This window comes from Alistipes sp. (assembly GCF_048465635.1).
GTDB lineage: Bacteria > Bacteroidota > Bacteroidia > Bacteroidales > Rikenellaceae > Alistipes.
In genome coordinates, this window is record NZ_DBFWLF010000009.1 from 56,335 (window position 1) to 169,881 (window position 113,547).

Sequence of the window (113,547 nt, forward strand, 5' to 3'; positions counted from 1 at the left end):
GGAGGCCACCGCCTCCGGGGCGAAATCACCCCCCAGGGAGCCAAGAACGAGGCGCTGCAGATACTCTGCGCCGTGCTGCTGACCCCCGAGCGGGTGGTGGTGCGCAACATCCCCCGGATACTGGACGTGATGCAGTTGATCGAACTGCTGGGCTGCATGGGCGTCGAGGTGGAACGCCTCTCGGAGGACAGCTATGCGTTCCGTGCCCGCGAGATCGACTTCGACTACCTGCGCACGGAAGACTACCGCCGCCGCTGCACGCGCCTGCGGGGTTCGGTGATGCTGATCGGCCCGATGCTGGCACGCTTCGGGGTGGGGTACATGCCCAAGCCGGGCGGCGACAAGATCGGCCGCCGCCGATTGGACACCCACTTCCTGGGCTTCGAGAAGCTGGGGGCCAAGTTCGATTTCGACATTGCCGACGAGTTCTTCAAGGTCGAGGCCGGGGAGTTGCGCGGCACGTACATGCTGCTGGACGAGGCGTCGGTGACCGGCACGGCCAACATCGTGATGGCCGCCGTTATGGCCCGCGGAACCACGACGATCTACAACGCGGCGTGCGAACCCTACCTGCAGCAGTTGTGCCGCATGCTCAACCGCATGGGTGCGAAGATCTCTGGCATCGCCTCGAACCTGCTGACCATCGAGGGCGTCGAAGCGCTCGGCGGCACGGAGCATACGCTGCTGCCCGACATGATCGAGGTGGGCAGCTTCATCGGCATGGCCGCCATGAACCAATCGGAGCTGACTATCCGCAACGTCTCCTACGAGAATCTGGGCATCATCCCGGCGCAGTTCGCGCGCATGGGCATCCGCTTCGAGCAGCGGGGCGACGACATCCACGTGCCGCAGCAGGACCATTACCGCATCGAAACCTTCCTCGACGGCTCGATCATGACCATCGCCGACGCGCCGTGGCCGGGGCTGACGCCCGACCTGCTGTCGATCTTCCTGGTGGTGGCCACGCAGGCCAGGGGGTCGGTGCTGATCCACCAGAAAATGTTCGAAAGCCGCCTGTTCTTCGTCGACAAGCTGATCGACATGGGCGCGCAGGTCATCCTCTGCGACCCCCACCGCGCCACGGTCATCGGCCACGACCACCGCATCCGCCTGCGGGCGACCAAAATGACCTCGCCCGACATTCGCGCGGGGGTGGCGCTGCTGATCGCGGCCATGTCGGCCGAGGGGGTGTCGACCATCCAGAACATCGACCAGATCGACCGCGGCTACAAGGATATCGACGGCCGCCTCAACGCGCTGGGGGCGAAGATCGAGCGTATAGACGAATGTAAATAGGGGCACGCGGCATCCTGCGGCAGCCCGCCGAAATAGATATTTTCCATGTTTTTAGAGAACGCCAACAAAAAGGGTTGGATCGAAGTGGTCTGCGGCTCGATGTTTTCGGGAAAGACCGAGGAGCTGATCCGCCGCCTGAAGCGTGCGCAGTTCGCCCACCTTCGGGTCGAGATATTCAAACCGCGCATCGACGTGCGCTATTCCGAGGAGGAGGTCGTCTCGCACGACGCCAACGCCATCCGCTCGACCCCGGTCGAATCGCCGCAGAACATCCTGCTGATGGCTTCGGACGTGGATGTGGTGGGCATCGACGAGGCGCAGTTCTTCGACGAGAGCATCGTCGAGGTGTGCCGCCGGCTGGCCGACAACGGGGTGCGGGTAATCGTCGCGGGGCTGGACATGGACTTTACGGGCAAACCGTTCGGACCGATGCCGGCGCTGATGGCCACCGCCGAGTACGTCACCAAGGTCCATGCGATCTGCGTGCGCTGCGGCAACCTGGCCCACCACTCCCACCGCCTCTCCGACGAGGAGAAGCAGGTGATGCTCGGCGCACAGGACGCCTACGAACCCATCTGCCGCCACTGCTTCCGGGAGCTGGTCCGCGAACGGAAATAGGGCAGCCCCATACCGGCCGTAAGCAAAGCGTCCGCTCCCGAGGGAACGGACGCTTATATTTATGCTGGCGACCTGCTGCCGGTGAAGCGGCCGCACCGGGTCGCCCCCGCCTCCCCTCAGCGGACAGCGGCCCGCAGCTCCCCGATAAAGCCGGGCCAGAGGTCCCACAGGTTCTCGGTCCTCAGCCACAGTTCGCGGGCCTGCGCCGCCTCGGTGGGACGCTCGCTCTCGATGTCGCGCAGGTAGTGTTCGTCGGCCGGGTGCTCCGCGGCGACGAACTCCGCGAAATAGGGTGCGAACCGGGTCCGGAAGCGCTTCAGCTCCCCCTCGGGCAATTTGCCGTCGCGCCGGTAGGCCGACCAGAGGAGCAGGATTTCGCGGCTGGCGCTCTTGTCCGACACGTCGTTGATCACCTCGTCGAAAAGTTCCTGCTCGTCCAGCGCAAGATAGTCGTATGCCAGCAGTTCGCTCCCCTCGAGGTGATCCTCCGGATCGAGCTCCAGCAGCAGCTCCAACAGCGCGGCGGAGAGCTCGAAGTCGCGGATCAGAAAGTGATCGACCGCCGAGGCGTAGATCGTCTCCAGCGCCGCGCGCGAGTTGCGGTGGTTCCACTCCAGGATGACTTCCTCCCCCTCGGGAATCAGCTCCGCCAGGCGCTGGAACGCCCGGTAACGTTCGTTGCACGCCCCCTCGACGTCGCCCGCGGCCTGCATCGAGCGGCTCTGGGCCAATACCCGGGCGAAATCGTAGGGACCGCTGCCGACCAGCTCGAAGGTCTGGTCGGGGGTGGGATTAAGAGAGGCTTTTTGCATCGCGCCGCAGTTTTAGAAGCATCAGAACAAGAATGAAGAGCGTCACCGCACCTCCCAGCAAATAGGCTGCCGTACGGTCCCGCATGCCGAACATCAGCGGAGAGACGAAGATGTAGCTGGCGCAGACGTAGGTCATCGCCAGCGCCGGAAGCAGTCCGACCCAGATGTTGCGCCGCCGCCCGGCCAGATAGGCGACGATCATCCAGAGCGTCACGGCCGCGAGGGTCTGGTTCATCCAGGCGAAGTAGCTCCACATGGTCTGGAACGGCAGGCCGAAGATGATCCAAAGCCCCAACGCGAAGAGCGGGATGCAGATATAGATCCGTTTGCGCAGCGAGCGCTGCTCGACGTGCAGGAAGTCGGCGACGATCAGGCGGGCCGAGCGGAACGCCGTGTCGCCCGAGGTGATCGCGCAGGCGACCACGCCGAAGATGACGAACAGCGCCAGCACCGGACCCAGCGTCCGGTTGGCGATTGCGTCGATCATCAAGGCCGCCTGCCCGCCGTATTCGGCGATGGCGCCATTCAGCCCCGCCACGTCGCCCCAGAAGGCCATGGCGATGGCGGCCCAGATCAGAGCGATGATCGACTCGGCGATCATGGCGCCGTAGAAGACCGAGCGGCACGCCCCCTCGTTGCCGATGCAGCGGGCCATCAGCGGCGACTGCGTGGCGTGGAAGCCGGAGATCGCCCCGCAGGCGATCGTGGTGAAGAGCATCGGAATGACCGGAAACCGGCCGGGATCGGCGATGCAATTGCGGAACGAGGTGAACTCGGGGATCGTATACTCTCCGCCGAAGAGCAGCACGAAGAGGATTCCCAGCGCCATGAAGAGCAGGGCGAAGCCGAAGACGGGATAGATGCGCCCGATGATCTTGTCCACGGGGAGCAGCGTAGCGGCGATATAGTAGAGCAGTATCGCACCCAGCACGATCAGCAGCAGCCACGAGAAGTTGCCGAACGCGATGCCGGCCAGCGCCGGAGCGTCGATGCGGTTGGCAATCAGTGCCGCGGGCTGCGAGAGGAACACCGCACCCACCAGGATCATCAGCCCGGCGGAGAAGAGCCTCATCAGCAGCCGGGGACCCCGTCCGAGGTACTTGCCGACCGATTCGGGCAGGCTCTCCCCGTCCCGCCGCACGGAGATGATGCCGGCGATGAAGTCATGCGCCGCCCCCATGAAGATACCGCCGAAAGTGATCCACAGAAAGGCCACCGGACCGTACGCAGCGCCCAGCACCGCACCGAAGATCGGCCCCAGTCCGGCGATGTTCAGCAGCTGGATCAGAAAGATGCGCCAGCGCGGCAGCGGTACGTAATCGACCCCGTCGTAGAGGCGTTTGCAGGGGGTTTCGGCCGCGGGATCGACGGCGACGAGCCGCTCCAGATAACGGCCATAGGTGAAATAGGCTGCGACGAGCAACCCCAGGCAGAGCAGGAAAGTAATCATCGTTCGGGTCGGATTTGACGCGAATATAGCAAGAAAAGCGATAATTTTCCCAAAATTGTTGCGAGAAAAAAATATTTTTCAGATATTTGCAGTCCCAAAGAGAACCCCCGTGTTCTCCGAAGGCCGAATTAGCTCAGCGGTAGAGCACTTCACTCGTAATGAAGGGGTCCCGAGTTCAAATCTCGGATTCGGCTCGAAAAGTCAGCACGTTGCAGAAATGCGATTGCTGGCTTTTTTGTTTTCGGGCAGCGGAGCGGGCAGAGCATCGCGCGCAAGGTCCCGATTTCGCCAGCGCCCCTACGGCAGGCGAACGGCTCTGACGGCTGCACGATGCGGAATTTTCGCTATCTTCGCCCTGCATTCCAAACCGAAAAGCTATGAACGCCTCTTTCCGCGCTCTGAGGAGCGCCCTCGCGGCGGCCCTGTGCGGCATCGGCCTGCTGATGGCCAGCACTCCGCTGCAGGCCCAAACTCCGGTTCCAACCCCGGAAAATCCGCTGCTCGTCCCCTCCGACGCTCCGTTCGGCGCCCCGCGCTTCGACCGCATCCACGCCGCCGATTTCCCGGAGGCCATCGTCCAAGGGCTGCGGGAGTACGAAGCCGACATCGATTCGATTTGCGCCGTCGCTCCCGAAGCGGCGACCTTCGAAAACGTCATCGGCGCTCTGAACCGGGCCGGGCGCAAACTCCGCGACACGCAGACGCTGCTGAGCTACCTCAAGACCGTCGTAGGCGGGGATTCGCTCGTCCGCATCTACGAAACGACGGCCCCGGCGCTCTCCCGGGCCAGCGACCGCACGACGTTCGACCCGAAAATCTTCGCCCTGGTGAGCGCTCTCCACCAAAAACGGGAACAACTCGGTCTCGACTCCCTCGCGCTGCGCACGCTGAAAAGATATTACAACGGTTACATCGCCCGGGGCGCCCTGCGCACCCCCGCCGAGCAGCAGCGGCTGAGCCAGATCAACGAACAGATGGCCCTCAAGCGCTCCCGTCACGGGCAGAACATCCTTCGCGCCACGGAAAATTTCGTGTTCTTCGTCCGCGATTCGAACAGGCTGGCCGGCCTCTCCCCCTCCGTTCGGCAGCGCCTGGCGCGGCGGGCCTGGGAGCTGAACCGCCCCTGGGAGTGGGTGATCACCGCGGGCGACTATTCGGGCGTCATGGCCAACGCCTCGGACCGTTCGCTGCGCGAGCAGCTCTATAAGGCTTTCACCGCCCGGTGCAGCTCGGGCGGCGAATACGACAACCGGGAACTTACCGCCGAAATTCTGAATCTGCGGCTCGAAAAGGCCCGGCTGCTGGGATACGACACCTATGCGGAGTATGCCATCCGGGGCAACATGGCCGACACCCCGCAGGGGGTGCGGGAACTGCTGCTGCCCCTGCTCCGCGCAGCGGGCGCCAAAGCCGGGAGCGAAATCGCTCAAATGCAGGCGCTCCGCGACGAGGGTCGGGACACGCAGCTCGAACCCTGGGACCTCTACTATTACCTCCAGCGGCTGCACACCGAGCGGTACGGCAGCGACCTGAGGCAGGCCGGTTACTACCTCCAGCCGGACAAGGTGCGCGACGGGATGTTCCAGGTCGCGCAACGCCTCTACGGCATTTGGATGCTCCGCCGCACCGACATTCCGGTGTGCGATCCGGAGATCCAGGTCTTCGAAGCCCGGGACCGCGACGGCACGACGCTGGGTCTGCTCTATCTGGACTGCTTCGCCCGCAAGGGGAAGCTGAAGGGGGCCGCGACAGGCTCGCTGCGCCGCTACTCGACGGACGGGAACAGCGAGGCGCTGCCGCTGGTGACGGTTTCTGCAATTTCGCGCGGGCGCCTCGGGGACGGGTCCAGCTGATGAGCACGTCGCAGGTGAAGACGCTGTTCCACGAATTCGGACACGCATTGGCCCGGCTGTTCGCCCGGGGGCCTTACCCGCAGGTCACGGGGAGCTACCCCAAAGACATGGTCGAGCTTCCGTCGCAGCTGATGGAACATTGGGCCTGGCAGCCCGAGGTGATGAAAAACTACACCAGCCACTACCAGACGGGAAAACCGATGCCCCGCGACCTGATCGACCGGATACGCGAGAACCGCTCCGCCCTCAAGGGCACGGCGTTGCTCTCCTCCTACTTCACGATGCTGCTCGATCTGGAACTGCACGGCATCACGGAGCCTATGACCCCGGAGGGAGTCGAGGCGCTGACGGCGGAACTGCGGGAACGGTACGGGATTCCCGCAGCCATCCCGATCACCGACCCGACCGTCCTCAACCACATCTTCGACGGACCTTACGGGGCGCAGTACTACGCCTACGCGTGGGCGTCGGTGCTCGACACGGACGCTTTCGCGGCCTTCACCGAGACGGGCGATCCGTTCGACAAAGCCGTGGCCGAACGCTTCCGGCGCCATATCCTGACCCAGATCGGTTATGACAAGCCCGCCCGGCAGTACGTCCGCTTCCGGGGCCGGATGCCCGGTCCCGAGGCGCTGATGGAGCGGTACGGACTGACCCTGCCGGCGGAGGGGTCCGCAACGACAGGAGACGCTGCGGAGTGACAAAAGCCGAACATCCTCCAAGAATGACGGAGCCTTCCCCTTGCCGGGAAGGCTCCGTCGTTTTCGGCGCTCGTATTATGCGCTATTTGATGAACTTGCGCGGCTTGACCATGTTTTCGGGCTGCAGCACCTTGTGCAGCTCCTGCTCGCTCATCAGGTTGTGCTCCAGCACCAGGTCGTAGATGCCCTTGCCCGTTTCGAGCGCCTCCTTGGCCAGCATGGTCGAGGTCTCATAACCAAGGTAGGGATTCAGTGCAGTCACCAGCCCGATGCTGTTGTAGACCATGCTGCGGCAGACCTTTTCGTTGGCCGTGATGCCCACGACGCACTTCTCGCGCAGCGTGTTCATGGCATTGATGAGCATCTCGATGCTCTCGAAGAGGCAGTGCACGATGATCGGCTCCATGACGTTGAGTTCGAGCTGGCCCGCCTCGGCGGCGAGGGTGACGGTCAGATCGTTGCCGATCACGCGGAAGGCGACTTGGTTGACCACCTCGGGGATCACGGGGTTGACCTTGCCCGGCATGATCGACGATCCCGGCTGGCGAGGCGGGAGGTTGATCTCGTTCAGTCCGCAGCGGGGACCCGACGAGAGGAGGCGCAGGTCGTTGCAAATCTTCGAGAGTTTGACCGCCAGCCGCTTCTGGGCCGAAGAGTTCATGATGAACGCGCCCGTGTCGGAGGTGGCCTCGATCATGTTCGCGGCCTTGACCAGCGGAAGTCCCGTCACCTCGCGCAGGTGGCGCGTGCAGAGTTTGGCGTAGTCGGGATCGGCGTTGATGCCCGTGCCGATGGCCGTAGCGCCCATGTTGATCTCGTAGAAGAGCTTGCGGTTCGACTCCAGCCGGGCGATCTCCTCTGTGAGGTTGGCGGCATACGCCTCGAACTCCTGCCCGAGGGTCATCGGCACGGCGTCCTGCAACTGGGTGCGGCCCATCTTGATGATGCGCGAGAACTCCCTGCCCTTGGCGTGGAACGCGGCGATCAGCTCGCGCAGGGCGTCGATCAGCTTGCCGATGCTGCGCACCAGCGCGATGCGCGTTGCCGTCGGGTAGGCATCGTTGGTCGACTGCGAGAGGTTGACGTGGTTGTTGGGGTGGCAGTAGCGGTATTCGCCCTTTTCGTGGCCCAGCAGCTCCAGCGCCCGGTTGGCGATCACCTCGTTGGCGTTCATGTTCGTGGAGGTTCCCGCACCGCCCTGCACCATGTCGACGACGAAATGGGCGTCGAGTTTGCCTTCGCGCAGCTCGTTGCAGGCCGCGATGATCGCATCGGCGATCGCGGGGTCGAGCAGCCCCAGGTCGCGGTTGGCCAGCGCCGCTCCCTGCTTCACGTCGGCCAGCGCCTTGATCAGCTCGGGGAAGAAGTTGAGCCTGACGCGGCTGATGTGGAAATTCTCCACCGCGCGCATCGTCTGCACGCCGAAGTAGTACTCGACGGGTACGTCCAGCTCGCCCAGCAAATCGTGCTCGCGGCGCGTGCGGCCCGAAAGCGGAATGTTTGTAATGTCCATAGCGCAAATATTATAGGTTGATAGTCTTTCGCGGCATTGCCGTTACAAATATAAACTTTAACCGCGAAGAAAGCCAATGAACCGCCGAATTTTTTCGGTTCCGGCAGGCGGGGGCAAAAAAAAGAACCCCGCCGGCGGGGTTCTTTTATGGAAACATATTTGGGGGTTCCTGCGCGAACAGCCCTCTTTCCGGCCCCTACGCTTCGGTGGGAACCAACCGGCCCTTTTCGTCTACACGGAGGGACTTGCGCTGTTTCGGGCCGTTAAAATCCCCCCCCCCCTCACGGTTCTCTCCATCGTCGGGGACCCGAATACCGATGGGATGGGTGAAGACGAAGCGCGCACCGGCGGTATACTCCGGATCGACCCAGATGCGGCCGCCGAAGATCGCCACGATCTGCCGGCAGATCGCCAGCCCCAGCCCCGTGCCTTTCTTCTTGTTGCCGGAGAGCTTTTCGAAGCGGTTGAAGACCGCCTCCTGCTTGTCGAGCGGAATGCCGGGTCCCGTGTCGGAGACCGAGAAGCGCAGTTCGCCCTCCTTCTGCAGAATCTCCAGCCGCAGGGTGATGCTGCCCGCGGAGGTGAACTTGGCGGCGTTGGTGAAGAGGTTGATGAGTATCTGGGAGAGGCGGTGTGCATCCGTGACCAGCTTGAACGATTCGACGGGACATTCGAAGCGGCACTCGACCCCCTCCTGGCGCGTATGGGCCGTGGTCATGATGACATGCTGGCAGATTTGCACGACATCCTCCGAGGCGTAGTTGAAACGGATCTTGCCGCATTCGAGCGACGAAATGTCCAGAATGTCGTTGAGCAGGGTGAGCAGCATTTCGGAGTTGCTGACCACGATCTGGCAGTATTCGGCCCTCTCCTCCTGCGTAAGCTCCTCGCTCTGCATGAGCGACGAGAAGCCGACGATGGCGTTGAGCGGGGTGCGTATCTCGTGGCTCATGTTGGCCAGGAAGGCCGACTTGAGCATGTCCGACTCCTCGGCCTTACGGCGCGCCACGACCAGCTGCTCCTCCCTTTCGCGCAGGCGGCGCATCAGCCGGCGCATGCGCACCAGCAGCCACCCCGTGAGGATCAGCATCCCCACCAGCAGCAGGATGCCGACGATCAGCATATTGATATACTGCGAGTACTTGGAGAGCTTGACGGCCACGCGGTCCTCGACCACGCTGCCGCGGGGCAGCGCGTACTCGGGGACCTTCCACTCGGCCAGCTTGCGCGAATCGAAGAGGTAGACCCCGTTCGAGAGGTTGAAGTGCGTCCCCTCGATCCGGCCCCTGGTGTAGTACTCCTTAATCTGCGAGGCGATCGACTCGGCTCCGCTCAGGTATTCGGGCACGAAGCCCCCCATCGCCGCGTCGCCCAGCCCCGTACGGGTCACCGTAAAGACCGGCAGACGCGGATTCTGCTGGATCAGTTCGCTCAGCGAGCGCTGCATGAAATACTCCCCGTGGCGGCCGACGCGCCACGTACCCAGCAGCACGGCCGACCGGGGCGGCAGCGCGGCGTAGCGCTGGCGGGCCGCCTGTTCGCCCGCACGGCTGTCGATCAGCACCAGCTCGAGGTCGGGGTAATTCTCCATCTCGCGGCGCACGAGCGCCTGGAGCGAGATGCCGCCGTAGGTGTTGTCCGACACGAAGGCGACGGTCTGCGCCTCGGGGTAGAGCGAGCGGATCAGCTCGATGTTGCGGCGCACGTCGTAGCGGTTGAGCTGGCCGCCCACATTCTCGAGGCTGTCGGTCAGCCCCCGGTAATCGACCGATTCGGGCATCCAGAGGCTGTCGGTTCCCGCGGGCGGGAGCATGACGCCGTTCGAACTGGCGAAACTGCTGAAATAGAGCACGTCGTCGCGGATGCGGCCGAGCGAGACGAACGACGACCACGCCTCCTGTCCCAGCAGCACGACGGCCCGCAGGCGCGTCGGCTCGTAACGTTCGAGGATCATGTCGAGCTGCGACATCCACTGCTGCGCGTCGGCGATGCTCTTGCATTCGAGCGTTTCCACATAGATGTCGCACGGCAGAGCGGCCGCCGTCACTTCGCCCTCGAAATCGTGGATGAAGCTCGACATACGGCGCGTATCGGGGTTGTAGGAGGAGACGATCAGGATGCTCTCCCGCTCCTGAGCGGCACGCAGACGAGCGGGGAAAATCAGCAGCAGGACGAGGCCGCAGAAGAGCAGCCTGACGAGCGGTCTTATCGCGTTGGGTGCGGTCATAGGCTATTCGGAGGCCAGGTAGTGAGCGATCTTGGTGCGCAGCACGTCGGCCCGCAGCGGTTTGGCCAGACAGTCGTCGAACCCGGCTTCGAACATGCGCTGGCGGTCCGCCTCGAACGCATAGGCCGTAAGCGCGATGACGGGGAGCGCGGGGTCCGATTCGCGGATTTTAGCCAGCGCCTCGTAGCCGTCCATCACGGGCATGCTGATATCCATCAGCACCAGGTCCGCACCCTGGGCGCGGAACAGCTCGACCGCCTCGGCGCCGTCCCAGGCGTGCAGCAGCGCATAGTCGCGCCGCAGCAGCACCTCGACGAGTTTGTAGTTGCTGGGGTTGTCCTCGGCGACGAGTATCCGGGGGCGGGAATCGGCCTGTGGGGCCGTCCCGTTATTTTCACTCACCATAGTCCCTATCGGTTAGTCGTGCCCCGGGCGAGAAGCGAGGGGAATCGCTACAAAGATATTAAATTTTTGGTTACGCGGCGCTTCCGCCGCACCAAATCCGCCGGACGGGACCCAAAAACCCGTTTCTGGGATGGTCCCGACGCGAAATAAACGGGCGGGAAATATGACATCAATATTTTTTTGCCGATATTTGCGGCGGAAAATGCCGCGTTTGTCCGCAATATTTTTTATATTTACCAGATAATTCGGACAACCCTCTCTTCGCGGGGAAGACGGACAGTCACGCCCCCGGGTAAAATTTGGATAGAGACATGAAGAAAAAAGTACTGGTCGTAGACGACAAGGAGCAAATCGCCAAAATCATCTACGCATATCTCCATGCGGACTACGACTGCTTCTACCAGCAGAACCCCGTGCAGGCCGTCGAGTGGCTGCATCAGGGCAACATGCCCGATTTGATCATCTCGGACATCCGCATGCCCGAAATGCGCGGCGACGAGTTCCTGCACCTGCTCAAACACGACGAACTCTTCCGCCACGTACCGGTGGTGATGCTCTCCAGCGAGGACAGCACCTCGGAGCGCATCCGTCTGCTGGAGCAGGGCGCCGAGGACTACATCGTCAAGCCGTTCAACCCGATGGAACTCAAAATACGGATCAAAAAAATTCTCGATTGAAACATCCCGTCGTCTACATCAAGGGGAAAGGGGGTCTTGCGACCCGTTTTTCCGAACTGGTCCCGGAGCGGATGCACTTAGTAAGCGACATCAGTTCGGCCCTCAGGGTGCTTACGCCCCTCAGGGCCGAACATGCGTTCATCCTTTACGAACAGCGCGAGGCAGACACCGACTGCCGCAACATCCGTTTCCTGAGGTCGTGGTTCCCCGGAGCGGGCATCATTCTGGTGGCCCGCGGCCGGCTCGGGGACGAGGAACGCCGCGCCTACCTGCGCGCCGGGGTGAACAGCGCCGTGGCGGGAGACGTTCCGCGCGAGGACCTGCTGCGCACGATGCGGTTCATGGCCGACCACTCCTTCACCCACAAACCGGTTCTGCACGCGGAGAGCGGCGAGGTGCGGCTGTTCCGCATGCCGCTCTGGAAGCGGACTTTCGACGTGGCGGCGTCGCTGGCGGGGCTGGTCGTTCTCTCGCCCCTGCTCGTGGCGGTGGCCGTGGCCGTGAAGCTCGATTCGCCGGGACCCGTGCTCTACAAATCGAAGCGCGTGGGGAGCAACTACCGCATTTTCGACTTCCTGAAATTCCGCTCGATGCGCACCGACGCCGACCAGCGGCTCAAGGAGCTGGGCGACAAAAACCAGTACGCCGCCCAGACAATCGACACCGACTCGGGCAAAATGTCTTTCGACGAGAGCGATATGGAGGAGCTGCTCAAGGAGATGGAGAGCGGGGTGCTCTTCGCCGACGACTTCGCCATCGACGAGCAGGCACACCTCCAGCAGGTCGAAACCGAGCAGGAGAACGCCTTCGTAAAGATCGAAAACGACCCACGCGTGACGCGGCTGGGCCGTTTCCTGCGCAAATACAGCATCGACGAACTGCCCCAGCTGATCAACATCCTGCGCGGCGACATGTCGGTGGTGGGCAACCGCCCGCTCCCCCTCTACGAAGCCGAACGGCTGACCAGCGACGAATACATCGAACGCTTCATGTGCCCCTCGGGGCTGACCGGATTGTGGCAGGTCGAGAAGCGCGGCGCGGCGGGCAAGCTCTCGCCCGAACAGCGCAAGCAGCTCGACATCCGCTACGCGCGCGAAATGTCGCCGTGGTTCGACCTCAAGATAATATTCCGCACCTTCACGGCGTTCATCCAAAAAGAAAACGTATGATGAAAAAACTCCTGCTTTTCTGCCTCCTCTTCCCGGCAGCGGCAGCCTGCGCCCAACAGCCCGTAACCCCCGAAGAGGCCTACCTCAACCTGGCGGCCATGACCCCGCAGGACTATATCGACCTGAAGCTCCCTCCGCTGCAAACCCTGCTGGACAACGCCCGCTCCTCGCCCCAGATGGCTTTCTACGAATCGAATGTCGACCTGGAAGCGCGCGAGCTGAAGACCGTGCGGCGCGAGTGGATGACCTACCTGAAATTCAACGCCAGCTACAACTACGGTTCGTCGGACATCTATAACCAGACCTACATCGACAACGGCGTACCGGTGGTCAACAACTCGGGCCGCCGCCAGAACTACTGGAACGTCGGCGGCAGCGTCTCGATCCCCCTGTCGGGCATTCTCAACCGCCGCAACAAGGTCAAGCAGCAGAAAAAACGGCTCGAACAGGTCGAACACGACCTCGACCGCAGTTTCGACGAGCTGCGCCTGAAGATCATCGAGACCTACTCCACGGTCATCGAGCAGCTCTCCTCGCTGCAGAGCGTCACCGAGGCGATGACCATGGCCCAGACCAACTACGCCGGGGCGGAGACCGACTTCCTGAACGGCAAGCTGGACATGCAGTCGCTGGCGCGCCAGAAATCGATCGAAGCCTCGTCGATCCGCGCCTACGAGGAGGTGCGCCGCGCGCTGAACAGCGCCCTCTTGCAGCTGGAGGTCTTCACCAACACCCCGATCATCTCGCGCCGCGCCGCACGGCCCTCGTCCGCCTCTACGGAACCCGCTCCCGCAGCGGACGCCGAAAGCGGCGCAACCGCCCGGCCGGAAGCCGCACAACCGGGACCCGCCGACACTTCGGCCCGGGCCGCCGGGTCCACCCGCTAAACAGACAACGCCATGAACTACCTCGCATACGTCATCAAATTCCTCTACCGCATCAAGTGGTGGCTGATCCTCTGCCCGCTGCTGGTCGCGCTGGCCGTCTACCTCAAGATGGGCAAGATGCCGCGTTATTACAAGTCGTCGATGACCATCTACACGGGCGTCGTGTCGGGTTACGACATCGAGTCGTCGGGCGGCACGCGTCAGGACTGGAACATCATCAACAACGCGATGGACAACCTGATGAACATCCTCACCTCGCAGGCGACGTTGAAGAACGTCTCGCTGCGGCTGTTCGTGCAGGACCTCGTTCACGGCGACCCGCAGCAGGACAACCAGTATCTGTTGGCAAAGACCTACCGCCGCCTCTTGCAGCGCACGCCGCCCGACGTGATGGCGCTGGTCGACCGCGACGATGAGAACAAGACCCTGGAACAGATCACCGCCTACGAGACCAACGACCGCGACAACCACGTCTACGGCCTGTTCATGTGGAACCATCCGCATTACAGCTACCAGGCGCTCAGCCGCATCAAGGTCAAGCGCGTGGGGAGCAGCGACATGCTGGAGATTACCTACGAGAACGACGATCCGGGCATCGTCTACCAGACGCTGCTGCTCTTGAACGACGAGTTCGTCAAGCAGTACAAGGAGCTGCGCTTCGGCGAGACGAACAACGTGATCGACTACTTCCAGCAGGAGCTGAACCGCGTGGGCAACGACCTCAAACAGATGGAGGATTCGCTGCTGGAGTACAACATCCGCCACCAGGTCATCAACTACGACGAACAGACCAAGCACATCGCCTCGCTGTCGCGCGACTACGACCTGCGCACCGAGGATATCGAGCTTAACTACCAGAGCGCCAAGCGGCTGCGCCAGGCCATCGAGGAGCAGCTGGACGGGCTGAAGACCTTCCACAACAATGCGCGCTTCCTGGCCAAGCTGCGTCAGATCGGTGCGTTGCAGACGCGCATCTCCGCCGCCGAGGCCTTCAACCGCGAGACCGAGACCGCAACGGAAGGGGAGCAGTCCGCCGACCTAACCGCCGGCCAGACCGCCGCATACCGCCCGCAGAGCCGCACCGACATCGACGCCCTGCGCCGCGAACTGAACGGCCATACCGACGAGCTGAAGCAGATTACCACCGACATCGCCAACCAGCAGTACACCAAAGAGGGTCTTTCGACCGGGTCGATGATCGCTCAGTGGCTCGACGCCGTGCTGCTCGAGGAGAAGTCCAAGACCGAGATGGAGGTGATGAAGTCGCGCAAGCACGACCTGGACAACCGCTATACGCTCTTCTCGCCCGTAGGCTCGACGCTCAAGCGCAAGAACCGGCAGATCGGCTTCTCCGAGCAGTCGTACCTCTCGATCCTCAACGCCCTGAACACCGCGCGCCTGCGGCAGAAGAACCTCCAGATGAGCTCCGCCACGCTGCGCATCATCAACCCGCCCGTGCTGCCGATCTCGGCCGAACCGAGCAAGCGCAAGATGATGGTCTTCGCCGCTTTCGCCGTGACGCTGGTCTTCGTGCTGGGCTTTTTCATCCTGCTGGAGCTGATCGACCGCACGCTGCGCGACAAGATCCGCACCGAGCGCATCACGGGCAGCAAGGTGCTCGGCGCCTTCCCCGGACCGGGGCGTTTGGGCGAGCGGCGCTATACGAAGACCTACCGGCAGCTAGCGGCGCGGCAGATCGGCAACGCCGCGCTCAACTTCTTCACCCCGGGGCGTACCAACATCGTCAACCTGCTGAGCACGGCCGCGGGCGACGGCAAGACGACCCTGGCCGGGAGCCTGGCCGAGCACTTCCGCGAATCGGGCATGAAGGTGCGGGTGGTGACGTGGAACAGGGACTTCGGCATCGACCGCAAGGAGTATCTGCTGGCCGAGCGGCTCAGCGACTTCGTGCAGGAGCGCGACGGCGAACCGACGCTCGCCGAGGCGGAACTGGTGCTGGTCGAATACCCGGCCCTCGCGGTCTGCTCCGTGCCGAAGGGGCTGTTGCAGGAGGCGGCGCTGAACCTGATGATCGCCCCGGCCAACCGGACGTGGAAGGACACCGACCAGCTGCTCTTCGAAAAAGCGGTCGAGCTGGCGGCCCCGGCCCCCGTGCTGATCTGCCTCAACTGCGCCCAGCGCAGCGTCGTGCAGGTCTTCACCGGGCTGATGCCTCCCTTCACCTTCCTGCGCCGGCTGGGCTACCAGATCAGCCAGTTCGGATTCACCGCTGTCAAATAACGTTCCCGGCGAGCACGCCCGATGAGCAACCCCGGCAGCATATCCTCCCGTCCGAGCAAGGCCCTGCATCCAGAGAGCCTGTCCTCACGCCTGAACAAGGTCCTGGGGATCGGCGAGATCACCTCGCGCTGGAGTCCGGTGCGGCTGACCGTCGCGGCGACGCTCGTCTGCGGCGTGCTGGCCATCGCCTACCTGTTCACCCACCGCAAGATGCCGCTGGGCGTGGTGCTGGGCATCCTGCCGGCCGCGCTCTGCATGTTGTGGGTCACGCTGCGCAAACCGGCCGTGGCCATGCTGGGCATGTTCGTGGTCAACTACTTCATCATGGCGCTGGGGCGCTACGTGCGCGACATCCCCATCGGGACGATCCTCGATGCGGCGCTCTTCTACAACGTGCTGATGGTCGCCGTGCAGGCGATGGTGCACCGCATCGAGTGGCGGCGCATCCGCTCGGGAATCACCGTCGCGGCGCTGATCTGGGCGGTCTACTGCACGCTCGAGCTGTTCAACCCGCTCGCCGTACCCGCGGCGTGGTTCACCGCTGTGCGGTCGTTCGCCATCTACCTGCTGCTGATCGTGGTGCTGACGCAGCTGACGATGGGCGAATTCAAATGGCTGCGCTACATGCTGGCCGTGTGGGCCGTTCTGACGCTGATCGCCGTGAGCAAGGCGCTCATCCAGAAGTTCATCGGCTTCAACGAGGCGGAGAAATACTGGCTCTACGTGCTGGGGGCGCGGCGTACGCACATCATTTACAGCGGCATCCGCTACTTCTCGTTCTTCAGCGACGCGGCCAACTTCGGAGCCAGCATGGGCATGTCGATGGTCGTGCTCTCCATCTCCGCGCTCTTCTACCGGAATCCGTGGATGAAATTCTTCCTCTTCTTCACGGCTGCGGCGGCCTGCTACGGCATGCTCATCTCCGGCACGCGCAGCGCACTGGCCGTGCCGTTCGCCGGCTATGCGGCCTTCGTGGTCCTGTCGCGCAACGCCCGGCTGGCGGTGGCGGGGGTCGTAGCGCTTCTGAGTGCTTTCATCTTTCTGAATTTCACGGATATCGGGCAGGGAAATCAGATTATCCGCCGCGCCCGCAGCGCCTTCAACACCGACGACGCCTCGTTCAACGTTCGGCTGGAAAACCAGGCCCGCCTGCGCGTGCTGATGGCCGACAAACCCTTCGGCGCGGGAATCGGCATGGGCGGCGGCAAGGCCAAGAACCACGCTCCGGACGCGCCGCTGTCGCAGATTCCGACCGACTCGTGGTTCGTGCTGATCTGGGTGGAGACGGGCGTGGTGGGCATCCTGATCCATGTCTCGTTGCTGTTGTACGTACTTGCCTGGGGCAGTTTCCAGGTGGTCTTCCGCCTGCGCAACTCCCAGGTGCGAGGGCTGACGGCCGCGCTGATCTGCGGCATCGCGGGTCTGACGCTCATGTCCTACGCCAACGAGGTGCTGGGGCAGATTCCCAACGGGGCGATCGTCTACATGAGTATGGCTTTCATCTTCATGGCCCCGCGGTTCGACCGCGAGCTGACCGGGGAGGCCGAGCCGCTGAAAATCCGACGGGCATGAGCACGCAAATCCACCCACCACGCGTCTCCGTCGTCACGGTCAACTACAACGGCCTCGCGCTCACCGAGGCGCTGATCCGCTCGCTCCGGACGCAGGTCACCGCCCCGCTGGAGATCGTGGTGGTGGACAACGGCTCCGAAAGGGACGAAGCGGCGCTGCTCCGGGCGCATTACCCCGACATCAAGGCGCTCCGCAGCGACCGCAACCTGGGTTTCGCCGGAGGCAACAACCTCGGCATGGCGGCGGCGACCGGGGAGTATCTGCTCTTGCTCAACAACGACACGGAGGTAGAGGAGGACACCCTGCACCGGCTCTGCGAAACGCTCGACGCCGATCCCTCGATCGGGGTGGTCTGTCCCAAAATCCGCTTCTTCGATCCGCCGCGCGCAATCCAGTTCGCGGGCTACACGCCCCTCTCGCCCGTGACGCTGCGCAACGCGCTCGTCGGCTTCGGGCAGGCGGATGACGGCTCCTACGACACCCCGCACGAGACCCCCTATGCCCACGGCGCGGCCATGCTGGTGCGACGCAGCGCGCTTGAAAAGGCGGGATGGATGCCCGAAGAGTACTTCCTCTACTACGAAGAGCTGGACTGGTCGGTGCGCATCCGCGGGGCGGGTTTGCGCATCGTGTACGACCCCCGCTGCACGGTCTTCCACAAGGAGAGCGCCACTACGGGACAGCAAAGCCCCCTACGCACCTATTACCTCACGCGCAACCGCCTGCTCTTCGCGCGGCGCAACCTCGGCGGGTCGCGGCGGCTGCTCTCGGAACTATATCAACTCTGCGCCGCCCTGCCCAAGACCGTCGTCACGGCGCTGCTGCGCGGCCGCCGCGACCTGGCCGCGGCGGCATGGACGGGAGCTATCGACTTTCTGAAAGGAAAAACAGGTAAACGATGATACTGAATATCATAGACTGGATATTGGTGGCGGCGCTGGGTCTTCCGGTGCTCTACCTCTTCGTCTTCGCACTCTTCTCGATGCGGCGTCCGGACGACGACTACCCGCCGGCCCGCCGCCGGCTGCGCTTCGTGACGCTGATCCCTGCCTACAAGGCCGATGCGGTCGTCGTCCGCACGGCGCAGGCGGCCCTGCGGCAGGACTACCCGGCCGATCTGCACCGCGTCGTGGTGATTGCCGACCGGCTGCGACCCGCCACGCTCGACGCCCTCCGCCGCCGGCCGGTCGAGATCGTGGAGGTGCACTTCGAGAACAGCTCCAAAGCCAAGGCCCTCACCTTTGCCGCCGACACGCTGGGCGCGGGGGCGGCCGACGCGGTGACGATCCTCGATGCCGACAACCTCGTACCGGAGCACTACATCGCGCGGCTCAACGACGTCTTCGACAGCGGCGTGGAGGCCATGCAGGCCCACCGCACGGCCAAAAACCGCGACACCGACACGGCCGTGATCGACGCGGCGAGCGAGGAGATCAACAACTCGATCTTCCGCCGCGGCCACGTGGCGCTGGGGCTATCCTCGGCGCTGATCGGCTCGGGTATGGCTTTCCGCTACGACTGGTTTTACGCGAATATCCGCCGCTGCATCACCGCGGGCGAGGACAAGGAGCTGGAAGCCCTGCTGCTGCGCCAGCGCATCTACATCGGCTACCTCGACTCGCTGGAGGTGCTCGACGAGAAGGTGCAGGCCGAAGGGGCCTACTACGACCAGCGGCGGCGGTGGATCGCCGCGCAGTTTTACGCCCTCGCGGCGGCCGTCAGGCAGCTCCCGGGGGCGATCCTGGCGGGCAACGCCGACTATTGCGACAAGCTGGTGCAGTGGTGTCTGCCGCCGCGCATGCTGCTGCTGGGACTCGTACCGTTGTGGACGCTTCTGATGACGGCGCTCGATCCCGCCGGATCGGTCAAGTGGTGGGTGACGCTACTGCTGCTCGCCTTCGCGCTGGCGTTCGCCCTGCCCGATGCGCAGACCGATGCGCGGCTCGGTCGTGCACTGCGGCGGCTGCCGGTGCTCTTCCTGCTGACCGTAAGGAATATGTTCCGTCTGCGCGGAACCAAAGAGCGGTTCATCCACACCAGCCATACCGGAGCGGGCGATCCCGCACCGCAAAACCGACCCGAACCATGAAAATAGCCATCGAGGCGCAGCGCATCTTCCGCCCCAACAAACACGGCATGGACTTCGTGGCGCTCGAGACCATCCGCTGTCTCCAGCGCATCGACACGCGCAACGAATACTTCATCCTCGTCGGCGACGGTCCCGACCGCTGCCTGGAAGAGACGCCCAACGTCCATATCCTGACGCTCCGCTGCCCGAGCTACCCCTTGTGGGAGCAGTGGGCGCTGCCGCGCGCCGTGCGCCGCATCCGCCCCGACCTCTTGCACTGCACGAGCAACACGGCCCCCGTCTGGGGTTCGGCGCCGCTGATCCTCACGCTGCACGACATCATCTTCCTGGAGCGGCAGACCGCCCGCAACCCGTCGCTCTACCAGTCGCTGGGGAGGCTCTACCGCCGAACGGTCGTCCCCCGCATCCTGCCGCGCTGCGAGCGGATCATCACCGTCTCGGCGTTCGAACGCGACCGCATCCGCACGGCGCTGGGGCTGGACCCCGCGCGCATCACGGCCATCCACAACGGCTACAACCCCCGCTTCCGCCCGCTGGAGAGCACGGCGGAGGTGACGCGGCGCTACCTGCCCGAAGCGCGCTACCTCTTTTTTCTGGGCAACACCGACCCTAAGAAGAACACCCCCGGAACGCTCCGGGGCTATGCCGAGTACGTGCGGCGGTCGGACGATCCGCTGCCGCTGCTGGTGGCCGATCTGAAGGCCGAGGCGGCGCAGGACATCCTGCGCGAGATCGGCGAAGAGGGGTTGATCGAGCGGCTGCGCCTGCCGGGCTACATCCCCAACAGCGACCTGCCGGCCGTCTACAACGGCGCGGCAGCATTCCTCTACACCTCCCTGCGCGAGAGCTTCGGCATCCCGCAGCTGGAAGCGATGGCCTGCGGCACGCCCGTCGTTACGTCGAACACCTCGGCCATCCCCGAGATCGCGGGCGAGGGGGCGATTCTGGTCGATCCGACCGATCCGGGGCAGATCGCCGAAGCATTGCTGCGCCTCGAAAACGACGAGGCGTTCCGCCGGGAGCAGATCGCCTACGGGCTGGAGCGGGTCAAACTTTTCTCGTGGGAGCGCACGGCGCGCGAACTGCTGGCCCTTTACGAAGACACCGTGCGATAAATTTTCCTATTTTTGCAACGATGAAAGAGCGTATCAAGAACTCGCCCCGCCTGCGCAAACTGGCCTTGTGGCTCATCTCCTCGCCCAAACGGCCGCGGCCGCGGCTGTGGGTGCGGCTGCTGGTGACCCCCTTCCTGCAGAAGAAAGGGCGCGGCAGCCTTTTCCGGCGGCATGCGCGGCTCGACATCTTCCCCTGGAAACGCTTCGAAGCGGGCCGCGACGTGCTGATCGAAGACTTCGCCGTGGTGAACAACGGCGCGGGCGACGTTATTCTGGGCGACGGCGTGCGCATCGGCATCGGCTCGGTGGTGATCGGCCCGGTCCGCTTCGGCGACCGCGTGGGGCTGGGTCAGCACGTCTTCGTGGCGGGCTTCAACCACGGCTACGCCGACGGTACGCGCGACTCGAACGCGCAGGAGCTGGTCCGCAAGCCGGTCACGATCGGCAACGAATCGCACATCGGGGCCAACTCGGTGGTGGTGGCCGGGGTCACGATCGGGGAGCGCTGCCAGATCGGCGCAGGATCGGTCGTCACGAAGGACATCCCCTCTTTCAGCGTGGCCGTGGGCAACCCGGCCCGCGTCATCAAACGCTACGACCCGGCCCGCGGCGAGTGGGTGAAACTATAAGATGAAGGTACTGATCGTCTACGACATAGGTCCCCAGAGCGACAATCCGTTCGTGCGGCTGCTCGCCGAAGCGCTCCGCGATGCGGGGTGCGAGGCGGTGTGCTCGACGGCGGAGTTCCACACCCGCGCGGACGCCTACGACGTGGTGCACATTCAGTGGCCCGAGGCGCTTTTCGGCTGGCATCGGCCCGACCGCACGCAGCTCGCGGCGGTCGAGGCGATCCTGCGGCGGCTGCGGGAGCGGGGCGTCGGGATCGTCTACACGCGCCACAACGCCGCACCGCACCGCGGCGATGAGCTGGTGGCCGAGGGCTACCGGCTCGTGGAACGGTATGCCGACGCGGTGGTCCACCTGGGCGACGCCAGCCGCCGCGAGCTGACGGCCCGCGGCACGCCGGAGGGGCAGTTGCAGGAGGTGATCCCCCACCACATCTACGAGGGGATTTACGACACGGCGCTCCCGGGCGCCGAGGCGCGGCGCATGCTCGGCATTCCGCAGCGGGCATTCGTGCTGCTCGCATTCGGCACGTTCCGCCACGCGGACGAGCGCAGGCTGGTGTGGGGGGCCTACCGCCGCCTTGAGTGCAGCCGCAAATACCTGCTCGCCCCGCGCCTGTTCCCTTATACCTACCGTTCGCGCTGGCGCACGGGGCTGCGCAGGCTGGCGACCCGCTCGCTCTACCTCGCCGTCCGCGCCCTGACGGCGCTGGCGCCGTGCCGCATCACCTCGGCGGATTGGATGATCCCCGACGCGGAGCTGCCCCGCTATCTGGGGGCGGCGGACGTGCTGATGATCCAGCGCACGAATATCCTCAACTCGGGCAACGTGACGCTGGGGTTCCTCTTCGGCAAGGTGGTCGCGGGACCCGACTGCGGCAACGTGGGCGAGATGCTGCGCGCCACGGGCAATCCGGTCTTCAACCCGGCCGACCCGCACTCGGTGGACCGCGCGCTGGCGGAAGCGGCCCGCCTCGCCGCCGCGGGACACGGCGCGCGCAACCGCGCCTACGCGCTCGAAAACCTCACCCTCCGACGGACCGCACAGCGCTACGCCGCGCTTTACGAAAAGCTCCATGACCGAAAATCCGGAAAATAAGAGCGTCAAGACGCAGCTGATGTCCGGGGTGTTCTACACCTCGGTGGCCAAGTACACCGGCATCGTCGTCAACCTCGGGGTTGCGGGCGTGCTGGCGCGCCTATTCACCCCCAAGGAGTTCGGCATCGTGGGCATCGCCACGGTCATCATCTCGTTCTTCGCCATCTTCAGCGATTTGGGCATCGGGCCGGCGGTCATCCAGCGCAAGAACCTGACGCGCAGCGATCTGAACGGCATCTTCTCGCTGAGCGTCTGGTCGGGGGCCGTCATCGCGCTGCTTTTCTTCGCCGCCTCGGGCGGTATCGCCTCGTTCTACGACCACGCCGAAAGCCTGAAGACCGTCTGCCGCATCCTGTCGCTGAATCTCTTCTTCGCCTCGGCGAACATCGTACCGAACGCACTGATCTACAAAGCCAAGCGCTTCCGCTTCATCGCCGTGCGCTCGCTGAGCGTACAGATCATCGGCGGCTCGGCGGCCATCGCGGCGGCCTACGCCGGGGCGGGCATCTATGCGCTGACGATCAACCCGGTCTTCTCGAGCGCGATGCTTTTCATGATCAACTACCGCCAGAATCCGCTCCGGCTGCGGCTCCGGCCCGGACGCGAGGCGCTGGGCAAGGTCTTCTCGTTCTCGGCCTACCAGTTCTCGTTCCAGCTGATCAACTACTTCAGCCGCAACCTCGACAAACTGCTGATGGGCCGCTACATGAGCCTCACGCAGCTGGGCTACTACGAGAAGTCGTACCGGCTGATGATGCTCCCCCTGCAAAACATCACCTTCGTCATCTCGCCCGTCATGCACCCGATCTTCGCCGAGATGCAGCACGACAAGCGGCAGATCGCCTTCCAGTACATGAAGGTGATCCGCCTGCTGGCCTTTATCGGGCTGCCGCTCTCGGCGGTGCTCTGCTTCACGGCGCAGGAGTTGATCCTGTTGATCTTCGGACCCCAGTGGCAGCCCTCGGTGGACGCTCTGCGCATCCTCTCGCTCTCGGTGGGCATCCAGATCGTCATGTCGACCTCCGGGTCAATCTTCCAGGCCGCCGACGCCACGCGCATGCTCTTCCTGTGCGGTCTCTTCTCGGCCACGCTCAACGTCGCGGCCATCGCCACGGGCGTTTTCGCTTTCGGCACGACCCAGGCCGTGGCGTGGTGCATCTGCGCTTCGTTCCTGGTGAACTTCATCCAATGTTACCACGCCCTGTTCCGCCTGACGCTGCACGTGAGGTGGGGTCCTTTCTGGCGGGGATTCCTCTCGCCGCTGCTGCTGACCGCGCTGGTGAGCGTGCCGCTGGCGGCGCTGGAGTTCGGCCTGCCGGCGGGCACGCCGCTGATCGCGTCGCTCGCGGCCAAAGGAGCCGCAGCGCTGCTGGTGTGGCTCGCCTACGTACAGTTGGGCGGGGTCTATGACCTTTGGCAAATCGTCCGGGGCGTGCTGCGCCGCACAAAATCGTGATGCCATGAAGGGGTTGTTCGTCGTTTTCCACGGGTTTTCCGCTTTCAGCGGCATCAGCAAGAAGATCTTCGCCCAATGCGAGGCGCTGGGCCGCTGCGGTGTGCCTACGGAGCTGTGCCACCTGGAGATCGCCCCCGACGGCACGCAGCGGCGGATGGCGGGCGAGCGCGTCATCCGCAACTTCGGGTGCGGCCTGCGGGCCAAGGTGCTCAAACGCCTCTCGCTCGGGGAGGTGACGCGCTACGTGCGCGACGAGGGAATCCGTCTGGTCTACATCCGCCACGACCTGAACGCCAACCCGGTGCTGATCCTTTGGCTGAGGCGGCTGCAGCGGCTGGGCGTGCGCACGGCGCTCGAAATCCCGACCTACCCCTACGACGGGGAGTTCTCCCGCGCCTCGTGGAAGGCGCGCGCAAGGCTCTTCGCCGACAAGCTCTTCCGGCGGCGGATGGCCCGCTACATCGACCGCATCGTCACCTTTTCAGACGAGGAGACGATCTTCGGCCGGCCGACCGTCCGCATCTCGAACGGTATCGACTTCGCGTCGATTCCCGTCAAGCGGGAGCGGCGGGACACGACGCGCGAACTGCACCTGCTGGCCGTGGCCAACATCCACTACTGGCACGGCTTCGACCGCGTGATCGAAGGGCTGCGCCGCTACTACTCCACTCCGCGCGAACGCATCGTCCGCCTGCGCATCGCGGGCGACAGCCGCGACGCGCTGCTGAACGACTACCGCCGCCGCATCGCCGAATACGGCCTTGCGGAGTATGTCTCCCTGATCGGGACGCGCTCGGGCGCGGCGCTCGACGCCGAGTTCGCGTGGTGCGATATGGGGATCGCCAGCCTGGGCCGCCACCGCAACGGGATCACGCGGATCAAGACCCTCAAAAACCGCGAATACGCCGCGCGCGGCATCCCCTTCGTCTACTCGGAGCAGGACGCCGACTTCGACGACATGCCCTACGTGATGAAGGCTCCGGCGGACGACACGCCGCTCGACATCGAGGCGCTGCTGCGCTTCTACGACGCGGTGGAGATGCCTCCCGCAGCGATCCGCGCCTCGATCGAAGGCTCGCTCTCGTGGGAGCGGCAGATGGCGCGCGTGGTCGAAGCGATGGAAGAGTTGAACGAAACCCAAACCAAAAACAGATGATACCCAAGTTAATACACCTTTGCTGGCTGAGCGGCGACCCCTATCCGCCCAAAATTCAGCGCTGCATAGACAGTTGGAAAAAACACCTGCCCGACTACGAAATCATCCTGTGGGACACGCGGCGCTTCGATCTGGAGGCGGTTCCCTGGGTCCGGGAGGCGTTCGAAGCGAAAAAGTACGCTTTCGCCGCCGACTACATCCGCTTCTACGCCCTCTACCACCACGGCGGCATCTACCTCGATTCGGACGTGGAGGTGCTCAAGTCGTTCGACCCGCTGCTCGATCTGCCCTACTTCGCCGGGGCGGAGAAGGCCGGGACCATCGAGGCTGCGGTGCTGGGGGCCGAAAAAGGGTGCGACTGGATCAGGCACTGCCTCGACTACTACCAGGGGCGGCACTTCCTGCGCGCGGACGGTTCGTACGACATCCGCATGCTGCCCGACATCATGGAGTCGTGGATTCCCGACTTCAAGCAGATCATCAAACTGCGCCACGGCGGCATCGAGACGCTCCACGCGAAGAACCTCGACGAGGCGGTCTACGTCCTGCCGCCCGACTACTTTTCGCCGAAGCTCTTCGACTCGCGGCGGGTCATCCTCACGCCCGAGACCTACGCCATCCACCACTACCAGAACTCGTGGTTCTCGCCGCAGGCGTTCGCCTACTACCGGACCCGCTCCGTGCTGATCAACCTCTTCGGGTACAAGTTCATCCGCGGCGTCGAACGCCTGATCCGCCGAAAATAACCGGCCTATGACAACCGCCGCCATCCTTTTCTGGCTCTTCCTGGCCGTGGTCTTCTACACCTACCTCGGCTACGGCATGCTGCTCCGAGCGCTGGTGAGCTTCCGCGAGGCGGTCTGCCCCCGGCGGGCGGCCCCCGAACCCGAGAGCCTGCCCGAGGTGACGCTGCTGATCGCCGCCTACAACGAGCAGGAGATCGTCGCAGCAAAAACAGCCAACTGCCGGGCACTGGAGTACCCTGCCGGCAGGCTGCACGTCGTGTGGATCACCGACGGCTCGACCGACCGCACGGTCGAACTGTTGGCCGCCTGCCCCGAGGTGCGGGTGCTGCACGACGCGCGGCGGGGCGGCAAGACCGCGGCGCTGAACCGCGCCATGCAGGCGATCGAAACGCCGATCGTGATCTTCACCGACGCCAATACGATGCTCAACCCCGAAGCGGTGCGGGAGATCGTGCGCTGCTTCGACGACCCCAAGGTGGGGTGCGTGGCGGGCGAGAAGCGCGTGGCGGCCCGGGCCGGCGAGGGCGCGGCAGCCACCGAGGGGGTCTATTGGCGCTACGAATCGAAGCTCAAAGAGTGGGACTTCCGCCTCTCGACGGCCGTCGGGGCCGCAGGCGAGCTGTTCGCCGTGCGGCGGGAGCTGTACGAACCCCAGAGCGAGGATACGCTGCTGGACGATTTCATGATCTCGATGCGCATCGCCGGCAAAGGCTACCGCATCGCCTACTGCAAGGAGGCCTACGCGCTCGAAACCCCGTCGGCCGACATGGCCGAGGAGGGCAAGCGCAAGCGGCGGATCGCGGCGGGCGGACTGCAGTCGGTCTGGCGGCTGCGGGGGCTGCTGAACCCGCTGCGGCACGGGGTGCTGACCTTTCAGTACCTTTCGCACCGCGTGCTGCGGTGGACGCTGACCCCGCTGCTGCTCGCAGCGCTGCTGCCGCTCAATGTCGTGCTGCTTTGGTCGGCGCATCCGGCGCTCTACGCCGTCGTACTCACCCTGCAGACGGCGTTCTACCTGGCTGCGCTGGCGGGGTGGCTGCTCGAACGGCGCGGCCGCCGCAACCGGTGGCTCTTCATCCCCTACTACTTCCTGTTCATGAATCTCAACGTCTTCCGCGGCGCGCACTACCTGGCCACCCACCGCAGCGGAGCCTGGGAGAAGGCCCGGCGGGCGGGATAACCCATTCCGAAAGCAGCTGTTCCGGCGGAGGCGGCGGGATTCCGGCACACAGCCGGTCAGCCGCTCCGCGAAAGGGAAAAGCGAAGAATTTGGGAGAAAGCGAAAAAACCGTAAATTTGCAACCGTAAAGAGTTCAGCGTCATGAAAAGATTCAACATCCAACCCGAGGACTACACCATCCTGGCCGTGGACGACATCGCCACCAACATCATGCTGCTGAAAGCCGTGCTCAGCCGCGCCAAGTACAAGATCATCACCGCCTCGGGCGGCGTCGAGGCGCTGGAGAAGGTCGAGAAGGAGAACCCCGACCTGATCCTGCTCGACATCATGATGCCCGACTTGGACGGCTATCAGGTGCTCGAACGGCTCAAGGCCGACCCGGCGCATCAGGACATTCCGGTCATCTTCCTGACGGCGCTGCACAACCCCGAGGATATCGTCAAGGGGTTCAAGCTGGGGGCCAGCGACTACATCTCCAAGCCGTTCAACCACGAGGAGCTTATCACGCGCGTGGCGCACCACATCTTCCTGGCCGCGGCGCAGAATACCATCCTCCAGCAGCGCGACCAGCTGCAGGAGACCATCGAGGCCCGCGACAAGATGTATTCGGTCATCGCGCACGACCTGCGCTCGCCCATCGGGACGCTCAAGATGGTCTTCAACATGCTGACGATCAACCTCGACCGGCAGACGATCGGGGAGGACAACTACGAGATGCTCACCATGGGCAACAACATCACCGAGGGGACTTTCATGCTGTTGGACAACTTGCTCAAATGGACCAAGAGCCAGACCGGACGCATGAACACGGTCTTTCAGCGGGTCGACATTTGCGAGGTGGTGCTCTTCGCCAGCAAAATGTCCGACCAGGTGGCCCAGGTCAAGAACATTACGGTGGATTACGACGTCGAGGGACATATCGAGGTCGACTGCGACGTGGACATGGTGAAGACCATCATGCGCAATCTGATGTCCAATGCGGTGAAATTCAGCCCCGAGGGAGGACGCATCGTCATTTCGGTGCACGAGACGCCCACCCACGCCGTGGTTTCGGTGCGCGACTTCGGCGTCGGCATCGACGAGCAGGACCTGCCCAAGCTGCTCAACCCCGAAATGCACCACACCACCTACGGGACCAAGAACGAGGAGGGTTCGGGGCTGGGGCTGCAACTCTGCCAGGACCTCACGCGCCGCAACGGCGGAGAGATCACCATCGAATCGAAAAAGGGCGAGGGTTCGACCTTCAGCTTCTCGATCGCCAAGCATCAGCAGGCCGCACAGGAACAGGTCCGCAGCTGACGCTTGCAGGCAAGAAGCGGCCGCACGTCCGCCCTATTCCCCGTTTCGACCGTTCGAAAATTCGAGATCGGCGACCACCGCCTTGTGGTCGCTCACATCCTCTTTCAGTATCTCGTAGCGGACGGCCCGCAGGGAGTCGTCGTAGAAGATGTAGTCGATGCGCAGCAGCCCGCCCAGGTAGCGGAACGTGCCGCCGTATCCCGAGCCGCGCTCGCGGAAGCCGTCATTCAGCTCCCCTTTCAGCCGGCGGTAGGTGTAGGACGAGGGGGTGTCGTTGAAGTCGCCCGCGAGGATCACCGGGTAGCGCGTCGAATCGACCAGCGCGCGGATCTGGGACACCTGCTCGACCCTTCGGCGGCTGTTGCGCTCCACCTCTCCGAAAACCAGGTCCACCGGCGCTTCGCGGTCGTGCGCCTTGCGGAAACGGTGTCTCAGGCTCGAAATTCCCGACGTCTGGAGGTGGACCGAAATGACGCGCACCGTGTCGCGTCCCGTATCGAGATCGGCCCAGAGGTAACCGTTGTTGGTCTGCGGAAAGTTCACGGAACCGTGGCGGACGATCGGAAAACGACTTATGACCGCCTCCCCCTTGTCGCGCACGAAGTGAGGCATACGGCCCGCGAAAAACGACGCGACGCTGTCGGCGCTCACCTCGCTATCGTCCTGAAACTCCTGCAGGCAGAGAACGTCGATCCCCTCGCGCGCAGCCAGCTGCGCGATCTCGTGCGCGGTAAAGGCGCGCTTGCCCAGCCGGCGGAAACCATTGACATTCAGCGACCCCACGCGCAGGTCGTAGGTGCGCTCGCCGCCTATGTCCGGCAGACGGACCATCGAGGCGATATAGCCCAGATTGAACAGCAGCGCAGCCGCCGGAAGCACCGACACCCACCACTCGCGGCGCACGAGCCAGACGATCAGTGCGACGAGGTTGGCCACCAAAATGACGGGCATCAGCAGTGCCAGCGTGGCCCAGAACCGCCCCTCGGTAGGCGGGACGAACGAAGCGCGCCAGCTCAGCACGGCGGCCGCAAGCAGCAGCAGCGTAAGCACTACGCTCAGAAAATGGAGCAGACTAAAGACGGCTTTTCGTCCCATAACGGTATTTTTTATCTCTATATACGGCGATTCTGTCCCGCAAAGTTAGCTTTTTAAGGATAATTTCCTATATTTGAATGATATTTAGCGCGGATCGCACGGGGAGGAACACGCCGGGTCCGCACAGGCAAACAACCACATTCTAATGAAGCGTATTCTCATCTCCGGCGGAGCCGGATTTATCGGTTCGCACCTCTGCGAACGGCTGCTCGGCGAGGGCAACGACGTGATCTGTCTGGACAACTACTTCACGGGGCACAAAAGCAACATCCGCCACCTGCTCGCGCACCCCAATTTCGAAGTCGTCCGACACGACATCATCTATCCCTACACGGCCGAAGTGGAGGAGATCTACAATCTGGCGTGCCCCGCCTCGCCGATCTACTACCAGCACGACCCGATCAAGACCACGCAGACCTCCGTGCTCGGGGCGCTCAACATGCTGGGCATGGCCAAGTACAACCGCGGCAAGATTCTGCAGGCGTCGACCTCCGAGGTCTACGGCGACCCGCTGATCCACCCCCAGAAGGAGGAGTATTGGGGTCACGTCAACCCGCTGGGCGTCCGTTCGTGTTACGACGAGGGCAAACGGTGTGCCGAATCGCTCGTGATGAGTTACCACCGCCAGCACGGCGTGCGCACGAAGATCGTCCGCATTTTCAACACCTACGGTCCCAAGATGGACATCAACGACGGCCGCGTGGTGTCGAACTTCATCGTGCAGGCGCTGCGCGGGGAGGACATCACCATCTACGGCGACGGAAACCAGACGCGCAGTTTCCAGTATATAGACGATCTGGTGGAGGGGATGATCCGCCTGATGGACGACACGCCCGACGACTTCACGGGTCCGGTGAACATCGGCAATCCGCATGAGTTCACCATCGGCGAGCTGGCCCGCGAGGTGATCGAACTCACCGGCTCGCGCTCGCAGATCGTCCACCTGCCCCTGCCGGAAGACGACCCGCGCCAGCGGCAGCCCGACATCACGCTGGCCCGGCAGATGCTGGGCAACTGGGAGCCGACGGTCCAGCTGCGCGAAGGGCTTCGCAAGACCATCGGCTACTTCGAGGAGGTATTGACGCGGGGGGGGGTGCGGCGCTGAACCGCCCCCGCGGCGAATATGCTCACGGAGGGAGAGCGATCCGAAAAGGATTCGCGTGGCGAACCGTCCCGCGCAGAAATTTGGGATTCAGGTGTTTAACCGTCCCATGCAGGGGTTTCGGATTCGGATCGCCAACCATCCCGCGCAAGAGGTTCGGATTAGGGTCGCCCGGCAAAAGGGGTCCGGCGTCAAGAAGATCCCGGCGCGTGTTTCGCATCCGGAATTTCCAACCCGGAGCGCGGGGCTTACCGACACCGCCCGGCGGAATTACGTTGCGTATCCGTCGCAGAAGCGGGGCCGAACGGTCGGGGACATTCGCTTGCCTTTCACGCAGGACCGAATCCCGAATCGGGCGGCTGTCGGCTGCACGCATCCGCCGCAGGGATTTCCGATCCGCCGGCACATCCGCGCCGAGCGTGCATCCGCAGCACCTTACAAAGAACGAGCGGGCGCACCGCTACCGCTCCCTGCGAGCGGGCAGCCGCCCCCTCCGATCCGTCCTACGGCCCGCAGTCGCGGGCCGTTTTCATTTCTATTTTGAAAAATTATCCTATCTTTGCGCAAACGAAACCCGCATGCGGACAACCTCCCGGCACGACCCGAACGCCGTTCGGTCGTCATCCGGAAAGGGCGGTCCCGGCGGAAACCCGGGCGGCGGAAGCCGCAACATATTTGTATATAAAGGTTAAGACAAACCTTTATGCCTCTCGATAAAACTTGCGACTGTTATAGCGATATAACAGGTTTTACTTCGGCGTAAAATTTGTCTGAAACCTGAGTCATGCCTGCGGCCGTATGCGCCGCAGGCTGGCTTGGGCGTAAGGGCATCTTCAGAAGTACGGTTCGCAAGGCCGGTCGAGAGGAGATTGCACCTGCGTCCTTTCCTTCAACGGGCCGGAGGCGGTGCAGCCTCCGGTCCGCTGTTTCCCGGCGAAAACCGATCCGACAACGGTCTTGGAGGGGTGTCTGAGCCTTGACTAACCCAACAAACCGTCATGCCATCTACCGAAAACCTCCCCGCGGCCGACGAACGGCTGAACCGCTGCATCGAACTGATCGTCGCCATACTCCGCAGATACGGGGCGATCGAACTCACCGGACAACAAGTCGTCCTGCCCGTCACCTTCCGCGATCCCGATCCGTCCGACGCCGGGGCCGCCTGCGTCCGGCAGATGCAGGTCGAGGAGATCGAATACCTCGACGAAGGCTCTTTCGCCCTGCGCCTGACCGAAGCCATCCCCGCGGGCCGCTCACTGACCAGAAAGGCCGCGGCCGCACACAAGGCCCAGACCGAGCAGCGGATTGTCATCCGCCGCAACGGCGCGGCGCAGCTTCCCCGCATCGCCCCGCAGGAGCTGGACCGGGTCCGTGAGGCTGCTGAGGCGTTCGACCAAAATTAGGCGGTGTAAGCAACCGCCGCCGCAGGGATATCTTCCCCAATGGTCCCGCCGAACACGGCCGGAAGCGACCAGCCGAAAGTCCCGGCCAAACGCCCGGGGCATCTTCCCGAATGATCCCGCCGAACACGGCCGGGAGCGATCACCCCGAAAGTCCCGGCCAATCGCACGCGGCATCTTCCCGAATGGTCCCGCCGAGCACGGCCGGGAGCGATCACCCCGAAAGTCCCGGCCGCCCGCCGATAATACCGTCGCGTCGGACCGGAGACTATAAAACGATTCGCCCCTGCCGTAACGATTGTGGCAGGGGCGAATCGTTTCGGGCCCTTGCAATTATTCCTCGTCCAATGCGTGGCGGTAACCCTGAATCTTGTTCCAGTCGCCGCGCGTAAAATCGGGAATGGCGACAGGCTGGCTGCCGTGTTCGAGCGACGCTGCCGTCAGCGCTCCGATGCACGACCACTCGGCGGCGTCGTAGACGTCCTGGTCGAGTGGCAGACCGTGCCGCAGGCAGTAGACGAGCCGGTAATCCATGATGAAGTCCATGCCGCCGTGGCCGCCGACCTCGCGGGCCAACGCCTCGATGCTGCTGGCGATCGGGTGGCGGTAGCGCTCCATCAGCTCCTCTTTCACCTCCTCGGGAATGAACGAATGGTAGCTCAGGTCCTCGTGGTCGGGGAATTCGGCGTTCAGCTGCTCGGGCCGGAAAGCGTACCCCTCGACGGGGTATTTGTTGGCGAAGCCCTCGGTTCCCGTCAGCTGGTACATGCGGCTGTACGGGCGGGGCGTGTAGACGTTGTGCTCCAAAAGGATCGTACGGCCCCGCTCGGTGCTGATGAGCGTGAGCGTGTGGTCGCCGTTGGCAAAGGTCTCGGCCCCCATCTTCTCGCGGGCGACGGCCGCTCCGCAGACCGACTTGGTGTCCACCGAAACCAGGTAGTTCATCTTGTCGCCGCGGTGAATGTCCAACAGCTGACACGCCGGACCGAGGCCGTGCGTGGCGTAGACGTCGCCCCGGTGCGCCTGGTCGAACGACAGCCGCCAGTTACCCTGATAGGCGTCCCAGAAAGGTTCGAGGTTGTGGATATAGGAGCCTTCGACGTGGAGCACCTCGCCGAAAAGCCCCTGCTGGGCCATGTTGAGCGTGGTCAGCTCGAAGAAGTCGTAGACGCAGTTCTCGAGCATCATACAGTGGCGCTGCGCCCGTTCGGCGGCATCGACCAGCTGCCAGCACTCGTCGAGCGACATGGCGGCCGGAACCTCGACGGCCACGTGCTTGCCGTGCTCCAGCGCGTAGACCGCCATCGGCACGTGCAGCTGCCACGGGGTGCAGATGTACACCAGGTCGATGTCATCGCGTTCGCAGAGCGATTTCCACCCCTCCTCGCCGCTGTATTCGGCAGCGCGCGGGAAGCCACGGCGCGTCAGAATCGCCTGCGAAGCCTCGACCCGCTCGGGCAGCAGGTCGCACAAAGCGTTGATCTCGACGCCCTCCAGATAGGTGAAACGCTCCACGGCACCCGGGCCGCGCATGCCCAGACCGATGAAGCCGACGCGGACCGTCTCCATCGGGTCGACGCGCAGTCCCAATACCGACTCCTGGCCCTCGGCGCGGGCCGGGGTGTCGAAGACGATCTTTCCGTCGACCACGCGGTAGCCGTCGCGGCCGCAGCAGGCCGCCAGCAGGAGCGCGAAGGCGGCGCACAACAAAAGGGAAGAATTTTTCATAGCGAGCGGGTTAGGATTTCCGATACGGGGAGCGGTCCGCGATGCCGGCAACCCGGCCGGAACGCTCTCCGGACGCGGGTTCGGGTGCGGCCGCACCGTCCGAGGACAAATATAGGAAATATTTTGAAATATGCGTGCCTTTGACTACTTTTGCCGTGGTAAAAATCACGCTCATGTCTCGAAGATTCGCGGCTGCCCTCCTGTCGGCCATCCTGCTCTCGCCGGGATGGCTCTCGCTGACGGGCTTCACGCTGCCCGTGGCGCTCGTGCCGCTGCTGTGGATCAGCGCCTCGTACGGTCCGTCGCGGCGCGAATGGTGGGGCATGTTCGGCTGGGCGACGCTCGCATTCGCCCTGTGGAACGCGATGACGATCTGGTGGATCTGGAACGCCACGCCGGTGGGTCCGTTCGCCGCGACGCTGGCCTCGACCACGCTGAACCTGATCGCCTTCATGCTCTTCCACACCTTCTCCAAGAAAGCATCCAAAGCGCTGGCTTACACCACGCTCGCGGCGGCGTGGATCGCCACCGAATACTGGTACACCGTGGGCGACTTCTCCTGGCCGTGGCTCATTCTTGGCAACGGCTTCTCGCACGAGGTGTGGGCCGTGCAGTGGTATGAATACACGGGCGTCATGGGCGGTTCGCTCTGGGTGGTGCTCTCGAACATCCTCCTCTTCGAAGCGCTCCAGAGCCGCTCCCGGCGGCGGGCCGTGGCGGCGGGCTGCATGGTCGCGCTCCCCGTCCTCCTTTCGCTGGGCATCTGGTGGAGCTGGAAGCAGCCCGACGAAGGGACGGTCCGCGTGAGCCTCGTCCAGCCCAATGTGGACTGCTACGACAAGTTTCACGGCGACGCGGAGCGGCAGGAGCGCAACATCGCCGACCTGCTGCACGACGTGCCGGCCGGAGCGCAGTTCATCCTGCTGCCCGAGACCGCCGTGCCGGGCAACTACTGGGAGCCGGAGCTTTCCGTCTCGCGTTTCCTCCCGGAGCGGGGGGCGTTCTGGCAGGAGCTGACCGACTCGCTCCGCGCATCGCACCCCGAGGCGCTGTTGGTCACGGGAGTAGCCACGCTGCGCTACTACGCCCCGGGAGCACAGACCTCCACGGCGCGCTTCGATGCGGTCGGCGGAGGGTGGTACGACCACTTCAACACCGCCGTCGGGCTCGATTCGGCGGGCCGCACGCAGCTTCACCACAAGGGGCGGCTGGTGATCGGGGTGGAGAAGACCCCGATGCCGTGGTTGTTCGAGACGCTCGAATTCCTGGTGATCGACCTGGGCGGCACGCTGGGGCAGCTGGGACAGGGATTGCACGGCACGGTGTTCGAGAGTAACGGGGTCAAAACTGGTCCGGCGATCTGCTACGAAGGACTATACGGCGATTTCTACGGCGATTTCGTGCGGCGCGGGGCGCAGTTCATGGCCATCATCTCCAACGACGGCTGGTGGGGCGACACGCCCGGCTACCGCCATCTGTTCACGATCTCGCGCCTGCGGGCCATCGAACACCGCCGCGCCGTCGCCCGTGCGGCCAACACGGGCCGTTCGGGTTTCATCTCCGCACGCGGCGATGTGGGCGAGACGCTCGGCTGGCAGGAGCGCGGGGTCATCACGGCCGACGTGCCCCTCAACACGCGACAGACCTTCTACACCCGCTACGGCGATTATGTGGGACGCATCTCGGAATATGTCCTGCTGCTGTGCGTGCTCTACTACGTCGCCTACCGGGTCAAACGACGAAATCATCTGGTCCAATAAAACCTCCTCTCCGCCATGAATTACACCCAAACCCTCGAATTCCTCTTCACCGCGCTGCCCGCCTTCGAAAACAAGGGCGCGACAGCCTACAAACCGGGATTGGAGCGGATCACCGCATTCTGCCGCCATATGGGCAACCCCCAGCGCAATTTCTTCACCATCCACGTGGCGGGGACCAACGGCAAAGGCTCCGTGTCGCACATCATCGCCTCGGTGCTCCAGCAGGCCGGCTACCGGACGGGGCTTTACACCTCGCCGCACCTGCAGGACTTCCGCGAGCGCATCCGCGTCGACGGGGAGATGATCCCAAAGCAGAAGGTGGTCAACTTCGTGGACAAACACCACGACAAGATGGTCGAACTGGAGCTTTCGTTCTTCGAGATGACCACGGCGATGGCCTTCGATTACTTCGCGCAGAGCGATGTGGAGGTGGCGGTGATCGAGACGGGGCTGGGCGGGCGGCTCGACGCGACGAACATCATCGTCCCGGTGCTGAGCGTCATCACCAACATCGGGCTGGAGCATACCGATCTGCTGGGCGACACGCTGCAGAAGATCGCCGCCGAGAAGGCCGGGATTATCAAGAAGAGCATCCCGGTGGTCATCGGCGAGGCCGACGAGCGCTACAACGCGGTCTTCGAGCAGGCGGCCGCCGCGAACCGTTCGAAAATCGTCTACGCCGAGCACGCCTTCGCCTGCGAGGAGCAGCGCACGGAGGGCGACCGGCAGCACTTCCGCCTGCGCCGCGCCCGCGACGGGCGGGCGTTCGACATCCAACTCGATCTCAGGGGCAACTACCAGTGCCGCAACCTGGTGACGGCCACCGCGGCGATCGACTTCCTGCACGAAGAGACGCCGCTGACCATCTCGCGCCGCGCCTACCTCGAAGGAACCCGGGACGCAGGGGCCAACACCGCCCTGCAAGGGCGCTGGCAGCGGATCGGCGAGCGACCGCTCACGGTCTGCGACACGGGCCACAACGCCCACGGCATCTCATACGTGGCGGAGCAGCTGCGCGCCACGCCGCACAAGGCGCTCTACTGCGTCATCGGCTTCGTGAAGGACAAGGATCTGGCGCATATTCTCCCGCTGCTGCCCCGCGAAGCGCACTACATCTTCACGCAGGCCCGCACCGAGCGGGCTTTGCCCGCCGCCGAGCTGACGGCCAAAGCCGCGATCTACGGCCTGCGGGGCGAGACCGTCGCGGAGGTTCCCGCCGCTGTGGCGCGCGCCCACGAACTGGCCGGACCCGAGGATATGATCTTCATCGGCGGGAGCACCTACGTGGTGGCGGAAGCGCTTTGATACGGACGAATCGGTAACGGAATCCGATCACGCGCATCCGTCCGGTTTCCCCCTTTCGGAACGGGCGGCACAGGGAAAATAGGCGGCAACAACGGTAACGCCTTCCCACGGCGGAAAGGGCGCGGAGGTTTATGCGGCAACATCGGCAACGCCTATCCACGGCGGAAAGTGCGGCGCAAGATATACCGGCAACAACGAAAAGGAAACGCGCGGCCCGACGGGTCGCGCGTTTGGTTGCTACATCCGTCCGCAGCGCAAAATCAGCCGGACGGCAGACACCCCAATTTTTAATTTTTAATTCTTAATTCTTAATTGGTGGTCACGCCTGCCCCATCTTGGGTCCGGCGTCGGGCGTGGGCTGGGGCGAGGGAATTTCGATCTTGCCGACGTTGCTCTCGTAACGCACGATATTGTCCTGCAGCGAACGCAGCAGGCGCTTGGCATGCTCGGGTGTGAGGATCACGCGGCTCTTGACGCGCGCCTTCTCGACCCCCGGCAGCACCACGGCGAAGTCGATGATGAACTCCGAGGTGGAGTGGGATATGATCGCCAGGTTGGAGTAGTTGCCCTGGGCCGTCGCGTCGTCGATCTCGATGTCGAGGCCGAATTGTTTCATCTCTGCCATAGGATAGGTCATTTTCTCTCGCGGAGCACGTGCAAAAAGCGTGCGCCCGGCCCGAACGTGGTAGCGGCCTCTTCCGCAAGCGCGTTTAATAGGACAAAGATATTCATTCCCGGCATCCGCTATGCGCCGCCCGTGTCAAAGTTTTCGATATTTTATCAACATCCCGGCCCGTTCGGACACCCCCTCTCCGCCTTTTTTTGCCGTCGCATTGGCGGATATCGAACCTTTTTCGTACCTTTGTTTCCTCTAAATTTCCCAGCAAGGCGAAAAATGGCATTCGAGATTCTCAAAGTCCTGCTGCGCGGCATCTGCGTGGGTGTGGCGGCGTCGATCACCGTCGGACCCGTGGCGGTGCTCTGCATCCAGCGCACGCTCTCCAAGAGCCGCCGCTCGGGGATCGTATCGGGTCTGGGCGTGGCGTGCGCCGACACGTTCATGGCCATGGCCGCGCTCTTCTTCTACTCGATCCTCCAGGCCCAGATCGAGCAGTACAACACGCTGCTGCGGGTGGTCGCCGGCATCTTCGTGGTCATCATCGGGGTCTACATCTTCTCGCAGAACCCCGTGCCGCAGATCCGCCGCAACCGCGCGGGCAAAAGCTCGCTCTGGCAGGATTTCGCCTCGATCTTCGGACTGACGATCGCCAACTTCATCCTGGTGATCCCCTATATCCTCACCTTCTTCGCCATCTTCAAGATTTCGGGCAGCGACATGGCGCAGGGCGGCTTCGGCGGCTTCCTGCGCGCGGTGTTCATCATCGCCGGATTCCTGGGCGGAGCCACGGCGTGGTGGACCCTGCTGGCGTTCGTCATCAACCTCTTCCGCCGCCGCTTCCGCCCGCGGCACATGCTCACGATCAACCACGTCGCGGGACTGATCATCGGGCTGCTGGGCGTTTACACCATATTATCGACCTTCTTTGACATCTTCCCCAATGTCGGACACTGAACAACGGATCATCATCGCCATCGACGGCTTCTCGTCGTGCGGTAAGAGCACCTTCGCCAAAGCCATCGCCGCCCGCCTGGGCTATATCTTCATCGACACGGGCGCCATGTACCGCGCTGTGACGCTCTATGCGCTCGAACACGGAGCCATCCGCTCGGGGATCGTCGACGAGGACGCCGTGGAAGCGCTGCTCCCGCAGATCAGCATCACCTTCCGCTTCAACCCCGAACGCGGGGCCAGCGATATTTACGTCAACGGCGACCGCGTCGAGGGCAAGATCCGCACCATCGAGGTGTCGAACTGCGTCAGCCGCGTGAGCGCCATCCCGGCCGTGCGGCGCAAGCTGGTGGCCATGCAGCAGGAGATGGGCCGCCGCCGGGGCGTGGTGATGGACGGCCGCGACATCGGCACGGTGGTCTTCCCCGACGCCGAGCTGAAAATCTTCATGACCGCCGATCCCAAGGTGCGCGCGCAGCGCCGCTACGACGAGCTGCGCGCCAAAGGCGACTGCGTGTCGCTCGAAGCGATCGAGCGCAACGTCCGCGAACGCGACAAGGCAGACATGGGCCGCGCCATCTCGCCGCTGCGGCAGGCTGCGGACGCCGTGGTGCTGGACAACAGCCGCATGAGCGTCGCGGAGCAGATGGAGTGGTTCATGGACGAATACCGCGTGCGAATCCGGCAATAAGGCGGGTCCGTCGGAGACGGGAAGCAACTCCGTAAACGATACGCTACATGACCGTGCAAATCGAAATCGACGATAAATCGGGATTCTGCTTCGGCGTGGTCCGGGCGATCAGCGAGGCCGAAAAGGCGCTCGCCGGGGAGGGTACGGTCTACTCGCTCGGGGACATCGTTCACAACCGCATCGAGGTGCAGCGGCTCGAACGGCTCGGGCTGCGCACAGTGACCCATCCCGATATGGAGCGGCTGGGCGGTTGCCGGCTCTTCGTCCGTGCCCACGGCGAGCCGCCGACGACCTTCGAGGCGGCGCGACGCCTCGGCATCGAGGTGATCGACGCGACCTGTCCGGTCGTGGCGCGGCTGCAGGCCCGCGTGGTAAAGGCGCACGAGCAGATGCGCCCCGTCGGCGGGCAGGTCGTGATCCTCGGCAAGCGCGGACACGCCGAGGTGGTGGGACTTACGGGGCAGGTCGCCGAGCGGACGATCGTCATCGAAGGGGCGGACGACCTCGCTCTGATCGACTTCACGCGGCCCGTCTACTTCCTCTCGCAGACCACGCAGAGCATCGCCCTCTTCGAGGAGCTGGGGGCCGAAATGCGGCGCCGGGCCGCTGATCCCGACGCGGTGCGCATCGACGACACGATCTGCCGGCAGGTTTCGGGGCGCGAGCAGCACCTGGCGCAGTTCGCGCGGCGGTTCGACGCGGTGCTCTTCGTCTGCGGCCGCAAGTCGTCGAACGGCAAGGTGCTCTTCGAGGTGTGCCGCCGCGCCAACCCCCGTACCCACACCATCGAGGAGCCGTCGGAGATCGACCCCCGCTGGCTCGACGGGGCGCAGTCGGTCGGCATCTGCGGCGCGACCTCGACACCCAAGTGGCTGATGCAGCAGGTGGCCGAAGCCCTGCGCGCCGCTCCCGAACAGCCGGAGAGACCGGCTGAGAATGAACGCTAAATCGTTAATCGCTATGAAATACCTTGTCCGTTCGTTAAAATATTTCTGCGCCCTGTGCGTTCTATGTGCAGCGATCATGGCGCTGAACGTGGCGTCGGGGATGTCCCCGCTGTCGTTCGGCCAGTTCGCCGACGTGCTGTTCCACACCCAGCGCGGGTGGATGCTGATCGGGGTGATCGTGCTCCTTTCGGCGTTCTACCCCAAGTTCGGCTTCGTGGTGCGCACGGTCGAGGGGGACGTGGTCCGCAACCGCGAACAGATCGTCAACGCATTCGAATCGGCCCGGTTTTCGCTCCGCAGCGAGCAGGAGGGCGTGATGATCTTCCGCGCCGACGGCCTGCTGCACAAACTGATGCTGCTGGGCGAGGACGAGATAAGAGTTTCGCAGCAGGGAGACCGGATCCTCGTCGACGGCATCCGCCGCGGCGTGGCACGGGTCATGTACCGGCTGGATTCATACCTACGACTGACACGCAATGATTAAAAAGAGTTTTCGATATGTTCTCATCGCCGCGCTCTGCGCAGCCGCGGCGGGGATGGCGATTTTCGCCCGGCACAACGACTTCGGGCTGGGGCGCAACATGGAGATCACGGTCAACATGATGCGCGAACTGTCGCTCGGGTACGTCGATCCGATCGACCCCGACCACCTGATGGAGATGGCCGCCGAGGGGATGGTCCGCGATCTGGACCCCTACACGGAGTTCATCCCCGAGGAGGGCATGTCCGACTTCGAGCTGCTCACCACGGGAAAATACGGCGGCATCGGCTCGCTGATCCGCCAGAAAGAGGACTACGTGCGCATCGCCCAGCCCTACCAGGGGTCGCCCGCCGACCGGGCGGGGCTGCGCATCGGCGACAAGATCGTCGCCATCGACGGCAAGGACGCCCGCGGGATGACCACCGAGCAGGTCTCTGCACATCTGAAGGGCGAACCGGGCAGCAAGGTACGCGTGAGCGTCGAACACCTCGACGGCACGCAGCAGACCGTCACGATCCGCCGCGAGCGGATCGCCATCCCGGGGGTTCCCTACGCCGGCTGGGCCGCCGAGGGGATCGGCTACCTGCGCCACGGCGACTTCACCGAGGGGAGTTTCGAGGAGCTGCGCGCGGCTGTCGATCGTCTGCGCAGCGAGGGCGAACTGAAGGGGCTGATCCTCGACTACCGCTCCAACGGGGGCGGCATCATGCAGGAGGCGGTCAAGATTCTGGGGTTGTTCGTACCCAAGGGGACCGAGGTGGTCAGCACCAAAGGGCGCACCGAGGAGTCGAAGCAGACCTACCGCACCGAAGCGGAGCCGCTCTTTGCGGAACTGCCGCTGGCCGTGCTTATCAACGGCAACTCGGCCTCGGCCTCGGAGATCGTCGCCGGAGCGCTGCAGGACCTCGACCGCGCCGTGCTGATCGGCCAGCGCAGCTACGGCAAGGGGTTGGTGCAGTCTCCGCGGCCGCTGGGCTACAACACGATGCTCAAGATGACCACCGCCAAATACTACATCCCCTCGGGCCGCTGCATCCAGGCCATCGACTACTCGCATTCGCAGGAGGGGGCCGTGAGCGCCGTGCCCGACTCGCTCATCAACGAGTTCACCACCCGCGCGGGCCGCAGGGTCTACGACGGCGGCGGGGTGATGCCCGACATCAGGATGGAGCCGGAGTACATCAGCCGCTTCGCCATGACGCTCTACGCATTGGGATTCATCGAGGATTTCGGCGACGACTACATGCGCCGCCACCCCGGACAGCGGATCGACGTGGGGACCTTTTCGATCACCGACGCGGACTACGCCGATTTCAAGGAGTTCATGAAGGAGAAGGAGGTTCCCTACGAATCGGACACGCGGCAGGCGCTCAAGGCGCTGCGGAAAGCGGCCGAGAACGACCGCTTCGGCGATCTGACCGAGCGGTTCGAGCGCGTGGAGGCCGAGCTGAAGGACGACACGCAGACCAATCTGGACACCTACCGCGAGCAGATCGTCGAGACGATCAACAACGACATCGTGCAGCGTCACGGCTACGCGGCGGGGGTGATCGAACACGCCATGCGCAAGGACCCGGAGGTCGCCCGCGCCGTCGAAGTTCTGCGCGATACGGCCGAGTACCGCCGCATCACCGCGGAGCAGGACACCGCGCGCAAGTAACCCCGAAGCCGGGAGGAGGGAGGGGGCAAAGCCCCGGTTTATAGCCAAAGAGACAACGAAATTACGTTCCGCTAAAACGGAACGCTCAGTAGACAACCGTCCGCCTAACCAGCGCCAACGAAACCCATGAAGATTCGCCGCGACATATTCTCGTTCCGCAACCGGATGGTGGTCATCATCGTCGGGGTGGTGCTGGGGGCGCTTTCGCTCATCTACACCAACGACATGGCCCGGCGGCTGCGCGAAAAGGAGCAGCACGACGTGGCCCTCTGGGCGCACGCCATGGAGCGGGTGAACCGCGATGTGATGGGCGGGGCGATGGAGGACCCGCTGGTCAAGGACATCATCTCCAACAAGAACAACATCCCCTTCATCATCACCAACGAGAATCTGGAGATCATCAATTCGCACCTGATTTCGGAGGAGATCATCGACCATCCGGACCGGCTGCGCCGCCAGATCGACAAGTTTACCGAGGAGAACACCCCCCTGCCGGTCCGTTTCTGGTGGACCAGCGAACACTACCACATCATCTTCTACGGCAAGTCGGGCCTGCTCAAATCGCTCTACTGGTTCCCCTACATCCAGCTGCTGGTCATCACGGCATTCATCCTGTTAGGATTCATCGCCTTCCGCTCCTCGAAGCACGACGAGCAGAACCGCGTCTGGATCGGACTGGCAAAGGAGACGGCCCACCAGCTGGGCACGCCGACCTCCTCGCTGCTGGGGTGGATCGAGTACCTGCGCTCGCAGCAGGTCGACCAGAGTGCGGTGGAGGAGATGAACAAGGACCTCACGCACCTGATGAAGATCGTCGACCGCTTCTCGAAGATCGGCTCCGAAACGCCGCTCACGCCCGCGAACATCAACGAGATCGTCGGTGAATCGGTCATGTACTTCCGCAAGCGCATTCCGCGCAACGTGACGCTCGACTACAACGGGCTGGCGATCGCTCCGGTGCAGGCCAACGTCAACGCCGCGCTGTTCGAGTGGGTGGTGGAGAATCTGATGAAGAACTCGCTCGACGCGCTTCAGGGGCACGGGGCGATCGACGTCTACATCTCTTCGGACGACAAAAACGTGATGATCGACGTGAAGGACACCGGCAAGGGCATCGCCAAGAGTAACTGGAAGCGCATCTTCGAACCGGGCTTCACGACCAAGACCCGCGGCTGGGGCCTCGGGCTGTCGCTCTCGCGGCGCATCGTCGAGGAGTACCACCAGGGCCGCATCGCGGTGATCGACTCCGAACCCGGCAAGGGCACGACCATCCGCATCACCCTCAAACGCACCTTCGTCTGATGGACCGCACGGGGATATACACCGGTCCGATCTCCCCTGCGGCGGCTCCGGTCGATACGGCGGGGATGAGTGCCGGGCTGCGGGCGGATACGTCGCTGACGACGATCCGGGCGGAAGAGGCTGCGGGTAGGCGGAACGCTCTACCGGCCGAGGACCCGAAATGGGCGGTACGCACCGCTCCGAAAAGCGGCATTCCCCGCGACACGGCGCGGTCAGCGGACACCTCCCGCACGGCACAGCCGGGACAGTCAGCCGCTCCGGCCCGCACGAAGCGCACGGAGTACCAATCCCGGACGGAGCAACCGCAGGCGAAGCAAGCAGGAGCTGAAAGAGCGGGGGGCGAGCGGCAGCGGACGGAGAGACCGGAAGCAACCGTCAACCGGACGGAGAGGTCCGGGATGGAGAGACAACGGACGGAGACCGTCAACCGACAGGAAAGGCCCGCGACAGAGCGACCGGGAACAACCGCCAATCGGACGGAGAGGCCCGCGACGGAGCAACCGGGAACAACCGCCAACCGATCGGAGCGGCTGACAGCAAGCACGCGCCCTGCGAAAAATGCCGACCGGACGCAACTACCCGTCGCCGATACGCTCGCGCAGGCGGACCGCTCCTACGACTGGCCCTTCCCGGTCTACGGGACTGCCGATACGCTGCGGCTCCAGCTTGCGGGACACGCCGCAACCGCACCGAAATCCGCACCGGCATCCGCTTCGATGGTCTCCGCGGAGGCTGTTTTCGGTCCCCACGCCACCCTCGAAGCGCCGCAGCCGCTCCCTCCGCGGCAGCAGCCGTCGCTTACGGACAACGCCGTCTTCCAGGGGTTCGTGCTGCTGCTGGCCGCCGCCTACGCCCTGCTTCTTTACTTCAACCTCGGCGACGTACGTTCGCTCGTGAGCCGCATTTCACGCGACACGACCTCCGGCAAGCGCCTCTTCGACGACCCCGGCAGCAACGGCTTCATGCGCTTCCTGAACACCACCTCCGCCATCGGCATGCTGTTTCTGGGGATTCTGGCCGTCAAGTACGGCGACTCGCTGATGCCCGCAGCGCTGCTGGAGCTGCTCCCCCACGGCGCGGTGCTGGTCCTGAGCCTGTTGGCGACGGCAGGGTGTCTGGCGGTGATTCTCTACCAGTGGGCCACCGTGCGGATCGCCGGAGCCGTCACGCTGGCGCAGCCCTTCACGGCGCAGCTGCAGCTGCTGCGGCGGACCTATTTCTCGCTGGCCGTGATCGTCATTTCGCCCGCCCTGCTGCTCTTCGCGCTCTGTCCGCGGGGGACGGGAAATACGTGGTTCCTGCTGATCGTCATCGAATTGGCCGTAACGGTCGTCTTATACCTCAGGGAGGCCCTCAATCTCTTTATTTCTAAAAAAATTTCAATTTTGCATTGGTTTTTGTACCTTTGCATCGTGGAAGTGTTCCCAATCAGTTTTTTGTGGCTGGTCGCAACAAGGTGACACGGCTGACAACAACCTAAATTTGGATCGAAGTTGAAAGTTAAGAGAGTACTGGTTTCGCAGCCGAAGCCCGCAATCGTCGAAAAGGCTCCGTTCTACGAACTATCCCAGAAATACAATGTCGAAGTCGCCTACCAGCCGTTCATCCGGGTCGTAGGCGTCACGCTCAAGGAGTTTCGCGCCCAGCGGGTCGAGATACTCAGCCACACGGCGGTCATCTTCACCTCGCGCACCACGGTCGACAGCTTCTTCCACCTGTGCGAAGAGGCCCGCATCACCGTGCCCGAGACCATGAAATACATCTGCCAGACGGAGGCCGTGGCGCTCTACCTGCAAAAATACATCGTCTACCGCAAGCGCAAGATTTCGTTCGCCGACGGAACCTTCACCTCGTTCATCGAGCTGATTATCAAGCACAAGGACGAGAAGTTCCTGCTGGCGCTGAGCGAACCCCACAAGCCCGAGCTGCCCGAGACGCTCGCCAAGCTCAAGCTGTCGGTCGATCCGGTCATCCTGGCCCGCACCGTGGCCGCCGAGCTGGAGGAGGTCCGGCTCGCGGACTACGACCTGCTGGCGCTCTACTCGCCGTCGGACGTCAAGACCCTCGTGGAGCGGTTCGGAACCGACGATCTGCCGCCCGTGGCGGTCTTCGGCGAAGGGACGCTGCGCGCCGCGCTCGACGCAGGGATCACCGTGCTGGCCAACGCGCCCACGCCCGAGGTCCCCTCGATGGTCAAGGCGATCGACCTCTACATCAACAAGGTGCAGAAGGGCGAGCCGATCGAACCGGTGGCCCTCACGGTCGACGCCCGCAAGGAGGAGTTCATCCGCAGCCAGCAGCACAAGCTCGCCAAAAAGCCCCGCTCGCGCCGCCCCGCGTCCGATACGCGCAAATAGGAGAGAGAGGGGGGGGGCAACCGGACGAAAGCGCGAGCCGGGAAGAGCGCAAACCGAATGATCCGGACCCATGACGCAACCCCGCTGACAAACAATCCGGAGCGACGACCACCCGGCATAACGACAGAACCGCTCCGGGACGCGCCTCGGCCAACGAACCGGAACAACAAACGCCGAACGACGGAACAGTTCCCGCAACTTTCCGCCGGCAATGAGCCGGAGCGACGACCGCCCGGCATAATGACAGAACCGCACCCGGAATGCTCCGCGGTCAACGAGCCGGGCGATAAAACCGGGACGACGAAACCGAAACGCCGACCAACCCCACGGCAAATAGACCGGATGGAGGCGCCGCCGGCAAATCCCCGGTCGAAGTATCAGCCGACCGCATAACCGAAATACCGCCATGCCAGACCAAACGCTACCCCGCTCGGAACGGCTCCGTTCGCTCGGAGCCGTGCGCCGCCTGTTCGAAAGCGGCGAGAGCGGATTCGTCTACCCGTTCCGCTACGTCTGGTATGCCGAGCCGGACACGCTCCCCACGGTGGAGGTGCTCTTCTCCGTGCCCAAGAAGTTCCACAAACGGGCCAACCGCCGCAACCTGCTGCGCCGCCGCACCAAAGAGGCCTACCGGCTGCAAAAGCAGGTCGTCCGCAACGGCGCGCCGGTTAACCTCGATCTTGCGCTGATCTACTCCTCGAAAGAGGCGCTGCCCTACAAAACCATCGCCCATGCCGTGCGCAAAGTGCTCGAGTCGGTTGCTGAGCGGCTTTAAACGGGCGTGCGCCCTGCCGCTGATCGTCGTGGTGCGCTGCTACCAGCTCTGCATCTCTCCCCTCACGCCCCCTTCGTGCCGCTTCACGCCCACCTGCTCGCAATATGCGCTGGAGGCGCTGCGCAAGTACGGGCCCCTCAAAGGGGGCTGGCTCACGCTGCGGCGGCTGGCACGCTGCCACCCCTGGGGCGGCAGCGGGTACGACCCCGTACCCTGAAAAAATAGCGGCAGACCTTTCGGTCCGCCGCCCGGTTGCGTCACTACGATTGAAAAAACATCCGAGATTTTTTCCGATCGGGCACAAAGGTCCCGCTTTTTCACCGTCCCTGCAACCCCGCTCCCAAGCCTCGGGGTCGGCATTCGGCCCGCCGACTGAACAAAGCGGCCCAGGCGGCCGGAACACGCCGTATCGGTGTGAAAACACAAAAAAAATCGCAAAAATTTTTTCATGCGGATCATAAGCATTCGGTCCGAATCCGCTTAACGATCGTCCGCAGGAGAGGCTTTCAACTTACGATTATTCATTTTTTCATCCCGATTGTCCATAAAAACGCAATTTCGGACACCCCGACCCGCGGATCCGATTTGAATTTTCGGTTTCGAACCACTATCTTACACCCGTTAAATGCAAAATAACCACAATTTTCAACCTATGAAGTATCTTCGATTTACCACCTGCTGCCTGCTGGCGGCACTCGTTTCGTTCGCTGCGGGGTGCAGCAACGATGATTCCGATACCCCGGGGGGGGGAGGAGGTGAAGGCAGCGCCATCACCATCGCAGCCAAGCACGCCCTCGGGTCGCGCACCGAAAACGCCGCCGAGGACAACTCCAACAGCTACCGGATCGTGATGAGCGCAACCGAAATCACGGGCACGGCCGAAGCGCCGAAACTCACCGGAGCCGGCCAGTTCGTGACCATCCTGCTCTACGCCGCAGAACAGCAGGCCAACACCCTGCCGGAGGGGACCTACACGCTCGTCGACGGCAAACCCGCAGCCGGACAGGGCGACCTGAACGCCTGCCGGCTGGAGACCGCCAACGCGCAGGGCAGCGCCGGGGCCAACTCGCAAATCCTGCTCGGCGGAACGGTGAAGGTCAGCCACACGGCGGCCGGCTACAAGATCGAGCTGGCGGGCCAGCTCTCCGGACAGCGCACGCTCGGCTGCACCTACGAGGGGGCGATCGACTTCGGTGAAAAGCCGGGTCCCACGCCGACCTACGACGTGGAGATCGACGCCAAATTCGCGCTCGGACTGCTGGCCAGCGAGGTCACCGAGGACGGAGCGAGCGATTTCTACCTCGCCCTGAGCGACATCGAAATGGACGGCGATGCCGAAAACCCCTTCTTCGGCGAGGCGGGCCAGTACATGCACCTCGATTTCTGCGCCATCGAGCGCGAACCGGGAATCCTGCCCGAAGGAACATACCACTTCACCTCGGACATGCCGGCCGACATGACGGGAATGATCGATTACTGCGACTACAACACCACCGACGAAATGGGCGAACCCTCGCCCGAACCGACGCTCCTTACGGAGTGCTCCGCGACGGTATCCTACACGGACGACGGCTACCGGATCGAAGCGACGGGTAAGTTCGAAGACGGCCGTACGTTCCGCGTCTCCTACGAAGGCATGATCGAATTCGAAGACGGCGGCGGCGGAGAAATTTCGCTGCCGGGGCTGAAGGGGAACGTCCAGGCGACCTTCACCCTGCCCGAGGCCGCCTACCACGGAGTCACGGAAGAGGGCACGGCACACTATACGCTGGAGTTGTCGGACAACGACTTCGATCAGAATTTCATCACCACCAACACCCTCAAGCTCGACCTCTACACGGAGGCGACGGACACACCGCTCCAGATCAAGGCGGGAACCTACTCCGTAGAGGGTTCGCAGTTCGCCGGGACGCTGATGCCCGGTCGGTTCGACATGGACCGGCTGATGGTGGACGGCACGCACGTCGAACAGTATTACGTCGCTGAGGATGACTACTCGCTGCTTTACGGCATGGTGCAGGAGGGTACGGTGACGATCGAATACGCCGACGGTCAGTACACCGTCACCGCCGATCTGGTGGATGCCGACGGCAACACGATCAAAGGCTCGTTCACCGGCACGTTCACGGTAGCGAACAAGAGCGTCTTCTCGAACCTCGAGGGCGACAGGGAGGTCAACCTCACGGGCATGCCGTGCGACATCGAATACTACGCCGACCTGCTGGGCGTCAGGGGCGACAACTGGTTCGTATTCATCGGCACGCAAGCGGATGGAACCGAAGCGCTGCGCATCGACCTGGTAGCCCCGATGGCCGGCTTCGCAGGCGGACTGCCCGCGGGCGAGTATCAGGTGGACAAGCTGACGAACTTCAACGACAACCTGCTCTGCGTTCCCGGTCTGACGGACGGGTTCAACCTCGAATACTCGTGGTACATGGGCGACTATCAGGACGGCTGGGTCATGTCGCAGGCGCCGTTCACCACCGGAAAGGTGATCGTAGGCCGTTCGGGGGATCAGTACACCATTACGCTGGACATTTACGACGACAATCCGGTCCCGAACCATATCACGGGCAGCTGGACGGGCGTACCGACCGTCTTGGACAAGAGCGCCGGACAGGACGATCCGCGAAGCGCGAGCCGCAAGTTCGCACCGACGCGCGTTGCAAAAGGCTCCTGGCCCGTTGCGACGGTGGAACAGCCGGTAAAGGCGCAGGTCCGCAAAAGCTCCCGGTGGCAGTAACGCCGGGCGGAGCAGGCCGGGAGCGTTCCCGTCCGCTTCCGCACAAGGGCGGCTTGCCGCCGAACGAAAAACAGGCTGCACTTCGGTGCAGCCTGTTTTTCATTTCCAGCTCATCGGTTCAGCACCGCCCCTCGCAGTGCTCGCCGGGCGCTTCGAATTCGAGGGTCGCATGGACGATTCCCTCCGCAGCAAGCAGCTCTTTTAGCGCGTATTTGACCCGTTCCGGGGAGGAGCGATCCGTCTGCACGACATGCGCCGTCAGGGCGTTTTCGGTGGTGCTGATGGCCCAGACGTGGACGTGGTGGACGGACGCGACGCCCGGGACCTCGGCCATGCGGCGCGTCAGGTCGTCGACGCTGATGCCCGCCGGCACACCGTCGAGCGCCAGACGCAGGCTGTCGCGCAGCAGCGACCAGACGGAAGCGACGATCACCCCCGCGACGACCAGCCCCACGATCGGGTCGATCAGCGTCCACCCCGTCCACGAGATGACCAATCCCGAGACCAGCACCCCCACCGAGACCAGCGCGTCGGCGGCCATGTGCAGATAGGCCCCCTTGACGTTCAGGTCGCGGTCCTTGTCCTTGAGGAAGAGCCACGCGGTGAAGCCGTTGATGATGACCCCGACACCCGCCGTCCAGGCGATCGCGGCCCCGCCGACGGCTACCGGATCGGTCACGCGGCGGATGCTCTCCACGACGATGACCCCGACGGCGATGAGCAGGATGACCGAGTTGAGCAGCGAAATGAGGATCGTACTCTTCTTGTAGCCGTACGTGTAGCGGGATGTGGCGCGAACCTGCGCCAGCCGGAAGGCCAGCATGGCCAGCAGCAGCCCCGCCACGTCGGAGAGGTTGTGGCCCGCGTCCGACAGCAGACCCATCGACCCGGACCAAAGTCCGACGACGAATTCCACGACGACGAAGGCGACGTTGAGTGCGATACCCGTGATGAAGGCGCGGTTGAGCGAAGAGACCGCCCCCGCGCGGAGGCCGTGGTCGTGGTGGTGATGGTCGTGTTGGTGGTCGTGCGTCATGGCTGCGTGTCGGTTATCGTATCCTTGATCTCGGCCAGTTCGACGAGCTTGTTGACGATGGCATAGATCGTCAGCCCCGCCGCCGAGTGGATCTGGAGCTTGGCCGCGATGTTGCGCCGGTGGGTGATGACCGTGTGGGCCGAGATGCAGAGCGCGTCAGCGATCTGTTTGTTGGTCAGCCCTTTCACCACGCAGACGACGATTTCCCGCTCCCGGGCGCTCAGCGTCTCCCGTTCCGGGGCTTTCGACCCGTCGGCCGAAAGCCGCTCGACGGCCGGGATGAAAATCTCGTTCTCGACGGCGTTGTGCGAGGCAAGCTCCTGTTCGCAGGTGAAGATATCAAACAGCACGCCGTTCAGATAGTTCGTACCGCCCGAAGGGTAATATTTGATGATGATATTCTTCAGCTCGCGCAGCCGCGCCTCAACCTGATCGTGGTGGCGGCGGAAGAGTTCGATAGAGTAGGTCGTGCTCCGCTCGCCCGCCAGCAGCGCTTCGACATGGGGGAAGACGGTCTTGTCCTCGAAGCTCATGTGGCGGTCGACCTCGGCGACGTATTCGTCGAAATAGCGCATGATGGCGAACGACACGTCGCTGCGGCTGCAATCGACCGCTTCGATCAGCTTGCGCCGGATCGCCGGCAGGCGGAAGCCCAGAAAGTAGGCGTGAGAGTTGCGCAGGTAGTCGGTCAGCGCACGGACGGAGACCTCCGCGGAGAGCGTCGCCGCGTCGGCCTGGTTGAGCAGCAGGTTGACCACGGCCAGAAAAGTCGCCGTATCGACCCCCGCATCGGCGCACACCTCCGCCACGCTCCGGTCCCCGAAGCCGAGCGCTATGCCGAAGCGGCTCATCACCTGGAGGACGGGGTATTTGTCGCACACGAGGTCGCACATCCGGTCATCGCCGGTATAACATCCTGATCGGTACATGGATCATCGAATTATCGTCGGGTAAAGGTACGTAAAAAGCGAAAGGCCGGACATACCTATTCGTAGGTATTTTACCGCCCGCAACCCCTCCTGCGCGACTGCGGACAGATGCGGAACGAATCGGAGCACGAACGGACCGGTCAGCGGACAATCTGATCAGCGGTCGGTTCGGTCGGCAACCGGTCGACAGACAATTCGGTCGACAAACCCTTCGGCCTGCAACCGGCCCGGTCAGCGGTCGGCAATGTCCCGGTAGGTGGTCTGGAGCATCGTACGGCCCACGTCCAGCAGCTCGGGCGAAGTGGCGCGCAGCACGCGGCCGCTCGTGCCGTCCCAGATCGCTTCGCCCGTGGGGTCGACCACCCCGAAGCCCTCCTCGAAGGTGTAGTAGGCGAACTTGCGGGGAGGGGCCGGTGCGAAGATATCCTTGCTGTAATCGAAATCGTCGTGGGCGACGGCCAACTGCGCGAGCACCGTGGCACAAATGTCGATCTGCGAGGCGTACTCCTCCACCACGCGCGGCCCGGTCAGCGCGCCGCCCAGCCAGAGCATCGGAATGCGGTGGCGCATCGGCTCGTTGTACATCAGCGTCTCGGGGAAGGGGTAGCCGTGGTCGGCGACCAGCACCACGAGCAGGTTGTCCCACGCGGGGGACGCCTTCAGCTTGCCGATCATGCGGCCGATGCAGTCGTCGGTGAAGGCCACGGCGTTGAGCATCCGGTCGGGGAACTTCTCGTAGGGGACGTCGAAGGGGGTGTGGCTGCTCAGCGTGAGCAGCCCGGCCAGGAAGGGCTTCGCTTCGGCGCTGCGGGCGATCACCTCGTCGGCGAAGTAGTCGCACATGAGCGCATCGTCGTAGCCCCAGTCGGCGGCCGGGCGGTCGAATTTGAGGTCTTTCTGCCAGGTCAGCCGCTGCCACCCCGTGGCATACATATAGGAGGCCTGGTTGGTGAAGTTCAGATCGCCGCCGTAGTAGAAGTGCGTGTCGTACCCCTCGCGGCCCAACGAACGGGCGATCGAGGGGAGGTTGCGGCTCTTGGCCGGCAGTTTCATGATCGAAACGCCCGTCTGGGCCGGAAAGCCGCTCAGCACGGCGACCTCGCCCCGGTCGGTGCGGAACGAATTGGCAAAGAAGTTCTCGAACCAGATGCCTTCCCCTTTCAGCCGTTCCAGATTGGGCATGACAGGCTCTCCCGCGGCGTCGGTGTCCATGATCGAACGGGCGAAGCTCTCCAGAATCACCACCACCACGTCGGGGCGTTCGGTGCGGAGCACCCGTTCGGTCGGGCCGCTCTTCGGCCCGTTGCCGCGCAGCGCGTCGAAGCGTTCGGCGCGCTCCTCCTCGTCGAAAAAGGCGTACTGCGCCGCAAAATCGGTCCGGTCGCCCAGCGAGGAGAGGAACGAGAAGACGGGGTTGGTGGCGGCGTGGTTCAGAAAGAGGTTGGAGCTGAAGTAGACCTTCGAGACGTTGGCCACCGACGCCTCCACGCCGCCGCGGATGGCGACGAAATCCAGACCGGCCAGCAGCAGCACCGCCACGCTCCACCCGGCAGCGGCCCGGCGGCGGGGCCGCTCCCCGTCGAAGAGGCGCAAAACACGCAGGTAGACCCAGCTCATGCCCCACGCCCACAGGGCGCAGACGAGCGTCTGCCGGATGCCCGTCCAAAGATCGACCGAGGCCATCGCCTCCTTGGGATCGGCCAGATACATCAGGATCGTCGCATCGAGCCGGAAACCCCAATGCTCGTACAGGCCCAGATCGACGGCGAAGATCACGGCGGTCACCACCGACACCGCGACGAAGTAGGCGGCCATCACGCCCCGCCACGGACGGTCGGGAAGACGGACCCATAGGGAGAGCAGCGTCACCAGCAGCGGCAGCGCGGTAATGTACCCGGCCACCGTGAGGTCGAGCTTCAGTCCGTGCACCACCACTCCGATCCACTCTCCCCATGCGGCCGAAGCGGCCAGGTGGGAATACCAGAGCAGAAACACGGGTTTCTGCGCAGCCATCAGGGCGACCGTGGCGAAGAACACGGCCAGAAGGAATGCTATCTTTCGCTTAATCATCACTTATTAACGGGAGTAACGCCGCTTTTAGTGCCCCGGAAAACCGCCGTTCGCGGCGGCGGGTTGCTAAATCTTCTCTCCGTAGGCCAGATCGCCCGCATCGCCGATACCCGGGACGATGTAGGAGCGCGAGGTAAGCTCCTCATCGACCGCCGCGGCCCAGATGGTCGTCGTCTGGCGCGGCATGTTCTTCTCCACGTAGTCGATGCCCTGCTCCGAGGCGATAACCGCGGCAACGTGGGTATGCGCGGGCGTGCCGCCCCGTTCGCAGAGGGCGTTGTAGGCCAGCACGAGCGACGATCCGGTGGCCAGCATCGGATCGACCAGCAGCAGGGTCTTGCCCTCGAGGCTGCCGCAGGAGATGTACTCGACCTTGACGGTGAACTTGCCGTCCTTCGTGCTCTTGCGGTAGGCCGAGACGAAGGCGTTTTCTGCATCGTCGAAGTAGTTGAGAAATCCCTGATGGTAGGGAAGCCCGGCACGCAGGATCGTCGCCACGACAATCCGGTCGTCGATCCCGCAGACGGTCGCCTCGCCCAGCGGCGTTTCGACCGTGCGGGGCGTATAGGCGAGGGTTTTCGAAATCTCGTAGGCCGTGATCTCGCCGATACGCTCCATGTTGCGGCGGAAACGCATCGAATCCCGTTGGATCCGCTTGTCGCGGATCTGGGCGACGAACTTGTTGAGCACGGTGTTCTGCTGGCTGAGGATATGCAACGTCATGGGTTGTGAAGTTTGGTTGGTCAATAGAGGAAGTTGTTGAACGGATAGCGGCCGGCGTGTATCTCGCGCACCATGCCGTAGAGGTCGGAGCGGAACTTGTCGATGTTGAGCCGCGTGCGGGCCGAAAGGAAGATGCAGGGGGTGTTCTCCCGGGCGATCCAGCTCCGTTTCAGTTCGTCGAGCGAACGGTTTTCGCGCGTCGGGGGCGTCAGGTCGTCCGCGTCCTTGGCCACGTAGGTATAGGCGTCGACCTTGTTGAAGACCAGATAGACGGGTTTTTCGCCCGCGCCGATCTCCTGCAAGGTCTGCTTCACCACGTCGATCTGCTCCTCGAACTGGGGGTGCGACACGTCGACCACATGGATCAGCAGGTCGGCCTCGCGCACCTCGTCGAGCGTCGACTTGAACGACTCGATCAGCTCCGTGGGGAGTTTGCGGATAAACCCGACCGTGTCGGACAACAGGAAAGGGAGGTTGTCGAAGACCACCTTGCGCACCGTGGTGTCGAGCGTGGCGAAGAGCTTGTTCTCGGCGAAGACCTCGCTTTTGGCGATGAGGTTCATCAGCGTCGACTTGCCCACGTTGGTATAGCCCACCAGCGCCACGCGGACCAGCTGGCCGCGGTTGGAGCGCTGCACGGCCATCTGACGGTCGATCCGCTGCAGGTCCTCCTTGAGTTTGGCGATGCGGTTGCGGATGATGCGGCGGTCGGTCTCGATCTCCCGCTCGCCCGCGCCGCCGCGCGTTCCCGTGCCGCCGCGCTGCCGCTCGAGGTGGGTCCACATGCCTGAGAGGCGCGGGAGCATGTATTCGTAGTTGGCCAGCTGCACCTGCGTCTTGGCATAGGCCGTGCGGGCGCGCGAGAGGAAGATGTCGAGAATCAGGCGCGTGCGGTCCAGAATGCGGCACGGCATGGCCTGCTCGATGTTGCGGGTCTGCGACGGGCTAAGCTCATCGTCGAAGATCACCACGTCGATCTGCTGCTCGCCGCACCACGCGGCGATCTCCTCCAGCTTGCCGGGACCGACGTAAATGCGCGAGGAGGGTTGCGGCAGCCGCTGCGTGAAACGGCGCACGGCCACGATCCCCGCCGTTTCGGCCAGGAACTCCAGTTCGTCCAGGTACTCCTCCGTCCGCCGCGGCTCGTCCTGGTCACGGATCACGGCCACGAGCACGGCGCGCTCGCGCGTGTCGGCCGCATCGGAGGGGATGTTGCGCTTATTCTCTTCCAAATCGTATGTGTTTTAGGTACGGCACGCCGGGCGTGCCTTCGGCGGCATCGCTGCAAACACGATGCTACAAATAAGGGTATCCGCCCGAAAGCAGGATACCCTTCCATCATTCCGCCGGACGTATCAGTTCTGTACGCGGAAGTCGACCGGCAGCGTGTACTTGACGCGAACCACCTGGTTGCGCTGCTTGCCCGGCGACCACTTCGGCGACTTGTTCAGCACGCGGATGGCCTCCTCCGACAGCGAACGGTCGGGCGTCTGCAGGACGGTGATATTGGTCAGACGGCCGTCCTTCTCGATCACGAACGTGAGGACCACGCGGCCCTGGATGCCGTTCTCGAGGGCGATCTGGGGGAACTTGACATTCTGCTGCACCCAGTTGCGGAACGTGTTGAGGTCGCCGCCCTGGAACGAGGGCATCGTCTCGGCGATCAGGAAGGGCTGGTCGTCCTCGATAGTCTCCTCGACCACGGCCACCTGCTGAACGATCTCCGTGTTCTCGTCGAACTCGGAGAAGTCGACGTCGGTGGTGATCTTCGTGTCGTTGGTAACCACCTGCAACAGGTCGGCAATTACCTTCACCTCGACCTTCTTGGGAGGCTCGGGCGGCTTCTGGTCCTGACGGGTGATCTCGGTGATCTCCTCCTCGACGGGACCGTAGTTCATGTCGATTTTCTCAATCCGGTGCTCTTTCGGCGTGTAGGAGAACGCCAGGATCACCAGACCGAGCGCCACGATCAGACCGATTTCGAGCAGAAGACCCCGCTTGTTCTTAAGGTCCGCTTTGGGTGATTTCTTGATTTCCATCTATTTTTCGAATTATAATTGTTCGGGCAAACGGCGCGTATGGGACGCGCTATGCACCACAAATATAGAGATAAAAATTCAAAATCGCGTCATCGCGCACAAAAATCTTCATTTTTTGCCTACTTTTGTCTTGCAAAAGATCGGCCCGAAGCATGAAAACGGCAAACCAAGAGACGCTTTACGGAAAAAATCCGCAGCAGCTGGCGGCCCTCTGCCTGGAGGAGGGGCTGCCCCGCTTCGCCGCCGGGCAGATCGCCCGCTGGCTCTACAAGCGCCATACGGAGGACCCGGCGCAGATGACCGACCTGCCGGCAGCGGTCCGGACGCGGCTCGCCCAGCGCTTCACCGCGGCGCTCTCCGCACCCGTCAGGGTGTCGGAATCGGCGGACGGAACCCGAAAATACCTCTTCCGCACCCGCGCGGGCCATCCGATCGAATCGGCCTACATCCCCGAAGCGGAACGGGCCACGCTGTGCGTCTCGTCGCAGGCGGGCTGCCGCATGGGCTGCCGCTTCTGCGCCACGGGACGGCAGGGGCTTCAGCAGTCGCTCCCGGCGGAGGAGATCCTCAACCAGATCGTCTCGCTGCCCGAGCGAGACCGGCTTACTAACCTGGTATTCATGGGGATGGGCGAACCGCTGGACAACACCGACGAGGTGCTCCGCTCGCTCGAAATACTCACCGCGGAGTGGGGCTTCGGCTGGTCGCCCAAGCGCATCACGGTCTCCACGGCGGGCGTCGTGCCCCAGCTCCGGCGCCTGCTCGACGCCACGAAGGTCCATCTGGCCGTCAGCCTGCACAACCCCTTCCCGGAGGAGCGGGCGGCCATCATGCCCGTCGAGCGGGCGTGGCCCGTAGCCGAGGTGGTGCGGGTGCTGCGCGAGTACGACTTCACGCACCAGCGGCGCGTTTCGTTCGAATACATCGTCCTGAGCGGGCTGAACGACACGCCGCGCCACGTCCGCGAGCTGTGCCGGCTGCTGAACGGGATTCCGTGCCGCATCAACCTGATCCGTTTCCACCGGATTCCCGAATCGCCCTACTTCTCGCCGCCCGACGAAGAGATGATCCGCTTCCGCGACGCGCTCACCGCCCGCGGCATTCAGACCACCATCCGCGCTTCGCGCGGGGAGGACATTCAGGCCGCCTGCGGACTGCTGAGCACCCAGGAGAAGGCCCGACAATAAAGGAGCGGCGGATTCCGTTCTTCGTGGGGCATTTCCGCCGCTGCGGTTCGGATTTTGCTCGGAAACCGGAAAAACCATGCAAGGATGAAAACGAAAACGATTCTGTTCGCGTTGCTGCTCGCCCTGGCGGGCGGTGTCGCCCGGGCGCAGGTGCGCTTCGAAACCAAGTCGACGGACGCCGTGCGCGAGATGGCCGTCAAAGGGAATAAGCTGGTCTTCATCGACCTCTACGCCACGTGGTGTCCGCCCTGCCGGATGATGGAGCGCGAGGTATTCTCGCGCAAGGATGTCGGGGAGTTCATGGACAAACGCTTCGTGGCGGCCAAGTACGACGTGGACAAACCGCTGGGCAAGGAGCTGATGAAGGAGTACGGCAACGGAGCGATTCCGCTCTACCTCGTATTCGACACCGAGGGCGAACTGCTGGGCCGCATCGAGGGGGCTTCCGACGCCGAGACGCTGATGGACAACCTCGAAAGAATCAGCGCCCGGCAACGGCCGAAAAAATAAGCGGTCCCGATCAGCGGGTCCGTCGTCGGGCGGCCAACCCGGCCGCAAAGGCCGTCAGGCGATGGACGGCATAGAGATTGACCGCGGCGAAAAGACAACCCGCCGCGCCGCACAGGACGAACTCCCGGAGCGTAAAGAGCCGGGAGTTTATCATTTCATGCAGGCCCCAGCCGCAGTAAGCCAACCCGAACAGCGAGGTGGCGACGAGCGGCGGGAAACGGCCCGCGACGATTGCCTGCACCCCGTGCAGCAGCAGATGCGCACCGAAAGCGAGGAAGAGGGCCAGCCAGGGATAGAGGTCGTGAGTAAACCGGGCATAGAGCGTGACGGCGAGCAGCAGCGCCAGCTCCTCGGCGGCCATCGCCGCGAAGCGTGCGGGACCGATCGCAGCCAGGTGCGGAAGCAGTCGCCGCGACAGGGCGGGAAAGCGCCGCGCGAGGTGCTCCCGGTTGCGGCGCAGCCACGGCGGCAGGAAGAGCGCTTCCTCCGCATCGTGCAGCAGAAAAAGAAGGGGCAGCAGCCACAGCAGCAGGCCGGACACAGGGGTTTCGACTGCCATCACGGCTATTTTTTCGGGGTATAGACCACCTTTTTCGTCTCGAAGAACGGCTCGTCGAAGAAGCGGGCGATCTCGCAGACGGTCCACCGCTTGCCCGTCAGGGCCAGCTCTTCGGCCAGATCGCCGCCCTTGAGGTAGAGGATGCCGTTGGGAAGCGACCCCTTCTGTCCGCGTTCGATCCTGCTCCACACCCACCCGACGAACTCGGGCATGGCCGTCACGGCGCGCGAAACCACGTAGTCGAACCGCTCGGGGAGCGTCTCGACCCGCACGCAGCGGGGGGTCAGGTTCTCCAGCCCCAGCGACGCGGCGACCCCTTCGACCACCGTGATCTTCTTGCGGATGGAGTCCGCGGCGGTGAAGTGCGCTTCGGGGAAGAGGATGGCCAGCGGCACGGAGGGAAAACCCCCGCCGCACCCCACGTCGAGCACGCGCGCTCCGGGGGCGAACGTGCACACTTTGGCGATGGCCAGCGAGTGGAGCACGTGGCGCAGGTAGAGCTGGTCGAAGTCCTTGCGCGAGACCACGTTGATACGGGCGTTCCAAGCAGCGTAAAGGTCGTAGAGCGCGGCAAAACGGGCGCGCTGCTCCGCGGTCAGATCGGGAAAGTATTTGAGCAGGAGTTCCACGTCTCAGGCCTGTTTTTTGGGTTCCGCCGACCGGTCGCCCGAAGCGATCAGCCGGCACATCTGCTCCCGCGCGCGGTGAATCTGCGTCTTGACCGTTCCGAGCGGCAGGGCGAGCTTGGCGGCGATCTCCTCGTAGGAGTACTCCTCGAAGAAACGCATGACGATCAGCCGCCGGTAGCGGGGGGCGAGCCGTTCGAGGCAGCTCTCGATCTGGGAGCGCTGCTGGAGGTTGATGACGTTCTCTTCGGGGTTGGGGCTGGTGGAGGCCGGCGCGCAGAACCGTTCGTCGATCGGAAGGTCGTCCTGACGGCGGCGCACGTAGTCGATGAACGTGTTGCGGGCGATCGTGTAAACCCACTGTCCGAAGGTATATTCGGGGCTGTAACGGTGGAGGTTGATATAGACCTTGATGAAGGTCTCCTGCAGCAGGTCGTCGGCATCGCTCACGCCGCCCAGCCGCTGGACGAACAGGCGGCGGATGGCGTCGCGGTAGCGGTTGAAGAGGTATTCGAAGGCCGTGGCGTCGCCCTCCAGCACCAGCTCCGCCAGCCGGCGGTCGTCGGAGACGATGTAGTCGGCTATCTCCATACCCGTTCGTCCTTACGCAGCAGGAGCACGCCGAGCCAAAGCGCCCAGAGGGGACCGATCAGGTCGTAGAGGAAGTAACGCCCGGCGACGGCCCGCTCGCCCAGCCGGCGGGCCAGCCGCCGCACCTCGACGGCGACCGTCACGTAGCGCGCCGCGAGCAGCGCCGCAGCCGCGATCTTGTACTCGAAAGGCATGACGCAGAGCGCGCAGACGACCGTTGCGAAGAAGAGCGCGCGCGAATAGAGCTCCCATTCCAGAAAGTTTTTCACCGCACGGGGATAGAACTGTGCGGCGGAGCCGTAGTAACGCAGCCGGTTCATCCACCAGCCTGCGCCGCCCCACGTCTTTTCGCGCAGCGTAGCCCGCGGCGAGAGGACGACGCTCACATTGTCGCGCGTCATGATCCGCTGTAGGAAAAGGTCGTCCTCGCCGATATTCATGTTCAGGCAGTTGAAGCCGTTCACGCCGAAGTAGAGGCTCTTGGTAAAGCCCATGTTGTGCAGCGTGCCGCGGTAGGGCCGGCGCCGCACGGCACGCGCGAGCCAGTCGGCCGCGTGCATCATCCGCCAGGTGCGCATCAGGTAGCCTGCAAGGCCCTTTCTGTACTCCACGCCGCAGTAACCGATAACCACGTCGCCGCGCACGAAGCCCTTGGCCATCAGCGACAGCCAGCGGTCGGTCTGCGGACAGGCGTCGGTCGAGGTGAAGATCAGGCACTCGTTGTGGGCCGATTTGATACCCACGTTGAGCGCCATCTTGCGCGAGATGGGAAAGCGCGGATCGAGGTGGATCTTGGTGGTGGCGATCTGCGGGAAACTCTGCCGCAGGTGCTCCAGGTCGGCGTAGAAGTCGTTGTCCTGCCCCACGTAGACGATCACCACCTCGAAAGAGGGGTAGTTCTGGGCCAGGATCAGCGGCAGGCGCTCTTCGACGAACGACGAATCCTCCGAGAAGAGCGGCACGATGACCGACACCGGAGGTTCCGCTTCGCGGAGGGCCGGACGGCGGTTATTGCGGTAGGAGGGAATACGGCCGTAGACGAGGACGTAGTAGTAAAGCTGCACGCCCAGCGTCAGCAGGATCGCCGCCGCAAGGGCCGCGCCCTCCCAGCCGTAACACCGGAGAAACGAGTCGAAAAATTGCATATTCCGTAAATATGGGCAAAGGTACAAAACAATTCAGAATTCAAAATTCAGAATTCAGAATAATTTTGCCTATTTTTGTCGGACGTTATGAGCATGGATTTTACCGTACAACATAAGGACCTTGCGTCGCATGCCCGCGCCGGAGAACTCCGCACGGATCATGGCGTGGTCCGCACGCCGATCTTCATGCCCGTGGGAACGGCGGCGACCGTCAAGGGGCTTTTCCACCGCGATGTAAGGGACGAGGCCCGGGCGCAGATCATCCTGGCCAACACCTACCACCTCTACCTGCGGCCCGGCATGCACATTATCCGGGAGGCGGGCGGCGTGCACCGCTTCTCCACATGGGAGGGGCCGATGCTCACCGACAGCGGCGGGTTTCAGGTCTTTTCGCTCGCCGCGTGCCGCAAGCTGCGCGAGGAGGGGTGTCACTTCCGTTCGCACATCGACGGCTCGAAGCACCTGTTCACCCCCGAAAGCGTGATCGACACCGAGCGCACGATCGGGGCCGACATCATGATGGCCTTCGACGAGTGCCCCCCGGGCGACGCCCCGCGCGAATACGCCGCCAAGTCGCTGGAGCTCACGGAGCGATGGCTGGAGCGCTGCTTCGACCGCTACCACAAGACCGCACCCGAATACGGCCACTACCAGGCGCTCTTCCCGATCGTGCAGGGGTGCACCTACCCCGATCTGCGGGTAAGGGCGGCGGAGAATGCGCTGCGCTATAACGCCGACGGGTACGCCATCGGCGGACTGGCCGTAGGCGAACCGACCGAAGTGATGTACGAGATGATCGAGGTGGTCAACGCCGTACTGCCCAAGGATAGGCCCCGCTACCTGATGGGTGTGGGAACCCCGGTGAACATTCTCGAGGGGATCGAGCGGGGCGTGGACATGTTCGACTGCGTGATGCCCACGCGCAACGGCCGCAACGGGCAGCTCTTCACCGAGGAGGGGATCATCAACATCCGCAACAAGAAGTGGGAGGACGACTTTTCGCCGATCGACCCCGCGGGGGAGGCGTTCGTCGACAGGCTCTACTCGAAAGCCTACCTGCACCACCTCTGCGTCTGCGGGGAAATGTTGGCCGCCGAGATCGCCTCGCTGCACAACATCGCCTTCTACCTGCGGCTGGTGGGCATGGCCCGCGAACACATTGTCGCCGGCGATTTCAGGGCGTGGAAGGAGCGGATGGTCGAAAAACTCGCACGCCGCCTCTAATGACCGAAAAAACGTGACGCGAAGATGAAGCTGCAATTTCCGGGGTTCAAGATTCTGGACCGCTACATACTGACGAAGTTCCTGTCGACCTACTTCTTCGCCATCGCCATGATCATCATCGTAGTGGTGGTCTTCGACTACGTGGAGAAGATCGACGACTTCACGGAGCTGAAGGCCCCGTTCAAGGCCATCGCGCTGGATTACTACCTCAACTTCATCCCCTTCTTCGTCAACCAGTTCAGCGGACTGTTCACCTTCATCGCCTGCATCTTCTTCACCTCGAAGATGGCCTATCAGACCGAGATCGTGGCGATGCTCTCGGGCGGCATGTCGTTCCGGCGGCTGATGTGGCCCTACTTCCTCGGCGCGCTGATCATCGCCTCGCTCTCGCTGACGTTGAACCTCTGGCTGATCCCCTACTCGCAGCGACACATCGTCAAGTTCGAACAGCAGTACATCAAGCGGCGCATGGACGCCGTGTACGACCGCCATATCTACCGGCAGATCGAGCCGGGCACGTTCGCCTACATCCGCGGGTACAGCGAGAACACGAAGCAGGCTTCGTTCTTCGCGCTGGAGCACTACAACAGCGGCACGATGACCCGCTCGCTGGAGGCCGCCGACGTGAAGTTCGACCCCGAGAGCAAACGCTGGACCGCCCCGCGCTACACGCGGCGGGAGTTCGACTCGCTGGGGGTGGAGACCTTCGCGCAGTACCGCAACCTCGACACGCTCATCAACCTCGAAGTCACCGAGCTGGGCCGCATCAACGAGCTGATCCAGACGATGAACATTTCGGAGCTGAACGACTTCCTCGACCAGCAGCGGGCCAAAGGCTCCGACTCGATCAACATCATCGAGGTCGAGAAGCACGCCCGCTACGCCTATCCGCTCTCGACGTTCATCCTGACGCTCATCGGCGTGTCGCTCTCCTCGCGCAAGGTGCGCGGCGGCACGGGACTGCATATCGGCATCGGCACGGGCCTCTGCTTCTCGTACATCCTCTTCAACCGCTTCTTCGAAGAGTTCGCCAAGAGCGGGACCATGCCGCCCGGCCTGGCCGTGTGGCTGCCCAACCTGATCTATCTGGTCATCGCGGTATACCTCTACCGAAAGGCCCCCAAATAACGTTTCAAGCATGAAGAGACCCGCAAACTACCTCGACCGGCTCCGGAAGCACCCACTGCTCTACAACCTGCTGCTGATCGCCGCCATCATACTCTTTCTGGCCGTCGCGGCCCACCTGGTGATGCGCGTCGGCACGCGTCACGGCTCCCGCCGCACCGTGCCCGACCTGACGGGCATCCGGCTCGACGGGGCCGAGCGGCTGGCCGCGGAGCACGGGCTGAAACTCCACATCAACGATTCGCTCTACGTGCCGGCCTACGAGGGCGGCATCGTCCTCGACCAGCTGCCCGAAGGGGGCGTGGAGGTCAAACCGGGCCGCACGGTCTACATCACGATCAACTCGTTCCGCGAGAAGATGGTCCCCGTGCCCTATGTGGCGGGACGTTCGCTGCGGCAGGCCAAGAACATGCTCGAAATCGCCGGACTGGAGATCGACGAACTGGTCTACCGCGCCGACATCGCCACCAACTACGTGCTGGAGGAGTACTGCAAGGGCAAGCCCGTGACCGCCTCCACGCGCATGGAGACCGAGATGGGTTCGGGCGTGACGCTCCACGTCGGGGTCGAGAACGGCTACGGAACCACGGTGGTTCCGCTGCTGGTCGGATCGCCGCTCGCCGAGGCCAAAGGCCGCCTATGGGAGCTGGGTCTCAACGTGGGCCGCGTGGATTTCGACGAGGGGATCAACCTGCTGAACCAGAAGGAGGCGCGGGTCTATGTGCAAAGCCCGTCGGCCGAACGGAGCGCGACGCTCGGGTCGCGGGTTGACCTGCGGCTGACGCTCGACCGCAAGAAGCTCGACGAGCAGGTTGCCGCGGCGGAGAAACTGGCCCGCGACGCCGCTGCCGAACGGCTCCGGATCGAGCAGGAGCGCACCGACTCGCTGGATGCCGCGGCTTTCCGCGAGGCGACCGCCCCGGACGACGACGCGGCGACCGGCGGAGAGGAGCGGACCGACCGCGGCAACGAATTTTTCGACTGATGACCGACGCACGCCATACCGACGATCCCGCGCGGAAAAAGCAGGAGATTGATTCCGCCCCGGAGAAGATCCGGCAGGCGGACGCCGATCCCGAGCTGGAGGAGGCTGCGCAGGGCGAGGACGACGAGGCGTCGGGCCTGTACGAGCATTTCGCCGTCACGGCCGATCGGGGCCAGTCGCCGCTGCGGCTGGACAAGTACCTCACCAGCCACATGGAGAGCTGCTCGCGCAACCGCATCCAAGCGGCGGCCGACAGCGGCAACATCCTGGTCAACGGCAAGCCGGCCAAGTCGTCGTACAAAGTCAAACCGCTGGACCGCATCCAGCTGGTGATGCCGTGGCCCAAGCGCGAATACGAGATCGTTCCCGAGGATATTCCCCTGACGATTCCCTACGAGGACGACGATATCGTGATCGTCGACAAGGCCGCGGGGATGGTCGTCCACCCGGGGGTGGGCAACCACAGCGGGACGCTGGTCAACGCCATGTCGTGGCATCTGCGCACGCTGCCGCTCTTCAGCGAGGGCGACACCCGCGCTGGGCTGGTGCACCGCATCGACAAGAACACTTCGGGGCTGCTGGTGATAGCCAAGAACGAGCAGGCGCTGGCGCGGCTGGGCAAGCAGTTCTTCGACCACTCGATCCAGCGGCGCTACGTGGCGCTCGTGTGGGGCAGCTTCGAAGAGGACGAGGGGACCATCACCGGGAATATCGGCCGCAGCCCCAAAGACCGGCAGAAGATGTACGTCTTCGCCGACGGGTCGGACGGCAAGCACGCCGTGACGCACTGGCGCGTGCTCCGACGGTTCGGGTACGTGACCCTCGTGGAGTGCCGCCTCGAAACGGGGCGCACGCACCAGATCCGCGTCCACATGGCGTGGATCGGTCATCCGCTCTTCAACGACGAGCGCTACGGCGGCGACCGCATCCTCAAGGGGACGACCTTCGCCAAGTACCGGCAGTTCATCGAGAACTGCTTCGCCTTGATGCCGCGCCATGCGCTCCACGCGCGCCTGCTGGGCTTCGAGCACCCCGCAACGGGCCGACAGATGGTCTTCGAAAGCGAACTGCCCGCCGACTTCCGGGCGCTGATCGCCAAGTGGGAAAGCTACGTTTCGGCGTCTTCGGACGGGGAGACGGAGTAGGCAAGGAGGGGTGTTCCGGACCCCGGCGAACACTCGATTTTGCAGCTCACGGAGCCGCACGGGCCGCAGCCTCCCGGCGCTGAGGCCGCTTTCCTCCGCAGGCCGCACACGCAACGAACCGCCCCATCGAACGGCTGCAAAAGCAAAACACACGGAACGCAACCATCTGAACATGTTTTTACCCACCACCATAAAGGAGGTCCGCGAACGCGGATGGGACGCGCTGGACGTGATCCTCTTCACGGGCGACGCCTACATCGACCACCCGGCTTTCGGGGCTGCGGTAATCGGGCGGCTGCTCGAAGCGGAGGGGTATCGCGTGGCGATCGTGCCGCAGCCCAACTGGCGGGACGACCTGCGCGACTTCACCAAGTTAGGTGCACCGCGGTTGTTCTTCGGCGTGACGGCCGGAGCGATGGATTCGCTGGTCAACCACTATACGGCCAACCTCCGGCTGCGGCACGACGACGCCTACACGCCCGGCGGCAAGGCCGGGTTCCGGCCCGACCGGGCCGTGGAGATCTACACGCAGATTCTCAAACGACTGTTCCCGCACGTTCCAGTGGTGATCGGCGGCATCGAAGCCTCGCTCCGGCGGCTGACCCACTACGACTATTGGTCCGATGCGCTGCGCCCCTCGGTGCTCCTCACGTCGGGTGCGGATCTGCTGACCTACGGCATGGGCGAGCGGGTCATTCCGGAGGTGGCGCGCGCCCTGCGAAACGGCTACAACGCCAAGCTGCTGCGCAAACTGCGGCAGGTGGCATTCCTCGCCGACGAGGGTTACGTCGAACGGCTCGATCCGACGCGGACGATCCGTCTGGCGAGCTACGAGACCTGCGTCGGCGACCCGCGCGCCTTCGGGGAGAACTTCACCGTCATCGAGACCCAGAGCAACCTGCTCGAACCCGAAGCGACGCTGGTCGAGGCCGCGGGCGGACGGTACGTCGTGGTCACGCCGCCCCACGCGACGCTTACGACCGAGGAGCTGGACCGTTCGTTCGACCTGCCGTACGAGCGCGCTCCGCACCCCCGCTACCAGGAGAAAGGGGCTATCCCGGCGTGGGAGATGATCAAACACTCGGTCAATATCCACCGCGGCTGCTTCGGCGGCTGCGCGTTCTGCACCATATCGGCCCATCAGGGCAAGTTCATCACCTCGCGCAGCGAGCGGTCGGTGATCGAGGAGGTGCGCAAGGTGGCGGCGATGCCCGATTTCAAGGGGTATCTCTCCGACATCGGCGCCCCGTCGGCCAACATGTACCGCATGGGCGGACGCGACCGCGAGCTGTGCCGCCGCTGCCGCCGCCCCTCGTGCCTCCACCCGGCGAAGTGTCCCAATCTGGACAACGACCACCGTCCACTGCTGGCCCTCTACGAAAAGGTGCGGGCCGTGAAGGGGGTCAAAAAGGCCTTTATCGGCAGCGGCATCCGCTACGACCTGTTCGACGGCACGCCCTACCTGGAAACCGTCCTCAAGCACCACACCTCGGGGCGGCTCAAGGTCGCACCCGAGCACACCGAAGAGGGGGTGCTGCGGCTGATGCGCAAACCGCCGTTCGCCCTGTTCGAGCAACTCAACGCCGATTTCCACGCCATCTGCCGCCGCGAGGGGCTGCCCTACCAGCTAATTCCCTACTTCATCTCGTCGCACCCCGGCTGCACCGAACGCGACATGCGGGCGCTGTCGGAGAAGGTACTGGGAAAGCTCCACTTCACCCTCGAGCAGGTACAGGACCTCACCCCCACGCCGATGACCCTCTCTTCGGTGCTGTTCCACACGGGCGAGAACCCCTACACGCACGAGCGGGTCTACGTGGCGCGCTCGCAGGAGGAGAAACGGCGGCAGAAGAGCTACTTTTTCGCCCCGAACGGCGCGGCGCGGCAGCAGACGCCGCCGCAAAGAGGGGCGCAGCGGCCGGGCGGAGCGGTCCGGCGGGAGCGGCCACGGCGGGCAGATTCTCCGCGGGCAGGCTCGACGCGAAAACCCTCTCCGAAAAAAGGCTGACCTTTCAAGGTCAGCCTTTTGTATCAGGCGGGTGGCTTTCAGAATATCCCGGTCAGCAGCAGGGCGACCACGCTGCGGTTTTCGGCGGCGCGGAAAGCATAATCTTCATAGGTATAATCCAACTGGCAGCGCAGGTATTTGACCGGCTGCCAAAGCAGTCCGGCCGTGTAGTTGGTCTGGCGTGCATCGTCCGAAAGGACACTCTCGCGGAACGTATCGTAACGCACCACGGGCATCAGCGAGCGCGTCGCACGCCAGCCGGCCAGCGCATACCAGCCGTCGCTCTCCAGCTCGCCGGTGCGGCCGCCGATCCACTCGCCGCGCAGCACCGCCGAACCCCGGTCGTAGCACGCTCCCGCACCGTAGCGAATCCGCCGGAGGTAGTCGTCGCCGTATTCGCCCCAGTAGTAGGAGCCCGACAGGAGCAGGCCGCGGGCCGGGCAGAGCGTGAGGCGCGCCGCGAAGTCCTTGCTGCGGTTGCGGTCCCGGATGTTAAGCCCCTCGCCGTTGAAAACGCCCACGTTGTAATTCAGGACGCAGAATCCGTCCCGCTTCCAGAAGCCGCCATAGAGCTGCGCGCCCAGGTCGCGGCCCGTGGCCGAAAGGCCGCAGAGGTCGCTGTAACCCATCAGCCTGCGCAGGGCGAGCGGATAGTCGATCAATTCGAGCCGCAGCGGGGGATAGTCGGTGTTTTCGATCGAGAAGGGGATTTTGAACTCCCCGACCTGGATGTTGAGCGCATCGAACGGGCGGTAGCGCACGAAGAGGTCGACCAGCCGCGGGGAGACGAACTCGACCTGCATGCGGTAGTCGATCTTGGGGGTGATGTCGCCCGCGAGGCAGAGGCGGGCGCGTTTGACGAAGAAGGTCGAGGCACGCTCGCTCCACTCGTAACCCGTTTGCACATAGCCCGAAATGCGGGGCAGGCGGGCGAGGATGCGCTCCCAAAGGGTGGCTTTCTCCTGCAGGTCCGCCACCTCGGCGGTCAGTTCGGAGAGACTCTTTTCGTGGGAAGCAGCCGCCCCGGAAACGGGTGTCGGCGCGGCCGACGGCATCGCCGGTCGGGACGGGAGCGGGGCCGGGGACGGCGTCTGCGCCCGGCAGTTCAGTAGGGCGAGCAGCAGCAACAGACTGAAAATCGGTTTCATCGACGGGTCGGGGTTAGCAAAACAGGCGCGGCTGCGACTGCTGCCGCAGCGCGCATAGCGGACGGCGACCGCCCGGCCGGAGCGCTTGGAAGCGCCTACCGGGGCATGGGGAACGAGAGCGTGCGGGCGTCGAGGTAGGCGTCGGGGAACGATCCGTTGTTCCACGCCTGTCCGTTGCCGATGGTGAAGTGGCGGCCCAGACGCAGCGTGTTGTTGTCGATCACCGTCACGCGGGCAGGCAGATTCTCGTTCTGAATCACCACCACGGAGGTCATCGACACCTTGGGTTTGGTCTTCACCGGAGACATGGTCCGGAAATCTTCGCGCCACGGCGAGAGGTGGGCCAGCGAGTCGGGCAGCTGGAAACCCTTGTTGCGCGTGGTGTCGCGCCGGATGTAGCCGAACGGACCCGGCTCCTGAGCGGTAGCCGCAAGCGCTGCGAGCAGCGCGACGGCGGCAATCAACATCTTTTTCATACTTCTTCCCGTTTATGTCATTCACACTTTTTTCAGAACACCTCGCGCAGGATACGCACCGACTGCACGGCCGACACGGCGTCGAGGTGGTAGCCGAAATAGACCAGCAGGGCGTTGAGAAACTCGACGCGCTGCCCGCGGTTCAGCCCCAGTCCGCCCAGCGCCCGCACGTCGCAGTCGAGCAGGTCGTCGAGCATGCGGGCGCACGCCTGGTCCATTGCGTCGGGATGCACGGGCCGCAGCGGGGTGTAAAGGCCCTCGCGCAGGTCGAACCATGCCCCGGGGGTGTATTCGTTGCCCGGGCTGAACCCCAGAAAGCGGCTCAGGTTGGCCAGGAACCAGAGGTGGAAATTGGCCACCCCCTCCGCCATCGCATCGAGCGCTTCGACGCACCCCCACACAAAGTCGAACAGCGGCTCGTTGGCTTCGCTCTCCCGCACCAGGCGGTACAAAACCTCTGCCATGAAGAGCGCCATCGTCGACTTGCGGACGTCGAACGGAAGGCCCTGCAAGGCGAACCCCGCGCGCACCTCCCGGAAGCGGTGCATCTGCTGGCGCGACGACTCCAGCCCCTCGAACTCGACGGGGAACATCGGCTGGAACAGCGCCAGCTTCGACCCGCGGCCGTGGCGGCTGCGCACCCCCTGCACCATGTAGCTGCGGCGGCCGCCCACGTCCGTCAGCAGGTAGACCACCAGCGACGAATCGCCGTATTTGAGCGTGTGGAGGACCACTCCGCGCCCCTTGTAGGTTTTCAAAGACCGTCGGCTCCCTTCGTTACGTGAACCCGGGCCCACCCCTCCTTTTCGGCGGTATCGGCGAGTTGCAGGCCCGCTTGTTCGGCCGCGGCGACCATCGCCGGCACGTCGTCGCTGTAAAAGCCGCTCAGCAGTAGGTCGCCGCCCGGAAGCAGCATCGCCGCATAGGCGGGCATGCGGGCCGTCAGTACGTTGCGGTGGATGTTGGCCACGATAAAGTCGTAGCGGCGGCCCGCCACACGGTCGACGTCGCCCAGCAGGGTTTCGATGCGCTCCTCCACCCCATTGGCCGCGGCGTTCCGGCGGCAGCTTTCGCACGAACGGTCGTCGATGTCCACCGCATCGACCCGCGCCGCACCGCGCTTCGCGGCCACGATCGCCAGCACGCCCGTGCCGCTGCCCGCATCCAGCCCGCAGCGGCCCTCCAGCGGCAGCTCGAGCAGCGCACGCGTCATGAGCCACGTCGTGGGGTGATGCCCCGTGCCGAAGGACATGTCGGGCGTCAGCACGATGTCCAGTACGCCGTCCGGCGCCGGGTCGTGGAACGGAGCGCGGATGCGCACGCGGCCGTCGATCTCCACGGGCGGGAATCCGCTCTCCCACGGAGCGTTCCAGTTGCGGGTCTCGATGAGCGCATAGCGCCCCGCGACGCCGTACTCCGCCAGCAGGCTGTCGACCTCCGTCCGGCACGCATCGAGCTGCGCGGCGGGAATATAGGCTTTCAGCACACCGTCCGCAGTCTGGAAGCTCTCGAACGGCCAGTCCGCCAGAAAGGCGGTCAGCACCTCGGCCAACTCCTCCCCGCAGGCGATTTCGAGCGCGATGTAATTCATATTATGTAAAATTTTCGTACCTTCGTCCTCACAAAGTTAACCAATTTGCGGCATATAACCGAACACGAATGGCTGAAAATACGAAAAAATGGGAAGAGGCCGGCAGCAGATACCGCACCTATATTAAATTGGAGAAGCGGCTGTCGGCGAATACCGTCGAATCGTACATGCGCGACCTGAGGCAGTTCGCCCACTTCATCCTCCGGCAATGGGACGTGGCGCCGCGCAGGGTGGAGCCGGAGATGATCGAACGCTACCTGACCTGGCTCTTCGAGCGCGGCCGCGAGAAGACCTCGCAGGCGCGCTGTCTGAGCGGCATCCGAAGTTTCTTCAACTTCCTGCTGCTGGACGACAGGATCGAGACCTCGCCCGCGGAGTACGTCGCCTCGCCCAAGTTCGGGCGGCCGCTGCCCGACGTGCTGACCACCGCGGAGATCGACCGCATCATCGCCGCCGTGGACACCTCCACGACCAAGGGGCTGCGCGACAGCGCCATGCTCGAAGTGCTCTACTCGTGCGGACTGCGCGTGTCGGAGCTTACGTCGCTGCGGATGCGGGACCTCTTTTTCGGGGAGGGCTACCTGCGCGTGATCGGCAAGGGCGACAAGCAGCGGCTGGTTCCGGTGAGCGCCGCGGCCCGCGACAAAATCCAGCGCTACCTGGAACAGCGCCGTCCGGCGCGTCCGAAAGTGGAGGTCGTCTTTCTGAACAACCGCGGCACGCAGCTCACGCGCGTGATGGTCTTCACGATCCTGCGGCAGGCCGCCCTGCGGGCCGGAATCGACAAGCATATCAGTCCCCACACCTTCCGCCACTCGTTCGCCACCCACCTCCTGGAGGGGGGCGCGAGCATCCGTCAGGTGCAGGAGATGCTCGGGCACGAGAGCATCCTGACCACGGAGATCTACACCCACCTCGACAGCGTGCACCTGCGCCGTTCGGTGGAGGATCACCTGCTGATCTGAGGGGACGCCGTTCGCGGAAAACAGCGAGCCTTCCGCCGACGGGCGGAAGGCTTCTTTTATAATTTGCGGATTTGCGCCTGCGGCAGCAAACGAAGGGTCGCGTAATCCAGCCCCGAAATGACCACCGCCACGCCGTCCGGGGCCGGAAGCAGACGAGAGAGCACCTCCGGAAGCACATCCGGCTCGCGGCGCAGGCGTTCGAACGCCGCGCGGTAGTCGGCCGGGAAGTCCGGGACGATCATCCCGGCATAAAACTCCGTGGCGGACAGGCGGTCCGGGTCCGGGCACACCTCCACGCTGCGGATGCGGCCCGCGGCATCCAGCGTCACGAGCGGATTGCGGACCAGGCCGCCGGGGGTCCAGAGCCGGTTAGAGGCTATCCGCCGGAATGGCGGCACGGAAAAATTCATCGGCGAAGATACGAAGGTCCAGCTGACGATCATAGAGGCTGTCGACGGCCGCGCGGGTCGGGGGCGTATAGTCGACCGTCAGGTCGCGCACGGTCACCGACGGCTGGCGCGGTTTGTCTGTGAAGGTCACCAGGTCGATGCGCAGGCGGCGGTGGGTGGTGTCGGTGACCAGCCGGCGCGAGTAGTTCTCCTCGCGGTTGCGGCGCAGGGTGATCGAATAGTAGTTCACGCGCATGCTGTCGCGCGTTTCGAGCCAGACGGAGGCTTTCAGCCCGCGTTCGTTGCGGTCGAGCGAGTCGACCAGGTAGCGCAGGCGCAGGTCGTACTCGCCCGGCTGCACGTCGAGCGTCAGGCGCAGGCGCGCCGTATCGCGCAGCGACCTGACGCGGATCAGGGAGTCCGCGTAGACACGGCGTGTGAAGGTGCGGCGGGCCACGTTGTCGATCGTATCGAGCGCCGCGACCTCGCGGTTGTAGTACTTGCCCTCCTCTTCCAGCAGGACGATCGCCTGCTCGACCACGTCGCCCAGGCGGGCGCTCTTGCGCTTGGAGAAGTTGCCGATGGTGTACTGCACGTCGGCGGTGGTGTAGCCGTAGCTCGAAAAGATCGGCTCGTAGAGGTTCAGCGAGTCGAGCTTCATGTTGCGGCTTCCCGTGTAGGCGTTGGCCAGAAAGGCGTCGTGGAAAATCCACGCCAGTTCGTCGTCGGGAATGATTTTGTGGCGCGAGCAGGCTGCCGCCAACAGCGCCCCGAGCGCGATAAGCGCCGTATATAGGAAACGTTTCATGTCAGGAGGGTTGTTTTATCATGCTGCGCACCGTGAGATTCGTCAGCAGGAGCGCCACCGCGGCGAACGAAGCCAAAACGGCCGCCAGGTCCTCGGGCCGGAACTCGACCGGATAGCTCTTCGTAAGGAACGTTTCGGCCGGAATCTCGATCAGCCCGAAGTGCTGCTGCACAAGGCTCGCGCCGACTCCCAGCACCACGCCCAGCGCCGCGCCCAGCGTGCAGATCAGCAGCCCTTCGCAGCGGAAAATCCCCCGCAGCACCCCCGTGTCGGCCCCCAGCGCGCGCAGCGTCGAAAGGTCGCGGCGCTTGTCGACGATCAGCATCGCCAGCGCCCCCACCACCGAGAACGAAGCCACGATGAGCACCAGCAGCGCAATGAGGAAGATGCCCCACTTCTCGTAGGTCATGATCCGGTAGAACGAGGCGCGCAGTTCGTAGCGCGTGCGGACCCGAAAACCGTCGCCGAGGGCCGCCTGAACGGCTCTCTTTACCTGCCCGGCATCGGCTTCGGGCGTCAGGCACAGCACGACCGCCGAGGCGCGGCCGGGGGACTGGAACAGCTCCTGCGCCAGCCGCAGCGACGCGAGGACGTACTGTCGTTCGGTCTCCAGATCGAGCGCCCAGACGCCCCCCACGGGAATGGTGCGGCGCGTGTAGTTGTCCATCGGCAGCAGCGCGGAGAACGAACCCCGCCGCACGGCGTAGACAGCCACGTCGGCGTCGGCCAGCGAGCGGATACCCAGCTGCCAGGCCATCGTCTGTCCGATGAGCAGACGCTCGAGATCGCCCACCCGCACCCGCGCGCTGCCCGCCGAAACGGCGTCGGCGATCGGCAGGACCGATTCGTACGCATCGTCCACGCCCCGGACGGTGGCGGTCGCCTGGCGGCCGCCGTGTTCCAGCAGCGCGCTCTGCTCCAGCACGAACGAGAGCGCTCCGACACCGGGCACGCGGCCGAGGGCCGCCGTATCGACCGCTTCCACGGGGAAGGTCTGCCCCTCGGCGGGGGTAACGGTCAGATCGGCGTCGAAAGCCGAATACATCGACCGCACGAGCGTCTCGAAGCCGTTGAAGACCGACAGCAGAATAATCATCGCCGCGACGGGCATGGCCACGGCCACGACGCTCAGCCTGGAGATTAGGTTGACCACCGAGCGGGATTCGGGCGCGAAGAGGTAGCGGCGGGCGATGAAGTACAAAACCGTCGGAAATTAGATCACTGCTTCATCGCCTTTTCGATATGCTCGATGTATTCGAGCGAATCGTCGAGGAAGAACTGGAGTTCGGGGACGCTCTTCAGTTGGTTGCGGATGCGCTGGCCGACCAGTCCGCGCAGGAAGCGCACGTGGCGTTCGAGCGACTGCATCACCTCCTCGCTCCTTTCGAAGGGAAAGACGCTGACGTAGATTTTGGCGTAGGCCAGATCGGGCGAGATGCGCACGGCCGTGACCGTGACGAGCGAACCGCGGACCACGTCGGCCGCCTCCTTCTGGAGCAGCTCGGCCACGTCCTTCTGTATCTGTTTGGCAATTTTCTGCTGACGGGTGTTTTCCATGGTAGAAAGATTTATAATCCGTATTTGAATACCTCCTTGTTCTTTTCGCGCTTGGGCCGCGGCTTCCAGCTCTCGAAGCCCTCCTTGTTGAAACGGTAGCTCAGCCCCACCGAGATGGAGAGATTGTCCAGAGGCGAGCGCAGGGGGGTGGCGTAGAAGGGGTTTTCGGGTCCGTCGTCGGCGTTGTCGGCGTAGCGGTTGCGGTTGCGCACGATGTCCGAATAGCCGAAGTAGTAGCGGATGCGCAGGTTCAGCTCGAAGCGGCGGATCAGCACAGCCAGACCGCCGCCGCCCGCCAAGCCGTAACCCCAGCGGTTGTCGCGCACGAGTTTGAAGTGGTAGTCGCCCTTCCACACCGGAGCGCCGGCGTCGCGCAGCGCCTCGTTTTCCCACGTCGAAGAGATGTTGTAGGAGAAAGTCGCGGCGGCTTCGAGGTAGAGGCGCACGTGGTTGTGGAAGAGGTAGACGTGGGGCTGCCAAACGATGGGCAGCACCAGGGAGTTGATCCGGCGCGTGTAGTAAAGGAACTGCGACTTGTCCTCCACGAGCGCCGAGTTGGTGGCGAAGGAGAAGCCCTGCTGCAGAAATTCGAGGTCGATGCCGAAGCCGCCCACGAAGCGCGTGCGGCCGTAGTAGCGCCACGACACCCCGCCGCTGTACATGCCCCAGAGGGCGCGCATCTCCTGCTCGGGCTGCAGGCGGCCGCTGCCCATGCCGTAGCCGACGGTGAAGCCCAGCGTATGCTGCGCCGAGGCCCCGTGCCAGGCCGTGAGGGCCGCCAGGAGCAGCAGCGCGGTTATGATCTTTCGTCTCATCGCTATCTCATCGTGTTGAACATGCCTCCCGTGGAGCCGAACGCTCCGTTGAAGCTGTTGTTATTGTTGTTGTCGGGGTGGTCGTCCCTATCGTGCTTCGGGCCCTCTTTGGCCAGCTTCTCCGCCTCGCGGCGCAGGCGCTGCAGCTCCCGCTCGTCGAGCATGCGCGAGAGCGATTCCATGGTTACCGGTGCGAAGATGCGGTTCATGTCCATCGAAAATTCGATCTCCCAGTTGGTCTTGGTGGCGAAGGTGTCCTCGCCCTCGTCATTGGCGTAGATCTCGGCCCGCTCGGGCTGGCGGCGCTCCACCACGCTGCCCGTATCCCACTTGCCGTTGCCGTTGCGGTCCTCGATGATGCGGAACTTGATCTCCCCCGCAGGGACGTAGTTGAACTGCACGTCGCCCGTCTTCACGTCGCGCTTCTCCTGCTTGAGGCTGTTGCTGCCGTCGAGCAGCTGGACGATGTATTTCGCGTCGTCGTCGCGCCCCGTAACGTGGATCTTCACCGTGGCGAACTTCTCCGGATCGTAGACCGTGTACTTGCCCACGATCGAGTCGTTCGAGAAGCCCGCGATGTCGGTGATGGCCCCCGCAGGGATGGTCAGCGTGTACTGTCCGGCCGTTTTCCACGGGGCGCGGATGAACCAGCGGCGCAGCTGGGCCGTGTCGCGCACGAAGCGCACGGGCACGTCCTCCACGCGGTTGCGCTCGTCGGTGGTGGTCAGCAGCACGGAGGCCGAATCGAGCCGCGCCAGCGGGTAGTCGAATTCGACGGTCAGGTGCTCTTCGGGATTCACCTCGCCCGAAAGCGGGAGCTTGAAGGCGAAGGGGTTGGGCTTCTCCGGCTCGACCCACTCCTCGCCCGCCTCCTCGGCCTTGCGGCGTTCGCGCTCGTTCTTGAGCCGTTCGCGCTCCTGCTCCTTCGTCTCGATCAGCCGCCATGCGAGTTTCAGCGGTTCGGTGACCTCCTGCAGGCGGTTGAGCGTGTCGTGCTTGAAGTAGGTGATCTCCCCCTTGAGCGAATCGGGCAGCGAGGCCGACGGCACGTTGAACCAAAGGGCGATCGTATCGCGTCCGACGGTCTGCGGGTCGATGATGACCGCCTCGTCGGGAATGCTGTCGAAGCGGATGCGCTCGATGCGGGGTTCGGCGGCCGAGAAGTAGAGCATCGCCTTGTGCTGCAGGGGCCGCTCGGTCTCGGAGAGCAGCTGGCGGCGGAACGCCTTGTCGGTGAACATGCGCAGGTAGACCTGCGGTTCGGCGGTGACATACTGGCGGACCGAGTCGTACCAGATGGCGAAATCGGGCATCTTCGCCGGGTTGTAGACCCCCTCGACGAAGCCGACCTGGTCGCTGCCGGGCTCGTAGATCTGGTTGTCGTTCTTGTCCTGGATGCCGTAGATGCGGTAATCGATCGGCTTGAGGTTCTGAGCGATGAAGATGCCGTTGGTCTCGGCCCGTCCGATCACCGAGGGCTTGTACTTGAAGAGCGTGGAGTCGTACTCGGGGACCCACTCCACCGAGTCGGCCGGGAAGAACCAGATGAAGGTCTTCGGCACGGAGTCGGCCTTGTAGCTGTCGGCCGTATAGCCCGAAAGGACCATCGAATCGACCTCGGGTCCCGTGGAGAAGACGTAGCGCATCGAGTAGAGCGGGTTGCCCTCGTTGTTGTCGCGGATGGCGCTGCCGAAGTTGAGCGCGTAGGTCGTGTTCTCCTCGAGCGTGTCGCGCAGCTGGATGACGATGCCCCGGCCGCGCAGGGTGATCAGCGGCTTCTTCTTCATCTGCGGCGAGGTGAAGAACTCCTTCTGCTGGTCCTTGATCTGCACGAACTCGTCGAACTCGATGTAGATCTTGTCGTGGCCCGTGGTCGGGCGGTTGACCGCGAAGTTGTCGGGATCCATCCTCACGATCACCGGGGGCAGCGAGTCGCGCGGTCCGCCCGTGGGGGTCATGATGCTCGCGCAGCGGCTCAGAAACGCCGTGGCGAAGAGCAGGGCGACGGCGGCGCGCAGCAGGCGGACGACGGGTTGTTTGGCGGAGTTCATCGTTTATCGGGTGTAAATGGATTCGGGGGTTACGGGCGTTTCGGGTTCGGGGTTCTGCTCGGGGCGCAGCGCGTCGTTGACCACGCGCCAGCCGTTCTCGACGGTGATCCACTCCTTGCTCCAGAGCCGGAAGACGACCGGGAAGGTCACCTCGGGACCCGACAGTTCGACCTCCTGTTTGGAGTAGGCGTAGAGCTGGTTTTCGAGGTCGACCACCACGACCATCAGCGGCGTGGAGGTGACATCCATCCCGTAGAGACCCGAATCCTCGTGGTAGGCCCGGAAGTTGGGCTGGGTGCGCGTCTGCTTGGGATCGTCCTTGAGCGTGATCCGGAAGTCGCGGGCATCCTCGTAGGAGGCGATATACCACTGCGTGGTGTCGGCGGCATAGGCGTAGGCCTTGACCTGCGAGGAGACCGGATCGCTCTCGGGTCCCCCCTCGGTCTGCTGCAGCTTGGGTGCGATATAGGTTTTGAGCGTCACGGGCGGTACGTAGAAATCGTTGTAGAAGCTCCAGTTGCCGTCCTTGTAGGAGAAACCCTCCTTCCACGGCTTGAAGACCAGCGAGACGAACAGCTCGGGCAGGTTGAGAATCTGCGGCTGGACGGTATAGCCGTAGATGCGGCTCGCGGGGTCGACGGCCACGATCATCTGGAAGGGTTCGCCGACGGGCATCTGCAGCCAGCCCACCGCTCCCTCGATCGCATCGTAGGGCACGGCCACGGCGGCCGGGGTGGTCATCTGCTGCGAGGGGTCGCCCTTGAGGGTAATCACTCCCGCGAGCGCATCCTCGTAGGAGGAGATGCCCCAGAGCAGGGTGTCGACCGCATAGGTGTAGGCCTGCACCCCCTCGAGCGGCTGAACGGGATCGACCGAATTGGGCTGTACGAGCGGTTTGAGCACGTAGGTCGTGTCGTAGGAGGTGTCCTTGAAACACCCCGCCAGCAGTGCGGCGCAGCCCAGCAAAGCGAGTATCCGGGTCTTCATCATCGGGACTGGATTTCGGGGTTACGGCGCAGCGCTTCGAGCATTTCGCCCACGGTTTGGCCCGTGAGGGGGTGGCGCTTGTCGCGGGCGATCTCGGCCAGCGGGACCAGCGCGAACTCCCGCTCGGCGAGCAGCGGGTGGGGGACGGTCAGGCGGTCGGTGGCGATCACCTGGTCGTCGTAGAAGGCGATGTCGATGTCGATCGGGCGCGAGGTGTAGACCGCCCCCGTCGAAGCCTTTTCGACCGCCTCGGCGGCGCGGTTGCGGCCCAAGAGGCGCTCGATCTCCTGGATGGCGTCCAACACCTCTTCGGGCGTCAGGTCGGTCGAGACCGCCAGCGCCTGATTCGAAAAACGCTGCGCGGCGTCGAAGCCCCACGGCTCGCTCTGGTAGCGGTGCGAGCAGCGCAGCACCGGACCCACGCGGTCGTTGATGAGCTGCTGGGCGCTTTGCAGGGTCCGTTTTACGTCGCCGGTATTTCCCCCGGTCAGGAGTATCACACGTGCCATAAATATGCCAGTTTATCGAACGGCCGCCGGAGCCGCTTCCGACGCGGCGTCCGCTCCGAACCCCTGTCCCGAGCGGAGGGGGGGGGTCCTGCGATCGGCCGCAGCGGCGAACCCGGTCCGCGGCCGGCGAAGCGACCCGTCCCAAACGGGGTCACAGGCGGTTTTGCGTCCGTTCATTGTCCCAAACGTTTTATCATCTTGCTCACCGAGAGCGCGAAGTGCGTGAATACGATCGTCGGATTGCCGTTCTGCGAAATCTGGGCCAGAGCGCGCTCGATCTCCTCGACGAGCGGCTCGATGTTGCCCGCGCCGACGAACGGGGCGAAATTCGAACAGAACGCCAGCTCCTCGCCCCAGAGGTAGCCCACCTCCGCGATCCCCGCATGGAGCATGAAGCTCTCGCGCAGCAGGCGGGCGGCGTCGCGCAGGAAGGCGCGCTGCTGCTCGCGCGTGAGCTGGGCGGCCTCCTCGGCCCACGCGATGAGTTCGAGGTGTTTGTCGCCGTAGCTCAACCGCATCAGCGCGCGGAACAGCTCGAAATTCTCCCGCCGGAGCGCGTCGTTCTCGCCCGCCAGCAGGTGTTGCAGCGTCAGCAGGTCGCCGCCCGCGAGCCGTGCCAGGTTGCGCGCCCGGAGCGGATCGTCCCCGACCTTTTCCGCCGCCAGCCGTTCGAGCACCTCCGTCCCGATGCGCGGCACGGCGACCTCCTGCGTACGCGAGAGGATCGTCGGCAGCAGCAGGTCGGGCTGCACCGAGACCAGGATGAAGAGCGTCCGCTCCCACGGCTCCTCCAGAATCTTGAGAATCTTGTTGGCCGCCTCCTCGTTCATCGCCTCGGGCAGCCAGACGAGCATCGTCTTGTAGTCGGCCTCGAAGCTCTTGAACGAGAGTTTGCGGATGATGGCGTCGGCCTCGCGGGCCGTAATCATTCCCTTCAGGGTCTTACCCAGATCGAGGCGGTCGTACCACTCCTGCGGGGAGAAGTAGCCGTCCCGCTCGGCGAACAGGGCGCGGAACGGAGGCAGAAATTCGTCGCTGAGCATCGCTTCGCCCGACTTCTTGCCCTGCCGGTTGACCGGAAAGACCAGGTGCAGGTCGGGGTGGGCCAGCGCGGAGATCTGCCGGCAGTCGGGACACTCGCCGCACGAATCGCCGTCGCGGCGGTGGCGGCAGCAGAGGTACTGCACGTAGGCCACGGCCAGCGGCAGGGCTCCCGCACCGGGAAGTCCCGTAAAGAGCTGGGCGTGGCTCACCCGGCCCGCATCGACCGAGCGCACCAGATGCCGCTTCAACTCCTCCTGTCCTATGATGTCTGCAAATCGCATGTCAATCTCGGTTTTTTCGCAGTCGGCGCACCGTCTGCGCAACGGCGATCCCCGCAAGGGCGGTCAGCGCCACGGCGAGCAGCGCCGTCCGCAGCGTGCCCCGCTCCAGCGACAGGGCCGCCGCACCCACGAGGAAGAGCGCGAAACTCGCCCCCAGCACGACGATCTTCGGCCGGTTTTTCCCGCCCCGCGTCATCCTCTCCGAAGCGCTGCGCGCACCATCGCGCCCACGTCGATCCGCTCGCGGCGGATCAGGTAGGCGGCATAGAGCGCAAATACCACAATATTAAACGCATAGCCGGCAACAATATTGCCCGTGAGCCGCATCACGCCCTCCGAAAGGAAGAAGACGGCCAGGGCCGCGGCGACATATTCGCCGATGCGTCCCCACGCATAGGGCGTCGGGAAGAAGCGGCGGTTGAGCCACCAGCTTACGGCGACCATCGCCGATTCGCTCGCCAGACGCGCCCACGCAGCGCCATAGTAACCCCACGCCGGAATGAGCCAGCAGCCGAAGGCGAACATGGCGACCAGCCCCGAACCCGTGACGACGATCGCCAGCGAGGTCCGCTCCTCGCGCTTGTACCAGAACGAGAGGTTGAGCCAGACCCCCGTGAGCACGTTGGCCCCCAGGATCACCGGCAGGATGTAGATCCCCTCGCGGAAGTCGCGGCCCACGATCCGGGCGAAGACGTCGCGGAAGAGGGCGATGCCCAGAAAGATGAGCATCGAGGCCATCACGTAGTATTTCAGCGCCGCGGCGTTCATCGTCACGAAATCGGACTTCTTGAAGTTCGAGAGGAAGAACGGCTCCGCGGCCAGCCGGTACATCTGGTAGAAGAGCATCATCACCACGGCGATCTTGGTGATCGCGCCGTACAGGCCCAGCTGGGCCATCGGGTCGGCCGAGGCCGGGACGAGGTATTTGATGAGCTGGCGGTCGAGGAACTCATTGGCCGTGCCGGCTAGTCCGCCCACCAGCAGCGGCAGCGAATAGACGAAGACGGCCCCCAGCAGCTTGCGGTCGATGCGGGGCAGGGTCCGGTCGGCGGTGGTGAGGATCAGCCCCCAGGTCACCAGGCTGGCGATGAAGTTGGCGACGAAGACCCAGCCCACGCCGAAGTCGGTGGCGAAAAGTCCGGCGGCTCCGAAAGCGAAAGCCAGCGCCACATTGAGCGCCACGTTGAGCGCCTTGAACCCCACGTAGGTCATGGCCCGTCCCTGCTCGCGCAGCCGGGCGAAGGGGATGCAGGCCCACACGTCGAAGAGGATGATCGCACCGACCCACGCCACGTATTCGGGGTGGGCGACGTAGGCCGGACCCATCAGGCGGGAGATGCCGCCGCGGAAGAGGAGGACCGCCAAGAGGAAGACCACCGCCGCGAGCGAGGTGACGCCCCACGTGGTGGCGAACAACCGCCGTTTGGCCGCACGGACGTCGCCGCCCGCCTCCTCGGCGCGGGCCGAGAAGCGGAAGTAGCTCGACTCCATGCCCATCGTCAGCAGCGTGAGCGCCAGCGGAATCAGAGCGTAGACGTCGGTCACCACGCCGTAGGTTCCCTGCTCGAAAATACGGGTGTAGTAAGGCGTGAGCAGGTAGCTCAGGAACCTCACCACGATGGTGCTGATACCGTATACGGCGGTCTGTTTGGCCAGTTTTTCGAGCATAATGGGGCTGTATAGTCTGCAAAGATACAAATTTCGGCGGAAAAGCCGTGCGGTTTCTTCTTCTTTCTACGAAAGAAGAGAAAGGGGACGAAACCAGAAGCCCCGGACGGGCAGGTTCCGTCCGGGGCCGAGTCGGGTTCCGATCGGCGGGATCAGAGCCACTTTTTGTACCGGAAGTACCAGATGGTCAGTCCGGAACAGAAGATCATCAGCCCGATGGCGAACAGGTAGCCCAGCGGAATGGTCCAGCCGTTTTGCAGCGTGACGTGCCAGTCCAGCTCGGGCATGTACTTGAAGTTCATGCCGTAGATCGAGGCGATGAGCGTGGCGGGCATGAAGATCACGGCGGCCACCGAGAAGATTTTGACGATCTCGTTCTGCTCGATGTTGATCAGACCCAGCGCCGCATCCTGGATGTAGTCCAGACGCTGGAAGCTGAAATCGGCGTGGTTGATCAGCGAGTTGACGTCCTTGATCATCAGCTGCAGGCGCGGGTAGATGTCGTTGGGGAAGCGCTCCGAGCGGAGGATGCCCGAGAGGACGCGCTGGCGGTCGAAGATGTTCTCGCGCAGCGACATGGTCGATTCCTGCAGGGCGCTGATGCGGTGCAGCACCTCCTTGTCGATCGAGTCCTCGGAGTTGATGTCCTTCGAGAGCGCCGCGACCTGCTTGGCGATCAGCTCCACCAGGTCGGCATCGAAGTCGATGCGCACCTCCAGCAGGGAGATGAACAGGTGGTAACCCGTTGAGTAACTGCGGTAGTTCATCTGCAGCCGCTTCTCCGTCTCGCGGAAGGTGCGGAACTCGGCGCTGCGCACCGAAACCAGCACGCCCTCGTTGGAGATGATGAACGAGACGGGTTCGACGATGAACGATTCGCCCGTGGGGACGAAAAAGTTGGAGTTGGAGATGATGGCATTCTCCGTTTCGGAGTACTTCGAAGTCGACTCGATCTCCTCGACCTGCTGCTTGGTCTGGAGGCTGATCTCCATGAAGTTCTCGACGGCCTTCTGCTCCTTGATGGTGGGCAGCATCATGTCGATCCAGAGGATGTCGTCGTAACCCAGTTCATCGAAGAGGCGGGTGTCGGCATTCCGGATGATCTTGTTGTACTGCTTGAGGTAAATCGTAATCATAAGAGGCTCTCTATAAAGTTCCTGAATCCGTTGGGCAGAGAGGCGGGCGCACCCGCTCAACCTCTTCAGCCGGGATTGGCCCTCGGAGCCACCTTGAGGCCCGAGTCCCAGAACTTTTCGAGCGCCTTGCGCTTCTGATTGTCGAAGATGTAGTCCAGTTGCGAGAGGTGGCCGTAGGCATCGTACGGCCGGCGGTCGTAACCGTACTCCACGACCGCTTCGTAGGTGTGCTCCAGCCCGTAGGTCAGCGCGTGCTGCAACCCCTCGCTCCAGTCGGGATCGGTGTCGGCATGCGCCACCCAGACCGCATAGGCAAAGGGTTTGCGGGGGGTCGGAAGACCCGCGAGCGGAGCGTCGGGTCCCGCAAAGAGTGCGGCGAGCGGCGAGGAGGGTTCCTCCGCAAGCAGGCGGTCGAGCGGCCCGCGGCCGGACGCACCCAGGCAGTAGCCCGTGACGATGCGGGCATCCGCAAGCGAGGGGACGACATGGACGGGAACCAGCGCCAGGTCGGCCCGGCGCTGCTGGAAATCGAGTACGGAGGTGGAAAAATCGGACGTGGAAAGTTCGGCGCGGAAATCAGTTCCGTGCCCTACACCATAGAGGAAGGGTATCGTATCGAGATACGACACCAGCGCTATACGGGGAACTATGACCATCATCCATAGGGTGTCAAACGGTTGGTTCGATCGAACAAAGGTAAACAAAAATCGGAAGAATTTTCCATAAAATCGAGAAAAAGTGCCGCCGGGTCTTGACAAGGGGGTATCGGCCGACGTATATTTGTCCGGCGATCCACACCTCCGGAAGCTCCGGACAAAAGTTATCGACACCGGGGAGCAGTTCTGTTCCAACACCTTGAGGATCGTTATCGACACTTTTCAACAAGTTTTCGACCACTTTTCAACAGACCGGGACCACCCGTCCGGGCAGCCCGCTCCATCCCGCATCCATCGTCCTCCCGCCGCATTGCAGCGGCCCTCGGGAGGGTCTCACCCAAAACCCTTTTTCCATGCAATTCACCCGTATTCCAACCCAGTTTTCCCCGCTCGGCGGACGGATCGACTATGCGGTCGGACACCCCGCGGCGGCGACCGTCCTGATCCGCATCACCGATGCGGACGGGACGCTGCGCGGGGCCAAGCGCTTCGCAGCAGTCCAGCAGGCGGCGTTCGACGCCGCGCCCTACCTCCGCTCCGCCCTGCGGTTCACCCCCGCAGCCGGACCCACGGGGGTCTTTCCGGCCACCGGGCGCACCGTAACGGCCGTCGTGGAGGCGACGGTGGAGGTCGCGGCGGACGCGACGGAGGTGTCGGACGAAACCGTCCGGATCAAAACAACCGCAGACAAAGCGGCAGCGGCGGAAAAGAGCGAAGACGCCGCATCCGGCGCAGCGACGGCGGAATCGGCGAAAGTGTCGGACGAAACCGACCGGAACGGAACGACCGCAAACAAAGTGACAGCGGCGGAAATCGCACCGAGCGAAACGGCTGTGCCGAGCGAAATGACCGCATCGTGCGAAGCGGCCGCATCCGGCACAACCGTTCGGGAAGCCGCGGCAGCCCGGGCCGCAGTCGACGGAGCGGGCGTGCCGCTCCAGCCGCTAACGGCCACGGCTCCGGCGAGGACCTTTCTGCCGTCGGCGGAAGCCGTTGCGGCCCCGGGGATGCTGACCACGATGCCGGCGGTCCGCCTGCTGCCGGACGGGGCGTGCGACGAGCTGACGCTGCTGACCGCCGCCGCGCAGTCGGTGACGGTGATCGCCCGGAACGCAGAGACGACCACCGCGGTGAATTACTCCGTGCCGGGGCCGGGCGTGTACCTGTTCCGGCTCGATGCACGCGACTTTCCGGGAGCCGAGACGCTCACGGTCGACGCCGGTGCGTGCGGAAGCGTCAGCTACACCCGCGTCGCGGCGCCCTGCGACGGGGTGCGGCTCGCATGGCGGAGCAGCGCGGGTTCCGTCGAGCACTACACCTTTCCGGTGGAGGTCTCCGCCGTCGTCGAGGCGACCAAAAGCAGGGCATACGGTCCCGACGGCCGCACCGCCGCGGGCACGCTGGAGCGGCGGCGGACGCTGCGGTCGGCGTTCGAGGTGCGCCCCGTGCTGGAGGCGCTCTCCGAGCTGACCGCGACGCCCGACGTATGGCTGGTCACGCCGACGGGTTACAAGCCCGTCGACGTGGTGAGCGAACAGGCCGTCGTGCACCGGCACGGTACGCTGAGCTGTCTGGAGATCGCGGTTCGCCCCCGCTGCAAAACCCCTCTGCCATGGAGCTGAAGATCGACGGACAGGTGTGCGACCGCAGCGGCGACCGCATCGCCGTACCGGGGTATGACGCCGCGAAAATGTGCGGGGCGGACGGCTGGCGCGAAGGGCGCCGGATGCGGCTGAGCGTGCCCGCCACCCCGCGCAACGACGCGATCCTGAACCACCCCCGCGACCCCCACGCGGCCGTGCGGTTTCAGGACGCCCAGCACCGGGCGGAGCTTACGGCCGACGGAGCCGTTCTGCTGGCGGGCACGGTGCGGCTGCTGGCGGCCTCCGACGAGGGGTACACGCTCGAAATCCGCGACGGGGGAGCCGGGTGGGCGCACCAGGCGGCACAGCGGATGTTCAATGCGTTGGGAGTTGAGTACGCGGCCTCGCTCACCCCCTCGACGATCCTTGCGAGCTGGACCGAACCGACGCCCGTGCGCTTCTTCCCCATCCACCGCGACGAATACCCGCAGCGCAACAGTCCGTCGGACCTGCTGCCCGCGGAGCGGATGCTCTCGGTGGACGACTACCACCCTTTCCTGCACATCGCAACGCTCGTCGGGACCGTTTTCGCGGAGGCCGGATACTACCTCGAAAGCCGCTTCTTCGCCTCGGAGTTCTTCCGCTCACTCTACCTGAGCGGAGCCTATCCGGCACGCGACACGCGGGCTCAGGCTGCCCGCATGGGCTTTTTCGCCCGCCGGCTCGGGGCCGCGACCGCGCAGGCGAACTCCTCCGGAAGGGTCTACGCCGATCCGCGGGCGCTCTACAACTCGGTAGGCAACATCGTCGAGACCGCCACGCCACAGACCGTGGACAGCGACGGGGAGCCGATCCCTGAGCTGGCCAACAACGGCGGCTGCTTCTCGCTGACGGGCGGTGCGATCGTCTTCACCCCGCCGACCGAGGTGAGCGCCGGATTCGAGTACTACCTCCGTTACACCACCGACCACCGCATCCTCACGCGGACGCAGCTGCGGGGATTCGATTCGGTCTACCTGGGCCCGGGGTCGGAGATGCGTTTCACGCTGGCCAACCGCTACGAGGACCGCCGGGAGCGGATCATGGCCAACTACACCTACCGCATCGTCGTCTTCGACCACGCGGCGGGGGCGCAGTACCGGCTGACGTTCACCCGGGACGGAGCGGCGGGCAGCGCGTGGACCGAGTTCGCGGCCCGCTCAGCGCAGGTGACCACGCCGGCGCTGGGGACGTTCGCCGACCCGGTGCTGTGGGTGCGCAGCGGCAGCGGCTGGACCGTTTATGCGGGCGACTGGGCGCTCTACGACGGCTACGTGGGCGAGACGGGGCAGACGACCGTGGAGCTGCGCGTGCGCACGGCGGCGGAGGTCGTCTCGCCCGCGGCGCCCAAGCGGTTCGACACGATCTACTTCTTCGGAGCGGAGGCCGGGATGTCGCTCACCCTCCACAAGGAGTGTTCGCTGCAGCCGCGGTTCGTCGCAGGCCCGGGGTTCGGGTCGCCGATCCGCTTCGCGGACGTGGCCCAGCACCGCATCCGGCAGGCGGAGCTGCTGGAAGCGTTGGCGCACCTGTTCAACCTGCGCTTCTGGAGCGACGAGGCGACGCGGACGGTCTACGCCGAACCGGCGGACGACCTCTTCGGAGCGGGCCCCCAGGCCGACTGGCGGGCCAGGAGCGACTTTTCACAGCCCGTCGTGCGGGAGCCGATCGTGCCGGAGATTCACGAGCGGAGGACCTGGTGCTACGGCGCGGGGGACGGGGCCGTGACGCGCTTCGCGGCGCAGACCGGAACCGAGCTGGGGGCATGGACCGCCTGCGCGCCGTCTCCGGCGGCCAAACAGGGGGAGCAGGTGCTGCGCAACGCGCTTTTCCACCCCACGCTCAGCTCCGCGGGGCACTACCTCAACGCCCCCTCGGCGCTGCTGCTGCAAATGGGCGACCGGGACGCGGCGCAGGACGACGGAAGCGGCTTCACGCCCCGCATCGTCCGCTACGCCGGGCTGCACCCCCTGCCCCAGAACGAGCGGTGGGGCTACCCTTCGACCGGGGCCGCCTATCCGCTGGCGGCGTTCCACTTCGCGGGCGACGCGGCGGCGGAGGCGTTCACGCTCTGTTTCGAGGACCGCGACGGCGCGCAGGGGCTCAACCGCTACTACCGGCGGCAGGTGGCGCAGGAGGAGTCGCTGGAGCGCATCACCCTCTCCGTGCGGCTCGCGCCCCACGAGTTCGAGGCGCTCTTCACGCCGGGGTGCGGAGCGCCCGAGCTGAGGTCGGTCTTCCGGATCGACACGGGCGCCGGGTGCGTGCGCGCCACGCTCCAGTCCATCGGCGACTACGATCCCGACGCCCGCACGGCGCGCTGCACCTTCATCCGGCTGCCGGAGGACTGACGATGAGCGGACACGAACAACATCTGATCGAAACGGCGCTCGGCCTGGTGCGGGGCCTTACGGGCGAGGAGGCTGTCCGCCGGCTCTTCGCCGCGGGGCTGATCGACCCGAGGGCCTGCGAGCGGCTGGTCGTCGTCGGGGAGGTCCGTCGGCTCACGACGGAGGGAATGCCCCGCTGCGAGGCGCTGCACGCCGCCGCACGAACCTGTTGCTGCTCCTACGAAAAGGCCCGCAGCAGCTACTATTACCAAATCAAAAAATCCCAGGAATGAAATCGGAAATTCAGATCAACAATGCGGCCGACGTATGCCGCATCGCCATCGAGGGGACGATCGGCGTGCCCGAAGAGTGGCAGTTCGAAAACCCCGACGAGCGCGTAGCCACCTACGAGAAGTTTCGGGAGGCGGTGCGGCGCATCGGCGCAATCGAGGCGCAGGAGGTCGTGGTCGACATCCGCTCGACGGGCGGCGACGTGAACGACGCGCTGCTCATCCACGACGCCCTGCAACAGACCGGAGCGCGCATCACCACCCGCTGCTACGGCTACACCGCCTCCGCCGCCACCATCATCGCGCAGGCCGCCTCGGAGGGGTGTCGTGAAATCTCGGCCAACGCCCTCTACCTAATCCACACGGCCGTCTGCGCCACGGAGGGCAACGCTGCCGAGATCGCAGGCAAGCTCGACCTGCTCCGGCAGACCGACGCCCGCATCGCCGCGGTCTACGCCGCCCGCTCGGGGCGTCCCGCCGCGCAGTTCGAGGCCCTGATGGCCGAGAACAACGGCTGCGGCCGCTGGCTCTCGCCCGAAGAGGCGGTCGCGGCGGGGCTGGCCGACCGGCTCATCGAGCCGGATGAGCTCCCCGCCACGTCGCTCACGCGCAACCTCGCCCGCGGCTGGGAACGGCTGCTGGCCGCGATCGGCGTCGCGCGGCAGCAGACGCTCCCGGCGGACCGCAACGTGCTGCACTTCGACGTGGAGGAGGCCGCCCTGCGGCAGCGTCCGGCCGCCGAAGCCCTCGCCCGCATCGGCCCCACGACGACATTGCCGCGCGAGGACCCCTCCCACGCGGAGACCGTCCGCTCGGCCAACGAACGCGCCTACGCCGAAGACGCGAAACAGCTTCGTAAGTAGCACCATCCACCCTTTATCAACCCTCAAAAACCAAACACCATGAGTTTTCTCGAAAATGCCAAGCAGTACACGGGTTCCGATCTGGAAACCATCTTCTTCCGCCCCATGCTCACCGGGCCGTCGGCCCTCGATCTGGGGGTGCGCGTCCTCTACAACCTGCCCACGCCCACGACCGTCCATCTGTGGGACGGGCAGCGCAACATCCTCCAGCAGTACAACGCCGCGGGGTGGACGGGCGGCGCTCCCGCGGCCAAATACCAGAAGACCATCGCACTCAAGCGCGTGAAGGCCGAACTGGGATTCTCGGCGTCCGACTACTTCTCGCTGGTCTACGAGAAGATCGCCGCACGGGCCGACGTGAACCTCGACGACCTGACCGGGTCGGAGCTGGAGCAGGCCGAAACGGCGCTCTTCAAGCAGGCCGTAGCCGAAAACATCCGCGCCACGATGTGGGTGGGCGACAGCGCTTCGGCCAGCGGCTACAACACTTTCGACGGCTTCCTCAAGACAATCAAGGCGGGGTGCGACGGCGAAGCGTTCTACAACGCCGTCTACCAGAAAGCCGATATGACCGCTCCGGAGAAGGTGGTGGAGCTGTTCGACGACCTGTGGCAGCACGCCCCCAGCCGGCTGCAGGACGTCAAAAGCGAAGGACAGCTCGTGCTGTTCGTCACCTCGGACCTGTATTACAGCTACGAAAAGTACCTCGACGCCAAGGGAGCCGACGCCGCCTACTCGGGAACGGTCGACGGCCGGCAGGGGCTGGCCTACCACGGCATTCCGGTGGTGGACGTGCGGCTGGCCAACTACCTGGTCGGAACCTCCCTCCATCAGTCGTTCTGCCTCTTGACCGACCGGCGCAACCTGGTGCTGGCGGTCAATACGGCCGACTTCCCGGGCAACGAGGTGCGCATGTGGTACAACCCCGACCAGATGGAGAACCGCCAGCGGGCCGTCTTCATGGCCGGGTGCGACATCCTCGACGAGACGCTTTTAGCGTACGCCTACCGTCAGTAAAATCAGCTGCCGCCTGCCGCCCGCGGAGAAGATCCGCGGGTTGCGGCGGCGGCCTTTTAAACCGTCGAAAATGAACAAAAAGAGAAAAAACCGAACCGCCGTGGGGGTCGCCGACCGCACGGACCCCTACCTCACGCTCGGCGCGGGACGCATCGAGAGCGACAAGTTCTGGCGCTGGGGCGACGACAACCTCTTCCCCCTCGCGCTGGCGCTGATGGCCCGCCGCTCGACCACCCACCGCCGCATCATCAACGACAAGGCCGACTACATCTCGGGCAAGGGATTCGTCTGCGACGAGGCCCGGCAGCCGCGACTGGCGGCCTTCGTGCACCGGGCCAACGGCGGGGAGAGCCTGAGGCAGGTGCTCAACAAGCTCGCCTTCGACAAGTCGCTCTTCGGCAACGCCTTTCTGGAGGCGGTGACCGATCCGGGACACACGTATCTGGCGCTCTACCATCAGGATGCGTCGCGCTGCCGGGTGGCCCGCGACTCGGCGCACGTGCTGCTGCACCACGACTGGACGGCCTTCAACGCCTCGGAGGCGCGCACGCTGCCCCTGTGGCCGCAGTTCGAGCGGCAGGCCGACGGGACGCTGCGCACGATCGTCCACTACAAGGACTACGAACCGACGTTCACCCACTACGGCGTGCCGCCCTACATCGCCGGATTCAGCGTCTCGGCCATCGCCTATAAGACCGACCGCTGGAACATTTCGCGGCTCGACAACTCGTTCCAGCTCTCGGGCGTGATGATGCTCGACTCGTCGGTGGACAACGAAGCCGAGGCCGAGCGCATCGTGCGGCTGGCCGAGAGGAAGTTCGCCGGAAATCCGGGGCAGGTGATGTTCGTGCTGCGCGACGGCGGGCAGGAGAACGACAACTCGCGCTTCATCCCCATCGCCTCGCAGAACGAGGGGGACTGGCGGGCGCTGCACGAGCAGGCCGTGGGGGATATCGTCGTGGCCCACTCCTGGTTCCGGACCCTGAGCGGACTGGACTACGCCGCGGGGTTCAGCGCCGAGCGCATCCTGCACGAATACGAGGTGGCGCTCAACACGGTGATCCTGGCCGAACAGGCCGAGCTGATGGAGCCGGTGCGCTCGCTGCTCGGCACGGTACTGGGGATCGACGCCTCGTCGCTGCAGGTGGTCAACCGGCCGCCGACCCGCACTAAACCGATCTATATGAAGGTCTGGGAGGCCCGCAAGGCCGACGGACTGGACTACGACCCGGAGGACGAGCGCCAGCAGGCGTTCCTCTCGGAGATTACCAAGTACAATATCCGGTCGATCGAGTAGGAGGAAGGTCGATCTGACCACTCTTCGGATCATATTACGGTCAAGGAAGTCCGACCGCCGAAGCCTCGCGGCGTGCCGCCGCGTTCATAAATCTGACCCCACCCCGGCCCTCCCTCAGGGAGGGAGATGGCGTACGATCCGGTTGGTTGAGAAAAATTTCATCTTATCAATTGGTTTTCGGCCATGAGCCTCGCAGGCCACAATCGTTTTGTTCTGTTCCTTTCTCGACCTTTAGGCCGGCGGGCGCAATCCCTCTCATTCTGCTTTCGACCATTAGGTCGGCGGGCCGCAGCCTCCGGCAGCGGAGGCCCTCTGTTGCGTATCCTCCGCAGGCTGCGACCCTGAACCGAGGCTCCCGGCAACGCGCCTCAATTATATCTAAGCAAAGCGACAGCTTTGCACCTCCGTCGCGCACTTCCGGAAACGGCGGGAATTGCGGTCGGACGACGACGAGCGCCCGGAACGGGCGTGCGATATGCTTTAGCTTTCGTGCCCGTTCAGTGAGGCGGAGGACGACCGGCCGCCGTTTTCTGCGTGCGCGGTTCTTTCGCCCTTTCTTCTAAAGAAAGGGCAAGAGATCCGGTTCGAAGAACTGCGGGCCGAATGTGCTCCGTCATGTTTTCGACCTTTAGGTCGGCGGGCCGCAGCCTCCCGGCGCGGAGGCCCGCTGATCGCGTCCCTCCGCAGGCTGCGTCCCTAAACAGGAATCCCATTGCAATACGATTCGTCTAAAATATGAATCCCTGCTCTTCAAACTCCGCAGGCTGCGTCCGGACATTCTCGCCCGATATGCCCCTCCGCAGGCCGCTACCCACTCAAACCAATTAACTCTTTATCCCAATGAAAACACTGATCACTCCCTCGCAGGCGCTCCGCCTGGCGTTCGGCGACGGCGAATACCTGCCGCCGACAACGATCGTCGAGGCCGACATCGCCGCCGCCGAACAGCGTTACCTCGTCCCGGTCCTCGGTCCCGCGCTCCACGAAAAACTGCTCGCGGGCGGCTATCCCGATTTCAGGACCGAATACCTCGCCGCCCCCGTCGCCCTCTTCACCCGGGCAATGATCCAGCCGCGGCTGGATATCCGCACCGACCGCGGCGGAGCTACCGCCCCCTACACCGCCTACGCCCGTCCGGCCGATGCCGAAGCGCGCCGACGCCAGCGGAAGGCTCTTCACGCAGAAGCTCGCACCCTCCTGCGCCGGGCCGCCCGCCATCTGGCCGACCACCGGGACGCATTCCCGGAATACGAACCCGAAAAAGACATCCTCAACCGCTGCTCGCTCGATGGAAACCTGGTACAAACTCGTTAGCGGCGCGGCGGCAGCCCTGACGGCATTGTTCGCTCCCATCGCCCCGCTGGTGGCGTGCACGATGCTCTTCATCGGCATCGACTTCCTCTCGGGCGTGGCCGCCGACCGCACCGCGGCCCGTCACGCCGGACGCCCGTGGTGTTTTGAAAGCCGCAAGGCGTGGCGCACGGTGGTCAAACTGGCGCTGACGCTCACGGCCATCGCCATGGCCTGGCTGATCGACAGCTGCGTGCTGGGCTTCCTCCAGCTCAATCTGGCACGGTTATTCACGGGATTCACGTGCGGCGTGGAGCTGTGGTCGTTTCTGGAGAACGCCGCGCAGCTCTCCGACGCGCCGCTCTTCCGCTGGCTGCGCCGCTACGTGGGCCGCCGCATCCGAAAGGAGGCGGGCGATGAGTAGGGGCCTCAGGAACAACAACCCGGGCAATATCCGCCGATCACGGGTGCGTTACCGAGGCGAGGTGCGGCCCTCGCAGGACCCCGCTTTCAAGCAGTTCGCCTCGCGCGCCTGGGGCTACCGGGCGATCTTCGTCCTGCTGGACACCTACCGGCGCCGGTACGGCCTGGACACCCTCTCGGGCATGATCGCCCGCTGGGCGCCTCCCGCGGAGAATGCCACGCAGGAGTACATCCGTGCCGTGTCGCGGCAGACGGGGATCGACCCCGACCGGCCGCTCGACACCGAAGACCGGGCGACGATGACCGCCGTCGCGGCTGCCATCGTCCGGGTGGAGAACGGAACCCCAGCCGTCCCGGAAGAGGTGGCTGGCGGTTGGGAGCTTTTCATCCGCCACCGACCCTGACCCGGGGCGGGAGGGGCCGCCTGTGCCGCGTCCACGGACCGGAAAGGTTTCGCCCTCCCCGATCGACTGCGGACGAAGGAAGCTCGTCACAACCGCTCGCCCCGCCAAAAGCGAACCGAAAAGCGCCTGATTCCGCCTTTTTTTACTATCTTTGGAAGCATGAACACCCGCTGTCTTGCAGAACGGTTGGAACGCATGCCCATGCTCCGGATCGTCGTCCCTTTCGCGGCCGGAATTGCGCTCGCGGAGCACGGCACACTGCCCCTGTGGTTTCTCGCAGGGGCTTTCGTGTGCACGGGAGCCGTCGCCCTGCTGCTGCGCTCGCCGCTCAGCCTTGCGGGGATGCTCCTCGCGGCGGGATTCGGCGCGGCTCAGCTGCGGACCGGGGAGCCTGCCGTACCGCGGGGTGTCGAGACCACTTACGAAGTGCTTGTCGACGGGATCCCCGTCGACCGGGGGCGTTACAAGACGGCCGACGCCGTCGTTACGGCGTGGCGCGACCCGGCGGACGGGAGGTGGCACGCCGCGGGCGACCGTATTGCGCTGCGGGCGGACAGCCTGACCCCACTCGGCAGTGGGGAGCGCTTCTGCTGCCGCGGCCGCATCCGCCCCTTCGGCGGTCCGGACGGCTATCGCAGGCTGATGGCCCGGCGAGGGTTTGCCGGAACGCTCTGGGTCGGCGAACGCACCCTGCTCTGCCGCCTGCCCGAGGTGCGGCACACGCTCCACGTGCGGGCGGCGGAACGGATGCGGCGGCTGAAAATCGCGGGCGATGCGGGCGCGGTCGTGCAGGCCATGACGGCGGGCGACCGGAGCGGCATCACGCCCGAACTGCGGGCCGTCTATTCGCGCAGCGGCTTTGCGCACCTGTTGGCCGTGTCGGGGCTGCATACGGGCATCGTCTTCGCGCTGGTTAACCTGGCGCTGTGGTGGCTGCCGCTGCTGAGGCGGGGTCACCTCGTGCGCAACCTGCTGGCCGCCGGGGCCGTGTGGCTCTTCGTCGCGGCCGCAGGGTTCCCGCCGAGCGCCGTGCGGGCCGCCGTGATGTGCACACTGCTGCAGACGGCGCTGGCCTCCTCGTCGGAGTACGTCGCCCTGAACGCGCTGGCGGCGGCCGCCTTCGGCATGCTCCTGTGGAACCCCGCCTGGCTCGGGGATCAGAGTTTTCAGCTGTCGTTTCTCGCCGTCGGGGCCATCCTCGCATGGGGCGTGCCCCTCTGCCGGCGTCTTCGCACCGGGCGGCGGCTCGCCGACGCAGCGATCGGTGCGCTGGTCATCAGCCTGACGGCCAGTGCGGCCGTCGCCCCGCTCGTGGCGCATACGTTCGGTGTAGTTCCGCTGGCGGGCATCCTGCTCAGCCCGCTGGCGATCCTGCTCGCCACGGTCATCGTTCTGGGCGGCACGCTCTGGCTGGCGATACCCTTGCCGATCCTCGCCCCGCCGCTCCGGTTTATCCTGACGCAGGCGGCCCGCTGGCTCGATGCGCTGGCGGGGTTCGCGGCCGGACATCCCGCCGGCAGCGCCGAATACGCGCCCGGACTGCCGGCCACCGCTGCCCTCTACCTCCTTTTCGCCCTTGCGACGCTCGCCTGCTGGTCCGCGGAACCGAAAAAAAGCGTAACTTTGCATCGATGATTACCGCAGAAGAGTTCACGGCGCTCACCTCACCCGAGGTGCAGCGGGCCATCGCCGAAGCGCGGGGCCGCGACCCGCTGGAGGTCGCGCTTGATGACCGCATCCCCCATGCGCGGCTGGTGGCCACGCAGGTCAAGTACCTCGCGCGGGCCGAGCGCAAGCTGCCGACGTATGCCGCGGCGCAGTGCATCCTGCCGCCCCGGGCGTTCGAACAGGCGTCGAGCGAAGCGTGCGCGGCCGCGAAGCTGCTTTCGGGCGATGCGGCGCTCGATCTGACCTGCGGACTGGGCGTGGACGCGCTCTTCCTCAGCCGTCGTTTCCGGCGCGTGGTGACCCTCGAACGCGACCCCGTGCTGGCGGCCGTCGCCCGTCGGAACTTTTCCGGAATGGGTGCTGCCAATATCGAGGTGGTCAACGCGTCGGCGGAGGAGTATCTCGCCCGCACGGACGAGCGTTTCGACTGGATCTACGCCGATCCCGACCGCCGCGGGGCCGACGGCCGCAAAAAAGTGCGGCTGGAGGAGTGCTCGCCCGACATCGCGGCCCTGCTGCCGCGCCTGCGGGAGCTGTCGGAGCGGCTGTGCGTCAAGCATTCGCCTCTGTTCGACGTCGACGAAGCCCCGCGCATCTACGGTCCCTGCCGCGTCGAGGCGCTCTCGCTGGCCGACGAATGCAAGGAGGTGGTGGTCTATGCCGACGGCTCCGCGCCGCTGCTGACGGCCACGGCGATCGGGCGCGGCTCGTTCTCGGCCGAACCGGGTGCGGCGGCCGCGCTGCCCGCCCCCGGGGAGTTCCGCCCCGAGCGTTACCGGTGGCTGGTGATCCCCGACGTGGCGCTGCAAAAGATCCGGCTGGCGCGGCTCCACCTCAACGGGCGCGCCGAAATGTGGAGCCCGAACGGCTTCGCCTTCGCCGGGGAGGAACCCCGCGACATTCTGGGCCGCGCGCTGGCCATCGAGCGGATCGAACCCTACGACCCGCGGCGGCTCCGGCGCGAGCTGGCGGGGTGCGGGGCGGAGCTTCTCAAGCGCGACTTCCCGCTACCGGCCGAAGAGCTGATGCGGCGGCTGGGCGTGCATGCGGGCGGCGAGCGGCGGCTGGCCTTCACGAAAATCGGGAACGATTATTGGGTTATCCATTTAAAATAGTTAGCTTTGCACAACCTTAGCGCGCCATGAAACTGAGCGAGATAATCACCTATTTCACCACGACGATCTTTCAGCGGGACGCCTGCGAGTGGCGCAACCCCGTGGTACGGTGGCTCGTGCAGCAATACAAGCTGCTCTTCTACACGGCCCGCGGACTGCTCGAACACGGGACGATCATCCGCTCGGCGGCGCTGACTTTCTACACGCTCATGTCGCTCGTGCCGATCATCGCGGTGGTCTTCGCCGTGGTGAAGGGGTTCGGACTGGCCGACGGACTGGTGGCCAACCTCTACTCGCTCTTCCCGCAGAATCCCGAGATCGTCGACTACCTGGTGGGCTTCGCCGAAAAGGCGCTGGCCCGCACGCAGGGGGGCGTGGTGGCCGCCGTGGCGCTGGTCATGCTCTTCTGGGCGGTGATCCGGGTCTTCAGCTCGATCGAAAGCGCCTTCAACAACATTTGGGAGGTGAAGGTCGAGCGGAGCATCACCCGCCAGTACACCGACTACATCGCCGTGGTGCTGATCGTGCCGCTGCTGTGGATCGTGGCCAACGCCGTGGGCAACTTCGCCGAGCAGCTCCTGGGCTTCGACGACAGCTGGTTCTTCAACCTCCTTTCGCGGCTGGTTTCGCTGGCCGTGATCTGGATGATGTTCTCGCTGCTCTACATGATCATCCCCAACGCCCGGGTCCGCTTCCGCAGCGCCCTGATGGCCGGCATCGTCGCGGGTACGCTCTTTCTGGTCTTCCAGTGGGGCTACCTCTACGTGCAGCGGTGGATGACCTCCTACAACGCCATCTACGGCAGTTTCGCGGCCCTGCCGCTGCTGCTGATCTGGCTGCAGACCTCGTGGCAGATTCTGCTGTTCGGCGGCGAGCTGTCGTTCGCCTACCAGAACAGCTCCCGCTTCGGCGAGGAGCGCGAATCGCTGCTGGTGAGCTACGACCAGCGTCGGAAAATCCTGCTGGCGACGATGCTCACCGTCATCCGCCACTTCCGCGACCAGGGCGGAGCCGTTGCGGCCGACACGATCCGCGACCGGCTCGAACTGCCCACGCGCATCGTCAACGACGTGCTCTACCAGCTGGTGCAGGCCGGGCAGCTGATTGCCGTGCGCAACGGGGACGGGGAGCGCGAGGTCGCCTACGCCCCGGCGCGCGACATTACCGAGATGACCGTCTACGGCGTGCTCGAAGCGGTCGAAAAGGCGGGGCAGAACGCGTTCGAATACGCCCCGACGCCCGAGCTGGCACGCATCGACCGCGAGCTGGAACTGCTCAAGGAGCAGGCGCGCGCCTCGCAGGACAATGTCAAACTCACCGACCTGCTATGACCCTGCAGCGCATTGTCATCGTCGGAAGCGGCAACCTGGCCGAAGCGCTCGCGCAGGCCGTTGCCCGCAGCGGCCTCGACCTGGTCCAGCTCTTCGCCCGCAATCCGCAGCGCGGGCCGGAGGTGGCGCGGCTGGCCGGAACGGCGTGGACCGCCGATCCGCAGCAGCTCGCCGAAGCGGACGTTTACCTGCTCTGCGTGAGCGACCGGGCCGTGGCGGAGGTCGCCGCTTCGCTGCCCGTACCGACCGGGGCCGTCGTGGCCCACACGGCGGGCAGCGTGCCGATCGACGCCCTGAAGCGCTTCCCGCTGCGGGCAGTCTTCTACCCGCTCCAAACCTTCACCCGGGGCCGCGCGGTCGACTTCCGGCAGATACCCCTCTTTCTGGAGTGTTCGACCCCGGCGCTGCGTGAGCCGCTGGAGGCATTCGCCCGACAGCTCTCCGACACGGTGCTCTTCGCCGACTCCGCACAACGGGCACGGCTCCATCTGGCGGGGGTCTTCGCCTGCAACTTCGCCAACGCCCTCTACGGCGCCGGTGCCGCGATCCTGCGCGACGCGGGGCTGGGGTTCGACCTGCTGAAGCCCCTGATCGCCGAAACCGCCGCCAAGGCGTGCGACGCGGCGTCCCCGGCCGACGTGCAGACGGGACCCGCCGTGCGCGGCGACCGCCCCACGCTCGAACGGCATGCGCGCATGCTCTCCGGGCAGCCCGATCTCGCAGCGATTTACGAAACGATCAGTCACTATATATGGGAAATTTCAAAGAGGACATAGCCGCCGCCGAAGCGTTCATCTTCGACGTCGACGGCGTGATGACCGACGGGGGGATCATCCCCACCGTCGACGGCGACTTTATCCGCCGCTACAACGCCAAGGACGGCTACGCGCTGGCATACGCCATCAAGCGGGGTTACAAGGTCTGCATCATCACCGGAGGGCGCGGACCCACGCTCGAACGCCGCCTGCAGATGCTCGGCATCACGCGTTACTGGACCGACTGCATGGACAAAATCGCCGTCCTGCGCCAGTATTTCGCCGAGGAGGGGATCGACCCCGCCCGCGCAATCTACATGGGTGACGACATTCCCGATCTGGAGTGCATGCGCGAAGTGGGCATCCCGGTCTGCCCGGCCGACGCCGCGTCGGAGGTCCTCGAAACCTCGCGCTATGTCTCGGAGTTCCGCGGCGGCGAGGGAGCCGTGCGCGATATCATCGAGCAGGTGCTGCGCGCCCGCGGCGACTGGGCACGCGACTCGCAGGGGGTGACCCCTTCGTCGCTGGCCGCTTCGCGGTAGGGAGCTGGGGGGGGGAAGATCGGCTGCGGTGTTCCGGCGGGAGTCGTCAGCGGTTTCCGCTGCCGGCTCCCGAAAACGAGGCGTTGAAGAACGAACAGTCCGCCGCCGGGTCCCATGAACAAGGCGGTCAAGAACGAAAAGGCCGCTGCCGGCTCTCCAAAAAAGGCGGGGCGGTTGGAGAAAATCCAACCGCCCCGCACGCGTTGAGTCCGGGCGGGCTATTCGTCGATGAAGTCGATGTTCACCTGCCGCTGGAATGCCTCCTGCAGGGAGATATGCGTCTCGGTCGACGCCACGCCCTGAATGCGCAGGATGCCGTCGAAGATGGTGCGCATCAGGTGTTCGTTATCCACGCAGTAGAGCTTCACGAGGATATTTCCCTTGCCCGTGATGAAGTGGCACTCCACGATCTCGGGAACCTCCTTGAGCTGCTCCACGGTCTGTTTGAGCAGCTGCGGGTCCTTGAGCGTGATGCTGATGTGGGCGCATACGTCGAACCCCATCATCTTGGGGTCGACGATCAGACGGCTTCCCAGAATCACGCCCGACTCGTCGAGCTTGCGGATACGCTGATGGATGGCCGCCCCCGAGATACCGCACTCGCGGGCGATCTCCAGAAAGGGCATGCGGGCGTTCTTAATCAGATACTTGAGTATCTTGCGGTCTATCGCATCCAGATTGGCTTTAGGCATAAACTTACTTTTTTAATATTTTTATCCAGGAGCGGGCAGCCGCAGTCGGCTGTTCCTCCGGCACGGTCGCCCCTCTTTCGACGGCCCGGCACAGCGGGTCTGTACCCCGGACCCGAAAGCCCGAAGCCGACTCCGCTCTTTTCGGGCGAATGTCCTATTGGATCACCTTCAGTTCGCGGCCCACCTTGACGAAGGCGGCGATGCAGCGGTCGAGCTGCTCGGTGGTGTGGCCCGCCGAAACCTGCACGCGGATGCGCGCCTGTCCCTTCGGAACCACCGGGTAATAGAATCCGGTAACGAAAACCCCCTCGTTCTGCAGGCGGGCGGCGAAGTCCTGCGACAGCTTGGCGTCGTAGAGCATCACGGCGCAGATGGCCGACTGGGTGGGTTTGATGTCGAAGCCGGCCGCCAGCATCCCCTTGCGGAAGTGCTCGACGTTGCCGACCAGCCTGTCGTGCAGCGCGTCGCTCTCGGCCAGCATCCGGAACATTTCGATGCTCGCACCCACCACGGCGGGGGGCAGCGAGTTGGAGAAGAGGTAGGGACGCGACCGCTGGCGCAGCATGTCGATGATCTCCTTACGGCCGGTGGTGAAGCCGCCCACGGCGCCGCCGAACGCCTTGCCCAGCGTACCGGTGAGGATATCCACCTGCCCGCGCAGGTCGTACAGCTCCGTGATGCCGCGGCCCGTTCGGCCCAACACGCCCGCCGAGTGGCACTCGTCGACCATCACCAGCGCGTCGTACTTCTCGGCCAGCGCGCAGATCTTGTCGAGCGGGGCGGCGTTGCCGTCCATCGAAAAGACCCCGTCGGTGCAGATCACGCGGAAACGCTGCGCCTGCGCCTTTTTGAGGCACTCCTCCAGCTCAGCCATGTCCGCGTTGGCGTAACGGTAGCGCACGGCCTTGCACAGGCGCACGCCGTCGATGATCGAGGCGTGGTTCAGCGCGTCGGAGATAATGGCGTCCTGATCCGTAAAGAGCGGTTCGAAGACGCCCCCGTTGGCGTCGAAGCAGGCGGCGTAGAGGATCGTGTCCTCCGTGCCGAAGTAGTCGGCGATCGCCTTTTCCAGCTCCTTGTGGATGTCCTGACAGCCGCAGATGAAACGCACGGACGACATACCGAAACCGCGCGCATCCATCGCCCGCTTCGCGGCCTCCACGAGGCGCGGATTGTCCGACAGGCCCAGGTAGTTGTTGGCGCAGAAATTCAGCACCTTGCGGCCTGCCACCTCGATCTCGGCCCGCTGGGGCGACTCGATGATGCGCTCGCGCTTGTAAAGACCCGCCTCTTCGATGGCGGCGAGTTCCCGTTGCAGATGTTCCCTGATTTTTCCGTACATATCGTTAATTTTTTGATGAATTTGCAGCTGTCAGGTGACGAACTGTTAGCAAAGTTACGATATTTTTCCGAAAACAGCCACTCTCCGCGGGTATTTTTTAGCGCTCAGGTTACAAATTGATAGCCGGACGCCCTGCGGCCTCCGGCTGTCGGTTCAATGGCTGCGGGTCCTGCCGCACCGCACCTAAAGCGTTCTGATCGGCCGGGCAGGCACGCCTCCGACCACGGTATTGGCCGCCACGTCGCGTGTGACGACCGCCCCGGCCGCGACGACGGCGTAGTCGCCGACGGTCACCCCCGGCAGGATCGTCGCGTTCGAGCCGACCCACACGCCCCGTCCGAGCACGATGGGCGCAGGACGGGTCGTCTTGCGCTGCTCGGGGGCAAAGCCGTGGTTGAGCGTGGCGAAGACCACGTTGTGCCCGATCTGGCAGTCGTCGCCGAGCGTGACGCCGCCGTGGTCCTGAAAGTGGCAGCAGGCGTTGATGAACACCCCGCGGCCGAGGTGGATATTCTTTCCGAAATCGGTGTAGAAGGGCGGAAAGACACGCAGCGTAGGGTCGACCTCGCGGCCGAACAGCCGGCAGAGCAGTACCCGCACTTGGTCGGGCGGGTGGTAGGTCGCGTTCAGTTCGAACGTGACGCGCCGCGCATCCGCACTCATCGCATCCATAAAGCGGTGGATTTCGGGCGTATCCAACGGACGGCGCGCGGCGGCGTACGCCAGAAATTCGTCGAGGGTCATTTCAAGTAGCTGTCGAAGAACTGCTCGATCCGGTCGAACGGAATCGCCTCGCGGTTGTCGTAGAGATCGACATGGCTCGCGCCGGGGACAATCAACAGCTCCTTGTTGTCGCCCCGCAGCTTTTTGTAGGCGTCCTCGCTGAAGTAGCGGGAGTGGGCCTTCTCGCCGTGGATTATCAGCACGGCGCTGCGAATCTCGTCGCTGTACGCCAGCAGCGGCGTGTTGATGAACGAGAGGACCGAGGTCGCGTTCCACCCCTCGTTCGAGTTGAGCGACCGGGGATGGTAACCGCGCGGGGTCTTGTAATAGGCGTGGTAGTCCCTGACGAACTGCGGCGCATCGTCGGGCAGCGGATCGACCACCCCGCCGGCCCGGGCGTACGTGCCGCTCTTCGCATCCGCTGTCCGCTGGGCGTTCAGCTCCCGGCGCAGCTCGTAGCGTGCGTCGGCATCCATCGCATCGAAATAGCCGTTGGCGCTGACGCGGTGCATATCGTACATCGTCGCGGTGACGGTCGCCTTGATGCGGGTGTCGATGGCCGCGGCGTTGAGCGCCAGACCGCCCCAGCCGCAGATACCGAGAATCCCGATGCGCTCCGGATCGACATCCTCGCGCGTGGAGAGATAATCGACCGCTGCGCAGAAATCCTCCGTATTGAGGTCGGGCGAGGCTACGCAGCGGGGCTGGCCGCCGCTCTCGCCCGTGAACGACGGGTCGAAAGCGACGGTCAGGAATCCCCGTTCGGCGAGCGTCTGGGCATAAAGCCCCGACGCCTGCTCCTTGACCGCCCCGAACGGACCGCCGACGGCCACGGCGGGCAGTTTCCCGGGGGCATCTTTCGGCTTGTAGAGGTCGGCGGCGAGCGTGATGCCAAACCGGTTGCGGAACGTCACCTTGCGGTGATCGACGCGGTCGTTCTGCGGGAACACCTTGTCCCACGCCTCAGTCAAAGATAATTTTTCATTCATCGTCGTATCGTTTTTACATGCGTTTTCTGTCCCGGCCTGCGCCCCGCGAGGATTCGCGGCGAACAGGTTCGCCGTCAGGCAAAGGCCTGCGAGCAAAGCGACAGGCCGTCTGTTTTTCGATCGGTTTTTCATACGCTTCCAATTTACTACCGCAAAGGTAGGGATCGGCCGTGCGCCGCCCGTTACCAAAATCCGCGGTAGATTTACCCGGGTTACGGTTGTTGCGACTTTCCGGGGCGGGGAAGCGCCAAATTTCATTATTTATCCTATCTTTGCAGTAAATACCTGAACCTGCAACTATGAAAAAATCGTGTGTATTGGTTTGCGGCGGAGCCGGCTACATCGGTTCGCATACGACCGTGGAACTTATCGGAGCGGGCTACGACGTGGTCATCGCGGACAACTTCTCGAACAGCGACATGAAGGCCGTCGAGGGCGTGCGCCGCATCACGGGCGTCGACGTGCCCTTCGTGGAGGTCGACTGCTGCGACCTGGAAGCGTTCCGCAAGGTCTTCCAAGCGTACGATTTCGATGCCGCGATCCACTTCGCCGCCTCGAAAGCCGTGGGCGAATCGGTCGAAAAGCCGATGCTCTACTACCGCAACAACCTGCTCTCGCTGATGAACCTGATCGACCTGATGCGCGAATTCGGTCGTCACAACATCGTCTTCTCCTCGTCGTGCACGGTCTACGGCGAACCTGACAAGCAGCCCGTCACCGAGCAGACGCCCCGCAAGCCGGCCGCGTCGCCCTACGGCAACACCAAACAGATTTCCGAGGACATCCTCCGCGATGCCGTTGCCGCCTGCGAGGGGCTGCGGGGAATCGCCCTGCGCTACTTCAACCCCATCGGCGCCCACCCGTCGGCCGAGATCGGCGAACTGCCGCGCGGCGTGCCGCAGAACCTGGTGCCCTACATCACGCAGACCGCAGCGGGTCTGCGCGAATGTCTGTCGGTCTTCGGCGACGACTACCCCACGCCCGACGGTTCGTGCATCCGCGACTACATCGACGTGGTGGACCTGGCCAAAGCGCACGTGACGGCCATCGGCCGCATGATCGACGGCAAGAGCAAAGCCCCCTACGAAGTGTTCAACATCGGTACGGGACGCGGCGTTTCGGTGCTCGAACTGGTGCGCCGGTTTGAGGAGGTCAACGGCGTGAAACTCTGCTACAAGATCGCACCGCGCCGCGCGGGCGACATCATCGCCATCTGGGCCGACCCGACGCTGGCCAACACCGAGCTGGGCTGGAAAGCCGAGCGCACGCTCGACGAGACGCTCGCCGCGGCCTGGGCCTGGGAGAAGCGGCTGAGAATGAAAAATTGACACTCAAGCGTTAAAAATGAAGAATTTATCGTATATTTGCGACCTAATTCAGGCGGAATTGGGATGCGGCCCGTGAGGCCGTGTTGAGAACCGCCGCAGGTAACACATTAAAAACAAAAAGTTTATGAAAACCATTCCTGTAAAGGCCACCAAGCGCGAAGCGTTCGGTAAGAAAGCGGCCAAGGCCGTGCGCCGCGAGGGTCTGATCCCCTGCACGCTGTGCGGCAACGGGGAGACGGTCTGCTTCTCGGTAGACCCCCGTGAGATCAAATCGCTGATCTACACGCCCAACTCCTACATCATCGAGTTCGACTTCGAGGGCAAGATCGAAAAGGCCGTGCTGCGCGAGGCGCAGTTCCACCCCGTCCGCGAAGAGATTCTCCACCTCGACTTCTACCGCGTCGCCGACGGCAAACCCGTTTCGATCGCCATCCCGGTACGTCTGACCGGCAACGCCGAGGGCGTTAAGGTCGGCGGCAAGCTGACCCTTTCGGCCCGCAAGCTCACCGTGAGCGCACTGGTCGAGAACCTGCCCGACGAGATCGTGGTGGACGTGACGGAGCTCGGCGTAGGCAAGACCATCTTCGTGGGCGACCTGCACTTCGAAAACCTCCGCTTCATCACCCCGGCGACCGCTGCCGTCTGCGCCGTGCGCGTGACCCGTGCATCGCGTGGTGCTGACGCCGCTGCCGCCAAATAGCCGGTCGGAGTATGAAATACCTCATTGTTGGACTGGGCAACATCGGCGCGGAATATGCCGGGACCCGTCACAACATCGGTTTCAATGTGTTGGACGCCCTTGCAGAGGCGTCCGACACTTTTTTTACGACCCAGCGTTACGGCGACGTGGCCGAGGCGAAGTACAAGGGGCGCACACTGCTGCTGCTCAAACCCTCGACCTACATGAACCTCTCGGGCAAGGCCGTCCGCTACTGGATGGAGGCGGCGAAGATCGCACCGGAGAACCTGCTGGTCATTTCGGACGATATCGCCCTGCCGTTCGGCACGCTGCGCCTGCGCAAAAAGGGAAGCCCCGGCGGCCACAACGGGCTGAAGAACATCGTCGAACTGCTCGGCACGGAGGAGTTCGCCCGCATGCGTTTCGGCATCGGCGGCGACTTCCCCAAGGGCTTTCAGGTCGATTACGTGCTCGGGGGCTGGAGCGAAGAGGAGCGCCGGGCACTGCCCGAAAGGCTCGAACTCTTCGTCGAAGCCATCCGCTCGTTCGTCACCCAGGGAACGGAGCTGACGATGACCCGATTCAACAAACGATAAAAGCGGCCCGCAAGCCGCTTTTATCATTTATGTGTAGCCGGGCTTCGCCTCGGAGTGCCGTTCTTTCCGAACTCGGTCGCGGCCAGTCCCTCGTGCAATCGTTCCCCGGCTCGCATGCGCACCGCATTCGGCGGGGACCGCCGATCAACTCCCAGCAGACCGCTACCCGGTCCTTTGGTTCCGGCGTTAGGCTACCGAACCAGATGCGGTCCCGGCTCGAACTAATCCTCCCCCTCGTAAAACACCTCTTCCATCAGCCCGTCCAGCTCACGGCGCTCCTTCTTGGTAGGGCGGCCCGTACCGCGGTCGCGGAAGACGAAGACCGTCTCGCGCGGAACGTTCAGCTTATCCAGTTCCTCCTGCGGGGTGATGTCGCGGCAGTAGAGCGGCACGTTCTTGGCCGGCAGACGGCTCGAAACCGGGTCGACCACCTCGTAGGAGTAGGTCACCTGCTGCTTGCGCACCGTGATCCGGTCGCCCGTCTTCACCTCGCGCGACGGCTTGGCCCACGCGCCGTTGACCGTGACGCGGTTGGTCCGCACGGCCTCGGCCGCATCGCTGCGCGTCTTGAAGATGCGCACGGCCCAAAGGTATTTGTCCAATCGAATGTCGTCCATAATAATTTCTTTTTACCTTATCGCTCCCGACGGCTGTTCTTGCCGTCTTCGACGCTATTTACGGAATGGGTCCCAATACCGTAAACCCCCACTCCCGACCGTCAAACCTTGCGGCGAAACGCCGCGCGGGCCGCAATTCGTTTTATTTGTTTTCGGCTGTCAAGCCGGCGGGCCGCAGCCTCCCCGGCGAAGGCCCGCTAATCGCGTGCTTCGCAGGCTGCGTCCGAGATAGTGGCGAACAGTTCGTTCATAGATATTCCAAAATTACTATGTCTTGCGGCCTTTAGGCCGTGCAGGCCGCAGCCTCCGGCAGCGGAGGCCCGCAGATCGCGTCCCTCCGCAGACTGCGTCCCGACTAAATCCAAGCCCCTACAAGGACCGCGGATCGTCCGCTACCGCTCGTAAAGGCTCTCGCTGCGGGGTCGTTCGTGCGACTGCTCGTCGTTCTGTCGGCTGACGCTCAGGATCATCCCCAGCGCGATGGCCGTGAAGAGCACCGACGAACCCCCGCGCGAGATCAATGGCAAGGTCTGTCCCGTCTCGGGAATCAGGTTCACCGTGACCATGATATGCAGCAAGGCCTGGCAGGTTATCAACAACGCCAGTCCCAGCACCAGCAGCCCCGGAAAGGCTGTGCCGCAGCGGCGGAAAATCTCGATGGCCCGGAAGAAGATCCACAGGTAGAGCATCAGCAGCACCAGTGCCAGCAGCAGGCCGTACTCCTCCACGAAAAAGGCGTAGGCGTAGTCGCTCTCGGGGTGGATCATCTCCACGCGCATGGCGCTCTGGCCCGCCCCTTCGCCCAGGATGCCGCCGTTGTGGATGGCGATCATTGAGCGTTCGGTGTCGGTGAGGTGTTCGATCGGTTTTTCGGTCTGCGACCGGGTCCAGAGGTGCACCCACGTCGCCACGCGCCCTTCGGCGGTCTCGCTGCGGCCCAGGTTGAGCGTCATGATGACCGCGATCCCGGCCACGGCCCAACCGACGAGTTTCAGCAACTCGCCGAAGCGCACGCGGCCGATAAGCATCATCACCCACGACGCCAGAAAGACCAGCACGGCCGAGGAGGTGTGCGCCGGGAAGATCACCGCACACGAAATAACGACGGGCATCAGGATGGGGCCCGTCCCCTCGCGCCAGATGCGCCGCTGGAGCGGCGACGAGCGCCACGTCCAGAAGCGCCACGACGGCACGATGCGCAGCCGGTCGATCTTCGACTGCCGTCCGGCGAGCTGCTGGGCCAGAAAGAGCACCGTGGCGACCTTCAGCGCCTCGGAGGGTTGGAACTGGAACGGTCCGAGCGGAATCCAGCGGGCCGCGCCGTTGGTCGTCGCACCGATGAAGTAGACCGCCACGGTGAGCAGCACCGACAGGACGTAGACCGGACGGGCGAAGAAGTGGTAGATGCGGCAGTTGATCTTCTGCACGAAGACCATCACCCCGAGGCTCACGGCCAGGATCATCAGCTGCTGCCGCAGGAAGTGGGCCGTCGTGCGGGCCGTATGGGCGTCGTAGGCCATCTTGGCCGTCGAAGAGTAGACCACCAGCACCGAGATCACCGCCAGCACGGCGACGATGATCCACAGCACACGGTCGCCCGTAAAGAGCCGACGCACGGGAACACCCTCGTTGTCCGGCTCCGGAGCACAAGCACTCTCCCGCTCCGGCCCGCCGCCGGCTTCCGGGCAGCCCGCCCGCGGAATCTGCGCAGCGTCCGTCGCGGCACTTCCTCCGACGACCGTCCCGGCCGCTCGCCGGGTATCGCCGCTTCCCAAACCGTTCATAATCCTACGCATGCTCCCCGACCCACGCCTTGAACAGTTCGCCGCGGTTTTCGTAATTTCGGAAAAGGTCGAAGCTGGCGCACGCCGGCGAGAGCAGCACCGCATCGCCCGGCCGGGCCGCGGCCCGTGCCGCCTGCATCGCCTCCTCGAGCGAAGCCGTGGAGATCACCTCCGGAACGACGCCCGTAAATTCGGCGACCAGTTTGCGGTTGTCCAGCCCCATGCAGACCAGCGTGCGGACCTTTTCGCGGGCGAACGCCTTGAGCGGTTCGTAGTCGTTGCCTTTGTCCGTACCCCCTGCGATCCATACCACGGGCCGTTTCATGCTCTCCAGCGCGTACCAGACCGAATCGACGTTGGTGGCCTTCGAGTCGTTGATCCACAGCACGCCGTCGCGCTCGGCGACCGGCTCGAGGCGGTGCTCGACGGGGGCGAAGTCGTAGATCGAGCGCCGGATCTTCGCCGGAGCCACGCCCGCCGCCAGCGCCGCCAGCGCCGCCGCCATCGCGTTATAGGCGTTGTGCAGACCGCCGATGCGCATCTTGGCCGTGTCGATCTCCACCGACGCCCGGCCGACCGAAGCCATGAACTTTCCGTCGCAAAGGAATGCGTCCCCCGCCCCGCTCGCCACGGCGTTGCGGGCCGCGAACGGGAGCTGCTTCATCCGGAAATCGTACTTGGGAAGCTGCTGCCAGATCACCTCGTCGTCGCCCGAAAAGACGAACCAGTCGCGCGAAGTCATGTTCTGCGTGATGCGCATCTTGGCATCGGCGTAGTTCTGAAAACAGTGGTCGTAACGGTCGAGGTGGTCGGGCGTGATGTTCATCAACACGCCGATATGGGCGCGGAAGCGGTACATGCCGTCCAGCTGGAACGAACTCAGTTCCAGCACATACCAGTCGTACGAACCCGTTGCGACGGAGTAGGCGAAGCTCTCGCCGATATTGCCGCCCAGTGCCGCGTTCATCCCCGCGTCGCGCAGAATCTTGTAGATGAGCGACGTAGTGGTGGTCTTGCCGTTCGATCCCGTGATGCAGATGCAGCGCGCGCGGCTCAGGTAGCGGCCCGCGAACTCGATCTCGGAGATGACGGGTACGCCCCGCCCGCGCAGCGCCTGCACGACGGGCGCGGTGTCGGGGATGCCGGGCGATTTGACCGCCTCCGCCGCGTCGAGGATGCGTTCCATCGTATGGCCGCCCTCCTCGTAAGGGACCTCCCACTCGTCGAGCCGCTGCCGGTAGCGGTCGGCGATGCGGCCGCTGTCGGTCAGAAAGACGTCGAACCCCTTCTTCTTGGCGAGGATCGCGGAGCCGTAGCCGCTGATGCCGCCGCCTAATACGACGATTTTACGTTTGCGCTGCATAACTTCGTTATTTGTTTTTTGTCCTGTTCCCTGCTTATCACGCCAGATTGCGGCTTTTGGTCGTGTCAATCTAAACCCATTTCCGACCGCCGAAGCCCCGCGGTGTTCCACCGCGTATACAAGCCTGCCCCCACCCCCGACCCCTCCCTCAGGGAGGGGCGAAGAACCTCAGGTAAAAAGTTAAATCCCTTACTGTTTTGCGGCTCCTCGAGCCGCGCGGCCGCAATTCTACTTGTCTTATTTCGGCTGTCAAGCCCGCAGCCCGCAGCCGCCGGGTGCGGAGGGCTGCATCTCAGCCCTTGGCTTCGATGTCCCCTCCGCCGACTGCGGGCTGACCAGTATAATCGTTCTATTCTTGCGTCTTGTTAGCGGCTTTTAAGCCGCGCGGGCCGCAGCCTTGCCCCACCGAAGCCCATTCTTCGCGTTCCTCCGCAGGCCGCGGCCCTTATAGTACCCTTCACCGGAGGAAGTTCACCAATTATTCTCCCGGCTGCCCGAGCCGCACCCTCCGCAGGCTGCTGCCCCGACCCAACGGAGCGCTTCTATCGTATCTTCAGCGTCACCAGCGTAATGGCTGCCAGCAGCAGCGAAATGATCCAGAAGCGGGTGACGATCTTGGTTTCGAACATTCCCTTTTTCTGGAAATGGTGGTGGATGGGCGACATCCGAAAGATGCGCCGTCCCTCGCCGTAGCGGCGTTTGGTGTAGCGGAACCAGCTCACCTGCATCATCACCGAAAAGCTCTCCACCAGGTAGACGCCGCACAGCAGCGGCAGCAGCAGCTCCTTGCGGATGCAGAGGGCGAAGACGGCGATCACGCCGCCGACGGAGAGCGACCCCGTGTCGCCCATGAATATCTGCGCCGGAAAGGAGTTGTACCAGAGGAAACCCACCAGCGCCCCGATCAGCGCCGCGGCGAAGACCACCAGCTCGCCCGCATCGGGGATATACATGATATTGAGGTAGTCGGCATAGATGATGTGGCCCGAGAGGTAGGCCAGCGCCCCGAGCACCGCCACGATCGGAACCGACACGCCCGTCACCAGCCCGTCGAGCCCGTCCGTCAGGTTGGCCCCGTTCGACACGGCCGTAACCACGAAGATCGCCACAAGCACGTACAACAGCCACGTCGCCCAGCCGTTCCCGCCCGTGAGCCAGCCGTAGTCGAACTCGTTGTCCTTGATGAAAGGGATGGTCGTCTGCGTGGTTTTGATGCTCTCGGAGCTGAGTACCACGCGCTGCTGAACGCTTTGGACGGGGGTTCCGTCGGCATCGACGTAGATCGTCTCGACGGGCTGCGTGGTTTTGTCGCGCACGACGATGTCGGGCGAGAGGCACATGGTCGTGCCGACGATCACGCCCAGCCCGACCTGCCCCACGATTTTGAACCGCCCCTTAAGCCCCTCCTTGCGGTGGCGGAAGACCTTGATGTAGTCGTCCAGTCCGCCGATCAGCCCCAGCCAGATCGTCGAGACGAGCATCAGCTGCACGTATACGTTGTCGAGCCGGCCGAACAGAAGCATCGGCACGAGGATGGCCAGCAGGATAATCAGCCCGCCCATCGTGGGCGTGCCCTTCTTCTGCAACTGCCCCTGAAGCCCCAGGTCGCGGATGTCCTCGCCGATCTGGCGGCGTCGCAGGAAGTCGATCACCGGCCGCCCGAAGATGATGACGATCAGCAGCGAGAGGATGATGGCCGCCGCCGCGCGGAACGAAATGTACTGGAACATACCCGAACCGGGCAGGTTGTAGGCCTCGTCGAGGTATCTGAACAGATGATAGAACATGCTAAAAAGAATGTGGTAATTCTTAATTTTTAATTCTTAATTCTTAATTGTTCAAAGCACCCGGCCACCTGCTCGCGGTCGTCGAAGCGGCGCTTTTCATCGCCTACGATCTGGTAGGTCTCGTGCCCCTTGCCCGCAATGAGCAGGATGTCGCCCGGCCGCGCGAGCATTACGGCCGTGCGGATGGCCTCCGCCCGGTCGGCGATGCGCAGGTAGCGGTCGCCGGGAGCCAGCCCCGCCGCCATCTCGTCGAGGATCGCCTCGGGCGATTCGTGGCGCGGGTTGTCGGAGGTGAAGATCGCCGTTGCGGCGTACCGGACGGCGATCCGGGCCATCTCGGGCCGCTTGGTGCGGTCTCGGTCGCCGCCGCAGCCGCAGACGACGATCAGCTGTTGCTGCGGGGTGCGGATCTCCTCGACGGTGCGCAGGACGTTCTCCAGCGCATCGGGCGTATGGGCGTAGTCGACCAGCGCCGTCGTACCGTCCGCCGCGCGGACGACCTCGAAACGGCCCGTCACGGGTCGCAGCAGGCTCATCGCACGCAGGGTCTCTTCGGCCCCGAACCCCAGCAGGCGGGCCGCGGCGTAGACGGCCAGCAGGTTATAGGCGTTGAACCGGCCCGTCAGAGCGACCCATACCTCGCGTCCGTCGATGCGCAGCAGCATGCCGTCCAGGTGCATCTCCACGATCTTGCAGCGGAAGTCAGCCGCTGCCCGCAGCGAGTAGGTCCGAACGGCGGCAGCCGTATTCTGCACCATCACGCGGCCGTTCCGGTCGTCGAGGTTCGTGAGCGCAAACGCCTCCGCAGGCAGGCCGTCGAAGAAGCGTTTCTTGGCCCGGATGTACTCGGCGAAGGTCTTGTGGTAGTCGAGGTGGTCGTGGGTGAGGTTCGAGAAGATGCCGCCCGCGAAGCATAGGCCGCGCGTGCGCTGCTGAACGATGGCGTGCGACGAGCACTCCATCAGGCAGTATTCGCACCCCGCGTCGACCATCTCGCGCAGCAGAGCGTTGAGCCGGATCGGGTCGGGCGTGGTGTGCGTGGCTTCCACCTCGCGTTCGTCGACCTTGTAGACCACCGTCGAGAGCAGTCCGGCCCGGAAGCCCAGCGCCCGCACCAGTTCGTAGAGCAGCGTCGCGGTGGTGGTCTTGCCGTTGGTTCCGGTCACCCCCACCAGTTTAAGCTCCCGGCTCGGATGGTCGTAGAACGCGGCCGCCAGATCGGCCAAAGCCCCCTGCGCATCGGGTACGACCGCATAGGCCACCCCGTCGGCCCGCTCTTCGGGCAGCTCTTCGCACACCACGGCCGCGGCTCCCTGCCCGACGGCGGCGGGGATGAAGCGGTGGCCGTCGCACTGCGTGCCGCGCACGGCGAAGAAGCAGTCGCCCGGCTGCACCGCCCGCGAATCGGCGGCAAGACCCGTGATCGGGGTCCCCCCATCGCCGTGCAGCGCCGTCAGGGGCGTACCGGATAAAAGTTCATGCAATGATTTCATCTTCATTTCAATATCAGTTCCGCCGTCTGACCGCTTCCGAGGCGCGTCCCGGCGGCTATGCTCTGTTCCATGACCGCGCCCTGCCCCCTGAAGCGGACCCGCAGGCCCCGGCTTTCGAGCAGGAAAAGCGCGTCTTTCAGCCCCATACCCCGCACGTCGGGCATCACCCCGGCGTCCTGCGTCAGGGAGGTCACCTCCACGTTGGAGAGGCTGTCGGTGCGCACCGTGCCCCATCCGCTGCGGCGGTCGAACGAGACGCGCGGCGAAAGGCGGTCGGCCACGCGCCGCACCTGGGCGATGTCGCCCCCCTTCACCCGGCGGGGGTAGCGGCGCGGACCTTTCGGTTCGACGCGACCGTACCAGTCGTGACCGCGGTTGTAGATGTAGTCGACCATCCGTTTTACGACCGGGCCCGCCAGCGGACCGCCATAGTAGGCCTTGCCGGCCTGCGCCCGCGTCTCGATGGTCGTGAGCACCGTGTAGCGGGGTTCGTCGGCCGGGAAGTAGGCGATCATCGAACCGAGGTAGTAGCGCCCCTCGCGGCTGCGGGCGTCGGTGATCTGCGCCGTGCCGGTCTTGGCCGCCACCCGCAGGCGCGTCGTGTCGCGGAAAAAGGCGCTGGCCGTTCCCTCGGTCGACACCCGCTCCAGACAGCGGCGCACCTCGCGCAATGTCGACCGCGAGCAGATCGACGAGGCTATCGTGCGGCTTTCGAAGCGCTCGGCCTCCTCGTCGCCGCTCCGCAGGCTGCGCACCAGCACCGGGGAGATCATCCGCCCATCGTTGGCGACGGCGTTATAGAAGGTGATCATTTGGATCGGCGCCAGCCGCACGCGGTAGCCGTAGGCCATCTTGACGAGCATTACCCCCGGATCGGGCACTTTCCAGTCGGAGGTGATCGACGGAGGGCGCTCGCCCAGCCGCTCCAGCCCGACGGTCTGGCCCAGGTGGAGCTTTTCATGGAGGAAGTCGCTGTAATCCTGTTTCCTGCCCGTCGCACCGTAGCGGTCCCAGATCGCCTGCGCAAAGTAGACGTTCGACGACGAGGCGACCGCACGGCGGAAGTCGATCACCCGGTCGCCGCGGTGCGAGTCGCGGATGTTGCGGGCCGGACCGACCGTCACCGGATCGCCGTTGTTCGTGTCGTAGGCGGTCTCGGGGGACATGCCCGCGTCGTCGAGCAGCGTGAGCATCGTGGCCAGCTTGAAGGTCGAACCCGGCTCCATGCTCCGCCCCAGCGCGTAGTTCTCCCGCTCGGTGAAGCTCCCGTCGGCGTTGCGGCCCAGGTTGGCCAGCGCCAGCACCTCGCCCGTCGCAACCTCCATCACGATGGTCGTGCCCCAGAGGGCGTTCTGCGCCTCGAGCTGCCGCCGCAGCGCCTTGTCGGCCACGTCCTGCAAGTCAAGATCGAGCGTGGTCACCACGTCGTAACCGTCCACCGGGTCTTCGTGGCCGCCGCCCGCCACGCGGCCGTAGAAGCCGCGGGCGATGCGCTGGCGCACGGCCCTGCCGTCGCGTCCGGCCAGCTCTTCGCGGTACGCCTCCTCGATGCCGTAGTTGCCCCGGTCGCCCGTCAGACCGATCGTGCGGCGCGCCAGTTCGCCCTGCGGGTAGATGCGCTCGTCGCGCTCGACGAGGCGGTAGACCATGCCCATATTCCAGTTCAGCAGCGGATAGCGCCGCAGCGTCTCCCACTCGGCATAGTCCACCTCGCGGGGAAAGATGTTGACGGGCGTATGGTCGCGGAGCGTGTCGTAGATGCGGCGCGTGACGAACTCCTCGCCGCGCAGCCGGTCCAGCAGCCGGCCCAGACGCCCCTCGGAGCGGGGGTAGATCGTGTCGCGCGGATTGACGAGCCGGTAGCGCCGCGCATGCTCCGCCCGAAAGCGGCGGGCGTACTCCGAGGCGGGCTTGTCGCGGAAGAAGGCGGCCAGCAGCTTGGAGAGCGAATCGGCCTGCTCGTGGAAGGTTTTGAGCGAATCCAGCCCCGGCGAGGCGAAGTCGAAGGCGGCCTGGTAGCGGAAGATCGAGGTGGCGAGCGGCTCGCCGTCGCGCGAGAGGATGCTGCCCCGCTGGGCGGGGATTACCTCTTCGGTGAAGATGCGGTTGGAGAGGCGCTGC

At 64.4% G+C, this 113,547-nt stretch carries 104 protein-coding genes and 1 tRNA gene (2 of these 105 cut by a window edge); 60 read left to right on the forward strand and 45 right to left on the reverse strand.

Translation table 11 applies throughout. The features are described 5' to 3' along the window. Positions 1 to 1,296, forward strand: partial view of a UDP-N-acetylglucosamine 1-carboxyvinyltransferase gene (murA, locus tag ACMO9O_RS03685; protein WP_418982265.1) — the 3' portion only. Its footprint begins 21 nt before the window's first position; only the last 1,296 of its 1,317 coding nucleotides appear in the window; its start codon lies off the left edge, out of view; it ends in the stop codon at positions 1,294 to 1,296. Between the two features lie 45 nt (positions 1,297 to 1,341). After that, on the forward strand, positions 1,342 to 1,914 hold the full coding sequence (locus ACMO9O_RS03690) for a thymidine kinase (RefSeq protein WP_418982266.1): 573 nt from the start codon (positions 1,342 to 1,344) through the stop codon (positions 1,912 to 1,914). 116 nt (positions 1,915 to 2,030) lie between these two features. Here the strand turns inward: ACMO9O_RS03690 and ACMO9O_RS03695 are convergent, their stop codons facing one another. Both ACMO9O_RS03695 and ACMO9O_RS03700 read right to left on the reverse strand, forming a co-directional pair. Beyond that, the gene (locus ACMO9O_RS03695; protein ID WP_418982267.1) at positions 2,031 to 2,726 is read right to left on the reverse strand and encodes a tetratricopeptide repeat protein; all 696 of its coding nucleotides are present in this window, start codon (positions 2,724 to 2,726) and stop codon (positions 2,031 to 2,033) included. Continuing rightward, the gene (locus ACMO9O_RS03700; protein ID WP_418982268.1) at positions 2,707 to 4,176 is read right to left on the reverse strand and encodes a carbon starvation protein A; all 1,470 of its coding nucleotides are present in this window, start codon (positions 4,174 to 4,176) and stop codon (positions 2,707 to 2,709) included. Before ACMO9O_RS03700 ends, ACMO9O_RS03695 begins: the two co-directional genes overlap by 20 nt. A gap of 122 nt (positions 4,177 to 4,298) precedes the next feature. Here ACMO9O_RS03700 and ACMO9O_RS03705 point away from each other — a divergent pair. The 3 genes from ACMO9O_RS03705 (at position 4,299) to ACMO9O_RS03715 (ending at position 6,730) form a co-directional block, all read left to right on the forward strand. Next, positions 4,299 to 4,370 (forward strand) — tRNA-Thr (locus ACMO9O_RS03705). Between the two features lie 183 nt (positions 4,371 to 4,553). After that, the gene (locus ACMO9O_RS03710; protein WP_418982269.1) at positions 4,554 to 6,029 is read left to right on the forward strand and encodes a M3 family metallopeptidase; all 1,476 of its coding nucleotides are present in this window, start codon (positions 4,554 to 4,556) and stop codon (positions 6,027 to 6,029) included. Then, positions 6,029 to 6,730: a M3 family metallopeptidase gene (locus ACMO9O_RS03715; protein ID WP_418982270.1), complete on the forward strand. Its 702-nt coding sequence runs from the start codon at positions 6,029 to 6,031 to the stop codon at positions 6,728 to 6,730. Before ACMO9O_RS03710 ends, ACMO9O_RS03715 begins: the two co-directional genes overlap by 1 nt. 82 nt (positions 6,731 to 6,812) lie before the next feature. Here ACMO9O_RS03715 and aspA read toward each other — a convergent pair whose 3' ends face one another. From aspA to ACMO9O_RS03730, 3 genes are all read right to left on the reverse strand, one after another. Further along, positions 6,813 to 8,243, reverse strand: a complete 1,431-nt coding sequence (aspA, locus tag ACMO9O_RS03720) for an aspartate ammonia-lyase (protein ID WP_418982271.1) — start codon at positions 8,241 to 8,243, stop codon at positions 6,813 to 6,815. Positions 8,244 to 8,439: 196 nt separating this feature from the next. Next, on the reverse strand, positions 8,440 to 10,470 hold the full coding sequence (locus ACMO9O_RS03725) for an ATP-binding protein (protein WP_418982272.1): 2,031 nt from the start codon (positions 10,468 to 10,470) through the stop codon (positions 8,440 to 8,442). Between the two features lie 3 nt (positions 10,471 to 10,473). Further along, entirely contained in the window at positions 10,474 to 10,875 is a 402-nt protein-coding gene (locus tag ACMO9O_RS03730; protein ID WP_418982273.1) for a response regulator, read from the reverse strand. 311 nt (positions 10,876 to 11,186) lie between these two features. On the opposite strand from ACMO9O_RS03730, the gene ACMO9O_RS03735 reads away from it, so the two are divergent. From ACMO9O_RS03735 to ACMO9O_RS03805, 15 genes are all read left to right on the forward strand, one after another. Next, positions 11,187 to 11,552, forward strand: coding sequence for a response regulator (locus ACMO9O_RS03735; protein WP_418982274.1), 366 nt, complete (start codon positions 11,187 to 11,189; stop codon positions 11,550 to 11,552). Further along, entirely contained in the window at positions 11,549 to 12,721 is a 1,173-nt protein-coding gene (locus ACMO9O_RS03740; protein ID WP_418982275.1) for a sugar transferase, read from the forward strand. Before ACMO9O_RS03735 ends, ACMO9O_RS03740 begins: the two co-directional genes overlap by 4 nt. Further along, a complete protein-coding gene (locus ACMO9O_RS03745; RefSeq protein ID WP_418982276.1) occupies positions 12,718 to 13,608 on the forward strand; it encodes a TolC family protein in 891 nt (296 codons plus the stop codon). Before ACMO9O_RS03740 ends, ACMO9O_RS03745 begins: the two co-directional genes overlap by 4 nt. Positions 13,609 to 13,620: 12 nt before the next feature. Beyond that, positions 13,621 to 15,849: a GumC family protein gene (locus ACMO9O_RS03750; RefSeq protein WP_418982277.1), complete on the forward strand. Its 2,229-nt coding sequence runs from the start codon at positions 13,621 to 13,623 to the stop codon at positions 15,847 to 15,849. Positions 15,850 to 15,870: 21 nt separating this feature from the next. Further along, a complete protein-coding gene (locus ACMO9O_RS03755) occupies positions 15,871 to 17,421 on the forward strand; it encodes an O-antigen ligase family protein (RefSeq protein WP_418982278.1) in 1,551 nt (516 codons plus the stop codon). Further along, positions 17,418 to 18,323, forward strand: coding sequence for a glycosyltransferase family 2 protein (locus tag ACMO9O_RS03760; RefSeq protein ID WP_418982279.1), 906 nt, complete (start codon positions 17,418 to 17,420; stop codon positions 18,321 to 18,323). The genes ACMO9O_RS03755 and ACMO9O_RS03760 overlap by 4 nt, the downstream gene beginning before the upstream one ends. Then, positions 18,320 to 19,510 (forward strand): glycosyltransferase, encoded by a 1,191-nt coding sequence (locus ACMO9O_RS03765; protein WP_418982280.1) that lies wholly within the window; start codon positions 18,320 to 18,322, stop codon positions 19,508 to 19,510. The genes ACMO9O_RS03760 and ACMO9O_RS03765 overlap by 4 nt, the downstream gene beginning before the upstream one ends. Next, complete coding sequence (locus tag ACMO9O_RS03770; protein WP_418982281.1) at positions 19,507 to 20,625, forward strand: glycosyltransferase family 4 protein; 1,119 nt, start codon at positions 19,507 to 19,509, stop codon at positions 20,623 to 20,625. The genes ACMO9O_RS03765 and ACMO9O_RS03770 overlap by 4 nt, the downstream gene beginning before the upstream one ends. Before the next feature lie 20 nt (positions 20,626 to 20,645). After that, a complete protein-coding gene (locus ACMO9O_RS03775) occupies positions 20,646 to 21,254 on the forward strand; it encodes an acyltransferase (protein ID WP_418982282.1) in 609 nt (202 codons plus the stop codon). 1 nt (position 21,255) lies between these two features. Continuing rightward, the gene (locus tag ACMO9O_RS03780; protein ID WP_418982283.1) at positions 21,256 to 22,350 is read left to right on the forward strand and encodes a hypothetical protein; all 1,095 of its coding nucleotides are present in this window, start codon (positions 21,256 to 21,258) and stop codon (positions 22,348 to 22,350) included. Next, a complete protein-coding gene (locus ACMO9O_RS03785) occupies positions 22,328 to 23,806 on the forward strand; it encodes a lipopolysaccharide biosynthesis protein (protein WP_418982284.1) in 1,479 nt (492 codons plus the stop codon). The genes ACMO9O_RS03780 and ACMO9O_RS03785 overlap by 23 nt, the downstream gene beginning before the upstream one ends. A gap of 4 nt (positions 23,807 to 23,810) precedes the next feature. Then, the gene (locus ACMO9O_RS03790; protein ID WP_418982285.1) at positions 23,811 to 24,962 is read left to right on the forward strand and encodes a glycosyltransferase family 1 protein; all 1,152 of its coding nucleotides are present in this window, start codon (positions 23,811 to 23,813) and stop codon (positions 24,960 to 24,962) included. Beyond that, positions 24,959 to 25,708 carry a glycosyltransferase family 32 protein gene (locus ACMO9O_RS03795; protein ID WP_418982286.1) on the forward strand — a complete coding sequence of 250 codons (750 nt, stop codon included), beginning with the start codon at positions 24,959 to 24,961 and terminating at the stop codon, positions 25,706 to 25,708. The genes ACMO9O_RS03790 and ACMO9O_RS03795 overlap by 4 nt, the downstream gene beginning before the upstream one ends. Positions 25,709 to 25,715: 7 nt before the next feature. Continuing rightward, the gene (locus tag ACMO9O_RS03800) at positions 25,716 to 26,888 is read left to right on the forward strand and encodes a glycosyltransferase family 2 protein (protein ID WP_418982287.1); all 1,173 of its coding nucleotides are present in this window, start codon (positions 25,716 to 25,718) and stop codon (positions 26,886 to 26,888) included. A 141-nt stretch (positions 26,889 to 27,029) separates the two neighbouring features. After that, positions 27,030 to 28,187: a response regulator gene (locus tag ACMO9O_RS03805; protein ID WP_418982288.1), complete on the forward strand. Its 1,158-nt coding sequence runs from the start codon at positions 27,030 to 27,032 to the stop codon at positions 28,185 to 28,187. A gap of 33 nt (positions 28,188 to 28,220) precedes the next feature. On the opposite strand, the gene ACMO9O_RS03810 is transcribed toward ACMO9O_RS03805, so the two are convergent. Then, on the reverse strand, positions 28,221 to 29,282 hold the full coding sequence (locus ACMO9O_RS03810; RefSeq protein ID WP_418982289.1) for an endonuclease/exonuclease/phosphatase family protein: 1,062 nt from the start codon (positions 29,280 to 29,282) through the stop codon (positions 28,221 to 28,223). 145 nt (positions 29,283 to 29,427) lie between these two features. Between ACMO9O_RS03810 and ACMO9O_RS03815 the strand changes: the two genes are divergently transcribed. Both ACMO9O_RS03815 and ACMO9O_RS03820 read left to right on the forward strand, forming a co-directional pair. Then, a complete protein-coding gene (locus tag ACMO9O_RS03815) occupies positions 29,428 to 30,387 on the forward strand; it encodes a UDP-glucuronic acid decarboxylase family protein (protein WP_418982290.1) in 960 nt (319 codons plus the stop codon). Between the two features lie 995 nt (positions 30,388 to 31,382). Further along, positions 31,383 to 31,787, forward strand: coding sequence for a hypothetical protein (locus tag ACMO9O_RS03820; RefSeq protein ID WP_418982291.1), 405 nt, complete (start codon positions 31,383 to 31,385; stop codon positions 31,785 to 31,787). Between the two features lie 330 nt (positions 31,788 to 32,117). On the opposite strand, the gene ACMO9O_RS03825 is transcribed toward ACMO9O_RS03820, so the two are convergent. Then, entirely contained in the window at positions 32,118 to 33,512 is a 1,395-nt protein-coding gene (locus tag ACMO9O_RS03825; RefSeq protein ID WP_418982292.1) for a Gfo/Idh/MocA family protein, read from the reverse strand. 173 nt (positions 33,513 to 33,685) lie between these two features. Between ACMO9O_RS03825 and lnt the strand changes: the two genes are divergently transcribed. Both lnt and ACMO9O_RS03835 read left to right on the forward strand, forming a co-directional pair. Next, a complete protein-coding gene (gene lnt, locus ACMO9O_RS03830; protein WP_418982293.1) occupies positions 33,686 to 35,272 on the forward strand; it encodes an apolipoprotein N-acyltransferase in 1,587 nt (528 codons plus the stop codon). Positions 35,273 to 35,287: 15 nt separating this feature from the next. Continuing rightward, complete coding sequence (locus tag ACMO9O_RS03835; RefSeq protein WP_418982294.1) at positions 35,288 to 36,577, forward strand: bifunctional folylpolyglutamate synthase/dihydrofolate synthase; 1,290 nt, start codon at positions 35,288 to 35,290, stop codon at positions 36,575 to 36,577. 319 nt (positions 36,578 to 36,896) lie between these two features. Here ACMO9O_RS03835 and ACMO9O_RS03840 read toward each other — a convergent pair whose 3' ends face one another. Next, on the reverse strand, positions 36,897 to 37,202 hold the full coding sequence (locus ACMO9O_RS03840) for a DUF3467 domain-containing protein (RefSeq protein ID WP_418982295.1): 306 nt from the start codon (positions 37,200 to 37,202) through the stop codon (positions 36,897 to 36,899). 270 nt (positions 37,203 to 37,472) lie between these two features. Between ACMO9O_RS03840 and ACMO9O_RS03845 the strand changes: the two genes are divergently transcribed. The 11 genes from ACMO9O_RS03845 (at position 37,473) to ACMO9O_RS03895 (ending at position 49,103) form a co-directional block, all read left to right on the forward strand. Next, entirely contained in the window at positions 37,473 to 38,150 is a 678-nt protein-coding gene (locus ACMO9O_RS03845) for a LysE family translocator (protein WP_418982296.1), read from the forward strand. Beyond that, complete coding sequence (cmk, locus tag ACMO9O_RS03850) at positions 38,137 to 38,838, forward strand: (d)CMP kinase (protein WP_418982297.1); 702 nt, start codon at positions 38,137 to 38,139, stop codon at positions 38,836 to 38,838. The genes ACMO9O_RS03845 and cmk overlap by 14 nt, the downstream gene beginning before the upstream one ends. Before the next feature lie 53 nt (positions 38,839 to 38,891). Continuing rightward, complete coding sequence (locus ACMO9O_RS03855) at positions 38,892 to 39,785, forward strand: 4-hydroxy-3-methylbut-2-enyl diphosphate reductase (protein ID WP_418982446.1); 894 nt, start codon at positions 38,892 to 38,894, stop codon at positions 39,783 to 39,785. A gap of 13 nt (positions 39,786 to 39,798) precedes the next feature. Then, positions 39,799 to 40,269, forward strand: coding sequence for a hypothetical protein (locus ACMO9O_RS03860; RefSeq protein WP_418982298.1), 471 nt, complete (start codon positions 39,799 to 39,801; stop codon positions 40,267 to 40,269). Further along, positions 40,262 to 41,926: a S41 family peptidase gene (locus ACMO9O_RS03865; protein ID WP_418982299.1), complete on the forward strand. Its 1,665-nt coding sequence runs from the start codon at positions 40,262 to 40,264 to the stop codon at positions 41,924 to 41,926. Before ACMO9O_RS03860 ends, ACMO9O_RS03865 begins: the two co-directional genes overlap by 8 nt. Before the next feature lie 126 nt (positions 41,927 to 42,052). Continuing rightward, positions 42,053 to 43,228 carry a sensor histidine kinase gene (locus tag ACMO9O_RS03870; RefSeq protein ID WP_418982300.1) on the forward strand — a complete coding sequence of 392 codons (1,176 nt, stop codon included), beginning with the start codon at positions 42,053 to 42,055 and terminating at the stop codon, positions 43,226 to 43,228. Positions 43,229 to 43,626: 398 nt separating this feature from the next. Beyond that, positions 43,627 to 44,688, forward strand: a complete 1,062-nt coding sequence (locus ACMO9O_RS03875; protein ID WP_418982301.1) for a DUF4271 domain-containing protein — start codon at positions 43,627 to 43,629, stop codon at positions 44,686 to 44,688. Positions 44,689 to 44,721: 33 nt separating this feature from the next. Next, complete coding sequence (locus ACMO9O_RS03880) at positions 44,722 to 45,585, forward strand: uroporphyrinogen-III synthase (RefSeq protein WP_418982302.1); 864 nt, start codon at positions 44,722 to 44,724, stop codon at positions 45,583 to 45,585. Positions 45,586 to 45,991: 406 nt separating this feature from the next. Next, positions 45,992 to 46,360, forward strand: coding sequence for a ribonuclease P protein component (locus ACMO9O_RS03885; protein ID WP_418982303.1), 369 nt, complete (start codon positions 45,992 to 45,994; stop codon positions 46,358 to 46,360). Further along, the gene (yidD, locus tag ACMO9O_RS03890; protein ID WP_418982304.1) at positions 46,317 to 46,577 is read left to right on the forward strand and encodes a membrane protein insertion efficiency factor YidD; all 261 of its coding nucleotides are present in this window, start codon (positions 46,317 to 46,319) and stop codon (positions 46,575 to 46,577) included. The genes ACMO9O_RS03885 and yidD overlap by 44 nt, the downstream gene beginning before the upstream one ends. A 435-nt stretch (positions 46,578 to 47,012) precedes the next feature. Beyond that, entirely contained in the window at positions 47,013 to 49,103 is a 2,091-nt protein-coding gene (locus tag ACMO9O_RS03895; RefSeq protein WP_418982305.1) for a hypothetical protein, read from the forward strand. Positions 49,104 to 49,221: 118 nt separating this feature from the next. On the opposite strand, the gene ACMO9O_RS03900 is transcribed toward ACMO9O_RS03895, so the two are convergent. The 6 genes from ACMO9O_RS03900 to ACMO9O_RS03925 all read right to left on the reverse strand — a co-directional run bounded on the left by ACMO9O_RS03900 (position 49,222) and on the right by ACMO9O_RS03925 (position 55,900). Next, positions 49,222 to 50,139, reverse strand: a complete 918-nt coding sequence (locus ACMO9O_RS03900; RefSeq protein ID WP_418982306.1) for a cation diffusion facilitator family transporter — start codon at positions 50,137 to 50,139, stop codon at positions 49,222 to 49,224. After that, positions 50,136 to 51,068, reverse strand: a complete 933-nt coding sequence (locus ACMO9O_RS03905) for a LuxR C-terminal-related transcriptional regulator (RefSeq protein WP_418982307.1) — start codon at positions 51,066 to 51,068, stop codon at positions 50,136 to 50,138. The genes ACMO9O_RS03900 and ACMO9O_RS03905 overlap by 4 nt, the downstream gene beginning before the upstream one ends. A gap of 231 nt (positions 51,069 to 51,299) precedes the next feature. Then, positions 51,300 to 53,138 carry an LTA synthase family protein gene (locus tag ACMO9O_RS03910; protein WP_418982308.1) on the reverse strand — a complete coding sequence of 613 codons (1,839 nt, stop codon included), beginning with the start codon at positions 53,136 to 53,138 and terminating at the stop codon, positions 51,300 to 51,302. Between the two features lie 66 nt (positions 53,139 to 53,204). Continuing rightward, entirely contained in the window at positions 53,205 to 53,861 is a 657-nt protein-coding gene (gene upp / locus ACMO9O_RS03915) for a uracil phosphoribosyltransferase (protein WP_418982309.1), read from the reverse strand. Positions 53,862 to 53,881: 20 nt separating this feature from the next. After that, positions 53,882 to 55,093 (reverse strand): GTPase HflX, encoded by a 1,212-nt coding sequence (hflX, locus tag ACMO9O_RS03920; RefSeq protein ID WP_418982310.1) that lies wholly within the window; start codon positions 55,091 to 55,093, stop codon positions 53,882 to 53,884. A gap of 123 nt (positions 55,094 to 55,216) precedes the next feature. Then, positions 55,217 to 55,900, reverse strand: coding sequence for an energy transducer TonB (locus ACMO9O_RS03925; RefSeq protein ID WP_418982311.1), 684 nt, complete (start codon positions 55,898 to 55,900; stop codon positions 55,217 to 55,219). Positions 55,901 to 56,052: 152 nt separating this feature from the next. Between ACMO9O_RS03925 and rlmN the strand changes: the two genes are divergently transcribed. Together rlmN and ACMO9O_RS03935 are read left to right on the forward strand one after the other, a co-directional pair. Next, positions 56,053 to 57,087: a 23S rRNA (adenine(2503)-C(2))-methyltransferase RlmN gene (gene rlmN, locus ACMO9O_RS03930; RefSeq protein ID WP_418982312.1), complete on the forward strand. Its 1,035-nt coding sequence runs from the start codon at positions 56,053 to 56,055 to the stop codon at positions 57,085 to 57,087. 84 nt (positions 57,088 to 57,171) lie between these two features. After that, on the forward strand, positions 57,172 to 57,597 hold the full coding sequence (locus tag ACMO9O_RS03935) for a thioredoxin family protein (RefSeq protein WP_418982313.1): 426 nt from the start codon (positions 57,172 to 57,174) through the stop codon (positions 57,595 to 57,597). A gap of 10 nt (positions 57,598 to 57,607) precedes the next feature. Here the strand turns inward: ACMO9O_RS03935 and ACMO9O_RS03940 are convergent, their stop codons facing one another. The 4 genes from ACMO9O_RS03940 to ACMO9O_RS03955 are packed head-to-tail and all read right to left on the reverse strand — an operon-like array spanning position 57,608 to position 60,518. Continuing rightward, complete coding sequence (locus tag ACMO9O_RS03940) at positions 57,608 to 58,156, reverse strand: HXXEE domain-containing protein (RefSeq protein ID WP_418982314.1); 549 nt, start codon at positions 58,154 to 58,156, stop codon at positions 57,608 to 57,610. 5 nt (positions 58,157 to 58,161) lie between these two features. After that, positions 58,162 to 58,785, reverse strand: coding sequence for a 16S rRNA (guanine(527)-N(7))-methyltransferase RsmG (rsmG, locus tag ACMO9O_RS03945; RefSeq protein WP_418982315.1), 624 nt, complete (start codon positions 58,783 to 58,785; stop codon positions 58,162 to 58,164). A 3-nt stretch (positions 58,786 to 58,788) separates the two neighbouring features. After that, positions 58,789 to 59,373: an RNA polymerase sigma factor gene (locus ACMO9O_RS03950; protein ID WP_418982316.1), complete on the reverse strand. Its 585-nt coding sequence runs from the start codon at positions 59,371 to 59,373 to the stop codon at positions 58,789 to 58,791. Further along, positions 59,364 to 60,518, reverse strand: coding sequence for a glycosyltransferase (locus ACMO9O_RS03955; protein ID WP_418982317.1), 1,155 nt, complete (start codon positions 60,516 to 60,518; stop codon positions 59,364 to 59,366). Before ACMO9O_RS03955 ends, ACMO9O_RS03950 begins: the two co-directional genes overlap by 10 nt. Positions 60,519 to 60,611: 93 nt before the next feature. Here ACMO9O_RS03955 and tgt point away from each other — a divergent pair, with 93 nt between their 5' ends. The 5 genes from tgt to ACMO9O_RS03980 all read left to right on the forward strand — a co-directional run bounded on the left by tgt (position 60,612) and on the right by ACMO9O_RS03980 (position 67,005). Next, positions 60,612 to 61,742 carry a tRNA guanosine(34) transglycosylase Tgt gene (gene tgt / locus ACMO9O_RS03960; RefSeq protein ID WP_418982447.1) on the forward strand — a complete coding sequence of 377 codons (1,131 nt, stop codon included), beginning with the start codon at positions 60,612 to 60,614 and terminating at the stop codon, positions 61,740 to 61,742. Positions 61,743 to 61,766: 24 nt separating this feature from the next. Beyond that, positions 61,767 to 62,870: an LptF/LptG family permease gene (locus ACMO9O_RS03965; RefSeq protein ID WP_418982318.1), complete on the forward strand. Its 1,104-nt coding sequence runs from the start codon at positions 61,767 to 61,769 to the stop codon at positions 62,868 to 62,870. Between the two features lie 10 nt (positions 62,871 to 62,880). Next, on the forward strand, positions 62,881 to 63,852 hold the full coding sequence (locus ACMO9O_RS03970; protein ID WP_418982319.1) for a PASTA domain-containing protein: 972 nt from the start codon (positions 62,881 to 62,883) through the stop codon (positions 63,850 to 63,852). Beyond that, positions 63,852 to 64,997, forward strand: a complete 1,146-nt coding sequence (locus tag ACMO9O_RS03975) for an RluA family pseudouridine synthase (protein WP_418982320.1) — start codon at positions 63,852 to 63,854, stop codon at positions 64,995 to 64,997. Before ACMO9O_RS03970 ends, ACMO9O_RS03975 begins: the two co-directional genes overlap by 1 nt. Positions 64,998 to 65,169: 172 nt before the next feature. Further along, on the forward strand, positions 65,170 to 67,005 hold the full coding sequence (locus ACMO9O_RS03980) for a YgiQ family radical SAM protein (RefSeq protein ID WP_418982321.1): 1,836 nt from the start codon (positions 65,170 to 65,172) through the stop codon (positions 67,003 to 67,005). A gap of 38 nt (positions 67,006 to 67,043) precedes the next feature. Here ACMO9O_RS03980 and ACMO9O_RS03985 read toward each other — a convergent pair whose 3' ends face one another. The 4 genes from ACMO9O_RS03985 to prmA all read right to left on the reverse strand — a co-directional run bounded on the left by ACMO9O_RS03985 (position 67,044) and on the right by prmA (position 70,220). Then, positions 67,044 to 68,153: a porin gene (locus tag ACMO9O_RS03985; RefSeq protein ID WP_418982322.1), complete on the reverse strand. Its 1,110-nt coding sequence runs from the start codon at positions 68,151 to 68,153 to the stop codon at positions 67,044 to 67,046. Between the two features lie 95 nt (positions 68,154 to 68,248). Next, positions 68,249 to 68,629: a hypothetical protein gene (locus ACMO9O_RS03990; protein ID WP_418982323.1), complete on the reverse strand. Its 381-nt coding sequence runs from the start codon at positions 68,627 to 68,629 to the stop codon at positions 68,249 to 68,251. 32 nt (positions 68,630 to 68,661) lie between these two features. Further along, a complete protein-coding gene (gene recO / locus ACMO9O_RS03995; RefSeq protein WP_418982324.1) occupies positions 68,662 to 69,387 on the reverse strand; it encodes a DNA repair protein RecO in 726 nt (241 codons plus the stop codon). Then, a complete protein-coding gene (gene prmA, locus ACMO9O_RS04000) occupies positions 69,384 to 70,220 on the reverse strand; it encodes a 50S ribosomal protein L11 methyltransferase (protein ID WP_418982325.1) in 837 nt (278 codons plus the stop codon). Before prmA ends, recO begins: the two co-directional genes overlap by 4 nt. Positions 70,221 to 70,288: 68 nt before the next feature. Between prmA and xerD the strand changes: the two genes are divergently transcribed. Next, entirely contained in the window at positions 70,289 to 71,185 is an 897-nt protein-coding gene (gene xerD, locus ACMO9O_RS04005; RefSeq protein WP_418982326.1) for a site-specific tyrosine recombinase XerD, read from the forward strand. Positions 71,186 to 71,241: 56 nt separating this feature from the next. Here the strand turns inward: xerD and ACMO9O_RS04010 are convergent, their stop codons facing one another. From ACMO9O_RS04010 to ACMO9O_RS04070, 13 genes are all read right to left on the reverse strand, one after another. Continuing rightward, positions 71,242 to 71,595 (reverse strand): cytosine deaminase, encoded by a 354-nt coding sequence (locus tag ACMO9O_RS04010; RefSeq protein WP_418982327.1) that lies wholly within the window; start codon positions 71,593 to 71,595, stop codon positions 71,242 to 71,244. Continuing rightward, on the reverse strand, positions 71,555 to 72,382 hold the full coding sequence (locus ACMO9O_RS04015) for a DUF4296 domain-containing protein (protein WP_418982328.1): 828 nt from the start codon (positions 72,380 to 72,382) through the stop codon (positions 71,555 to 71,557). The genes ACMO9O_RS04010 and ACMO9O_RS04015 overlap by 41 nt, the downstream gene beginning before the upstream one ends. A gap of 1 nt (position 72,383) precedes the next feature. Next, complete coding sequence (locus ACMO9O_RS04020; protein ID WP_418982329.1) at positions 72,384 to 73,583, reverse strand: FtsX-like permease family protein; 1,200 nt, start codon at positions 73,581 to 73,583, stop codon at positions 72,384 to 72,386. Positions 73,584 to 73,600: 17 nt separating this feature from the next. Beyond that, positions 73,601 to 73,939, reverse strand: coding sequence for a 30S ribosome-binding factor RbfA (rbfA, locus tag ACMO9O_RS04025; RefSeq protein ID WP_418982330.1), 339 nt, complete (start codon positions 73,937 to 73,939; stop codon positions 73,601 to 73,603). 11 nt (positions 73,940 to 73,950) lie between these two features. Further along, positions 73,951 to 74,760: a PorT family protein gene (locus tag ACMO9O_RS04030; protein ID WP_418982448.1), complete on the reverse strand. Its 810-nt coding sequence runs from the start codon at positions 74,758 to 74,760 to the stop codon at positions 73,951 to 73,953. Beyond that, positions 74,757 to 76,805 (reverse strand): Ig-like domain-containing protein, encoded by a 2,049-nt coding sequence (locus ACMO9O_RS04035; RefSeq protein WP_418982331.1) that lies wholly within the window; start codon positions 76,803 to 76,805, stop codon positions 74,757 to 74,759. Before ACMO9O_RS04035 ends, ACMO9O_RS04030 begins: the two co-directional genes overlap by 4 nt. 3 nt (positions 76,806 to 76,808) lie before the next feature. Beyond that, the gene (locus ACMO9O_RS04040; RefSeq protein WP_418982332.1) at positions 76,809 to 77,795 is read right to left on the reverse strand and encodes a hypothetical protein; all 987 of its coding nucleotides are present in this window, start codon (positions 77,793 to 77,795) and stop codon (positions 76,809 to 76,811) included. Further along, complete coding sequence (folK, locus tag ACMO9O_RS04045) at positions 77,792 to 78,301, reverse strand: 2-amino-4-hydroxy-6-hydroxymethyldihydropteridine diphosphokinase (protein WP_418982333.1); 510 nt, start codon at positions 78,299 to 78,301, stop codon at positions 77,792 to 77,794. The genes ACMO9O_RS04040 and folK overlap by 4 nt, the downstream gene beginning before the upstream one ends. A 173-nt stretch (positions 78,302 to 78,474) precedes the next feature. After that, positions 78,475 to 79,626, reverse strand: a complete 1,152-nt coding sequence (locus ACMO9O_RS04050) for an ATP-binding protein (RefSeq protein ID WP_418982334.1) — start codon at positions 79,624 to 79,626, stop codon at positions 78,475 to 78,477. Position 79,627: 1 nt separating this feature from the next. Then, positions 79,628 to 79,786, reverse strand: coding sequence for a hypothetical protein (locus ACMO9O_RS04055; protein ID WP_418982335.1), 159 nt, complete (start codon positions 79,784 to 79,786; stop codon positions 79,628 to 79,630). Positions 79,787 to 79,818: 32 nt separating this feature from the next. Next, positions 79,819 to 81,294: an oligosaccharide flippase family protein gene (locus ACMO9O_RS04060; RefSeq protein WP_418982336.1), complete on the reverse strand. Its 1,476-nt coding sequence runs from the start codon at positions 81,292 to 81,294 to the stop codon at positions 79,819 to 79,821. Positions 81,295 to 81,446: 152 nt separating this feature from the next. Then, positions 81,447 to 82,430, reverse strand: a complete 984-nt coding sequence (locus ACMO9O_RS04065; protein WP_418982337.1) for a CorA family divalent cation transporter — start codon at positions 82,428 to 82,430, stop codon at positions 81,447 to 81,449. Positions 82,431 to 82,495: 65 nt separating this feature from the next. After that, the gene (locus tag ACMO9O_RS04070; protein ID WP_418982338.1) at positions 82,496 to 83,089 is read right to left on the reverse strand and encodes an ABC transporter substrate-binding protein; all 594 of its coding nucleotides are present in this window, start codon (positions 83,087 to 83,089) and stop codon (positions 82,496 to 82,498) included. Between the two features lie 350 nt (positions 83,090 to 83,439). On the opposite strand from ACMO9O_RS04070, the gene ACMO9O_RS04075 reads away from it, so the two are divergent. From ACMO9O_RS04075 to ACMO9O_RS04140, 14 genes are all read left to right on the forward strand, one after another. Next, complete coding sequence (locus ACMO9O_RS04075) at positions 83,440 to 84,708, forward strand: hypothetical protein (RefSeq protein WP_418982339.1); 1,269 nt, start codon at positions 83,440 to 83,442, stop codon at positions 84,706 to 84,708. Continuing rightward, positions 84,699 to 87,059, forward strand: coding sequence for a hypothetical protein (locus tag ACMO9O_RS04080; protein ID WP_418982340.1), 2,361 nt, complete (start codon positions 84,699 to 84,701; stop codon positions 87,057 to 87,059). The genes ACMO9O_RS04075 and ACMO9O_RS04080 overlap by 10 nt, the downstream gene beginning before the upstream one ends. 2 nt (positions 87,060 to 87,061) lie before the next feature. Then, positions 87,062 to 87,331 carry a hypothetical protein gene (locus tag ACMO9O_RS04085; protein WP_418982341.1) on the forward strand — a complete coding sequence of 90 codons (270 nt, stop codon included), beginning with the start codon at positions 87,062 to 87,064 and terminating at the stop codon, positions 87,329 to 87,331. Further along, positions 87,328 to 88,191: a Clp protease ClpP gene (locus tag ACMO9O_RS04090; RefSeq protein WP_418982342.1), complete on the forward strand. Its 864-nt coding sequence runs from the start codon at positions 87,328 to 87,330 to the stop codon at positions 88,189 to 88,191. Before ACMO9O_RS04085 ends, ACMO9O_RS04090 begins: the two co-directional genes overlap by 4 nt. Before the next feature lie 39 nt (positions 88,192 to 88,230). Then, positions 88,231 to 89,208 carry a hypothetical protein gene (locus tag ACMO9O_RS04095; protein WP_418982343.1) on the forward strand — a complete coding sequence of 326 codons (978 nt, stop codon included), beginning with the start codon at positions 88,231 to 88,233 and terminating at the stop codon, positions 89,206 to 89,208. Positions 89,209 to 89,278: 70 nt separating this feature from the next. Continuing rightward, positions 89,279 to 90,505 (forward strand): phage portal protein, encoded by a 1,227-nt coding sequence (locus tag ACMO9O_RS04100; protein ID WP_418982344.1) that lies wholly within the window; start codon positions 89,279 to 89,281, stop codon positions 90,503 to 90,505. Between the two features lie 840 nt (positions 90,506 to 91,345). Further along, on the forward strand, positions 91,346 to 91,819 hold the full coding sequence (locus ACMO9O_RS04105) for a hypothetical protein (RefSeq protein WP_418982345.1): 474 nt from the start codon (positions 91,346 to 91,348) through the stop codon (positions 91,817 to 91,819). Further along, positions 91,794 to 92,219 (forward strand): phage holin family protein, encoded by a 426-nt coding sequence (locus tag ACMO9O_RS04110; protein ID WP_418982346.1) that lies wholly within the window; start codon positions 91,794 to 91,796, stop codon positions 92,217 to 92,219. The genes ACMO9O_RS04105 and ACMO9O_RS04110 overlap by 26 nt, the downstream gene beginning before the upstream one ends. Continuing rightward, the gene (locus tag ACMO9O_RS04115) at positions 92,212 to 92,622 is read left to right on the forward strand and encodes a structural protein P5 (protein ID WP_418982347.1); all 411 of its coding nucleotides are present in this window, start codon (positions 92,212 to 92,214) and stop codon (positions 92,620 to 92,622) included. The genes ACMO9O_RS04110 and ACMO9O_RS04115 overlap by 8 nt, the downstream gene beginning before the upstream one ends. Before the next feature lie 159 nt (positions 92,623 to 92,781). After that, positions 92,782 to 94,257 (forward strand): ComEC/Rec2 family competence protein, encoded by a 1,476-nt coding sequence (locus tag ACMO9O_RS04120; RefSeq protein WP_418982348.1) that lies wholly within the window; start codon positions 92,782 to 92,784, stop codon positions 94,255 to 94,257. Then, complete coding sequence (locus tag ACMO9O_RS04125; protein WP_418982349.1) at positions 94,254 to 95,405, forward strand: THUMP-like domain-containing protein; 1,152 nt, start codon at positions 94,254 to 94,256, stop codon at positions 95,403 to 95,405. Before ACMO9O_RS04120 ends, ACMO9O_RS04125 begins: the two co-directional genes overlap by 4 nt. Before the next feature lie 26 nt (positions 95,406 to 95,431). Beyond that, positions 95,432 to 96,736, forward strand: coding sequence for a YhjD/YihY/BrkB family envelope integrity protein (locus ACMO9O_RS04130; protein WP_418982350.1), 1,305 nt, complete (start codon positions 95,432 to 95,434; stop codon positions 96,734 to 96,736). A 2-nt stretch (positions 96,737 to 96,738) separates the two neighbouring features. After that, on the forward strand, positions 96,739 to 97,512 hold the full coding sequence (locus tag ACMO9O_RS04135; protein WP_418982450.1) for a Rossmann-like and DUF2520 domain-containing protein: 774 nt from the start codon (positions 96,739 to 96,741) through the stop codon (positions 97,510 to 97,512). Further along, positions 97,488 to 98,033 (forward strand): KdsC family phosphatase, encoded by a 546-nt coding sequence (locus ACMO9O_RS04140; protein ID WP_418982351.1) that lies wholly within the window; start codon positions 97,488 to 97,490, stop codon positions 98,031 to 98,033. The genes ACMO9O_RS04135 and ACMO9O_RS04140 overlap by 25 nt, the downstream gene beginning before the upstream one ends. Before the next feature lie 218 nt (positions 98,034 to 98,251). Here ACMO9O_RS04140 and ACMO9O_RS04145 read toward each other — a convergent pair whose 3' ends face one another. The 4 genes from ACMO9O_RS04145 to ACMO9O_RS04160 all read right to left on the reverse strand — a co-directional run bounded on the left by ACMO9O_RS04145 (position 98,252) and on the right by ACMO9O_RS04160 (position 101,911). Beyond that, positions 98,252 to 98,725, reverse strand: a complete 474-nt coding sequence (locus ACMO9O_RS04145; protein WP_418982352.1) for an Lrp/AsnC family transcriptional regulator — start codon at positions 98,723 to 98,725, stop codon at positions 98,252 to 98,254. Positions 98,726 to 98,879: 154 nt separating this feature from the next. Further along, on the reverse strand, positions 98,880 to 100,067 hold the full coding sequence (kbl, locus tag ACMO9O_RS04150; protein ID WP_418982353.1) for a glycine C-acetyltransferase: 1,188 nt from the start codon (positions 100,065 to 100,067) through the stop codon (positions 98,880 to 98,882). Positions 100,068 to 100,250: 183 nt separating this feature from the next. Then, complete coding sequence (locus ACMO9O_RS04155; protein WP_418982354.1) at positions 100,251 to 100,811, reverse strand: DapH/DapD/GlmU-related protein; 561 nt, start codon at positions 100,809 to 100,811, stop codon at positions 100,251 to 100,253. After that, a complete protein-coding gene (locus tag ACMO9O_RS04160; protein WP_418982355.1) occupies positions 100,808 to 101,911 on the reverse strand; it encodes an alpha/beta hydrolase in 1,104 nt (367 codons plus the stop codon). The genes ACMO9O_RS04155 and ACMO9O_RS04160 overlap by 4 nt, the downstream gene beginning before the upstream one ends. A gap of 167 nt (positions 101,912 to 102,078) precedes the next feature. Here ACMO9O_RS04160 and galE point away from each other — a divergent pair, with 167 nt between their 5' ends. The 3 genes from galE (at position 102,079) to pth (ending at position 104,382) form a co-directional block, all read left to right on the forward strand. Then, positions 102,079 to 103,107 (forward strand): UDP-glucose 4-epimerase GalE, encoded by a 1,029-nt coding sequence (galE, locus tag ACMO9O_RS04165; RefSeq protein ID WP_418982356.1) that lies wholly within the window; start codon positions 102,079 to 102,081, stop codon positions 103,105 to 103,107. 124 nt (positions 103,108 to 103,231) lie between these two features. Next, on the forward strand, positions 103,232 to 103,807 hold the full coding sequence (locus ACMO9O_RS04170) for a 50S ribosomal protein L25/general stress protein Ctc (RefSeq protein WP_418982357.1): 576 nt from the start codon (positions 103,232 to 103,234) through the stop codon (positions 103,805 to 103,807). Between the two features lie 11 nt (positions 103,808 to 103,818). Continuing rightward, positions 103,819 to 104,382, forward strand: coding sequence for an aminoacyl-tRNA hydrolase (gene pth, locus ACMO9O_RS04175; protein WP_418982358.1), 564 nt, complete (start codon positions 103,819 to 103,821; stop codon positions 104,380 to 104,382). A 221-nt stretch (positions 104,383 to 104,603) separates the two neighbouring features. Here the strand turns inward: pth and ACMO9O_RS04180 are convergent, their stop codons facing one another. The 6 genes from ACMO9O_RS04180 to ACMO9O_RS04205 all read right to left on the reverse strand — a co-directional run. Further along, positions 104,604 to 104,999 carry an RNA-binding S4 domain-containing protein gene (locus ACMO9O_RS04180; protein WP_418982359.1) on the reverse strand — a complete coding sequence of 132 codons (396 nt, stop codon included), beginning with the start codon at positions 104,997 to 104,999 and terminating at the stop codon, positions 104,604 to 104,606. Between the two features lie 392 nt (positions 105,000 to 105,391). Continuing rightward, the gene (locus ACMO9O_RS04185) at positions 105,392 to 106,783 is read right to left on the reverse strand and encodes an FtsW/RodA/SpoVE family cell cycle protein (RefSeq protein WP_418982360.1); all 1,392 of its coding nucleotides are present in this window, start codon (positions 106,781 to 106,783) and stop codon (positions 105,392 to 105,394) included. A gap of 4 nt (positions 106,784 to 106,787) precedes the next feature. Continuing rightward, a complete protein-coding gene (gene murD, locus ACMO9O_RS04190; RefSeq protein ID WP_418982361.1) occupies positions 106,788 to 108,146 on the reverse strand; it encodes a UDP-N-acetylmuramoyl-L-alanine--D-glutamate ligase in 1,359 nt (452 codons plus the stop codon). A 542-nt stretch (positions 108,147 to 108,688) separates the two neighbouring features. Continuing rightward, positions 108,689 to 109,933: a phospho-N-acetylmuramoyl-pentapeptide-transferase gene (gene mraY, locus ACMO9O_RS04195; RefSeq protein WP_418982362.1), complete on the reverse strand. Its 1,245-nt coding sequence runs from the start codon at positions 109,931 to 109,933 to the stop codon at positions 108,689 to 108,691. A gap of 29 nt (positions 109,934 to 109,962) precedes the next feature. Next, entirely contained in the window at positions 109,963 to 111,426 is a 1,464-nt protein-coding gene (locus ACMO9O_RS04200; protein WP_418982363.1) for a UDP-N-acetylmuramoyl-L-alanyl-D-glutamate--2,6-diaminopimelate ligase, read from the reverse strand. Between the two features lie 2 nt (positions 111,427 to 111,428). After that, positions 111,429 to 113,547 carry the 3' portion of a penicillin-binding protein gene (locus ACMO9O_RS04205; protein ID WP_418982364.1) on the reverse strand. Its footprint extends 143 nt past the window's final position, so the window shows 2,119 of its 2,262 coding nt (coding positions 144–2,262); its start codon lies off the right edge, out of view; it ends in the stop codon at positions 111,429 to 111,431.

Excerpts from the sequence above, each read along its gene's own strand:
- ACMO9O_RS04200 (WP_418982363.1), bottom strand. The coding sequence starts at position 111,426 with ATGAAATCATTGCATGAACTTTTATCCGGTACGCCCCTGACGGCGCTG.
- ACMO9O_RS04040 (WP_418982332.1), bottom strand. The coding sequence starts at position 77,795 with ATGATGAAGACCCGGATACTCGCTTTGCTGGGCTGCGCCGCACTGCTG.
- ACMO9O_RS03795 (WP_418982286.1), top strand. The coding sequence starts at position 24,959 with ATGATACCCAAGTTAATACACCTTTGCTGGCTGAGCGGCGACCCCTAT.
- ACMO9O_RS03790 (WP_418982285.1), top strand. The coding sequence starts at position 23,811 with ATGAAGGGGTTGTTCGTCGTTTTCCACGGGTTTTCCGCTTTCAGCGGC.
- aspA (WP_418982271.1), bottom strand. The coding sequence starts at position 8,243 with ATGGACATTACAAACATTCCGCTTTCGGGCCGCACGCGCCGCGAGCAC.
- ACMO9O_RS03860 (WP_418982298.1), top strand. The coding sequence starts at position 39,799 with ATGAAATACCTTGTCCGTTCGTTAAAATATTTCTGCGCCCTGTGCGTT.
- ACMO9O_RS04105 (WP_418982345.1), top strand. The coding sequence starts at position 91,346 with ATGAAAACACTGATCACTCCCTCGCAGGCGCTCCGCCTGGCGTTCGGC.
- ACMO9O_RS03745 (WP_418982276.1), top strand. The coding sequence starts at position 12,718 with ATGATGAAAAAACTCCTGCTTTTCTGCCTCCTCTTCCCGGCAGCGGCA.
- murD (WP_418982361.1), bottom strand. The coding sequence starts at position 108,146 with ATGCAGCGCAAACGTAAAATCGTCGTATTAGGCGGCGGCATCAGCGGC.
- ACMO9O_RS03765 (WP_418982280.1), top strand. The coding sequence starts at position 18,320 with ATGATACTGAATATCATAGACTGGATATTGGTGGCGGCGCTGGGTCTT.
- mraY (WP_418982362.1), bottom strand. The coding sequence starts at position 109,933 with ATGTTCTATCATCTGTTCAGATACCTCGACGAGGCCTACAACCTGCCC.
- ACMO9O_RS03895 (WP_418982305.1), top strand. The coding sequence starts at position 47,013 with ATGAAGTATCTTCGATTTACCACCTGCTGCCTGCTGGCGGCACTCGTT.
- ACMO9O_RS03975 (WP_418982320.1), top strand. The coding sequence starts at position 63,852 with ATGACCGACGCACGCCATACCGACGATCCCGCGCGGAAAAAGCAGGAG.
- ACMO9O_RS03805 (WP_418982288.1), top strand. The coding sequence starts at position 27,030 with ATGAAAAGATTCAACATCCAACCCGAGGACTACACCATCCTGGCCGTG.
- ACMO9O_RS03925 (WP_418982311.1), bottom strand. The coding sequence starts at position 55,900 with ATGGAAATCAAGAAATCACCCAAAGCGGACCTTAAGAACAAGCGGGGT.
- ACMO9O_RS03715 (WP_418982270.1), top strand. The coding sequence starts at position 6,029 with ATGAGCACGTCGCAGGTGAAGACGCTGTTCCACGAATTCGGACACGCA.
- ACMO9O_RS03905 (WP_418982307.1), bottom strand. The coding sequence starts at position 51,068 with ATGTACCGATCAGGATGTTATACCGGCGATGACCGGATGTGCGACCTC.
- ACMO9O_RS03815 (WP_418982290.1), top strand. The coding sequence starts at position 29,428 with ATGAAGCGTATTCTCATCTCCGGCGGAGCCGGATTTATCGGTTCGCAC.
- ACMO9O_RS04115 (WP_418982347.1), top strand. The coding sequence starts at position 92,212 with ATGAGTAGGGGCCTCAGGAACAACAACCCGGGCAATATCCGCCGATCA.
- ACMO9O_RS03695 (WP_418982267.1), bottom strand. The coding sequence starts at position 2,726 with ATGCAAAAAGCCTCTCTTAATCCCACCCCCGACCAGACCTTCGAGCTG.
- upp (WP_418982309.1), bottom strand. The coding sequence starts at position 53,861 with ATGACGTTGCATATCCTCAGCCAGCAGAACACCGTGCTCAACAAGTTC.
- ACMO9O_RS03910 (WP_418982308.1), bottom strand. The coding sequence starts at position 53,138 with ATGATTAAGCGAAAGATAGCATTCCTTCTGGCCGTGTTCTTCGCCACG.
- ACMO9O_RS03775 (WP_418982282.1), top strand. The coding sequence starts at position 20,646 with ATGAAAGAGCGTATCAAGAACTCGCCCCGCCTGCGCAAACTGGCCTTG.
- rbfA (WP_418982330.1), bottom strand. The coding sequence starts at position 73,939 with ATGGAAAACACCCGTCAGCAGAAAATTGCCAAACAGATACAGAAGGAC.
- ACMO9O_RS03725 (WP_418982272.1), bottom strand. The coding sequence starts at position 10,470 with ATGACCGCACCCAACGCGATAAGACCGCTCGTCAGGCTGCTCTTCTGC.
- xerD (WP_418982326.1), top strand. The coding sequence starts at position 70,289 with ATGGCTGAAAATACGAAAAAATGGGAAGAGGCCGGCAGCAGATACCGC.
- ACMO9O_RS03955 (WP_418982317.1), bottom strand. The coding sequence starts at position 60,518 with ATGCAATTTTTCGACTCGTTTCTCCGGTGTTACGGCTGGGAGGGCGCG.
- tgt (WP_418982447.1), top strand. The coding sequence starts at position 60,612 with ATGGATTTTACCGTACAACATAAGGACCTTGCGTCGCATGCCCGCGCC.
- ACMO9O_RS03870 (WP_418982300.1), top strand. The coding sequence starts at position 42,053 with ATGAAGATTCGCCGCGACATATTCTCGTTCCGCAACCGGATGGTGGTC.
- ACMO9O_RS03825 (WP_418982292.1), bottom strand. The coding sequence starts at position 33,512 with ATGAAAAATTCTTCCCTTTTGTTGTGCGCCGCCTTCGCGCTCCTGCTG.
- ACMO9O_RS03990 (WP_418982323.1), bottom strand. The coding sequence starts at position 68,629 with ATGAAAAAGATGTTGATTGCCGCCGTCGCGCTGCTCGCAGCGCTTGCG.
- ACMO9O_RS04185 (WP_418982360.1), bottom strand. The coding sequence starts at position 106,783 with ATGAACGGTTTGGGAAGCGGCGATACCCGGCGAGCGGCCGGGACGGTC.
- ACMO9O_RS03980 (WP_418982321.1), top strand. The coding sequence starts at position 65,170 with ATGTTTTTACCCACCACCATAAAGGAGGTCCGCGAACGCGGATGGGAC.
- ACMO9O_RS03965 (WP_418982318.1), top strand. The coding sequence starts at position 61,767 with ATGAAGCTGCAATTTCCGGGGTTCAAGATTCTGGACCGCTACATACTG.
- ACMO9O_RS04060 (WP_418982336.1), bottom strand. The coding sequence starts at position 81,294 with ATGCTCGAAAAACTGGCCAAACAGACCGCCGTATACGGTATCAGCACC.
- lnt (WP_418982293.1), top strand. The coding sequence starts at position 33,686 with ATGTCTCGAAGATTCGCGGCTGCCCTCCTGTCGGCCATCCTGCTCTCG.
- ACMO9O_RS04130 (WP_418982350.1), top strand. The coding sequence starts at position 95,432 with ATGAAACTGAGCGAGATAATCACCTATTTCACCACGACGATCTTTCAG.
- ACMO9O_RS04085 (WP_418982341.1), top strand. The coding sequence starts at position 87,062 with ATGAGCGGACACGAACAACATCTGATCGAAACGGCGCTCGGCCTGGTG.
- ACMO9O_RS04035 (WP_418982331.1), bottom strand. The coding sequence starts at position 76,805 with ATGAACTCCGCCAAACAACCCGTCGTCCGCCTGCTGCGCGCCGCCGTC.
- ACMO9O_RS03820 (WP_418982291.1), top strand. The coding sequence starts at position 31,383 with ATGCCATCTACCGAAAACCTCCCCGCGGCCGACGAACGGCTGAACCGC.
- ACMO9O_RS03970 (WP_418982319.1), top strand. The coding sequence starts at position 62,881 with ATGAAGAGACCCGCAAACTACCTCGACCGGCTCCGGAAGCACCCACTG.
- ACMO9O_RS03875 (WP_418982301.1), top strand. The coding sequence starts at position 43,627 with ATGGAGAGACAACGGACGGAGACCGTCAACCGACAGGAAAGGCCCGCG.
- ACMO9O_RS04180 (WP_418982359.1), bottom strand. The coding sequence starts at position 104,999 with ATGGACGACATTCGATTGGACAAATACCTTTGGGCCGTGCGCATCTTC.
- ACMO9O_RS04015 (WP_418982328.1), bottom strand. The coding sequence starts at position 72,382 with ATGAAACGTTTCCTATATACGGCGCTTATCGCGCTCGGGGCGCTGTTG.
- ACMO9O_RS04100 (WP_418982344.1), top strand. The coding sequence starts at position 89,279 with ATGAACAAAAAGAGAAAAAACCGAACCGCCGTGGGGGTCGCCGACCGC.
- ACMO9O_RS03900 (WP_418982306.1), bottom strand. The coding sequence starts at position 50,139 with ATGACGCACGACCACCAACACGACCATCACCACCACGACCACGGCCTC.
- rlmN (WP_418982312.1), top strand. The coding sequence starts at position 56,053 with ATGAAAACGGCAAACCAAGAGACGCTTTACGGAAAAAATCCGCAGCAG.
- ACMO9O_RS04075 (WP_418982339.1), top strand. The coding sequence starts at position 83,440 with ATGCAATTCACCCGTATTCCAACCCAGTTTTCCCCGCTCGGCGGACGG.
- ACMO9O_RS04120 (WP_418982348.1), top strand. The coding sequence starts at position 92,782 with ATGAACACCCGCTGTCTTGCAGAACGGTTGGAACGCATGCCCATGCTC.
- ACMO9O_RS03845 (WP_418982296.1), top strand. The coding sequence starts at position 37,473 with ATGGCATTCGAGATTCTCAAAGTCCTGCTGCGCGGCATCTGCGTGGGT.
- ACMO9O_RS03730 (WP_418982273.1), bottom strand. The coding sequence starts at position 10,875 with ATGGTGAGTGAAAATAACGGGACGGCCCCACAGGCCGATTCCCGCCCC.
- cmk (WP_418982297.1), top strand. The coding sequence starts at position 38,137 with ATGTCGGACACTGAACAACGGATCATCATCGCCATCGACGGCTTCTCG.
- ACMO9O_RS03770 (WP_418982281.1), top strand. The coding sequence starts at position 19,507 with ATGAAAATAGCCATCGAGGCGCAGCGCATCTTCCGCCCCAACAAACAC.
- ACMO9O_RS04010 (WP_418982327.1), bottom strand. The coding sequence starts at position 71,595 with ATGAATTTTTCCGTGCCGCCATTCCGGCGGATAGCCTCTAACCGGCTC.
- ACMO9O_RS03985 (WP_418982322.1), bottom strand. The coding sequence starts at position 68,153 with ATGAAACCGATTTTCAGTCTGTTGCTGCTGCTCGCCCTACTGAACTGC.
- ACMO9O_RS03735 (WP_418982274.1), top strand. The coding sequence starts at position 11,187 with ATGAAGAAAAAAGTACTGGTCGTAGACGACAAGGAGCAAATCGCCAAA.
- ACMO9O_RS03935 (WP_418982313.1), top strand. The coding sequence starts at position 57,172 with ATGAAAACGAAAACGATTCTGTTCGCGTTGCTGCTCGCCCTGGCGGGC.
- ACMO9O_RS03800 (WP_418982287.1), top strand. The coding sequence starts at position 25,716 with ATGACAACCGCCGCCATCCTTTTCTGGCTCTTCCTGGCCGTGGTCTTC.
- ACMO9O_RS04090 (WP_418982342.1), top strand. The coding sequence starts at position 87,328 with ATGAAATCGGAAATTCAGATCAACAATGCGGCCGACGTATGCCGCATC.
- ACMO9O_RS04080 (WP_418982340.1), top strand. The coding sequence starts at position 84,699 with ATGGAGCTGAAGATCGACGGACAGGTGTGCGACCGCAGCGGCGACCGC.
- folK (WP_418982333.1), bottom strand. The coding sequence starts at position 78,301 with ATGGCACGTGTGATACTCCTGACCGGGGGAAATACCGGCGACGTAAAA.
- ACMO9O_RS03690 (WP_418982266.1), top strand. The coding sequence starts at position 1,342 with ATGTTTTTAGAGAACGCCAACAAAAAGGGTTGGATCGAAGTGGTCTGC.
- ACMO9O_RS04125 (WP_418982349.1), top strand. The coding sequence starts at position 94,254 with ATGATTACCGCAGAAGAGTTCACGGCGCTCACCTCACCCGAGGTGCAG.
- ACMO9O_RS03835 (WP_418982294.1), top strand. The coding sequence starts at position 35,288 with ATGAATTACACCCAAACCCTCGAATTCCTCTTCACCGCGCTGCCCGCC.
- ACMO9O_RS04095 (WP_418982343.1), top strand. The coding sequence starts at position 88,231 with ATGAGTTTTCTCGAAAATGCCAAGCAGTACACGGGTTCCGATCTGGAA.
- kbl (WP_418982353.1), bottom strand. The coding sequence starts at position 100,067 with ATGTACGGAAAAATCAGGGAACATCTGCAACGGGAACTCGCCGCCATC.
- ACMO9O_RS03785 (WP_418982284.1), top strand. The coding sequence starts at position 22,328 with ATGACCGAAAATCCGGAAAATAAGAGCGTCAAGACGCAGCTGATGTCC.
- ACMO9O_RS03865 (WP_418982299.1), top strand. The coding sequence starts at position 40,262 with ATGATTAAAAAGAGTTTTCGATATGTTCTCATCGCCGCGCTCTGCGCA.
- ACMO9O_RS03885 (WP_418982303.1), top strand. The coding sequence starts at position 45,992 with ATGCCAGACCAAACGCTACCCCGCTCGGAACGGCTCCGTTCGCTCGGA.
- ACMO9O_RS03950 (WP_418982316.1), bottom strand. The coding sequence starts at position 59,373 with ATGGAGATAGCCGACTACATCGTCTCCGACGACCGCCGGCTGGCGGAG.
- ACMO9O_RS03755 (WP_418982278.1), top strand. The coding sequence starts at position 15,871 with ATGAGCAACCCCGGCAGCATATCCTCCCGTCCGAGCAAGGCCCTGCAT.
- prmA (WP_418982325.1), bottom strand. The coding sequence starts at position 70,220 with ATGAATTACATCGCGCTCGAAATCGCCTGCGGGGAGGAGTTGGCCGAG.
- yidD (WP_418982304.1), top strand. The coding sequence starts at position 46,317 with ATGCCGTGCGCAAAGTGCTCGAGTCGGTTGCTGAGCGGCTTTAAACGG.
- ACMO9O_RS04050 (WP_418982334.1), bottom strand. The coding sequence starts at position 79,626 with ATGCGATTTGCAGACATCATAGGACAGGAGGAGTTGAAGCGGCATCTG.
- ACMO9O_RS03760 (WP_418982279.1), top strand. The coding sequence starts at position 17,418 with ATGAGCACGCAAATCCACCCACCACGCGTCTCCGTCGTCACGGTCAAC.
- ACMO9O_RS04145 (WP_418982352.1), bottom strand. The coding sequence starts at position 98,725 with ATGCCTAAAGCCAATCTGGATGCGATAGACCGCAAGATACTCAAGTAT.
- ACMO9O_RS04170 (WP_418982357.1), top strand. The coding sequence starts at position 103,232 with ATGAAAACCATTCCTGTAAAGGCCACCAAGCGCGAAGCGTTCGGTAAG.
- ACMO9O_RS04155 (WP_418982354.1), bottom strand. The coding sequence starts at position 100,811 with ATGACCCTCGACGAATTTCTGGCGTACGCCGCCGCGCGCCGTCCGTTG.
- ACMO9O_RS04065 (WP_418982337.1), bottom strand. The coding sequence starts at position 82,430 with ATGATTACGATTTACCTCAAGCAGTACAACAAGATCATCCGGAATGCC.
- ACMO9O_RS03780 (WP_418982283.1), top strand. The coding sequence starts at position 21,256 with ATGAAGGTACTGATCGTCTACGACATAGGTCCCCAGAGCGACAATCCG.
- ACMO9O_RS03700 (WP_418982268.1), bottom strand. The coding sequence starts at position 4,176 with ATGATTACTTTCCTGCTCTGCCTGGGGTTGCTCGTCGCAGCCTATTTC.
- ACMO9O_RS04160 (WP_418982355.1), bottom strand. The coding sequence starts at position 101,911 with ATGAAAAACCGATCGAAAAACAGACGGCCTGTCGCTTTGCTCGCAGGC.
- ACMO9O_RS04070 (WP_418982338.1), bottom strand. The coding sequence starts at position 83,089 with ATGATGGTCATAGTTCCCCGTATAGCGCTGGTGTCGTATCTCGATACG.
- ACMO9O_RS03840 (WP_418982295.1), bottom strand. The coding sequence starts at position 37,202 with ATGGCAGAGATGAAACAATTCGGCCTCGACATCGAGATCGACGACGCG.
- ACMO9O_RS04140 (WP_418982351.1), top strand. The coding sequence starts at position 97,488 with ATGGGAAATTTCAAAGAGGACATAGCCGCCGCCGAAGCGTTCATCTTC.
- ACMO9O_RS03750 (WP_418982277.1), top strand. The coding sequence starts at position 13,621 with ATGAACTACCTCGCATACGTCATCAAATTCCTCTACCGCATCAAGTGG.
- ACMO9O_RS04110 (WP_418982346.1), top strand. The coding sequence starts at position 91,794 with ATGGAAACCTGGTACAAACTCGTTAGCGGCGCGGCGGCAGCCCTGACG.
- galE (WP_418982356.1), top strand. The coding sequence starts at position 102,079 with ATGAAAAAATCGTGTGTATTGGTTTGCGGCGGAGCCGGCTACATCGGT.
- pth (WP_418982358.1), top strand. The coding sequence starts at position 103,819 with ATGAAATACCTCATTGTTGGACTGGGCAACATCGGCGCGGAATATGCC.
- ACMO9O_RS03810 (WP_418982289.1), bottom strand. The coding sequence starts at position 29,282 with ATGGGACGAAAAGCCGTCTTTAGTCTGCTCCATTTTCTGAGCGTAGTG.
- ACMO9O_RS03710 (WP_418982269.1), top strand. The coding sequence starts at position 4,554 with ATGAACGCCTCTTTCCGCGCTCTGAGGAGCGCCCTCGCGGCGGCCCTG.
- ACMO9O_RS03940 (WP_418982314.1), bottom strand. The coding sequence starts at position 58,156 with ATGGCAGTCGAAACCCCTGTGTCCGGCCTGCTGCTGTGGCTGCTGCCC.